72 protein-coding genes, 3 tRNA genes and 1 pseudogene are annotated in these 100,679 nt (G+C 70.6%); 47 read left to right on the forward strand and 29 right to left on the reverse strand.

Features of this window, described 5'->3' with window-relative positions; all coding sequences use genetic code 11:
- Nucleotides 1-230 precede the first annotated feature (230 nt).
- The 7 genes from ACFYXM_RS14365 to ACFYXM_RS14395 form a co-directional block, all read right to left on the reverse strand.
- The gene (locus ACFYXM_RS14365; RefSeq protein WP_389289316.1) at nucleotides 231-1,208 is read right to left on the reverse strand and encodes an N-acetylglucosamine kinase; all 978 of its coding nucleotides are present in this window, start codon (nucleotides 1,206-1,208) and stop codon (nucleotides 231-233) included.
- Nucleotides 1,199-2,488: a 6-phospho-beta-glucosidase gene (locus ACFYXM_RS14370; RefSeq protein ID WP_389289317.1), complete on the reverse strand. Its 1,290-nt coding sequence runs from the start codon at nucleotides 2,486-2,488 to the stop codon at nucleotides 1,199-1,201. Before ACFYXM_RS14370 ends, ACFYXM_RS14365 begins: the two co-directional genes overlap by 10 nt.
- 2 nt (nucleotides 2,489-2,490) lie before the next feature.
- The gene (locus ACFYXM_RS14375) at nucleotides 2,491-3,402 is read right to left on the reverse strand and encodes a carbohydrate ABC transporter permease (RefSeq protein WP_389289318.1); all 912 of its coding nucleotides are present in this window, start codon (nucleotides 3,400-3,402) and stop codon (nucleotides 2,491-2,493) included.
- Nucleotide 3,403: 1 nt separating this feature from the next.
- Nucleotides 3,404-4,285, reverse strand: a complete 882-nt coding sequence (locus ACFYXM_RS14380; RefSeq protein WP_389289483.1) for a carbohydrate ABC transporter permease — start codon at nucleotides 4,283-4,285, stop codon at nucleotides 3,404-3,406.
- Nucleotides 4,286-4,391: 106 nt separating this feature from the next.
- Entirely contained in the window at nucleotides 4,392-5,729 is a 1,338-nt protein-coding gene (locus tag ACFYXM_RS14385; RefSeq protein WP_389289319.1) for an ABC transporter substrate-binding protein, read from the reverse strand.
- Between the two features lie 103 nt (nucleotides 5,730-5,832).
- Nucleotides 5,833-7,056 (reverse strand): ROK family protein, encoded by a 1,224-nt coding sequence (locus ACFYXM_RS14390; protein WP_389289320.1) that lies wholly within the window; start codon nucleotides 7,054-7,056, stop codon nucleotides 5,833-5,835.
- Between the two features lie 322 nt (nucleotides 7,057-7,378).
- Complete coding sequence (locus ACFYXM_RS14395; RefSeq protein WP_389289321.1) at nucleotides 7,379-8,446, reverse strand: mechanosensitive ion channel family protein; 1,068 nt, start codon at nucleotides 8,444-8,446, stop codon at nucleotides 7,379-7,381.
- A gap of 330 nt (nucleotides 8,447-8,776) precedes the next feature.
- On the opposite strand from ACFYXM_RS14395, the gene ACFYXM_RS14400 reads away from it, so the two are divergent.
- Entirely contained in the window at nucleotides 8,777-9,313 is a 537-nt protein-coding gene (locus tag ACFYXM_RS14400) for an HNH endonuclease (RefSeq protein WP_389289322.1), read from the forward strand.
- 134 nt (nucleotides 9,314-9,447) lie between these two features.
- On the opposite strand, the gene ACFYXM_RS14405 is transcribed toward ACFYXM_RS14400, so the two are convergent.
- A complete protein-coding gene (locus tag ACFYXM_RS14405; RefSeq protein ID WP_389289323.1) occupies nucleotides 9,448-12,549 on the reverse strand; it encodes a beta-N-acetylglucosaminidase domain-containing protein in 3,102 nt (1,033 codons plus the stop codon).
- Nucleotides 12,550-12,937: 388 nt separating this feature from the next.
- Here ACFYXM_RS14405 and ACFYXM_RS14410 point away from each other — a divergent pair, with 388 nt between their 5' ends.
- The 4 genes from ACFYXM_RS14410 to alc all read left to right on the forward strand — a co-directional run bounded on the left by ACFYXM_RS14410 (nucleotide 12,938) and on the right by alc (nucleotide 17,422).
- Complete coding sequence (locus ACFYXM_RS14410; RefSeq protein ID WP_389289324.1) at nucleotides 12,938-13,219, forward strand: hypothetical protein; 282 nt, start codon at nucleotides 12,938-12,940, stop codon at nucleotides 13,217-13,219.
- Nucleotides 13,220-15,460, forward strand: coding sequence for a 4-alpha-glucanotransferase (gene malQ / locus ACFYXM_RS14415; protein ID WP_389289325.1), 2,241 nt, complete (start codon nucleotides 13,220-13,222; stop codon nucleotides 15,458-15,460). It abuts the gene before it with no gap.
- 161 nt (nucleotides 15,461-15,621) lie between these two features.
- A complete protein-coding gene (locus ACFYXM_RS14420) occupies nucleotides 15,622-15,852 on the forward strand; it encodes a hypothetical protein (protein WP_389289326.1) in 231 nt (76 codons plus the stop codon).
- 394 nt (nucleotides 15,853-16,246) lie between these two features.
- Complete coding sequence (gene alc / locus ACFYXM_RS14425; RefSeq protein ID WP_389289327.1) at nucleotides 16,247-17,422, forward strand: allantoicase; 1,176 nt, start codon at nucleotides 16,247-16,249, stop codon at nucleotides 17,420-17,422.
- A gap of 102 nt (nucleotides 17,423-17,524) precedes the next feature.
- Here the strand turns inward: alc and pepN (ACFYXM_RS14430) are convergent, their stop codons facing one another.
- The 5 genes from pepN (ACFYXM_RS14430) to pepN (ACFYXM_RS14450) all read right to left on the reverse strand — a co-directional run bounded on the left by pepN (ACFYXM_RS14430) (nucleotide 17,525) and on the right by pepN (ACFYXM_RS14450) (nucleotide 28,550).
- A complete protein-coding gene (pepN, locus tag ACFYXM_RS14430) occupies nucleotides 17,525-20,101 on the reverse strand; it encodes an aminopeptidase N (protein ID WP_389289328.1) in 2,577 nt (858 codons plus the stop codon).
- A 153-nt stretch (nucleotides 20,102-20,254) separates the two neighbouring features.
- On the reverse strand, nucleotides 20,255-21,286 hold the full coding sequence (locus ACFYXM_RS14435) for an aspartate-semialdehyde dehydrogenase (RefSeq protein ID WP_389289329.1): 1,032 nt from the start codon (nucleotides 21,284-21,286) through the stop codon (nucleotides 20,255-20,257).
- Between the two features lie 223 nt (nucleotides 21,287-21,509).
- Nucleotides 21,510-24,818: a S8 family serine peptidase gene (locus tag ACFYXM_RS14440; RefSeq protein WP_389289330.1), complete on the reverse strand. Its 3,309-nt coding sequence runs from the start codon at nucleotides 24,816-24,818 to the stop codon at nucleotides 21,510-21,512.
- Between the two features lie 271 nt (nucleotides 24,819-25,089).
- Entirely contained in the window at nucleotides 25,090-25,683 is a 594-nt protein-coding gene (locus ACFYXM_RS14445; RefSeq protein WP_389289331.1) for a hypothetical protein, read from the reverse strand.
- Between the two features lie 233 nt (nucleotides 25,684-25,916).
- A complete protein-coding gene (gene pepN, locus ACFYXM_RS14450; RefSeq protein WP_389289332.1) occupies nucleotides 25,917-28,550 on the reverse strand; it encodes an aminopeptidase N in 2,634 nt (877 codons plus the stop codon).
- 219 nt (nucleotides 28,551-28,769) lie between these two features.
- On the opposite strand from pepN (ACFYXM_RS14450), the gene ACFYXM_RS14455 reads away from it, so the two are divergent.
- A complete protein-coding gene (locus ACFYXM_RS14455; protein ID WP_389289333.1) occupies nucleotides 28,770-29,420 on the forward strand; it encodes a DsbA family protein in 651 nt (216 codons plus the stop codon).
- A gap of 185 nt (nucleotides 29,421-29,605) precedes the next feature.
- Complete coding sequence (locus ACFYXM_RS14460) at nucleotides 29,606-30,064, forward strand: GNAT family N-acetyltransferase (protein WP_389289334.1); 459 nt, start codon at nucleotides 29,606-29,608, stop codon at nucleotides 30,062-30,064.
- On the opposite strand, the gene ACFYXM_RS14465 is transcribed toward ACFYXM_RS14460, so the two are convergent.
- Nucleotides 30,051-31,379 carry an MFS transporter gene (locus ACFYXM_RS14465; RefSeq protein ID WP_389289335.1) on the reverse strand — a complete coding sequence of 443 codons (1,329 nt, stop codon included), beginning with the start codon at nucleotides 31,377-31,379 and terminating at the stop codon, nucleotides 30,051-30,053. The genes ACFYXM_RS14460 and ACFYXM_RS14465 overlap by 14 nt on opposite strands.
- A gap of 61 nt (nucleotides 31,380-31,440) precedes the next feature.
- Between ACFYXM_RS14465 and ACFYXM_RS14470 the strand changes: the two genes are divergently transcribed.
- From ACFYXM_RS14470 to ACFYXM_RS14480, 3 genes are all read left to right on the forward strand, one after another.
- Nucleotides 31,441-32,457 carry an ArsR/SmtB family transcription factor gene (locus ACFYXM_RS14470; RefSeq protein WP_389289336.1) on the forward strand — a complete coding sequence of 339 codons (1,017 nt, stop codon included), beginning with the start codon at nucleotides 31,441-31,443 and terminating at the stop codon, nucleotides 32,455-32,457.
- Between the two features lie 109 nt (nucleotides 32,458-32,566).
- Complete coding sequence (locus ACFYXM_RS14475; protein ID WP_389289337.1) at nucleotides 32,567-33,526, forward strand: hypothetical protein; 960 nt, start codon at nucleotides 32,567-32,569, stop codon at nucleotides 33,524-33,526.
- Nucleotides 33,527-34,135: 609 nt separating this feature from the next.
- Nucleotides 34,136-34,870 carry a hypothetical protein gene (locus tag ACFYXM_RS14480; protein WP_389289338.1) on the forward strand — a complete coding sequence of 245 codons (735 nt, stop codon included), beginning with the start codon at nucleotides 34,136-34,138 and terminating at the stop codon, nucleotides 34,868-34,870.
- An 88-nt stretch (nucleotides 34,871-34,958) separates the two neighbouring features.
- Here ACFYXM_RS14480 and ACFYXM_RS14485 read toward each other — a convergent pair whose 3' ends face one another.
- Both ACFYXM_RS14485 and ACFYXM_RS14490 read right to left on the reverse strand, forming a co-directional pair.
- The gene (locus ACFYXM_RS14485; protein WP_389289339.1) at nucleotides 34,959-35,798 is read right to left on the reverse strand and encodes an MOSC domain-containing protein; all 840 of its coding nucleotides are present in this window, start codon (nucleotides 35,796-35,798) and stop codon (nucleotides 34,959-34,961) included.
- Nucleotides 35,795-36,472, reverse strand: coding sequence for a CatB-related O-acetyltransferase (locus tag ACFYXM_RS14490; RefSeq protein WP_384418399.1), 678 nt, complete (start codon nucleotides 36,470-36,472; stop codon nucleotides 35,795-35,797). Before ACFYXM_RS14490 ends, ACFYXM_RS14485 begins: the two co-directional genes overlap by 4 nt.
- A 73-nt stretch (nucleotides 36,473-36,545) precedes the next feature.
- On the opposite strand from ACFYXM_RS14490, the gene ACFYXM_RS14495 reads away from it, so the two are divergent.
- A complete protein-coding gene (locus ACFYXM_RS14495) occupies nucleotides 36,546-37,253 on the forward strand; it encodes an O-methyltransferase (RefSeq protein WP_389289340.1) in 708 nt (235 codons plus the stop codon).
- Nucleotides 37,254-37,294: 41 nt separating this feature from the next.
- The gene (locus ACFYXM_RS14500) at nucleotides 37,295-38,167 is read left to right on the forward strand and encodes an alpha/beta fold hydrolase (protein WP_389289485.1); all 873 of its coding nucleotides are present in this window, start codon (nucleotides 37,295-37,297) and stop codon (nucleotides 38,165-38,167) included.
- Nucleotides 38,168-38,295: 128 nt separating this feature from the next.
- On the opposite strand, the gene ACFYXM_RS14505 is transcribed toward ACFYXM_RS14500, so the two are convergent.
- Nucleotides 38,296-38,937, reverse strand: a complete 642-nt coding sequence (locus ACFYXM_RS14505) for a superoxide dismutase (RefSeq protein ID WP_389289341.1) — start codon at nucleotides 38,935-38,937, stop codon at nucleotides 38,296-38,298.
- A gap of 393 nt (nucleotides 38,938-39,330) precedes the next feature.
- Here ACFYXM_RS14505 and ACFYXM_RS14510 point away from each other — a divergent pair, with 393 nt between their 5' ends.
- The 5 genes from ACFYXM_RS14510 to ACFYXM_RS14530 all read left to right on the forward strand — a co-directional run bounded on the left by ACFYXM_RS14510 (nucleotide 39,331) and on the right by ACFYXM_RS14530 (nucleotide 51,696).
- Nucleotides 39,331-42,927, forward strand: a complete 3,597-nt coding sequence (locus ACFYXM_RS14510; RefSeq protein WP_389289487.1) for a LamG domain-containing protein — start codon at nucleotides 39,331-39,333, stop codon at nucleotides 42,925-42,927.
- Between the two features lie 126 nt (nucleotides 42,928-43,053).
- Complete coding sequence (locus ACFYXM_RS14515; RefSeq protein ID WP_389289342.1) at nucleotides 43,054-49,572, forward strand: RHS repeat-associated core domain-containing protein; 6,519 nt, start codon at nucleotides 43,054-43,056, stop codon at nucleotides 49,570-49,572.
- Between the two features lie 14 nt (nucleotides 49,573-49,586).
- Nucleotides 49,587-50,048: a hypothetical protein gene (locus tag ACFYXM_RS14520; RefSeq protein ID WP_389289343.1), complete on the forward strand. Its 462-nt coding sequence runs from the start codon at nucleotides 49,587-49,589 to the stop codon at nucleotides 50,046-50,048.
- A 465-nt stretch (nucleotides 50,049-50,513) separates the two neighbouring features.
- Nucleotides 50,514-50,960 (forward strand): hypothetical protein, encoded by a 447-nt coding sequence (locus tag ACFYXM_RS14525; RefSeq protein ID WP_389289344.1) that lies wholly within the window; start codon nucleotides 50,514-50,516, stop codon nucleotides 50,958-50,960.
- Between the two features lie 67 nt (nucleotides 50,961-51,027).
- On the forward strand, nucleotides 51,028-51,696 hold the full coding sequence (locus tag ACFYXM_RS14530) for a histidine phosphatase family protein (RefSeq protein WP_389289345.1): 669 nt from the start codon (nucleotides 51,028-51,030) through the stop codon (nucleotides 51,694-51,696).
- On the opposite strand, the gene ACFYXM_RS14535 is transcribed toward ACFYXM_RS14530, so the two are convergent.
- Nucleotides 51,686-53,152: an amino acid permease gene (locus ACFYXM_RS14535; protein ID WP_389289346.1), complete on the reverse strand. Its 1,467-nt coding sequence runs from the start codon at nucleotides 53,150-53,152 to the stop codon at nucleotides 51,686-51,688. The two genes, ACFYXM_RS14530 and ACFYXM_RS14535, sit on opposite strands and share 11 nt — an antisense overlap.
- Nucleotides 53,153-53,583: 431 nt before the next feature.
- Here ACFYXM_RS14535 and ACFYXM_RS14540 point away from each other — a divergent pair, with 431 nt between their 5' ends.
- Nucleotides 53,584-54,180, forward strand: coding sequence for a biotin transporter BioY (locus ACFYXM_RS14540; protein WP_389289347.1), 597 nt, complete (start codon nucleotides 53,584-53,586; stop codon nucleotides 54,178-54,180).
- A gap of 134 nt (nucleotides 54,181-54,314) precedes the next feature.
- On the opposite strand, the gene ACFYXM_RS14545 is transcribed toward ACFYXM_RS14540, so the two are convergent.
- Nucleotides 54,315-55,832, reverse strand: coding sequence for an amino acid permease (locus tag ACFYXM_RS14545; protein WP_389289348.1), 1,518 nt, complete (start codon nucleotides 55,830-55,832; stop codon nucleotides 54,315-54,317).
- Between the two features lie 522 nt (nucleotides 55,833-56,354).
- Between ACFYXM_RS14545 and ACFYXM_RS14550 the strand changes: the two genes are divergently transcribed.
- Nucleotides 56,355-56,843 carry a ribose-5-phosphate isomerase gene (locus ACFYXM_RS14550; RefSeq protein ID WP_389289349.1) on the forward strand — a complete coding sequence of 163 codons (489 nt, stop codon included), beginning with the start codon at nucleotides 56,355-56,357 and terminating at the stop codon, nucleotides 56,841-56,843.
- A gap of 174 nt (nucleotides 56,844-57,017) precedes the next feature.
- On the forward strand, nucleotides 57,018-57,827 hold the full coding sequence (locus ACFYXM_RS14555) for an Fpg/Nei family DNA glycosylase (RefSeq protein WP_389289350.1): 810 nt from the start codon (nucleotides 57,018-57,020) through the stop codon (nucleotides 57,825-57,827).
- A gap of 136 nt (nucleotides 57,828-57,963) precedes the next feature.
- Here ACFYXM_RS14555 and ACFYXM_RS14560 read toward each other — a convergent pair whose 3' ends face one another.
- Nucleotides 57,964-59,196 (reverse strand): GNAT family N-acetyltransferase, encoded by a 1,233-nt coding sequence (locus ACFYXM_RS14560; RefSeq protein WP_389289351.1) that lies wholly within the window; start codon nucleotides 59,194-59,196, stop codon nucleotides 57,964-57,966.
- 104 nt (nucleotides 59,197-59,300) lie between these two features.
- On the opposite strand from ACFYXM_RS14560, the gene ACFYXM_RS14565 reads away from it, so the two are divergent.
- Nucleotides 59,301-60,446: a PP2C family protein-serine/threonine phosphatase gene (locus ACFYXM_RS14565; protein WP_389289352.1), complete on the forward strand. Its 1,146-nt coding sequence runs from the start codon at nucleotides 59,301-59,303 to the stop codon at nucleotides 60,444-60,446.
- A gap of 153 nt (nucleotides 60,447-60,599) precedes the next feature.
- On the opposite strand, the gene ACFYXM_RS14570 is transcribed toward ACFYXM_RS14565, so the two are convergent.
- A complete protein-coding gene (locus ACFYXM_RS14570) occupies nucleotides 60,600-61,811 on the reverse strand; it encodes a cation:proton antiporter (RefSeq protein WP_389289353.1) in 1,212 nt (403 codons plus the stop codon).
- Between the two features lie 249 nt (nucleotides 61,812-62,060).
- Here ACFYXM_RS14570 and ACFYXM_RS14575 point away from each other — a divergent pair, with 249 nt between their 5' ends.
- The 3 genes from ACFYXM_RS14575 to ACFYXM_RS14585 all read left to right on the forward strand — a co-directional run bounded on the left by ACFYXM_RS14575 (nucleotide 62,061) and on the right by ACFYXM_RS14585 (nucleotide 66,276).
- Nucleotides 62,061-63,065 (forward strand): ABC transporter ATP-binding protein, encoded by a 1,005-nt coding sequence (locus ACFYXM_RS14575; RefSeq protein WP_389289354.1) that lies wholly within the window; start codon nucleotides 62,061-62,063, stop codon nucleotides 63,063-63,065.
- The gene (locus ACFYXM_RS14580) at nucleotides 63,065-65,560 is read left to right on the forward strand and encodes an FtsX-like permease family protein (protein WP_389289355.1); all 2,496 of its coding nucleotides are present in this window, start codon (nucleotides 63,065-63,067) and stop codon (nucleotides 65,558-65,560) included. Before ACFYXM_RS14575 ends, ACFYXM_RS14580 begins: the two co-directional genes overlap by 1 nt.
- A 236-nt stretch (nucleotides 65,561-65,796) precedes the next feature.
- Nucleotides 65,797-66,276 carry an HD domain-containing protein gene (locus ACFYXM_RS14585; protein ID WP_389289356.1) on the forward strand — a complete coding sequence of 160 codons (480 nt, stop codon included), beginning with the start codon at nucleotides 65,797-65,799 and terminating at the stop codon, nucleotides 66,274-66,276.
- A 171-nt stretch (nucleotides 66,277-66,447) separates the two neighbouring features.
- Here the strand turns inward: ACFYXM_RS14585 and ACFYXM_RS14590 are convergent, their stop codons facing one another.
- A complete protein-coding gene (locus ACFYXM_RS14590; protein WP_389289357.1) occupies nucleotides 66,448-67,620 on the reverse strand; it encodes an acyltransferase family protein in 1,173 nt (390 codons plus the stop codon).
- A 546-nt stretch (nucleotides 67,621-68,166) separates the two neighbouring features.
- On the opposite strand from ACFYXM_RS14590, the gene ACFYXM_RS14595 reads away from it, so the two are divergent.
- Nucleotides 68,167-68,361: a hypothetical protein gene (locus tag ACFYXM_RS14595; protein WP_351522554.1), complete on the forward strand. Its 195-nt coding sequence runs from the start codon at nucleotides 68,167-68,169 to the stop codon at nucleotides 68,359-68,361.
- A gap of 103 nt (nucleotides 68,362-68,464) precedes the next feature.
- Here the strand turns inward: ACFYXM_RS14595 and ACFYXM_RS14600 are convergent.
- A tRNA-Gly gene (locus ACFYXM_RS14600) sits at nucleotides 68,465-68,538 on the reverse strand.
- A gap of 197 nt (nucleotides 68,539-68,735) precedes the next feature.
- Here ACFYXM_RS14600 and ACFYXM_RS14605 point away from each other — a divergent pair.
- The 5 genes from ACFYXM_RS14605 (at nucleotide 68,736) to clpX (ending at nucleotide 73,609) form a co-directional block, all read left to right on the forward strand.
- Nucleotides 68,736-68,812 (forward strand) — tRNA-Pro (locus ACFYXM_RS14605).
- Nucleotides 68,813-69,035: 223 nt separating this feature from the next.
- A complete protein-coding gene (tig, locus tag ACFYXM_RS14610) occupies nucleotides 69,036-70,472 on the forward strand; it encodes a trigger factor (protein WP_389289358.1) in 1,437 nt (478 codons plus the stop codon).
- A 294-nt stretch (nucleotides 70,473-70,766) separates the two neighbouring features.
- Nucleotides 70,767-71,372, forward strand: a complete 606-nt coding sequence (locus tag ACFYXM_RS14615) for an ATP-dependent Clp protease proteolytic subunit (RefSeq protein ID WP_362023629.1) — start codon at nucleotides 70,767-70,769, stop codon at nucleotides 71,370-71,372.
- A gap of 78 nt (nucleotides 71,373-71,450) precedes the next feature.
- The gene (locus tag ACFYXM_RS14620) at nucleotides 71,451-72,134 is read left to right on the forward strand and encodes an ATP-dependent Clp protease proteolytic subunit (RefSeq protein ID WP_351522557.1); all 684 of its coding nucleotides are present in this window, start codon (nucleotides 71,451-71,453) and stop codon (nucleotides 72,132-72,134) included.
- A 176-nt stretch (nucleotides 72,135-72,310) separates the two neighbouring features.
- Nucleotides 72,311-73,609, forward strand: a complete 1,299-nt coding sequence (gene clpX / locus ACFYXM_RS14625) for an ATP-dependent Clp protease ATP-binding subunit ClpX (RefSeq protein ID WP_362023220.1) — start codon at nucleotides 72,311-72,313, stop codon at nucleotides 73,607-73,609.
- A 69-nt stretch (nucleotides 73,610-73,678) separates the two neighbouring features.
- Here clpX and ACFYXM_RS14630 read toward each other — a convergent pair whose 3' ends face one another.
- On the reverse strand, nucleotides 73,679-74,683 hold the full coding sequence (locus ACFYXM_RS14630) for a hypothetical protein (RefSeq protein WP_389289489.1): 1,005 nt from the start codon (nucleotides 74,681-74,683) through the stop codon (nucleotides 73,679-73,681).
- A 166-nt stretch (nucleotides 74,684-74,849) separates the two neighbouring features.
- Between ACFYXM_RS14630 and ACFYXM_RS14635 the strand changes: the two genes are divergently transcribed.
- The 15 genes from ACFYXM_RS14635 (at nucleotide 74,850) to ACFYXM_RS14705 (ending at nucleotide 94,176) form a co-directional block, all read left to right on the forward strand.
- Nucleotides 74,850-77,471, forward strand: coding sequence for a valine--tRNA ligase (locus tag ACFYXM_RS14635; protein WP_389289359.1), 2,622 nt, complete (start codon nucleotides 74,850-74,852; stop codon nucleotides 77,469-77,471).
- A 256-nt stretch (nucleotides 77,472-77,727) separates the two neighbouring features.
- On the forward strand, nucleotides 77,728-79,251 hold the full coding sequence (locus tag ACFYXM_RS14640; RefSeq protein WP_389289360.1) for a bifunctional folylpolyglutamate synthase/dihydrofolate synthase: 1,524 nt from the start codon (nucleotides 77,728-77,730) through the stop codon (nucleotides 79,249-79,251).
- A gap of 3 nt (nucleotides 79,252-79,254) precedes the next feature.
- Complete coding sequence (locus ACFYXM_RS14645) at nucleotides 79,255-79,614, forward strand: DUF4233 domain-containing protein (protein WP_389289361.1); 360 nt, start codon at nucleotides 79,255-79,257, stop codon at nucleotides 79,612-79,614.
- A 96-nt stretch (nucleotides 79,615-79,710) separates the two neighbouring features.
- The gene (gene ndk, locus ACFYXM_RS14650) at nucleotides 79,711-80,124 is read left to right on the forward strand and encodes a nucleoside-diphosphate kinase (RefSeq protein ID WP_389289362.1); all 414 of its coding nucleotides are present in this window, start codon (nucleotides 79,711-79,713) and stop codon (nucleotides 80,122-80,124) included.
- 290 nt (nucleotides 80,125-80,414) lie between these two features.
- Nucleotides 80,415-81,434: a rod shape-determining protein gene (locus ACFYXM_RS14655; protein WP_360117287.1), complete on the forward strand. Its 1,020-nt coding sequence runs from the start codon at nucleotides 80,415-80,417 to the stop codon at nucleotides 81,432-81,434.
- A 143-nt stretch (nucleotides 81,435-81,577) separates the two neighbouring features.
- The gene (gene mreC / locus ACFYXM_RS14660; RefSeq protein WP_389289363.1) at nucleotides 81,578-82,621 is read left to right on the forward strand and encodes a rod shape-determining protein MreC; all 1,044 of its coding nucleotides are present in this window, start codon (nucleotides 81,578-81,580) and stop codon (nucleotides 82,619-82,621) included.
- Between the two features lie 11 nt (nucleotides 82,622-82,632).
- Nucleotides 82,633-83,280, forward strand: a complete 648-nt coding sequence (gene mreD, locus ACFYXM_RS14665) for a rod shape-determining protein MreD (protein WP_389289364.1) — start codon at nucleotides 82,633-82,635, stop codon at nucleotides 83,278-83,280.
- A gap of 202 nt (nucleotides 83,281-83,482) precedes the next feature.
- Nucleotides 83,483-85,648 (forward strand): penicillin-binding protein 2, encoded by a 2,166-nt coding sequence (gene mrdA / locus ACFYXM_RS14670; RefSeq protein WP_389289365.1) that lies wholly within the window; start codon nucleotides 83,483-83,485, stop codon nucleotides 85,646-85,648.
- Nucleotides 85,648-86,838 carry a rod shape-determining protein RodA gene (gene rodA / locus ACFYXM_RS14675; RefSeq protein WP_389289366.1) on the forward strand — a complete coding sequence of 397 codons (1,191 nt, stop codon included), beginning with the start codon at nucleotides 85,648-85,650 and terminating at the stop codon, nucleotides 86,836-86,838. The genes mrdA and rodA overlap by 1 nt, the downstream gene beginning before the upstream one ends.
- A gap of 60 nt (nucleotides 86,839-86,898) precedes the next feature.
- On the forward strand, nucleotides 86,899-88,602 hold the full coding sequence (locus ACFYXM_RS14680; RefSeq protein WP_389289367.1) for a CHAD domain-containing protein: 1,704 nt from the start codon (nucleotides 86,899-86,901) through the stop codon (nucleotides 88,600-88,602).
- A 130-nt stretch (nucleotides 88,603-88,732) separates the two neighbouring features.
- Nucleotides 88,733-90,658, forward strand: coding sequence for a TIGR03960 family B12-binding radical SAM protein (locus tag ACFYXM_RS14685; protein WP_389289368.1), 1,926 nt, complete (start codon nucleotides 88,733-88,735; stop codon nucleotides 90,656-90,658).
- A 567-nt stretch (nucleotides 90,659-91,225) separates the two neighbouring features.
- Nucleotides 91,226-91,750, forward strand: coding sequence for a DUF6879 family protein (locus tag ACFYXM_RS14690; protein ID WP_389289369.1), 525 nt, complete (start codon nucleotides 91,226-91,228; stop codon nucleotides 91,748-91,750).
- A gap of 18 nt (nucleotides 91,751-91,768) precedes the next feature.
- Nucleotides 91,769-92,617: a helix-turn-helix domain-containing protein gene (locus ACFYXM_RS14695; RefSeq protein ID WP_389289370.1), complete on the forward strand. Its 849-nt coding sequence runs from the start codon at nucleotides 91,769-91,771 to the stop codon at nucleotides 92,615-92,617.
- Nucleotides 92,618-93,406: 789 nt separating this feature from the next.
- Complete coding sequence (locus ACFYXM_RS14700) at nucleotides 93,407-93,631, forward strand: DUF397 domain-containing protein (RefSeq protein ID WP_136230793.1); 225 nt, start codon at nucleotides 93,407-93,409, stop codon at nucleotides 93,629-93,631.
- Nucleotides 93,632-93,711: 80 nt separating this feature from the next.
- Nucleotides 93,712-94,176: a hypothetical protein gene (locus ACFYXM_RS14705; RefSeq protein ID WP_389289371.1), complete on the forward strand. Its 465-nt coding sequence runs from the start codon at nucleotides 93,712-93,714 to the stop codon at nucleotides 94,174-94,176.
- Between the two features lie 64 nt (nucleotides 94,177-94,240).
- Here the strand turns inward: ACFYXM_RS14705 and ACFYXM_RS14710 are convergent, their stop codons facing one another.
- The 5 genes from ACFYXM_RS14710 to ACFYXM_RS14730 all read right to left on the reverse strand — a co-directional run bounded on the left by ACFYXM_RS14710 (nucleotide 94,241) and on the right by ACFYXM_RS14730 (nucleotide 98,582).
- On the reverse strand, nucleotides 94,241-95,074 hold the full coding sequence (locus ACFYXM_RS14710; RefSeq protein WP_389289372.1) for a recombinase family protein: 834 nt from the start codon (nucleotides 95,072-95,074) through the stop codon (nucleotides 94,241-94,243).
- Between the two features lie 923 nt (nucleotides 95,075-95,997).
- Nucleotides 95,998-96,357: a hypothetical protein gene (locus ACFYXM_RS14715; protein ID WP_389289373.1), complete on the reverse strand. Its 360-nt coding sequence runs from the start codon at nucleotides 96,355-96,357 to the stop codon at nucleotides 95,998-96,000.
- Nucleotides 96,358-96,457: 100 nt separating this feature from the next.
- Nucleotides 96,458-96,628 (reverse strand): hypothetical protein, encoded by a 171-nt coding sequence (locus tag ACFYXM_RS14720; protein WP_389289374.1) that lies wholly within the window; start codon nucleotides 96,626-96,628, stop codon nucleotides 96,458-96,460.
- 137 nt (nucleotides 96,629-96,765) lie between these two features.
- Nucleotides 96,766-98,340 carry a recombinase family protein gene (locus ACFYXM_RS14725; protein ID WP_389289375.1) on the reverse strand — a complete coding sequence of 525 codons (1,575 nt, stop codon included), beginning with the start codon at nucleotides 98,338-98,340 and terminating at the stop codon, nucleotides 96,766-96,768.
- A 167-nt stretch (nucleotides 98,341-98,507) separates the two neighbouring features.
- Nucleotides 98,508-98,582 (reverse strand) — tRNA-Trp (locus tag ACFYXM_RS14730).
- 509 nt (nucleotides 98,583-99,091) lie between these two features.
- On the opposite strand from ACFYXM_RS14730, the gene ACFYXM_RS14735 reads away from it, so the two are divergent.
- Together ACFYXM_RS14735 and ACFYXM_RS14740 are read left to right on the forward strand one after the other, a co-directional pair.
- Nucleotides 99,092-99,874 carry a TIGR03936 family radical SAM-associated protein gene (locus tag ACFYXM_RS14735; RefSeq protein WP_389289376.1) on the forward strand — a complete coding sequence of 261 codons (783 nt, stop codon included), beginning with the start codon at nucleotides 99,092-99,094 and terminating at the stop codon, nucleotides 99,872-99,874.
- A gap of 232 nt (nucleotides 99,875-100,106) precedes the next feature.
- Nucleotides 100,107-100,679 (forward strand): annotated as a pseudogene (locus ACFYXM_RS14740) (ribonuclease E/G); the annotation flags it as partial.

Raw genomic sequence — 100,679 nt, forward strand, 5'->3', positions numbered from 1 at the left:
CGCCTTGCCGGGCTTGCCCCTCGCCCCGCTCCTTCCTCCGCCCCACCTATGCGCGCGACCTCTTACGCGAGAGGCGTCCCGCGGCACGGAACACCGCGGGACGCCTCAGCCAAGGAACAAGGGCGGGACACGCTCTGCCGGAAGCCCGGAAGCCCGGAAGCCCGGAAGCCCGGAAGCCCGGAAGCCCGGAAGCCCGGGCGCTCCCCGGGGAGAGGGGCCCGGCCGGTCGGTCAGCGGCGGTACAGCGCGCGCAGCCTCTCGTGCACCTCGGCCGGTGCCCCCGTCCGGTCCAGGCCCAGCAGCGCGGCCCCCAGCACCGGGGGCTCCGTCACCACCCGGACGACCGCCTTCGGGGCCCGTACCGCGAGGAGGTCCGCGATCCGTTCGTCCAGCCGGGGGTGACGGGCCGCCAGCACTCCGCCGCCCAGCACCACCGGCGCCTCCTCGGCCAGCAGACCCAGTCGGCCCAGCGCCACCGACGCCATCGAGACGACCTCCTCCGCCAGCCGGTCCACCAGCGCACCCGCCACCGCGTCCCCGGCCGCGGCCGTCGCGAAGAGCACCGGGGTCAGCTCGTAGCGCCGCTCGGACTCGATCCGGCCCAGATGCAGCGACTCGATCAGCGCGTACATCGAGTCGAGCCCGAAGTACGCGGGCAGCGCGCGGGCCAGTTCGGTCGGCTCGCCGCGACCGTCCTCGGCCCGCGCGGCGAACCACATCGCCTCCTCGGCCAGCCCCGAGCCGCCGCCCCAGTCACCGGAGATGCGGCCTATCGCGGGGAAGCGTGCGGTCCGCCCGTCCGGCAGCATGCCGACGCAGTTGATGCCCGCACCGCAGACGACCGCCACGCCCCGGGGCTCGTCCACGCCCGCGCGCAGGATCGCGAAGGTGTCGTTGCGCACCTCGACCGACTCGCCCCAGCCCCGGGCGCGCAGCGCCGTCGCCAACTGCTCCTCCTCCACCGGGAGGTCGGCGTTGGCGAGACAGGCCGACACGTGCGTGACGCCGCCGGACGGGACGCCGGACAGCTCCAGGGCCCGGCCGACGATCGCGCCGAGCGCGTCGACGGCCGCCTCCACGCCCACCACCGGTGGCTGGAAACCGCCGCCACGAGCGGCCGACAGAATCGTCCCTTCGGCACTGATCACAGCCACGTCGGTCTTGCTGTTCCCGGCGTCGATCGCGAGGACCGAAGCGTTCACGCCCACGCCAGGTGCTCCCGGTTGTGCGCGATCAGCTTGTCGGTGAGCGCCTCGGCGTACTCGAACTGGCCGATCAGAGGATGCGCGAGCAGCGCCTTGAACACCGCGTCTCTCCCGCCCGCCCGCCCGGTGGCTCGCCCACCACGCAGCGCCGCTTCCAGGGCCAGGTCCTCGTACGCGGTCACGTTGGCGATCAGGCCCGCGTAGAGCGGGTCCAGCTCCGGCACGGCGAGCGGGGTCGCCCCCGTGCCGTCGACCCGGGCCTGCACCTCGATCACCGCGTCGTCCGGCAGGAACGGCAGCGTCCCGCGGTTGTACGTGTTCACCACCTGCACCGGGGATCCGCCCGAGCCGAGCAGCGAGGACGCCAGGTCCACGGCCGCCTCGGAGTAGAAGGCGCCGCCGCGCTTGGCGAGCAGCGCGGGCTTCTCGTCCAGCGCCGGGTCGCCGTACATGGCGAGGAGTTCCTTCTCCATCGCGGCCACCTCGGCCGCCCGGGACGGCTTGGTGCCCAGCTCCCGCACGACCTCGTCGTGCGCGTAGAAGTACCGCAGGTAGTACGAGGGGACGACGCCGAGGCGGTCGACGATCGCCCGGGGCATGCGCAGGTCGCCCGCGATCGTGCCGCCGTGCTCGGCGAGCAGCCTCGGCAGGACGTTCTCACCGTCCGGGCCGCCGAGGCGGACACCCATCTCCCAGGTCAGGTGGTTGAGCCCGACGTGGTCGAGGTGCACCTGGTCAGGGGTGACGTCGAGCAGCCGGGCGAACTTCCGCTGGAAGCCGATCGCCACGTTGCACAGGCCGACGGCCTTGTGCCCGGCCTGGAGCAGCGCCCGGGTGACGATGCCGACCGGGTTGGTGAAGTCGATGATCCAGGCGTTCGGGTTGGTACGGCGGACCCGCTCCGCGATGTCCAGGACGACCGGGACGGTGCGCAGCGCCTTGGCGAGGCCGCCCGCGCCGGTGGTCTCCTGGCCGATGCAACCGCACTCCAGCGGCCAGCTCTCGTCCTGGTTGCGGGCGGCCTGGCCGCCGACGCGCAGCTGGAGCAGGACCGCGTCGGCGTCGGCGACGCCCGCGTCCAGGTCGGCGGTGGTGACGATCCGTCCCGGGTGGCCCTGCTTGGCGAAGATCCGCCGGGCGAGGCCGCCCACGAGTTCCAGACGGTCGGCCGCCGGGTCGACGAGCACCAGCTCCTCGATGGGCAGCGTGTCCCGCAGCCGGGCGAATCCGTCGATCAGTTCAGGGGTGTAGGTGGACCCGCCACCCACTACAGCGAGCTTCATGGTCAGCCCTTTACTCCGGTCAGTGTGACGCCCTCGACAAACGCCTTCTGGGCGAAGAAGAAGACGAGGATCACGGGGGCCATGACCAGTACGGTCGCGGCCATGGTCAGGTTCCAGTCGGTGTGGTGCGCCCCCTTGAACGACTCCAGTCCGTAACTGAGGGTCCAGGCGGCCGGGTTCTCGGAGGCGTAGATCTGCGGGCCGAAGTAGTCGTTCCAGGCGTAGAAGAACTGGAAGAGTGCGACGGCCGCGATGCCCGGCTTGGCCATCGGCAGCACCACCCGCAGCAGGGTGCGCAGTTCGCCGCAGCCGTCGACCTTCGCCGCGTCCAGGTACTCGTCCGGGATGGTCAGCAGGAACTGCCGCAGCAGGAAGATGGAGAACGCGTCGCCGAACGCCATCGGGACGATCAGCGGCCAGAGCGTGCCGGACAGGTCCAGCTGCTTCGCCCAGAACAGGTACATCGGGATGACGACGACCTGCGGCGGCAGCATCATCATCGAGATGACGAGCATCAGCGACAGATGCCGGCCGCGGAAGCGGAACTTGGCGAGCGCGTACGCCACGGGCACCGACGAGACGACCGTCAAGGCCGTGCCGAGCCCCGCGTACAGCAGGGTGTTCTTCCACCAGGTCAGGAAGCCCGGGGTGTCGAACACCTTCTTGTAGTTGCCCCACTCGAAGGGGTGCGGCCACAGATCGCGGGTCAGCGCCTGCTGGTCGCTCATCAGCGAGGTGAGCACCAGGAAGACGAACGGCAGCACGAAGAACAGCGCCGCGGCGACGCCGAGCGCGTGCACGGCGATCCAGTTCAGCAGCGCCTTGCGGCGCGCCGCGCGACCGGCCGGGGTGACCGGGTCGGGCGCCGGTGCCGTGCCGGCCGCCGTCGCTCGGGTGTCCAGTGCCTGGGCCACGTCACTCACCTGCCTGGATCAGCCCGCCGCGGCGCCGCATCAGCAGTGCGGTGAACGCCATGGCGAGAACGAACAGAACGAGCGCGGTCACACAGGCGGAGCCGTAGTCGAAGCGCTGGAAGCCGAGGTTGTAGACGAGCTGCGGAAGCGTCAGTGTCGACTTGTCGGGATAGCCGGGTTCGAACGGCTGGCCGGAGTCACCGATCACGCCCGAGGCGACCTTCCCGGCCACGAGTGGCTGGGTGTAGTACTGCATCGCCTGGATGATCCCGGTGACCACGGCGAACATCACGATCGGCGCGATGTTCGGCAGGGTGATGAAGCGGAACCGCTGGAACGGGCCCGCCCCGTCCAGCTCCGCCGCCTCGTACTGCTCCTTCGGCACGTCGAGCAGCGCGGCCATGAAGATCACCATCAGGTCGCCCACCCCCCACACCGCGAGCGCGGTCAGCGCGGGCTTGGACCAGGTGGCGTCGGTGAACCACCCGGGCGTGGGCAGTCCCAGCTCCCCGAGGATCGAATTGGCCGGCCCCGTACCGGGGTTGAGCAGGAAGACGAAGGCGAGCGTCGCCGCGACCGGCGGCGCCAGGTACGGCAGGTAGAACAGGGTGCGAAAGACCCCGGCCCCCGTCTTGATCTTGGTGATCAGCAGTCCGACGCCGAGGCCGAACACCACCCTGCAGGCCACCATCACCACGACCAGCCAGAGCGTGTTGCGCAGTGCCGGCCAGAACAGCGGGTAGTCGCCGAAGACGTACTGCCAGTTCTTCAGCCCGCTGAACTCGGGGGCGGTGAAACCGTCGTAGGAGGTGAAGGAGAAGTAGAGCGTGGAGATCAGCGGGTAGGCGAAGAAGAAGCAGAACCCGATCAGCCACGGCGACATGAAGGCCGCGGTCCACAGTGCCGCTCTTCCGCGTTTCGCGCCGAGGGCCGGCCCCCGGCGCTTCACCGGCGGTGCGAGTGCGTCCGTACGCTTGCTCATCGCGGCGCTACTTCGCCTGAGCGATCGCCGCGTCGATCTCGGCGGCGGTCTTCTTCAGGCCCGCCCCGATGTCCTTCTGCACGCCCTTCTCGATGTCGAATCCGAGGTTCTGCAGGGACACCAGGTACGCGCCGCCGTTCACCGAGGGCGGGGTGGTGGTGCTGTTCGGGTCGGCGGCGATGTCCAGGAACGTCTTGAAGCGCGGATCGTACTTCAGCTTCGGCGACTTCAGTGCGGCCAGCGTGGACGGCACGTTGTGGATGGCGTTGGAGAAGTTCACCACCGCGTCCGTGTCGGTCGTCATGAACTTGACCAGTTCCCAGGCCGCGTTCTGCTTCTCCGAGGTGGCGGCGATCCCCGCGACGGTGCCCGTGATGTAGCCCTTGCCGTAGGTGTCGGCCTGGTCGTCGGCGACGGGCATCGGGGCCACACCGATCTCGAACCCGGGCTTGCTCTGCTCGGCCATCCCGAGCCGCCACGGGCCGTCCAGCTGCATGGCCACCTGGCCGGTGTGGAACGGGTGCTTGGCCCCCCACTCGTTACCGAACGACGTGCGGAACTTCTCCAGCTTCTCGAACCCGCCGAGGCCGTCGACCAGCTTCTTCTGGGTGGTGAGCATCGCGGCGAACGCCGGGTCCTCGGCGATGTTCGACCTGCCGTCCGCGTCGAAGTACTTCGGGTCCCAGCCGCCGAGGTAGTGCTCGGTCGTCGACTCGTAGCCGTGGTAGTTCGGCATGAACCCGAGCCGCTCGTACGAGTCGCCCTTGGTCTTGGTCAACTTCTTGGCGGTTGTGGCCAGTTCGGACCAGGTCTTCGGCGGTTCGGCGATCCCGGCGGCCTTGAACGCGTCCTTGTTGTAGTAGAGGCCGTACGCGTCGCCGAGCAGCGGAACCGTGCAGCGCACGCCGTCGAACTGTGTGTACTCGTTCATCGCTTTCGGGAACGTCTTGTCCGGGTCGATGCCGTCCCGCTTCAGGAACGGGTTCAGATCGACGAACGTCTTCGAGGAGCAGAACTTCCCGACGTTGTTCGTGGTGAAGGACGAGACGACGTCCGGAGCCTTCGAACCGCCCGCCCGCAGCGCCTGGTTGATCTTGTCGTCGGTCATGTTGCCGACGACGTCCACCTTGATGTTGGGGTGCTTCTTCCGGAAGGCGTCGACCGTGTCCTGGATCGCCTTGACCTCGCCCGGGTCGACCCAGCCGTGCCAGAAGGTGATGGTGGTCTCCTTGGACGCGTCGTCCGTGGCACCGGAGTTGCTCTGGCCGGTACAGGCGGAGGCGAACAGCGTGAGCGCGGCGGTCGCGGCGAGCGCTGCGGCCGGCTTCCGGCGGACTGCGGACATGACGGTGTCTCCCGAGTACGAGGTGCGGAGGGGTGACGTACGGAGTTGGGGCGGTGAGGAGCGGATTCGGAGGGGCGGGCGGACGTCGGAGCGGGGTGCGCGGTCAGCGCGAGGTGTCGAAGACCTCGTCGCGGGTGGTGACGAGGGCGCTCTCCAGCGCGCCGCGCAGGACGGGGCGATGCGTCACGGCACCGGCGATCAACCGGGGCCGGGAGGCGGACAGTTCGGTGAGTTCGGACTCCACCCGGCCGCGCAGGGGTTCCCCGCCGGCCGCGATCACGTCGCCGGACAGCACGACGAGTTCCGGGTCCAGCACGGCGACCATGGACGCCAGCCCGGTGGCGAGCGCGGTGGCGAACCGGTCGAGGAGCCGCGTGTACGGGCCTTCCTCGCCCGCCTCCGCGACCTCGGCGGCCCTGGCGATCAGCCGGGACGCCACCTCGTGATGGGTGCCGGGGGCGCGTACCGTGTCGTCGTCGATGCCGAGCTCCCGGGCCAGTCGGGCCAGCACCTGGGCGCCCGCCAGCTCCTGGAACCCGCCCGAGTTCGCCTTGGTGACCTGCCGGACCAGCGGTGCGCCCGGCACCGGCAGGAAGCCGACCTCGCCGGCGCCGCCGGTGAAGCCGCGGTGCAGCCGCCCGTTGATCACGAGGGCGGCGCCGAGCCCCTCCTCGTTCCACAACAGGACGAAGTCGTCGTGCCCCCGCGCCGCGCCGAGCCGTTGTTCGGCCACCGCGACCAGGTTCACGTCGTTCTCGTACTCGATCGGCATCGGCAGGGCCGCGGCCAGCTCGTCCAGCAGCGCGGGGGAGTGCCAGCCCGGCAGGTGCGAGGCGTACCGCAGCCGTCCGGTGCCGGGGTCGAAGGCGCCCGGGGTGCCGATGACGACCCGGTGGATCTCGGAGCGGGTGAGCCCGGCGTCCTTGACCGCCCCGTCCAGCGCGTCCGCCACCTGCCGTACCACGCAGTCGGTGCGCCGGCCCGAGGTGCGCAGCTCGAACTCCCCGACCGTCTCGCCGGTCACGTCGGCGACCGCGGCGAGGATCCGCCGGCCGTTCACGTCCAGCCCCGCGACGTGCGCGGCCCGCGCGTTCACCGCGTACAGCTGGGCGTTGGGCCCGGGCCGCCCCGCCACCGTCCCGGTGGCGACGACCAGCCCGGCCGCCTCCAGCCGCGCCAGCAGCTGCGAGGCGGTGGGCTTGGAGAGCCCGGTCAGCTTGCCGATCCTCGTGCGGGAGAGCGGTCCGTGCTCCAGCAGCAGATCGAGGGCGGCCCGGTCGTTCATGGCTCGCAGGACGCGGGGGGTACCCGGTGTGGTTCCGGCCATGAGCTCCACCTGCCCTGTGTTCGGAAAGGTTGCTGGGAAAGTTGTTAGGAAACTTTCCTATTCGGTGAGAGGACGGTATGGCGCCGCGGCCGGGTCGTCAATGGTCAGCATCGCCGAGGCAATCAAAGCGTTACGTGGAGGCGGCCGTTCGGTTGCCTCCGGTCCCCCTGGGAGCCGTGGAGCCGCGGAGCCGGGGTCAGGGGGAGCGGGACGGCGGCCGGCATTCCGGACAGCCGCAGCGCGGGCCGCGGGACGGCCGAAGGGGCACGCACGGATCAACGGATCCACGCGTGCCCCTTCGGGCGTGTTCGGGAAGCCCCGGCTACTTCGACAGGTTCGACGACGGGGTGATCGGGTTCGCGGCCAGGGACTGCGGCGAGGTCGCCGACGCGAACGCCGACGGGGCGGCCACGGCGGCCGACGGGTCGGGGGCGGGCTCCTCCTCCACCTGGGCCGGGACGCCGCCGACGATCCGGATGCCCGCCTCGTCGAAGGCCCGCTTGATCCGCCAGCGCAGCTCGCGCTCCACGCCCACCGCCTTGCCGGGCATCGTCTTCGCCGCGACCCGGACCGACATCGAGTCCAGCAGCACGTCGCTCAGGCCCAGGATCTCCACCGGGCCCCACAGCCGCTCGTTCCACGGGTCCTCCTTGGCCATCGCGGCGGTGGCCTCGTCGATCACCGTGCGGACCCGGTCGAGGTCCTCCGAGGGGTGCAGCATCACGTCGACGCCGGCCGTCGACCAGCCCTGGCTGAGGTTGCCGATCCGCTTCACCTCGCCGTTGCGCACGTACCAGATCTCGCCGTTGTCGCCGCGCAGCTTGGTGACCCGTAGGCCGACCTCGATGACCTCGCCACTGGCCACGCCCGCGTCGATGGTGTCGCCGACGCCGTACTGGTCCTCCAGGATCATGAAGACGCCCGACAGGAAGTCGGTGACCAGGTTGCGCGCGCCGAAACCGATCGCCACACCGGCCACACCCGCGGAGGCCAGCAGCGGGGCGAGGTCGATCTGGAACGCGCCCAGGATCATCAGGCAGGCCGTGCCGAGGATCAGGAACGACGCCACCGAACGCAGCACGGAACCGATCGCCTCGGAGCGCTGACGGCGGCGTTCGGCGTTGACCAGCAGCCCGCCCAGGGCGGTGCCCTCCACCGCCTGGGCGCTGCGGTTCATCCGTTCTATGAGCTTGGTGAGAGCGCGCCGGACGGCGGTCCGCAGCACGATCGCGATCGTCATGATGAGCACGATGCGCAGACCGATGCTCAGCCAGGTGGACCAGTTCTCCTCCACCCAGCTCGCGGCGTTCCCGGCCTGCTCGGCGGCCTCGTCGAGCGAGCTGCCGGCCCCGGGTGACGGGGCTGCGGTCAACAGGGCGGACAGGGACACGACGGGACCTCCGGGTGGGGTGCGACAGGCCCACCACACTAACGGGGCAGCGAACGAGCACCACCGTCGCGACCGAGCGGACGGAGGCATTACGGGGGCGCCGGGGCGCACATGTGGCCGATCGCACACCGGACGGCCGTCTCCGCCGCGGTGGGCCCCGAGGAGCCCGTTCCGACGGGCGTCGACGGGGCCGGGCGGCCGGCGACGACGAAAAATCCTTCCGGCCCGTTACCCGCACGTGGTGGCGCTTCGACCAGGCGTGAGGAGAAAATCGGATCGGATCGTCCCGGCGCGAGCCACGCGCCGCCGGCGTACAAGGAGGCGTCCACCGTGCCGCATGTCCTGGTTCTCAACGCGTCGTACGAGCCGCTCGGCGTCGTACCGCTCCGCCGCGCTCTCGTCCTCGTGCTCGAAAACAAGGCCATCTGTCTCGAGGAGTCCGGCGCCTTCATGCACAGTGCCACCCGGGTCGTCCCGGCGCCCAGTGTCGTCCGGCTGAAACGGTTCGTACGGGTTCCCTACCGGGGGCCCGTACCGCTGACCCGCCGGGCGCTGTTCGCCCGCGACGGAGGCCGCTGCATGTACTGCGGCGCCGCCGCGACCAGCGTCGACCACGTCATCCCGCGCAGCCGCGGCGGTCAGCACTCCTGGGACAACGTGGTCGCGGCCTGCCGCCGCTGCAACCATGTCAAGGCCGACCGGCACCTGCCCGAGCTCGGCTGGCGGCTGCATCAGCAGCCCGCCCCGCCCACGGGCCTCGCCTGGCGCATCATCGGTACGGGCCATCGCGACCCGCGCTGGTTGCCGTACTTGCAACCCTTCGGCGCGGACGACGCGATGGCCCGGATCGACGGCATATCAGCCTAGGATCCGGGCCTTCGTCGTCCCCGGGGCCGGGCTTGGGGACGACATCGGGTGCGCCCGCGGCAACGCGGCCGGGCCCGGCCCGCGCATGAGGTTTCCGCGTGCGGACCGGCGCTCCGCGTCGTTCCGTCCCCGCGCTACTCCGTCGCGGCGACGGCGTACGCCTCCACGGCCCAGAGCGAGTAGCCGAACCCGGTGCCCCGGGCATCGCCCTGGACGCGGATGAAGCGGGTGTCCTTCGCGTCCATCCGCACCGACTCGCGCCCGCCCCGGCCGTCCCGCACGGTCGCCGCCGTGCGCCAGGTCCGCCCGTCCGGGGAGACCTGGACGCGGTAGCGGGAGGCGTAGGCGTCCTGCCAGTGCAGCACCACCTGGCCGATCCGGGCCGGACTCGACAGTTCCGCCTGCCACCAGGCGCCGTCCTCGACCGGTGAGGACCAGCGGGTCTCCGGATCGCCGTCGGAGGCGGCCGAGGCCGGGAAGTCCGGGGTCTCGTCACCCGAGGAGGACGCGGTGGCGGCGCGCAGCAGGTCGGGGCCCCCGGTGCGGGGATACGCCCGGACGGTGAGCGTGCTGCGTTCCTCGCCGAAGCCGATCGGCACCTCGTACTCGCCCGCCGGGGTGCCCGCCGGGACGGTGATCTCGACGGGGACATCGGTACGGGAGCCGCGCGGCACCCTCGTCTGCTTCGGCACGCTCACCTCGATGCCCTCGGGAGCCTGCGCGGTGAGCCTGCCCCGCACCTCGGCGGGGCGCCGGGCGGCCAGCCGGGCCCGGACCCGCTGCGGTCCGCCGCCGATCTCGGCGTCCGTCTCGCCGCGCGCGAGGTCGAGCCGGGCGGCCGGTTCGTCGCCGAACCACGGCACGAGCGCCCGTACGCGCGGAGCCGTCGCGTCCCCGGAGGCACCGTTTCCGCTCCCGGACGCGGAGGGACCGCCGGCCGTCGGTCCGGTCCCGGACGCATCGCCTCCAAAGACCCCGGAGGTGTCGCTCCCGGTCGTGGCCCCCGGGACGATCGGCGGCAGCGCACCCGTGATGACCGGGGGAGCGGCCGGACCGCCGACGGGCCAGCTGATCCGGATCGCGTCCGCGCGCAGCCCCCGCACCGGCGTCTGGGTCCAGCCCGTCCCCGACACCGGGCCCAGCCGACGCCAGCCCTCGCCGGGCACGTGCGCCTCCAGCGTCGCTCCGGCCGCCGTGCCGCTCCCGGGCACCGTCATCGCCGTCACCGTCTCCACCGGACGGGCCCGGTCCAGCCGCACCGTGTAACTGCCCGGCGCCCGGGTCGCCGTGCCCGCCTTCCGGTCCGCGCCGGTCCAGGCGTCCGCCTCCCGGCGCACCCGGTCCAGGAACGGGCCCAGCACCCCCTCACCGACCGTCGCGCCGCTCCTCTTCGTCGCCCGGTGCAACGGCTCCAGCGCCAGGGACGCCCGCCACGCGGCGGCGCCGTCGCCGCGCGACTGGGCCCCCAGCAGGTCGACGGCCAGTTCGCCCGCCCGGCCGTACCGGGACAACTGCTCGGTCCACGGCCGCACTTCCTCGTCGAGCCGCCCGCCGGCCGGCCCCTTCAGCCGCTGCGGGGCCTCGCGCATCACCGTGAAGGCGTTGCGCAGCGCGCGCTCGGCGCCGTCCCGTGCCGCGGCGTCCTCCGCCGTGCGCGACCGCCAGAACGCGTCCAGCAGCGGCCGCAGGTACGCCGACTCGTCGCCGCCCAGGACGGACGTCGCGCTGTTCCCGGCCAGCGCGCGCAGCGCGTCCCCGGCACGGGCGTCGCCGCCCGCGAGGTCGTCGATCGCCGCCCGCCAGGACTCCTGCGGCCGGTACCCCTTCGGGTTCCACGCGAAGTCCGCGGCGGTGAACAGCGGGATGCGGGACGCCGACGGCTGCTCCATGGCGTTCGCGAGCAGCGCCGTGGAACCGGCCGCCACCGCCGGGTCCCGGCCGGTGTACGGGCCCAGGAAGATGCGGTCCTGCGCGTAGTCGTTCACCGGGTAGTTGTCCATCGTGACCAGCGGATGCCGGAACGCGGCCCGCGCACCGGCCAGTTCGCCGCCGGTGATGGTCCGGGGCACGACCCCGACACCGGTCCAGGCGACCTGCACCCGGTCGTCCAGCTCCTTCGCGAGCGCCGTGCGGTACGCGGTCGCCCCGTCTTGGTAGAACTCCGTCGGCATCACCGACAGCGGCTCCGAGCCCGGATGGCGTTCCGCGAGGTGCCGTGCCACCGCGCTCGCCACCCGCGCCTGCGCCCGGGCTGCCGCCTCGGGGCCCCTGCCGAACGTGTCGGCGTCGTCGCCGCAGTGCCACTCGCTGTAGCTGACGTCCTGGAACTGCAGCTGAAACGCCCGCACGCCCAGCGCCCACATCGCGTCGAGCTTCTTCGTCAGCGCCCGCACGTCGTCGTCCGACGCCATGCACATGCTCTGACCGGGGGCGACCGCCCAGCCCAGCGTCACGTGCTCGGCACGGGCCCGCTCGGCCAGCGCCCGGAAGTCGGCCCGCCGGTCGGCGGGGTAGGGGTCGCGCCAACGGGCCTGGCGGTACGGGTCGTCACCCGCCGCGTAGAGATACCGGTTCTGCTTCGTACGCCCCATGAAGCCGATCTGCGCCAGCCGTTCGGCCCGGGTCCACGGCTCCCCGTAGAAGCCCTCCGTCATCCCGCGCACGGCGGTGCCGGGCCAGTCCCGGACCGTGACCCCGGCGACACCGCCGTCCCGGAGCAGCTGACGCAGCGTCTGCACCCCGTGGAACAGGCCGTCCTCGCCGACGCCGTCCACGGCGACGGTGTCGCGGCCCGCGACCCGGCCGACCGCGAGCCGGTAGCCGCCGGAGGGCAGATCGCCGCGGTCCGGGACGCGCAGTGCGCGCAGCGCGTCCCCGGCGCTGTCGCCGCCGAGCCGGACGACGGGGCCGCGGCCCGGCAGCGTCTCGTGGACGGTGCGCACGCCCGCACCCCGCAGGACCTCCCGGAGCGCCTCCACGGCGTACGGATCGGCGTCCGCGCCGGCCACGAGCGTGACCTCCGCGGTGAGCGGGACGGACGGGCCGGACCTCTCGATCGACTGGGGGCGCGGCCACACGGCGGGGGGCGCGCCCTCGTCCGTGCGGTCCGGCGTGGTCACGGTGGGGGAGCCGGGCGCCGAGGGGGCCGCGACCGCGGCCGGCGTTCCCGTGGAGAGCAGCCCGCCGAGCACGGCGACCGCGACGGCCGTCGCCCGTTTCCCGTACCTGAGCCGCATCGCCCGTCTCCCTCGCTTCCCCGGCTCCCGCCGACGGCGCTTCCTTCGCCCCGGCCGGCGTTCGCCTCGTTCTCGCCGATGGTGCTTCCGTGGTCCCACCGGTGGCTTCCGAGCCCACCACCCACGCGCGAGGGTGTCAATGCACGGGGCGGTTGTGCCGCAAATGCCCGATGCGGTGGAGGTGGTGAGGGAGGATCGGCCATCGGCGTGGGCACCAAGGATGACGCCGAATGGCCGAAATCGACGGACGACTTGCGGAGAACCGGGCCCAGGGGAACGGAATGTGACTCGGGGCACGTTGAACTCGTTGCGACAACGCCTGCGTCTGCGGCCGGGGCCGCTGGGTAGGCGTGCTGTGCCCTGTTCCGCCACGGCCAGGAGGCCACCAATGCCCGCTGCCGCGCAGTTCCTGTTCTCCGCCCTCTCCCGACAGGCATCCGGTCCCGATCCGCTCCCCGGCCCGTCGTCGCCCGGCGCGTTCCCCGCGCCCGGACCCGGCCCGCTGACCAGCGAGCCGCCGCTCGCCGACGCGATACCCCTGACCAGCGAGCCCCCGCTCGCCGAGGCCACCCCGTTGACCAGCGAACCCCCGCTCGCCGTCAATGCCCCGCTGACCAGCGAGCCGGCCACCGCCGGCAGCACGTGGGGCATGGAGTCCCCAGGAGTCTGAATGGGCCTGTCCCGGCTCGCCGCACTGCACGGCGTCGCCACCTCCTACTCCCCGTCCGCCGGTGTCACGGTGTCCGTCCCCGACGACACCCTCGTCGCCGTGCTCGCCGCGCTCGGCGTGGACGCCGCCACCCCCGACTCGGTACGGGAGTCGCTCGTCGCCGCCGAGTCCGCCGCCCGCTCCGCGCTCCTCCCGCCGACGCTCGTGGTGTGGTCGGGGGAGCCGCCGCCCGCGGCGCTGACCGCCCTGCCGCCCGGCAGCACGCTCGACATCGCCCTTGAGGACGCCGGTGCGCCCCCGCCGCTCCCCGTGCGGATCAGGCCCGCCGGAGCGGGCGGCGGTACGGCCCCGGGCCGGGGCGCCCGTCCGGGCAGGACCACGAGCACGGGCGCGGGGGCGGCCGGTACGGGCACGGAGGCGGGCGGCGGCGCGGGCGGGCCGACGACCCCCGCCTGGTGGAGCGAACCGCCGCTCGGCGTGCACCGGTTGTCCGTGCGTACGCCGGGCGGCGGGAGCGCGGGCGCCACGCTCGTCGTCGCCCCGCCCCGGGCGCCGGGCCCGCCCGAGCGCTGCCACGGCTTCCTCGTACAGCTCTACTCGCTGCTCTCCACCCGCTCCTGGGGCATGGGCGACCTCGGCGACCTCGCCGATCTGGCCGCCTGGTCCGGGCGCGCCCTCGGCGCCGGGTTCATCCAGGTCAACCCGCTCCACGCAGCCGTGCCCGGCGATCCCACCGACCCGTCCCCGTACCGCCCCTCGTCCCGCCGCTTCCCCGACCCCGTCCATCTGCACGTCGAGTCGATCCCCGAGTACGGCCACGTACCCGACCGGGCCACCCTCGAAGACCTGCGGCAGGGCGCCGCCGCGCTCGGCGACACCGTCCTGGACAAGGGCGCCCTGATCGACCGGGACGCCGTCTGGGAGCTCAAGCGCCGGGCCCTCGAACTCGTCCGGGCCGTCCCCCTCACCCCGGGCCGCCGCGCCGCCTACTGCGACTTCCTGGCCGAACAGGGGCAGGCCCTGGAGGACCACGCCCTGTGGTGCGCCCTCGCCGAGGTGCACGGCCCCGACTGGCGCACCTGGCCGACCGCCCTGCGCGACCCCCGCTCCGAGGAGACCGCACGGGCCCGCCGCGCCCTGGCCGACCGGGTCGACTTCCACTGCCGGCTCGCCTGGCTGACCGACGAACAGCTCGCCGCCGCCCAGCGCGCGGCCCGGGACGCGGGGATGGCCGTCGGCATCGTCCACGACCTCGCCGTCGGCGTGCACCCCGGCGGCTCCGACGCCTGGGCCCTGCGGGACGCCTTCGCGCACGGCATGTCCGTCGGCGCGCCCCCGGACGCCTTCAACGCCCACGGCCAGGACTGGGGGCTGCCCCCGTGGCGCCCCGACGCCCTCGCCGCGTCCGGCTACGCCCCGTACCGCACACTGCTGCGCGGGCTCCTCGCCCACGCGGGGGCCCTGCGCATCGACCACGTGATGGGCCTGTTCCGGCTCTGGTGGGTGCCCGAGGGACGCCCGCCCACCGAGGGCACGTACGTCGGCCAGGACGCCGAGGCGATGCTCGCCGTCCTGGTGCTGGAGGCGCACCGCGCCGGGGCCGTCGTCGTGGGGGAGGACCTCGGCACGGTCGAGCCGTGGGTGCGCGAGACGCTGGCCCGCCGCGGCGTGCTCGGCACCTCCGTGCTCTGGTTCGAACGGGACTGGGACGGCACCGGCCGCCCGCTCGCCCCCGAGCAATGGCGCGAGAGCTGCCTGGCCACCGCCACCACGCACGACCTGCCGCCCACCGCCGCCCGGCTGACCGGCGACCACGTGGCGCTGCGCCACGGCCTCGGCCTGCTCACCCGCGGCCTCGCGGAGGAGCGGGCCGCGGAGGCCCACGACACCGCCGAGTGGCTCGGCCACCTCGCCCGGCTCCGGCTGCTCCCGGAGGGCGAGGGCGACGAGGAGGGCGCCGTCCGCGCCGTACACCGCTTCCTGCTGCGCACCCCCGCCCGCATGGTCGGCGTCTGGCTCCCCGACGCGCTCGGCGACCGCCGCCCGCAGAACGTTCCGGGCACCTGGGACCAGTACCCCAACTGGCGGCTGCCCCTCGCCGACGCGGAGGGTGACGCGGTCACCCTGGAGGGACTGGCCGCCGCGCCCCGGCTGCACCGGCTGATGGAGGTCTTCCGTCCGCGCGAGGAGCGCGGGACGGAGTGGCCGATGACGCGCACGGGGCCGGGGCCCCGGCCGTGACCCCGCCCTGATCCTGAGGCGTCCCGGCCTCGGGCGCGGGCGGCTCGTACGCGGCTCGCGCCTGGTTCGTACGAGGGCCGTACGCCGCCCGCCCGCGGTCACGAGGCCCGTACGGCACCCCCGGGCGCGCGCCCGCCGGGGGCGTTCGCTACGTTTGCACCGTGGACAAGAAGAACGCTATGCGCGCCGGCGCCGTCGCGACCGGAACGACGCTGATGATGCTGCTCATGTCGTCCCCCGCGCTCGCGCTCACCCGCGACGACGGTGACGACCCCGGTCCGGGCCTGAGCGTGATGGAGACGGTCGGCCTGTACGTCGTGGCCCCCATCGCCCTGTTCGTGGTCATCGCGGGCCTGGTCATGATCTTCGACAAGTCCAAGAAGCAGGCCTGACGAACCCCGGGGGGCAGGTCCGACGGGTCCGGGAGACGGACCCGTGCCCGGGCGATCGACCCATGTCGGGGAGACGCCCCGCCCCCGCCGAGTGCGCCGCCGGTACCCCGTGCCGAGCGGCGCGCACGCGTGTCCGGACGGCGAAGGCCCCGGGCCGTTCCCGGACCTCGCACTGTCCCTCGCCGCCCATGCCGGCGTGGTGATGCGCGTACCGGAGGCGGACCAGCCGCGGCGCCACGTGCCGACGGCGGTGCGGCAGGGTGCCGAGCGGGGGCCCGCGGTGTCCCGGTCCTCGCGGCGCTCGTCGGGACGGCCGCATCCTTCACTTCCACTGCACGGAGTGTGCAGTGACTTTCGATGGACCTGACAGGTCGGTGGTGGCGACAGTAGCCCCATGACCTTCGACCAGAACGAGAACCAGCAGGGGAAGTCCCGCGAGAACCACCACGAGAACGCCGCCGAGGACCCCCGCGCCAACGACGCGGCCCCGTACGGCGGCGGCGACCCGTACGCCGACTACCGCACCACCGACCTCCCGTTCACCCATCTCGTCGACCTCGCCGACCGCCGCCTCGGCGCGGGTGTGATCGCCGCCAACGACGAGTTCTTCGCCCAGCGCGAGAACCTCCTCGTCCCGCAGCGCGCGGTCTTCGACCCCGAGCGCTTCGGCCACAAGGGCAAGGTCATGGACGGCTGGGAGACCCGCCGTCGGCGCGGCGCGGACGCGCACCATCCGTTCCCGGCCCCGGACGAGCACGACTGGGCCCTGATCCGCCTCGGCGCCCCCGGCGTCATCCGCGGCATCGTCGTCGACACGGCCCACTTCCGCGGCAACTACCCGCAGCGCGTCTCGATCCAGGCGACGGCGGTCGACGGCGCCCCCGGCCCCGAGGAACTCCTCGCGGACGACGTGAAGTGGGAGGAGATCGTCCCGCCGACCCCGGTGCGCGGCCACGCCGCCAACGGCTTCGAGATCACCAGTGACCGCCGCCACACCCACCTGCGCCTCTGCCAGCACCCCGACGGCGGCATCGCCCGCCTCCGCGTCCACGGCGAGGTCCTGCCCGACCCTTCCTGGCTGGCCGCGCTCGGCACCTTCGACCTGGTGTCCGTGCTGAACGGCGGCAGTCACGAGGACGCCTCGGACCGCTTCTACTCCTCCCCGACCCAGATCATCCTGCCTGGCACCTCCCGCAGGATGGACGACGGCTGGGAGAACCGCCGTCGCCGGGTCCGCGACACGAACGACTGGGTCCGCTTCCGCCTCCCCGCCCAGGGCGCGGTCCGGGCGGTCGAGATCGACACCGCCTGCCTCAAGGGCAACGCGGCCGGCTGGATCGCCCTGCACGGCCGGAACGGCGAGACGGGCGAATGGTTCGAGATCATCCCCCGCACCCGCCTCCAGCCCGACACGCTCCACCGCTTCCCGCTCCGCGCCCGGGCGGTCGTCACCCACGTCCGCCTCGACGCCTTCCCCGACGGCGGCGTCGCCCGCATGCGCCTGCACGGCAGCCTCACGGAGACCGGCGCGGCCGATCTGGCCCGCCGCTACGAGCAGGCCCTGGCGTAACCCGTCCCCGGGGCCCGTGCCCCGGTACGTCCGGGAACGGAGAACGGAGACGCCCCGGACCGCGGCCGCGGTCCGGGGCGTCTCCGTTCTCCCGTACGGGTGTTACGCCGTGGCCGCCGCCGCGTCCGCCGCGCGGGCCCTCAGGGCGCGTTCCACGCCGGAGCGTGACTCGGAGATCAGGCGGCGCAGGGCCGCGCTCGGCTCCGCCGAGGACAGCCAGGCGTCCGTGGCGTCCAGGGTCTCCTGCGCGACCTGGACCGCCGGGTAGAGGCCGACGGCGATCTGCTGGGCCATCTCGTGGCTGCGGGACTCCCAGGCGCCCTTGACCGCCGCGAAGAACTTCTCCGTGTACGGGGCCAGCAGTTCGCGCTGGTCGGACTGGACGAAGCCGGCGATGACCGCCTCCTGGACGGCGTTCGGCAGCTTGTCGGACTCGACGACCGAGGCCCACGCCTCCGCCTTCGCCGCCTGGGTGGGGCGGGCCGCGCGGGCGGTCGCCGCGTGGCGCTCGCCCGCCGCCGTCCGGTCGCGCTCGTACTCGCCCGCGATCTCGTCCTCCTCGAAGACGCCGGTCGCGGCGAGCCGCTCGACGAACGCCCAGCGCAGCTCCGTGTCGACGGCCAGACCCTCGATGGTCTCCTTGCCGTCGAGCAGCGAGGACAGCAGGTCCAGCTGCTGCGGGGTGCGGGCGGTCGCCGCGAAGGCACGGGCCCAGGCCAGCTGGTGGTCGCTGCCCGGCTCCGCCGCGCGCAGGTGGGCGAGGGTCGCCTCGGTCCACCGGGCCAGACCGGCCTCGCGCCACTCCGGCGCCGCGTACAGGTCCAGGGCCAGCTTCACCTGGCGGTGCAGCGACTGGACGACGCCGATGTCCGACTCCTTGCCGATGCCGGAGAGCACCAGGGAGAGGTAGTCGCGGGTGGCCAGCTCGCCGTCGCGGGTCATGTCCCACGCGGAAGCCCAGCACAGGGCGCGGGGCAGGGACTCGGCGAAGTCGCCGAGGTGCTCGGTGACGACGCGCAGCGACTCCTCGTCGAGCCGGACCTTCGCGTACGAGAGGTCGTCGTCGTTGAGCAGGATCACGGCGGGACGGGCAGTGCCGGCCGGGAACGGCACGGTGGTGCGCTCGCCGTCGATGTCCAGCTCGATCCGGTTCGTACGGACCAGCTTGCCGGATTCGTCGAGATCGTAGGCGCCGATCGCGATCCGGTGCGGGCGCAGCGTCGGCTCGCCCTTCGCGCCCGCGGGCAGCGCCGGGGCCTCCTGGACGACCGTGAACGAGGTGACGTGGCCGTTCTCGTCGGTGGTGATCTCCGGGCGCAGGATGTTGATGCCCGCCGTCTCCAGCCACGCCTTGGACCAGGTCTTCAGGTCGCGGCCGGAGGTCTCCTCCAGCGCGCCCAGCAGGTCGGACAGACGGGTGTTGCCGTAGGCGTGCGCCTTGAAGTACGCCTGGACGCCCTTGAAGAACGCGTCCATGCCGACGTACGCCACCAGCTGCTTGAGGACCGAGGCGCCCTTGGCGTACGTGATCCCGTCGAAGTTGACCAGCACGTCGTCCAGGTCACGGATGTCCGCCATGATCGGGTGCGTGGAGGGCAGTTGGTCCTGGCGGTATGCCCACGTCTTCATGGAGTTGGCGAACGTCGTCCAGGAGTGCGGCCACTTCGAGCCCTCCGCGTACGCCTGGCAGGCGATCGACGTGTACGTGGCGAACGACTCGTTCAGCCACAGGTCGTTCCACCACTCCATGGTGACGAGGTCGCCGAACCACATGTGGGCCAGCTCGTGCAGGATGGTCTCGGCCCGCGTCTCGTACGCCGCGTCCGTCACCTTCGAGCGGAACACGTACTGGTCGCGGATGGTCACCGCGCCCGCGTTCTCCATCGCGCCCGCGTTGAACTCGGGCACGAACAGCTGGTCGTACTTGGCGAACGGGTAGTCGTAGTCGAACTTCTCCTGGAACCAGTCGAAGCCCTGCCGCGTCACGTCGAAGATCGCGTCCGCGTCGAGGTACTCGGCCAGCGACGGGCGGCAGTAGATGCCGAGCGGAACGGTCCGGCCGTCCTTCTCGTAGCTGCTGTGCACCGCGTGGTACGGGCCGGCGATCAGGGCCGTGATGTACGACGAGATGCGGGGCGTCGGCTCGAAGGACCAGACGTTGTCGCGCGGCTCGGGCGTCGGGGAGTTCGAGACGACCGTCCAGCCCTCCGGGGCCTTCACGGTGAACCGGAACGTTGCCTTCAGGTCGGGCTGCTCGAAGCTCGCGAAGACGCGCCGGGCGTCCGGAACCTCGAACTGGGTGTAGAGATATGCCTGCTGGTCGACCGGGTCGACGAAGCGGTGCAGGCCCTCCCCGCTGTTGGTGTACGCGCAGTCGGCGACGACCTTCAGCTCGTTGGAGCCCGCGACCAGGCCCGGGAGTGCGATGCGCGAGTCGTGGAACACGGCCGCGGCGTCCAGCGTCCTGCCGTTCAGCTCGACCTCGTGCACGGTCGGCGCGACCAGGTCGATGAAGGTCTCCGCACCGGCCTCGGCGGAGTCGAAGCGCACCGTGGTCACGGACCGGAAGGTGCCGCCCTCCTGCGCTCCGGAGAGGTCGAGATCGATCTCGTACGCGTCCACGGTCAGCAGGCGCGCCCGCTCCTGTGCCTCTTCGCGGGTCAGATTCGTGCCAGGCACGCGGTCATCTCCTTGGGTGTGACGTTTTCGGACATCCTTCCACGCCGCGGGTCCGGGCGGAGTGCGGAGGAACGCGAGTGGAGCGCGGATGGACGCGAGCGCGCGAAGGGGGCGGCCACCGCGTACGGTGGCCGCCCCCTCACGTGTGACGCGTCAGCCGTTCTTCAGCTCCGCCGCCACCAGCTCCGCGATCTGCACCGCGTTGAGTGCCGCGCCCTTGCGCAGGTTGTCGTTGGAGACGAAGAGCGCGAGGCCGTTGTCCACGGTCTCGTCGACCCGGATCCGGCCCACGTAGGAGGCGTCCTTGCCCGCCGCCTGGAGCGGGGTGGGGATCTCGGAGAGCTCGACGCCCGGGGCGTCCTTCAGCAGCTCGTAGGCGCGCTCGACGCCGATCGGGCGGGCGAAGCGCGCGTTGACCTGGAGCGAGTGGCCGGAGAAGACCGGGACCCGGACGCAGGTGCTGGACACCTTCAGCTCCGGGATCTCCAGGATCTTGCGGGACTCGTTGCGGAGCTTCTGCTCCTCGTCCGTCTCGAAGGAGCCGTCGTCGACGATCGAACCGGCCAGCGGCAGCACGTTGAACGCGATCGGGCGCTTGTAGACGGCGGGCTCGGGGAAGTCGACGGCCCCGCCGTCGTGGGTGAGCTTGTCGGCGTCGGCGACGACCTTGGACGCCTGGCCGTGCAGCTCCGCGACACCGGCCAGCCCGGAACCGGACACCGCCTGGTAGGTGGCGACGGTCAGCGCCTCCAGGCCGGCCTCCTCGTGCAGCGGGCGCAGCACCGGCATGGCGGCCATCGTGGTGCAGTTCGGGTTGGCGATGATGCCCTTGGGGCGGTCGGCGACCGCGTGCGGGTTGACCTCGGAGACCACCAGCGGGACCTCGGGGTCCTTGCGCCAGGCGGAGGAGTTGTCGATGACGACGGCGCCCTGCGAGGCGACCTTCTCGGCCAGTGCCTTCGAGGTCGCGCCACCGGCCGAGAACAGCACGATGTCCAGTCCGGTGTAGTCGGCCGTCGAGGCGTCCTCGACGGTGATCTCGCGGCCCTCCCACACGATGGTGGAGCCCGCGGAGCGCGCGGAGGCGAACAGCCGCAGCTCGTCGACCGGGAACTTCCGCTCGGCCAGGATCCCGCGCATGACTGTGCCGACCTGACCGGTCGCCCCGACGATTCCGACCTTCACGGGAACTCCTTCGAACGTACGAACTGGCACGGTTGCCGCTCCATGATGTGTATGGCGACGGCTTCCTTGTCCAATCCATTGTCCGGGGTGTGGACAGTGCACGCCCGCCCGGTCGTGCGCGGGGGTGCGGGAGCGGGGACGCGGCGCGTACGACAGTGGGGCGGGCGCTCCGCCGAGCGCCCGCCCCACTGTCGTACGGATCACATGCCGGACACGGTGTCCGTTACGGCGTGACCTTCTCGATCACGACGCTGCCGGTGCCCGCGATGGTGCCGCGGCTGTTCACCAGGTGCACCTCGCCGAAGAACTGCCGGCCCGCGGGGGCCGCGCCGGCGACCGTCACCTCGGCGGCGATCTCGGTGGAGGTGCCGCCCGCCAGGTTCACGGCCTTCGACTCGTCGACCTCGATCGTGCCGAGCGACGGCGCGTAGTACACGTCGCGGTAGTCGTAGGTGCTGGTTCCGGCGGGGACGCTGTAACCGTGCACGAGGACGGTGTACGTGCCGGCGGCGGGCTTCTCCATGCTGACCGCCTCCTCGGAGCCGGCCGTGGTGGACGCGGCGACCTGGGTGTCGCCCTTGAAGACGTACAGGTCCAGGTCCGCGTTGGCGTCCGAGGTGCCGCCGATGGCGACGTCCAGCTTCTCGACGCCCTCACCGATGGTGACCGTGTGCAGCTGCTCGTCACCCGTCTTGATCGTCGGCTTGGCGACCTTGGCCGAGCCCAGCGAACCGCCCTTGAGCGAGCCCACCAGGTCACCGGCGTTGTTGGTGGCCTTCCAGGTCACCGCGGCCGGGGTGCCGATCTTCGCCTCGGGAAGGGTCCGCACCGCCGGGTCGAAGGTGGCACCGAGCAGCGAGACGTCCAGCTTGTACGGGTTGTCCAGCAGCGGCGAGGTGCGGCGCGCCTCGACCTCGATCTCCCAGACGCCCGGCTGCGGGTCCTTGTAGGAGCGCACGTCGGGGCGGCAGGTGTTGGCCGGGTTCTCGTAGTTCGGGTAGCAGTTGATGGTGGAGCTGTTCTCCATCTGCACCCCGTACGGGTGGAGCGAGATGAAGCGGGTCTGGCTGCCGGAGCGCAGCCCGCTCAGCGCGACCTCAAGGGTCTTGGCGCCCTCCGGGACGGTCAGGAAGTACGACGTGCTGCTGTTGCGCTGCACCGATCCGGACGCCTTGAACGCGTAGGAGGGCTTTGCCAGCTCCGTGGAGACGACGACCGTGGTGAGGATCTGCTGGTCGACGCCGACGGTCTTCTTGTCGTCGACGCGCAGGATCGCGCTGTGCACGCCCTTGCTGCCCGGCTTCGCCTGGACCTTCACCGTGACCGGCCGGTCCAGCGGCAGGGAGACGACGGACGGGCCGACCAGCTTGAAGGTGCCGTCGTTGTTCTTCCACGACAGCTGGTGCCTGACGGCCTTGTCCGGACCCGTGGTGCGGGTGATCGTGACGTCGTACGTCTTCTTCTGGCCGGCCTTCAGGCCGCCCTCGCGGTCGTAGAGGCCGGTGCCGAAGCCCGGGGTCTTGAGCGCGAAGTCGATCGCGGTGTCGACCGGGGCCTTGACCTTGTACTCGTGCGCCGGGGTGCCCTGCTTCTCGATCAGCTTCCAGGCGCCGACGATGTCGATCAGACCGGAGCCCTGGGCGTGCGCGGGCACGTCCTTGATGTGGGTGGCGGAGCTGGTCAGCGCGGTGCGCAGATCGGCCGGCGGAAGCTCGATGTGCTTCTGCTTCGCGGCCGAGAGCAGCAGCGCGGTCGCGCCGGCGGCCTGCGGCGAGGCCATCGAGGTGCCCTGGAGCATGGAGTAGCCGGCCGGCAGGCCGTAGCCCGCCTCCTTGACCGGACCGCCGGGCAGCCAGGTCTGGGTGGTGTTGATCGCCGCGCCCGGGGCCGTCAAGGTCGGCGTGAAGCCGCCGTCCTCACGCGGACCGCGCGAGGAGAACGGCATCATGTCGTACTTCTTGGTGACGTTCGAGCCGTAGTTGGCGGCCCAGGTCTCCTTGGAGATGGACGCGCCGACGGAGATGACGTGGTCGGCGAGGCCGGGGTCGCCGATGGTGTTCACGCCCGGGCCGTTGTTGCCGGCCGAGATGACCAGCTGGACGCCGTAGATGTCGACGAGCCGCTTGTAGAGCTCCGCGCGGGCGTTGTTGCCGTCGTTCAGCGGCGGCAGGCCGCCGATCGACATGTTGACGACGTCGACACCGCGGTTCACGACGAGGTCGATCATGCCCTCGGTGAGCGCGATGTTGGTGCAGCCGCCGGACCAGGTGCAGGCGCGCGAGGAGACGATCTTCGCGCCGGGCGCGGCACCGTTCATCTTGCCGCCGAACAGGCCGTTCGCGGCGGTGATGCCCGCGACGTGGGTGCCGTGCTCGCTCTCGATGACGCCGATGTTGACGAAGTCGGCCGTGGCGCCCGCCGCGTTGTGGACGACGTTCTTGCGCGTCTCCACGGTGAACGGGATGCGCTCGGCGACATCGGTGCGCGGGTCGTCCTTGCCGAAGTAGGAGACCTGGTGCTTCTCCTTGTACGGCTTCAGGGCCGCGTCGTCGGTGAAGTCGGCGTTGTCGTTCAGGTCGACGCGCACGTCACCGGTGACCGGGTCGTACAGCACGGCCCACACGTCGGTGGTGTCGCCGTCGCGGTTCAGGTCGCCCGCCATGTCGCCGCCCTTGGTGGCGGCCTCGGCGAACAGGCTGATCCGGTAGTCGCCCTTGGGCGCCTTGTACGTGCGGCCCTGGTGCGTGAAGGCCGGGCCGGACACCGAGTCGGTCATCCGCAGCCAGGTGCCGTCGCCGTCGCTGACCGGGTCCGTGGCGGTCACCCAGTCGACGATCTTGCGCTCGCCCGTGGTGGTCTTCTGCAGCGCGGGGTGGCCGAGGTCGACACCGGAGTCGAGGACGCCGATGGTGATCCCGCGGCCGTCGGCCTTCGGGTGCCGCTCGACGAAGTCCACCGCGCCCGTCTCGAAGGACGGGTTGTACGGGTTCTTCGCCGGGGTCTTCCTGTCGGGCGCCGGGTAGCTGCCGGTCGCCTTCGTCCTCGTGGCCCCGGCGGCGCGGTCGCCCGCGGGCGTCGGGTCGTCCAGCTTGATCTCCTGCTTGAGATCGATGCCGTGGACGGAGGACAGCTTGGAGGCGGCCTTGATGGTCGCCTCGGCGCTCGCGGTCGGCACGGTGGCCCGTACGTAGCCGAGCTTGTCGTACGCGCGCCCCAGCACGGAGCCCTTGACGGCGTCCAGTTGCTTGGTGACCTGGGCGGTCGCACCGGGAGCGGTGGCGACCATCATCGTGATGTTCTTCTCGCCCTTGGCCTTGGCCTTGGCGAGAACCTCGGCGTCGTTCGCGCCGAGCTTGTCCTTCGAGGCGTCCTCGGCGGCGGACTTGACAGGACCGGGCGCGGGGTTGTCGACGGCGAAGACGGGGGCCGCGCCGGTGGCGGCGAGCGCGGCCACCAGGCCGGCGGCAGCCGCGACTCGGGCCGCGCGTCTCGCCCCGGGTATGAGGCTGGAGGACTCGGTGGTCATCTGCATCCCTGAAAGTGAAAGAAGAAGGTCCGGAATTCGGTACCGAATGACCGCTCACCCTTTCGTAAATGACAGGGGTTTGTGGAGAGTTGTAGGGGGTGAGATGTGGACATGGCGGTATCCCGCCACCGGGGCTGATATGCCATCAGGGATGAAACGGTGGATAGCGGCGCCTGTGGCGGGAGTTCGGCATGGTGCGGGCGGAGTCCGGCGCGCGTACGGAACGGGGTGTGCGCGGGTGCTGGCTGCGCGTGCGCGGCACGCGATGCGCGCATGGTCAGCGGGGCAGGATGATCACAGGGGCCGCCGGTGCGCGGTCCACCGCCGCGGACAGGGCCGTACGCACCACGACCGCCTGCTGTCCGGCCGCGGCGAGGAGCTTCTTCCGCTCCGGCGAGCCGGGCGGCGCCGCCGTGAACCCGTGCAGGGCGAGTGCGGCGAGTCCCGTGAGCATGGCCTCCCCGTACCCGGGGTCCGAGCCCGGCCGCGCCTGCCCGGCCATGCCCGGCGGCCCCTCCGCGCCCGCCCGCCCGGCCGCTCGTGTCCGTCCGCCCGTGCCCGACGGCCTGCCCGCGCCCGTTCGTCCGTGCGGCAGGTCGTGCGTGCCCCGGCGGCGGGAGGCCGGTGGACGGCCCGCGTACGGCAGGGCGGAGCGCAGCCGCTCCTCGTCGGACGGCGGCCCCGGGTGCAGGACGTACACACCGGGCAGCGGCTGCTGCCACGGGCCACCGGCGCCGCATCGCGCGGCGGCCTCGGCCGCGGACACGCCGTACGCCCTCAACTGTGCTGCGGACAGCACGCGTCGACGGACGTCGTCGGTGATGCGGAGGCGGCGGAGGGAGGGCGGGGCGCACGGGGAATTCGGTGTCATGTCTCCCGGTATGCCGCACCCGGCCCCGGCACCAACCCGCTGTTACACACCCGTCGGCGAACCGGGACGACGCAGTCCTGGAGCATGCGTGTCCCACGGCCGAAAAAGCACGCCTCGGGCGGCCGGACGGCAGAGGGCCGTTCCGGCGGAAGTCTCCGCCGGAACGGCCCTCTGGACGGCCCCCGACGACCTCCGGGCGCCCCGGACGGTCCGTCAGGCCGCCGCCGGTCCCGTCAGATTCCGGTCGGCGCGGTCGTGCTCGCGTCGCACGCCTGGGCCCGCAGCGCCCGCGCCAGATCGTCCCGCGCCTCCAGCACCAGCCGCCGCAGCGCCGGTGCCGCGTCCGCGTGGGCGGCCAGCCAGGCGTCCGTCGCCTCCAGCGTCGCGGGATTGTCCTGGAGCGCCGGGAACAGGCCCCGCACCACGTTCATCGCGGTCTGGATCGAGCGCTCGGCCCACACCCGCTCGATCGCCGCGAAGTACTTCTCCGCGTACGGCGCCAGCAGCTCGCGCTGCGAGGGCTGCCCGAAGCCCGTGATCACGGCCTCCGTCAGCGCGTTGGACAGCGCGTCCGACTCCACGACGTCCGCCCACGCGCGCGCCTTCACCTCGGCCGAGGGGCGCGAGGCCAGGCACCGCACCTGGTGCCGCTCCCCGGACGCCGTGTCGTCACGGGCCAGTTCGGTGTCGAGCACCGATGCGTCGACCACCCCGTGCGCGGCCAGCGGCGACAGGAACGCCCAGCGCAGCTCCTGGTCGACGTCCAGACCGTCGATGGCGGCCGAGCCGTCGAGCAGCCCCGACAACAGCCGGAAGTCCGCCTCCGAGTCGGCGACCGACGCGAAGAACCGCGCCCAGGCCAGCTGGTGCTCGCTGCCCGGACCGGCGACCCGCAGTTCGCGCAGCGCGCCCTCGGACAGTGCCCGGCCGCCCTCCTCGCGCCACTCGGGCGCCGCGTAGTGGGTCAGGGCCGTCCGGGTCCAGGCGTGCAGCATCTGCAGGACGCCGATGTCGGACTCCCGGCCGGCGAAGGCCAGCACGAGGGAGACGAAGTCGCGGGCCGGCATCAGGCCGTCGCGCGTCATGTTCCACAGCGCCGACCAGCACAGCGCCCGCGCGAGGGGGTTGGTCAGGTCACCGAGGTGCTCCCGCAGCGTCGCCAGCGACATCTCGTCGAAGCGGACCTTGCAGTACGTCAGGTCGTCGTCGTTGACCAGGATCAGCTCCGGGCGCTCCGCACCGGCCAGCTCCTCGACCACCGTGCGCGGCCCCGCCACGTCCACCTCGACGCGCGCGTAGCGCACCAGGTTTCCGTCGGCCGCCCGCCGGTACAGCCCGACCGCGACCCGGTGCGGGCGCAGCTCCGGGTGGGACTCGGCCGCCTCCTGGAGGACGGCCAGCTCCGTGAGCCGCCCCGCCGCGTCGTAGGTCGCCACCGGCGTCAGCGAGTTGACGCCCGCGGTCTGGAGCCAGGACCGGGACCAGGCGGTCATGTCGCGCCCGGAGGTCTCGGCCAGCACCGACAGCAGGTCGTCCAGCCGGGTGTTGCCGTAGGCGTGCTTCTTGAAGTAGCGCCGGGCGCCCTCCAGGAACGCGTCCCGGCCCACGTACGCCACCAGCTGCTTGAGCACCGAGGCGCCCTTGGCGTACGTGATGCCGTCGAAGTTCAGCTTGGCATCCTCCAGGTCACGGATGTCGGCCGTGATCGGGTGCGTGGACGGCAGCTGGTCGGCTCGGTACGCCCACGCCTTGCGGTTGTTGGCGAAGGTGATCCAGCCGTCCTCGAACCGGGTCGCCTCCACCATCGCGAAGACGCCCATGAAGTCCGCGAAGGACTCCTTCAGCCACAGGTCGTCCCACCACTGCATGGTGACCAGGTCGCCGAACCACATGTGCGCCATCTCGTGCAGGATGACGTTGGCCCGGCTCTCGTACGACGCCTGCGTCACCTTGCCGCGGAAGATGTACTCCTCGCGGAACGTCACGCAGCCCGGGTTCTCCATCGCGCCCAGGTTGTACTCGGGCACGAACGCCTGGTCGTACTTCCCGAAGGGGTACGGGTAGTCGAAGTGGTCGTGGAAGAAGTCCAGGCCCTGCTTGGTGATCAGGAAGACGTCGTCCGCGTCGAAGTGCTTGGCGAGCCCCTTGCGGCACATGGCGCCGAGCGGGATCTCCAGCGTGGTGCCGTCGTCGAACGCGCGGGTGTAGGAGTCGGTGACGTAGTGGTACGGACCGGCGACGACCGCCGTGATGTACGTCGAGATCGGCTTCGTCTCGGCGAACCGCCACACCCCGTCGTCCTGCGACTCGACGGGCCCGTTGCTCCAGACCGTCCAGCCCTCGGGCGCCGCCACCTCGAAGCGGAAGGGGGCCTTCAGGTCGGGCTGCTCGAAGTTCGCGAAGACCCGGCGCGCGTCGGCCGGCTCGTACTGCGTGTAGAGGTAGACCTCGCCGTCCTCCGGGTCGACGAACCGGTGCATGCCCTCGCCGGTCCGGCTGTACGCGCACTGCGCGTCGACCACCAGGAGGTTCTCGCCCTCCGGCAGGTCCTCCAGGGCCACCCGCGTGCCGTCGAAGACGGCGGCGGGGTCGAGCGGGCGCCCGTTCAGCGTCACCGCGTTCACGCTCGGCGCCACCAGATCCGCGAAGGCCGACGCCCCCGCCCGCGCGGTGCGGAACCGGATCGTCGTCACCGAGCGGAAGGTCAGCGGGCCGGGGGAGGCACCGTCGCCGGTCCCCTCGGACCCGCCCTCCCCGTCGGGCCCGCCGACGGCGGAACGCAGATCGAGAACGACCTCGTAACCGTCGACGCTCAGCAGCTCGGCCCGCTCGCGGGCCTCGTCGCGGGACAGGTTCTCACCGGGCACGGGCACACTCCTTTGTGTCACGTTCCTTTGTGTACGTTCGATTACTTTGATCCTCCCATGCCGTCGTCCGGTCGGGCGGCCACGTCGTCGACCGGCCGCGCGCGGGAATGAGCGGTGCGCACGACGGCGTTGTGCGGAGATGTGCGCACGCCCGCATGCGCGTATGCGGCACGGGCGCACGCCCGCATCACATGCGATGAGGTCCCGATGAGGAGAGAGATGTCCGAGAACAGCACGGCGACCGGCAGGACCCCTGTCGACTTCTGGTTCGACCCGCTCTGCCCCTGGGCGTGGATGACCTCCCGCTGGATGCTGGAGGTGGAGAAGGTCCGTGACGTCGAGGTCCGCTGGCATGTGATGAGCCTGGCCGTCCTCAACGAGGACAAGCTCGACGAGCTGCCCGAGGAGTACCGGGACATGCTGGAGAACCAGGCGTGGGGCCCGGTCCGCGTGGTCGTCGCCGCCCAGCAGAAGCACGGCGACGACATCGTCGGCCCGCTCTACACGGCGCTCGGCACCCGCTTCCACAACCGGGGCGAGGGCGCCACCCGCGAGGCGATCGTGGGCGCGCTGGAGGACGTCGGCCTGCCCGCCGAGCTGGCGGACCACGCGGACTCCGACACCTACGACACCGAGCTGCGCGCCTCCCACAAGGAGGGCATCGACAAGGTCGGCCAGGACGTCGGCACCCCGGTCATCGCCGTCCCGGGCGCGGACGGCGAGCAGATCGCCTTCTTCGGTCCGGTCGTCACTCCCGCCCCGAAGGGCGAGGAGGCGGCGAAGCTGTGGGACGGCACGCTGCTCGTGGCGTCGATCCCCGGCTTCTACGAGATCAAGCGGACGCGTACGCAGGGCCCGGTCTTCGACTGAGCCCGGCGGCAGTCCGGCGCCGGCCCGGTGACCGCCCGGCGACGGCGGCGCCGACCACGGCGCGACGACGAGGTGACGACGGGGGTGTGCGGGACCGGGCCATGAGCCGGCTCCGCACACCCCGGTGCCCCCGGGCAAGGGGGCCGATGGACCGGACGGCACGGGGACGACGGAGGGGTGGACGCATGGACCTGCGACCGGCACGGGCGCACGAGGCCGGGTTGCTGACCGAACTGGCACGGGAGTCGAAGGGGTACTGGGACTACGACGAGGCGTTCCTCGCCGCCTGCCGCGACGAGCTCACCCTGATTCCCGCCGACATCGAGCGCCGCCGCACGACGGTCGCCGAGGAGGACGGGCGTGTCCTCGGCTTCACCACTCTGGACGGCATCCCGCCCGAGGGCGCCCTCGGCATGATGTTCATCGCCCCCGACGCGATCGGCCGGGGCATCGGGCGGCGCCTGTTCGAGCACACTGCGGCAAAGGCCCGACGCCTCGGATTCGCCCGCCTCACCATCGACGCCGACCCGAACGCGGAGCCGTTCTACCGGGCGATGGGCGCGGTCCGGATCGGGGAGACCCCGTCGGGCTCGATCCCCGGGCGCGTGCTGCCGCTGATGGAGTACGTGCTCACTCCGCGCTGACACCCCGCCGCGTACCGGGCTCCGCGCCAGCCGTACCGGGGTCCACGGGACCGGGATCGGCGGGACCGGGGTTCCCACGCCCCGCGTCCGCCGGACCGGGATCGGCCGGACCGGGAGCCGCGGGCCCGGTGCCCGTCGGCCCGATGTCCGCCGCTTCCCTGTCCCGTCGCCCGGCCGCCGCCAGGGCCAGGGTGACCACGAGAGAAGCCCCCGCCATCACGGCCATCGCCGTTCCCGGCGAGGTCAGTTGGGCGACGGAGCCCGCGAGCGCCGCCGCGACCCCCTGCATGGTGAGCATGCCGGAGGCGTGCAGCCCGAGCGCCTGGCCGGTGATCCCGTCCGGGGTCAGGGCCATCAGCCGTTCCTGGAACAGCAGGCTCGCCGCGAACCCGACCGAGGCGAGCGCGGCCAGGGCGAGCGCGAACGGCAGCCCCGGACGCGCGGCGAACACCAGGTAGGGCGCGGCCAGGAGCAGCAGCAGCGGTGTGGCCGCCCGCCTCCGCAGCCCCGGAGCGGCGAACCGCCCCACCACCGTGTCCCCGACGAGCATCCCCAGCGCGGCGAAGGAGAAGAGGAGCCCCGCGTGCCCGGGGGCGTACGGGACGAACAGCGCCTCGCAGCCGACGACCAGCCCGTTCGGCACCCAGAGCGCGAGATACGTCCGGCGGCGCGGGCCCGAGGACCACAGCAGGGCGTTGACCCGCCAGGTCGCCGCGATCGACGGCCGTCCCGCGGCCCGGGGCGGGCGGCGTGCCAGTCCGAACCGGGCGACGGCCGCCCCGACCGGGTACAGCGCGGCGGCCACCAGCAGCGCACCGCGCGCCGACAGCGCCGCCACCAGGAGCCCGCCGACCGCGTACCCGCCGACCTGCGCCAGACCGGTGCACATGTTCAGCACCGAACGCCCCAGCAGATAGCCGTCCTTGGGCAGAATCTCGTTGAGCAGCCCGTACCGCACCCCGCCGCCCACCGCGGCGACCACCCCCACCACCAGGATGATCGAGAAGACGGCCGGCAGCGGAAGCCCGGGAACGGCCAGGACAGCGGTCGCCGCCCCGAAGGCGAGCGCCATGCCGGTCATCGCGGCCCGAGGTGGCAGCCGGTCCGCCGCCGACATCAGCAGGGTCGCCCCGATCATCTGGGCCAGCGAGGATCCGAACATGGACAGGGCGGCCAGCAGCGGCGAGGCGGTGGCGGAGTAGACGAGGATGCCGAGGGCCGGCCCGCTCACCGTCGAGGCAGCGACGTGGATGGCGCTGAACGCGAAGAGCGGCCGGAACTGGGGCACCCGGAAGAGTTCCCGATAGGTGCGCATGCGGGGAGTCTCGGCAGGCGTCGGCGTGGGCCGATACTGTTTCGCGCGGAGGCGAAACGTCATGGGCCTGTGGGAGATCAACACGGACACGCTCGCCGGGAGCCGGTTCGTCGTCTCGCCGCTCACCGAGACCGTCGCCGCCCTTCAGTCCCTGGAACGCGGCCAGGCCCAGCACCCTGGCGAACGCGCCTGGCTCGACACCCATCTGCCCGCCTACCGCGCCCGTCGGGCCGCCGACCCGGTGGCCGCGCTGCTGGTCCCGGTGGCGCTCTGCGGCAGTTGGAACGCGGACTTCATCACGCCCACCCCGACGGGCGAGGACACTCCGTCCTTCGAGGAGGAGCTGGCCCCGGTCCGGGCCACCTCGCCCGAGCGCGCTCGGGCCGACCTGATGGTGTCCCTGGGCGGCCGTCCGCTTCCCGCGCTCCTGGACCGCGACGACCTGGCCGGGCGCGCCGCCGACGTCCTGCACTGGGTCTGGCACCGCACCGTCCTGCCGGACTGGCCGCGTCGTCGCCGGATCATGGAGGCGGACGTGGTCGCACGGACCGGGCAGCTGAGCCGGGACGGCTGGGCCGCCGCCCTCAGCGGTCTGCGCCCGGGGATGCGGTGGCTCGGCGGCAGCCGGCTCCGGATCAACGCGCACGACTACCCGCCGAAGCGACTGTCCGGGGCGCGGCTGCTCCTCGTACCGGTCACGCAGAAGGCGGGCTGGGTGTCCTGGGCCGACGACGCCCTGCGGTACGCGATCGTCTACCCGTGCTCGGGCACCCTGGCCGACGCGGACCGGGTACGGGTGCCGGACGCGCTGGGCCGGCTGCTCGGCCCCGCGCGGGCGGCGGTCCTGGTCCTCCTCGCGCAGCCCAAGAGCACCACCCAGCTCGTGGCGCTGACCGGACAGGGCCTGGGCTCGGTGGGCCGCCACCTCAAGGTGCTGCTGGACTCCGGTCTGGTGGACCGGCGCCGGGCCGGGCGGTCGGTGCTGTACTTCCGTACGGACGCGGGGGACGTGCTGGTGGACGCGGGGCGGGAAGGCTGCGGAGACGGCGGGCCCGCCGCCCGCGCGGGGCGGGCATAGGCTGCGGCCAGCACATCGGAGCCGGGAGGTGATGGGCGCCGAACGCCGGTCGCCGTAACCGCCGTTGAGCGAACGAAGACGACAAGGGGTCGAGCGAGGGGGAGAGAGCATGGCGGACCGGAGCGGCCGGCGCGGCAGCGGCGACGGGAGCGGCACGGGCGGAAAGGGGCGGCGGACGGCGGACCCGGCAGAGCTGGGCCGGGTGATCGCGCGCTACCGGGAACGCCCGACGATGGGCAAGGTCGCCATGACCGTCGTCCCGGCGGTCGCGTTCTTCCTGTTCCTGGGCGAATCCTTCGCCACGCACGGCATCGGTCACCTCGTGTTCGACGCCGTCTGCGTGCTGCTGTCCGGCTGGGGGGCGGTCGGACTGGTCCGTTCCTTCGCCTCCTGGCTGGACCTGTACGAGGACGGGATCGTCTGCCGGGGGCGGCACAAGGTGCGGTGGGCGTACAAGTGGGAGGAGTTCCACGACGTCACGCTGACCCGCGAGGCCACGTACGTCAACGGGTCGTCGCGACCGCTGTCGGACAAGGTCGTCGCCCGTATGGAGACGGCGCCCGGGCCGGGGATCGAGGAGTTGTCCGGAAACTACTTCCTCCCCGACCTCGGCGGCGGCCTCCTGCGCACGTATCTGCGGTCCGCGGACAACCTCACGCCGATGTTCGCCGGGATCATCGACCGCGTCGTCGAGGCGCGGGTGCGGCTCGTCCTGCGCGAACTGGCCGAGGGCGGCGACGTCAGGTACAGCCCCTTCGAGATCGGCGCCACGTACTTCTACCTCGACGGCGCCGCCGACGAGATCCCCTGGGACGAGGTCACCCGGATCGGCGTGGGGCACGACGAGATCGCCATCACCGTCCCCCACCTCCTGCGCCGCATGGAGGGTGTCAAGCTCAAGGCGGACGGCAGCCGGGAGCACTACCGGGTCGGCAGGGACAACACCCTGTACATCGGGTCCAAGGGCATGAGCCGGTGCCGCAAGGAGATCATCTGGTCCGTCATGACCCACATCGCGGACTCCCTCGACACGGGCCGGGACAACAGCGTGGACACAGGGGCCCGTTGAGCCGGTGACATGCCCCGCACCTGCGGGCAGGGCCCCGTCCGCACCCGTACGTACGTGCTGCGGGTGCGGACGGACGGTCCACGGCCGGGGAGCCCGGCCCTCAGGGCGATTCGCGCTGTCCGATGGGCAGTTGGGCCCACACGGTCTTGCCCGGATCACGCGGTCGTACGCCCCACTTCGCTGCGAGGGCGTCGACGATGACCAGGCCCCGGCCCGAAGGGTCGTCCAGCGACGGCGTGCGCAGTCACCTTCCTTCGTCGCCTTCTCCTATGCGCGCGAGACGGCACCGGAAGCGACTGACTCGGACTGAAAGGGGTGGGCGTGGTTGACACGAGAGGGTGCCGGGCTTGGCGCGCGGGCGGGGCCCATACCCCGGAACGACCCTCTATGCGTGCCCGGCGGGGAACTTGCCCCGGCCCCTGCCCGGGCAGCTGGCGTGCGGTCAAGAGTAACCATTCGGCCAGCATCCTCACGGAACCGGACATACCGTGTGAGGTGCGTCAACAGTGACTATTCCGCCTGGTAGTCATGGCCTGTCGTACTGACCCCGCCGGTGCGCATGGCCTCGTAGGAAGGGCGCGCATCGGCCTGCCGGAACGAGGTATGCCCGTGAGGTTGTTCCGCCGCGCCGTCGGCCGGTCCGCCGCCACTCTCGCCACAGCGCTCGCCGCCGCGCTCTCCCTGACCGCGTTCGGCGGCACCGCCGTCGCGGCCGGGGCCGCACCCGCATCCGTCGCGGCCCAGGCATCCACCACCGCCGTCGGGCCCGTCAAGCTCTACGTCAAGGGCTTCGGCAGCGGCCCGCTGAACGTCGCCGAGCAGTCCGCCCGGCAGAGCGGACTCGATGCGGCGGTCGCCCGCGGCTTCGCGCGCTCCGACTGCCGGGTGAGCGCCGGCCCCGCCGTCGTCAACTCGCTCCCGAACGGGTGGGTGCAGGTGCACATCGAGTACCTGTGCACCGGGGAGCCCAATGTGGGCTCCCCGACCTTCGTGCTCTACCGCTACCACAAGAAGTCCGACACCCTGAGCACCCCGTGGGACGCCCCCGTCGGCTACGACCTCCAGGGCCCGCTGGGCACCCTGTTCACCGCGCCCAACCCGGACACCATGCCCCTCTACCTCTGCCAGGTGCGCGGCGACCACTTCGCCACCACCGACGTCGGCTGCGAGGGCCAGACGTATGTGACGCGCCTCGGCTGGCTGTACGCCGCACCGCCCGCCGGGACGCCGAGCCTGCCGCTGCTGCGCTGCCTGCGCAAGGAGAATCGGCAGATCTTCGAGTCCCACCAGGCCGACTGCGAGGGGCAGATCATGGGCGGGACGCTCGGCTACCTCCTGCCCTGACCACTCCTTCGCTCGCCTCGCCTCGCCTCGCCTCGCCCCGACCCGGTCCGGTTCGTTCCGGCCCAGGTCGGGGCGACCGTATGGACTCTCAGCGACCGAGCCACTCCGCGACCTCGACGGTGTCCCCGACGCTCACCACGCCCTCGCACACCACCGCGTTCTTCGCGCCGAAGCTGACCTTGTTCTTGTACTCGGGCTCGCGGCGGTACGTCGACAGGGTCCGGATCGGCTCCGGGCCCGCGCGGCGGCCGGTGCGCTGGTCGACCATCGGGACGGCGCACCGCGTCGCCCGTACGGAATGGGCGAGTTCCACCGTGCCGAGGGTCATCCGGCGCACCCGGTCCTCGAAGTGCGGCTCGTCGTCGCCGGCCAGGACGATGTTGGCGCGGAAGCGGTCCATCGGGACGGGCGCCGCGTCGCCCCGGGCGGTGATACGGGAGTTGAGACCGTCCAGGGAGGCCGTCGAGGCGACCAGCACCGCGTGCGCGTCGGCGAAGTTGACCTTGCCGGGGGTGTCGCCCCAGCCGTCCCGGTCGAAGCCGGGCGCCACCCGGACCAGGCGGGACGTGGCGCCGAGCGCGTCCGAGAACCACTCCGCGGCCTCGTCCCCCTGGTCGGCGGCGACGCCGAGCGGGCGGTCGAACATGCTGACCTCGCGGCGCGGGCCGTCCGGGACGACGTCCACCCGCAGCGGCTCGACGCCCTCGGCGGAGAGCGCCAACGCCGCGCCGCCGTTCAGGACTTCGACCCCGATCGCGGCCATCGCGGGGTGCGTGCGCTGGCTGCGGAACGCGCCGTTTGTCGCGTCCACCACCATGAACGTGCGGTCGTGTTCGAGACCGGTTCCCAGCACCCGCGCGGAATCGACGGCGGTTCCGGCGCAGCCCTTGACCGGGTAGTAGGTGAGTTCGCGAACGGTGATGGTCACGGTGTCCCCTCCGGGGCGGCCGCTTCGAGCTCGTCGACGCTGCCGGACATGATGGTGCGGATGTGGCGGGTGAGATGGTCGACGGGCCAGTCCCACCAGGCCACGGCGAGCAGCCGGGCGATGGTCTCCTCGTCGTGGCGGGTGCGGATCAGCCGGGCGGGGTTCCCGCCGACGATGCCGTAGTCGGGCACGTCGGAGGTGACGACCGAACCGGCGCCGATGATCGCGCCGTGTCCGATCCGCACGCCGGGCATCACCGTGGCGCCGTATCCGAACCAGACGTCGTTGCCGACGACCGTGTCGCCCCGGTTCGGCAGTCCGGTCAGCAGGTCGAAGTGCTCGGCCCAGGAACCGCCCATGGACGGGAACGGGAACGTGGACGGGCCGTCCATCCGGTGGTTGGCGCCATTCATGATGAACCGCACTCCGGTGCCCAGCGCGCAGAACTTCCCGATGACGAGCCGCTCCGGGCCGTAGTGGTAGAGCACGTTGCGGGTCTCGAAAGCGGTCGGGTCGTCCGGGTCGTCGTAGTACGAGAAGTCCCCGACCTCGATCAGTCCGGACTTCACCAGGGGCTTCAGCAGCACGACCCTGGGCTGTCCCGGCATCGGATGGAGCACGGTGGGATCGGCAGGGGCCGCAGGGGCGGTGGGGTTGTCGGGGGCGGGACTCATGGCCCCCATCATCGCATCCGGCCGTCTGGGGTAAGTTCCTTTTGGGAACTCTAAGCTTCGGAGGGGAACGCACATGGAATCGGCACGGTGGACCGAGGTCGACGACTACTTCAACGGCCTGCTCCTGGGCCCGGACGAAGCCCTGGACGCGGCGGTCGCGGCGAGCGACGAGGCCGGGCTCCCGGCCATCCAGGTCGCCGCCAATCAGGGCAAGCTGCTGCATCTGCTGGCCCGGCTGCGCGGGGCTCGGACCGTGCTGGAGATCGGCACCCTGGGCGGGTACAGCACGATCTGGCTGGCCCGGGCGCTGCCTGAGGGCGGCAGGGTCGTCACGCTGGAGGCCGATCCGGCGTACGCCGAGGTCGCGCGGGCCAACATCGCGCGGGCGGGGCTCGCGCACGTCGTCGACGTACGGGTCGGCCCGGCGCTCGACACGCTTCCGGAGCTCGCGGCGGAGGGGCAGGGGCCGTTCGACGTCGTGTTCATCGACGCCGACAAGCCGAGCAACCCCGACTACCTGGCCTGGTCGCTGAGGCTGACCCGCCCCGGGAGCCTGATCATCGCCGACAACGTGGTGCGGGACGGCGAGGTGGTCGACGGCGGGAGCGACGACCCGAAGGTGCGGGGCGTGCGCCGGTTCACCGAACTCGTCGCCGCCGAACCGACCTTGAGTGCGACCGCGCTGCAGACCGTCGGCGCCAAGGGCTACGACGGACTGATGCTGGCCCTGGTCACCGGGCAGGTCCGGTGTGGTGACCGGGAGGTTCACCGGTCGGCGTAATCCGTTCGACAGGCCCGAAGGACCCGCTCAGGATGAGCCGCATGGATCTGCGCGTGATCGACCCGGTTCGTATCGGTACGGAACGGCTGCCGGGAGGGCGGCTGCTGGGGTGGGCGGAATGGGGGCCGGAGGACGGTGTGCCGGTGCTGCTGTCGCCCGGCGCGGCCACCAGCAGGCATCTCGGGTTCGGCGCCGACGCGGTGGACCGGCTCGGTGTGCGGCTGATCTCCGTCGACCGCCCCGGGCTCGGCGCCTCCTCGCCGCTGCCCGGCCGTACGTTCGGGGACTTCGCCGACGACGTCCGGGCGTTCGCGGCCCTGTGCGGTCTGGGCCGGCCGCCGATGGTCGGCAACTCGCAGGGGGCGCCCTTCGCCCTCGCCTGTGCCGCCGCCGGAACGGTCGGCGCGCTCGCCGTGGTCTCCGGGGCGGACGAGGTGGCCGAGCCGCGGTTCGCCGAGGCGCTTCCGGAGGACCTGCGGGGTCTCGTGGACCTGGCGGTGTCCGATGCGGCCGCCGCCGAGAAGATCTTCGCCGGGTTCACCCCGCGGGCGATGTGGGACATGGTCATGTCCGGCAGCCCGGACCGCGACCTCGCCGTCTACCGGCAGCCAGCGTTCGCCGCCGCCTACCGCCGCGCCCTCGACGAAGCCTTCGCGCAGGGTGCGGACGGATACGCCCGGGACACCGTCCTGGCCATGGGGCACTGGGGGATCGTGCTGTCGGACATCGCCGTGCCCGTCGACCTCTGGTACGGGGAACAGGACACCGGCCACTCGCCCGACCACGGCGAAGGGCTGGCCGGGCGCATCCCGGGCGCCGTCCGGCACCTCGTACCGGATGCGGGCGGATCCCTGCTCTGGACCCATGCCGAGCAGGTGCTGAGCACCCTGCTGAAGCACGTTCCCGCGCCCTGACGTCCCGCCCGGCGACACGACAGAGGGACCCCCGCCAGTCACGTCCTGGCGGGGGTCCTCCCTTCATCCGCCTGCCCGGTGAAGGCTGAGAAGACGATCACGAGGCAGGACGTTCACGCGCCGCCCGGTCAGGGGGCGAGCAGCAGCACGTCGGCGCGCTCCTTGGCCGCCGCGTAACGCTTCGCCACGTCCTGCCAGTTGACGACGGCCCACATGGCGTCGATGAAGTCGACCTTCTGGTTCTTGTACTGGAGGTAGAAGGCGTGCTCCCAGGCGTCGAAGACCAGGATCGGGACGGAGCCCTGGCCGACGTTGCCCTGGTGGTCGTAGACCTGCTCGACGATCAGCTTGCCGCTGACCGGCTCGTACGCCAGGACGCCCCAGCCGGAGCCCTGCGTGGTGGCCGCGGCCTTCGTCAGCTGGGCCTTGAAACCGGCGAACGAACCGAACGACTCCGTGATCGCGTCCGCGAGGTCGCCGACGCCGTCCGCCGCGAGGGGCTCGCCGCCGCCGTCGCCGGTCATGTTGTGCCAGTAGATCGAGTGCAGGATGTGGCCGGAGAGGTGGAAAGCCAGGTTCTTCTGAAGCCCGTTGATCGCACCCCATGCCCCCTTGTCGCGCGCCTCCTCCAGCTGCTCCAGGGTGTCGTTCGCCCCCTTCACGTAGGCGGCGTGGTGCTTGTCGTGGTGGAGCTCGATGATCTGCGGGTTGATGACCGGTTCGAGCGCCGCGTAGTCGTACGGGAGTTCCGGAAGCGTGTACGTGGCCATGGTTCGAACCCTCCAGCTGCTTTCCTATGGTTATTGCAATCTATATGCAAGAGCAGGCTAACAGCAGGAGGGCTGGAAGGTGGTCAGCCCTTCGGCCCAGTCAGGGTCTCGGCGGGAACGGTGACGTGCTGCTCCGGAGGTGCCGTTCCGCAGGCCCCGGTCGGCACGTTCTCCGAACTTGGTGGTCCTGGCTGAGGCCCTCTCCGCAAGGCGCAACTGAACGGTCGCCAAAGGTTCTTGACGGATGCATGGAGATGCCATTTAGATCTCGGTGACTTGTGAGCGACTTGTGAGCAACTTGCGACTCTGGGGTGGGGCATGGGGATGGCGTTCTGGCGTGCTCGAAGACAGCGCAGCCGATACGCGGTGGTGGCTGCTTCGGTTCTGTTGTCGATGGTGGTGTCGCCATTACCTGGTGCAGCCGCCGCCGAACCGGTCACAGACGCGGAGAAGCAGACGGAGGGGCAGCTGGCGCTGGCCCGTGCGGTGGAGTTGGGGACCCGGGTCGAAGTGCTGGGAGAGCGTTCGGAGCGGACTACGGTGTTCGCGAATCCGGACGGGTTCACGTTCACCCTTGAGCAGTCGGTGGTTCCGGTGCGGGTGGCGAAGCCGGGGGGCGGGTGGCAGGACCCGGACGCGACGTTGGAGCGTCGCGCGGATGGTTCGGTAGGGCCGAAGGCGGCCGCGGTGGAGATGTCGTTCTCCGGCGGGGCCGGTGATTCGCTGGCCGAGATCTCGGATCGGGGCCGTTCGCTGGAACTGGACTGGCCGGTGAAACTTCCGGTACCTCGGATCGATGGCCCGAGCGCGGTCTACGGCGACGTGTTGCCGGGTGTGGATCTGATGGTCACGGCGACCGTGGAGAGTTTCCAGCAGGTGCTGGTGGTCAGGACGCCCGAGGCGGCCGCGGCCCCGGAATTGAAGAAGCTGTCGTTCGGGCTGAAGGCGAAGGGACTGGAGGTCCGCACGGGCGCCGCCGGGAACCTTACCGCGGTGGACGGGAACGGACAGACGGTCTTCCGTGCGCCGCCGGCCCGGATGTGGGACTCGGCGGGTGCGGCGGCCACCGGCCCGTCCGCGTCGCTCAAGCACGGTGCCGTGCGGCCCGCGGCGGAGGGTCCGGCCGTGGCGGGCGACGCCGCGGAGGCGGCGCCGTCGGGTACGGGTGTGGAACCCGGGCAGGGGGACAACGTCTCCCGCATCGGAGTGGAGCTCGCGAAGGACGCCCTGGCCGTCGTACCGGATGCCGACATGCTGGCGAAGACCGACGAGAAGGCGTTTCCGCTGTTCATCGACCCGACGGTGACGTGGGGGGAGTCGGAGCGGACGCTGCTGCGTTCGGACGGGTACGAGTCCTACGGGTGGGGCAACGGGGACGACGGCCAGGGCAGGGGTGCCGGCAAGTGTGGTACGTGGAACGGGTACTACTGCGGGCCGGGGTATGTGCAGCGGCTGTACTTCGAGTTCTCCCCGGCGAGTCTGAAGGGCAAGCAGGTGCTGGACGCGACGTTCCGGGTGACGGAGCCGTGGGCGTTCCAGTGCGACCCGCGTTGGGTGGATCTGGTCCGTACGAACAACATTTCCTCGTCCACCACGTGGTCGTCGCGGCCGAAGGACCTGGACCTGATGGTGGACCGGAACGTGTCCGCCGGGCGAGGTTCGCTGTGTGACCCGGATTCGCCGGATGCACCCATCGAGTTCAAGGACAACCCGGATGAGACGAACGAGAACCTGACGCCGACGGTGCGTGATTTCGCCGCGGGGAAGTTCTCCCGGCTGACGTTGATGCTCAAGGCGCATGACGAGGGTGACACCGGCGCCTGGAAGCGGTTCAAGAACGACGCGGTGCTCGCGGTGGACTTCGTCGGACTGCCGGCCAAGCCGACCGGAATCGGGCTGGTGACCGGATCGGGAACGGTCTGCGAGACGAAGGAGTCCGATCCAGCGATCGTGTCCGACCCGACGCCGACGCTGACGTCCACGCCGCAGACGGCGTCCGGCGGTGAGAAGGACGCACAGCTGCGGGTCGCGATGGACGTGGACAAGAAGGCGGCCGACGGGACGTGGTCGAACGCGTTCGCCGAGATGGAGCGCCCGACCACCGGTTACGTCGGTGACAACGTGAAGCTCTCGGCGTCGGCGCCGGCCCTCGCGGAGGGCATCTTGTACCGGTACCGGTCGTGGACGCGTTCGTACTACAACGGGGGAAAGAGTCAGCTGCCGGGTCCGTCGAATGCCTCGACGACGGGTTGGTGCTACTTCAAGGTCGACCCGACCGCTCCGAAGGCCCCGAAGATCGCCTTCGGTACCACCTACACCGAGTGCACCACCAACGTGTGTGCGCCCGGCGGCGGCCCCGGAGTGAAGGACACGTTCACCTTCTCCGCCGCGACGGGTGACACCAACACGGCATACCAGTACCGGCTCTCGCAGAATGCCGCATGGTCGGCGGAGCGCGCCGGTGCGACGGTCAAGGAGACGATCACGCCGTCGAAGTCGGGAACGTTCAGGCTGTACGTCCGGGCGAAGGACACGGTCGGCCGCTGGGGTGCGCAGAATCTGGTGGACTTCCTCGTCGCGACCGGCGAGGGGCCGGTCGGCCGGTGGCACTTCGACGAGGCGGACGGTGCCGCCAAGGACGCTGCCACGGCTGACGGCATCGACGACGCCGTGCTGGCCGGAGGGGCGGTGCGGGACAATCGTGGGCGCCGCGGACTGCTCACCCACGACGCGTCGGGTGCTCCCCTGGAGACCCCGGTCACGGACAAGGGGCTGGCGCTGAACGGCACTACCGGGTACGCGGCGACCGGTGGTCCCGTGCTGGAGACCCGGTCCGCCTACACCGTTTCGGCCTGGGCCCGGATCGACCGCACGACCGGTGTCGGCATTGTGCTCTCTCAGGACGGAGCCCACGACTCGCCATTCGTCCTCAGCTATTCGAAGGACCTGGGCAGGTGGTTCTTCGGTGTGAAGGAGACCGAGGCCACGACGGCCGGCTACTACGGCGTCGGAGCGAAGAGTCCGGCGGTCATCGGGGCGTGGACGCACCTCGCGGGTACGTACGATCCCGTTACGCAACAAGCAACGTTGTACATCAACGGTGTTCCCCAGGGCACGAAGACGGCCAAGGGAGCCTGGCAAGCAGCCGGCGCCCTGCAGATCGGCCGCTACAAGTGGGCCGACGTCCACCAGTACAACTTCCCTGGCAGCATCGACGAGGTCGCCGTATGGCAGCGGGCGCTGACGGCCGAGGAGGTGGCGGACGAGGCGCGGCTGCTGATCTCGGACGGCTTCGCGGGCACCGAGCTGGTCGCGGAGTGGTCGCCGGAGAAGGGCAGCGCCGCCACCATCCCCGACAGCTCCGGATACGACAGGGCCCTGACGCTGAGCGGTGGTGCCTCGCTGGACAGCGGCACGATCGTCCTGGACGGGGTGGACGGCGCCGCCACCACCCCAGGGCCGCTCATGTCCGACCAGGGCGCCTTCACCGTCTCGACCCTGGTGGAACTCGACGGTTCCAAGCTCGTGTCCAAGAGTGTGGGATACACCGGACAGGTACTGGGCCAGCGGACCGCGGACGGTTCGGCCTGGGGCTTCTGGTACGAGTTGACCGGCAAGGACACGGTGCTGGACGAGGAGACGCTGGAGGAGCGCCTTGTGCCGTCCGGTAAGTGGCACTTCGGCCGCCTGAACGCCGACGGCACCTTCTCCTCGGTCGTTTCCGACCAGGTTGCCGAGTTCGACAGCCCCGTACGGCTGACCGGTGTTTACGATCCCCTGGACGGGACGATTAGCCTCTATCTCGGCCGTAATCAGATGGGTGACGCGATGGCGTACACCGCCGCGGTGGGAACCGGCGACTTCGCTGTGGGCAAGGGCTTCAGCGGCGGCGTGTGGAAGCACTACCTGCCTGCCAGGATCACCGACGTACGGCTGTGGGCAGGGGCGATGGCCGGCAACGAGCAGATCGACTACAACGTCGGCGACTGACGGCGACTGACGGCGAACAGGTGGGGTGCGGGCCGTGCCTCGGTGCCGCACCCCACCGTGACCGTGATCACGAGCGCGCTCTCAGGCTTTCGGCCTGCGGAACTTTCGGGTGGGGACGGAATAGTCATGGCTTTTGGCACAGGTACTTCGAGACCAACGAGCGGTGGCGGCAGACACCGCCGTGCGCGCTCGCTGATCACAGCACTGGCACTGGCTCTGCTGGCGACCGGAGTGGTCACACCGGTCGCACAGGCAGGGGACGGCAAGGGGCTCGGCCGCCCCGACCTGCCCGCTCAACGCACCAGCGAGGTCTACGCCGTCGACGGCTCCAGAGCCGGGCGCGCGAGCAAGGATGCTGCTGCCCGCCGCGCGGTGAACAAGGAGCAGGCGAAGAGAGCGACGGCCGAGCGGAAGGCGACCTGGCCGACCCCCGGCAAGGCGGTCATCGCCCTCCGAGCCAAGGGCCGCGGCGCAGCCGCGCCGTCCGGTGTGCCGGTAACGATCGAGCCGCAGTCGGGATCGCTCGCCGACACGGTGGCCGAAGCGGAGGTCTCGGTGCACGACCAGCGGACCGCGCGGAAGGCCGGTGTCCTCGGAGTCGTGCTGTCCGCGGTAGCGGACGCCCCGGGGCGTGCTCGTGTATCCGTCGACTACAGCGAGTTCGCCGGCGTCGTCGGCGGAGGCTGGGCTGGGCGGCTGCGCCTCGTCCGGCTCCCGGCCTGCGCGCTGACGACGCCCGAGAAGGCCGAGTGCCGTCGGCAGAGCCCCTTGAAGTCCGACAACGACCTCACCCGTCAGTCCGTTGCGGCGCAGGTCTCCTTCACCGTAACGGATCCCGCCCGGCCGTCGGCTGCTTCGTCGGCATCCACGGTCCTGGCGGTCACCGCACTCTCGGCAGGCTCCGGAGCCTCGCCGTCCGGTATGGGTGACTACTCGGCGACCGAACTCGCCGCCTCCTCGTCGTGGGAGGCCGGCGGCAGCACGGGTTCCTTCACGTGGTCGCACAAGTTCCCGTTGCCCCCCGCCGCCGCCGACCCGACGCCCACGCTGTCGCTCACCTACGACTCGGGCAGCGTGGACGGCCGCACCTCGGGTACCAACAACCAGGGAACACCGGTCGGTGAGGGGTTCGGCCTGACCGATTCGTACATCGAGCGTTCCTACGGCAGCTGCGACGACGACGGGCACAAGGATGTCTTCGACCGCTGCTGGACGTACGACAACGCACGCCTGGTCCTGAACGGAAAGTCGTCCCGGCTGGTGAAGGATGACGATTCCGGACAGTGGCGGCTCCAGGACGACGATGCGTCGAAGGTGACCCGGTCGACGGGCGCCATCAACGGCGACAACGACGGCGAGTACTGGACCGTGGTCACCGGAGAAGGCACCAAGTACGTCTTCGGCCTGGACAAGCTCGACGGAGCCTCCGACCAGCGCACCAACTCCACATGGACAGTTCCGGTCTACGGCGACGACTCCGGGGAGCCCGGCTACGACAAGGGGAGCGGCTTCGCCGACCGCGCACTGGTCCAGGCCTGGCGCTGGAACCTCGACTATGTCGAGAGCGCCCAGGGCAACGCCGCTACCTACTGGTATGCCAAGGAGACGAATCACTACAAGAAGAACAAGTCCGAAACCGCGAACGCCGCCTACACAAGAGGTGGCTACCTGAAGGAGATCAAGTACGGGCTACGGAAGGGCGCGCTGTTCACCGATGACGCCGACGCCAAGGTCACCTTCGACCATGCGGAGCGCTGCACCGCGTCGGACTGCTCGGAACTGAACAAGGACACCGCTCGCAACTGGCCGGACGTGCCTTTCGACGCGATCTGCTCGGACGGCGACAAGGAGTGCAACGCCGCAGGGCCGGCGTTCTTCACGCGCAAGCGGGTCACCGGAGTCCACACCTTCTCCTGGTCGGCGGCCGACAAGACCTACAAGCCCGTCGACTCCTGGGCATTCACCCAGGAGTACCTCGACGGCGGCGACATCGGCGACAGCAGTGACCACACGCTGACGCTGAAGTCGCTGAAGCGGACTGCCGAGGCCAAAAGCACGAGCATCACCTCGCACCCGATCTCCTTCACCTACCAGATGCGTCCGAACCGGGTGGACGGCACCGAGGACGTCCTGCCCCTCACCAGGCCGCGCATCTCCACCGTCACCTCGGAGACCGGCGCTCTCACCACGGTGACCCTCTCCTCGCCGGAGTGCCTCCGAAGCGACGTCAAGGACGCCGCGGAGGACACGAACACCCGGTCCTGCTACCCGCAGTACTGGAATATCAACGGGGCGGAGAACGCGTCCGTGGACTGGTTCCACAAGTACCGGGTGCTGGCCGTGGTCACCACCGATCCCGCAGGCCAGAACGATGCGGTCGAGCACGCCTACGAGTATGCGGGAGCGGCATGGCACTACAGCGATGATCCGTTTACCCCGAAGGCGGAGCGGACTTGGGCCGACTGGCGCGGCTACCGGCAGGTGACGGTGTACACGGGGGCGAAGGGCACCACCCGTTCCAAGACCGTCTCGCTCTACATGCAGGGAATGGACAAGGACAAGAAGGCGGACGGCACCACCCGGCAGGTGACCATCACTCCGGTGCCCGTCAGCGGTCTGAGCATCGCGACGTTCGACGACAGCGACCAGTACGTGGGCCAGTTGCGCCAGCAGATCGTCTATGCGGGCACCGAAGCGGTCTCGGTCATGGTGACCGACCCCTGGTCGAGGGAGACGGCCCGGCAGACGGTGCCGGACGCTGCGGACCACATTGCCCGGTACGTACGGGCTGGCAGGACAACCACCTACACGTACCTCACCGGGTCGAAGACCTGGCGGACCCGTGCGGTCACCACCACCTACGACGACTACGGCATGCCCGTCACCGTCGACGACTCCGGGGACGCAGGCAGGAGCGGGGATGAGACCTGTGCCCGTACGTGGTACGCCCGGAACGACGAGGCGGGGATCACCAGCCTGAAGTCCCGGGTGCGCCGGGTGGGCAGGCCGTGCTCCGTCACCGATGCAGGGCTCGCCCTGCCGACCGGTTCCGGGTCCCGTGGTGATGTGCTGTCCGACACCGCGACCGTGTTCGATAACCCGCAAGCCACCGGGTGGACGGCGGGCCAGGTCCCGACCAGGGGGAACGCCACCTGGTCGGGACGGGCCACCGGGTATTCGGCGAAGGCGGAGGCCGACGGGCAGCGCTTGCCCAGCGGCTGGCAGACCATCGGCACGACGGCGTTCGACGGGCTGGGCCGCCCGACCAGCGTGACCGACGCGAACAAGAAGTCGACCGTCACGGAATACACACCCGCCGACGCGGGGCCGCTGACCAAGACGGTCGTCACCAACCCCAAGAACTACCGGACCACCAACTTCATCGACCCGCGGCGCGGCCTGGCGGAACGTACCTACGACGCGAACCTGAAGAAGACGGAGCTTGAGTACGACGCGCTCGGCCGCCTGGTGTCGGTCTGGCTGCCCAACCGCAGCAAGGCCGCCGGGGACGCGCCGAGCAACACCTTTGCCTACCAGCTGAACACCACCAAAGCGTCCTGGGTGTCGACCTCAACGCTGAAGGCCGACGGCAAGACGTACAACACCACGTACAACCTCTATGACGCGCAGCTGCGTCCGCTGCAGACCCAGTCGCCCACTCCGCTGGGCGGCCGGATCCTCACCGACACCCGCTACGACTCGCGTGGCCTGGTCTACGAGACCTACGCGGACATCTTCGACAGCGGCAGCACGCCCACCGGCACCTACACCCGAGCGGAGTACGGCGAGTCCGCCACCCAGACGGCCATAGGCCACGACGGCGCGGGTCGGGAGACGGAACGCACCGTGTCCTTCTACGGACAGAAGCGGTGGACCAGCACGACGACCTATACGGGCGACTCGACCGCCACCACCGCGCTCGAACACGGCTCGGCGAAGCGCACCATCGTCGACGCGCGCGGACGAACTGTCGAGACCCGGGAGTACGCGGGGCCGAGCCCCGAGGACAAGGAGTTCGGCGGGGGACTGGGAGCCGCCTACACCTCGGTGCGGACCACCTTCACACTGGACGACAAGGAATCAACCATCGTCGGCCCCGACAACGCGAAGTGGACCTACGAGTACGACCTGTTCGGCCGCCGCACCCGCACACTCGACCCGGACAAGGGCGAAGCGACCACGGAGTACAACACGCTCGACCAGGCGATCAAGACCACGGACGGGCGGCGCACCGAGCCGATCGTGACCGAGTACGACGAGCTCGGTCGCATCACCGGGACCTGGGTCGGATCGAAGACGGACGCCAACCGCCTTACCGAGCAGACCTACGACACCGTGCTCAAGGGAAAGCCGGCCGCCTCGATCCGGTATGTGAACGGCGCGGGCGGTGACACCTACACCCGGCGAGTCACCGAGTACGACAGTCTCGACCGCCCCGTGAGCACCCAGCTCGAACTCCCGGCAGGCGACCCGCTCGTCAAGGCGGGCGCGCCGTCCACTCTGGAGTTCAGCAGCTACTACAACATCGATGGCACGCTCCAGTCCGCGCGGGAACCCGCACTGGGGGGGCTCTCCGCCGAGACGGTCTCCCGCGGCTACACCGGCCTCGGCCAGGTCAAGGCCATCACCGGAAGTACCGGATACCTGTTGGACACCGACTACTCGGCCCTCGGCCAACCGCAGCAGCTCATCCTCGGCACGGCGAACACGGAAGCCCAGAAGAAGGCGTACGTGACCTACACGTACGAGGAGGGGACCGGGCGGCTGACCGGCAGCAAGGTCACCGACCAGACGCACCCGTACGCGCTGCAGGACCTCAACTACAGCTACGACCAAGCCGGAAACGTCACTTCCATCAGCGATCCGGCCACGCTCGGCGGGGCGGGCAAGGCGGAGACCCAGTGCTTCGCCTACGACGGCCACCGCCGCCTCACCGAGGCATGGACCCCCGCCTCACAGCAGTGCGGTGACACCCGGAGCGCCGACGCGCTCGGCGGCCCGGCTCCGTACTGGACCGGCTACACCTACAACGACGCCGGGCAGCGGACCAGCGAGACCGAGCATCAGAGCACTGGCAACACCAGGACGACATACTGCTACGCATCGTCCCAGAAGCACACGCTGATCGCGACGACCGCGGCGGCCACCTGCGACAGCGTCGAGGAGAAGTACGTCCACGATGACGCGGGCAACATGACCACCCGGCCCGGCGCGAAGGGGCCCCAGAGCCTGGCATGGTCCCCCGAGGGCAAGCTCGCAAAGCTCACCGAAGGCGCCGACTCGACCAACTACCTTTACGACGGGGACGGCAACCTGCTGATCCGAGACGCGGACAACGGCGAACGAATCCTGTACGCCGGCGCCACCGAACTCCACCTCAAGAAGGACGGCACCACCTGGGCACAGCGCTACTACGGCACCGAGAACCTGACCGTCGCCGTCCGTACCAACCAGACCGGCGCCAACAAGCTCTACTACCTCGCCGGGGACGAGCACGGCACCTCCAGCGTGGCTATCGTGTCCGACACCCAGGCCGTCACCAAGCGCTACATGACCGTCTTCGGTGCCGAGCGGAAGGCCGGAGCGGTGGGCTCCTGGATCGACGACCGGGCGTTCCTGGGCAAGACCCATGACCTCGGCACCGGACTCACCCACCTCGATGCCCGCGAGTACGACCCTGCGCTGGGGCTCTTCCTGAGCGCCGACCCGCTGCTGGAGCCGGCCAAGCACCAGTCCCTCAACGGCTACGGATACGCCGAGAACAACCCTGCGACCTTCTCGGACCCCACGGGCCGTGCGTCGGAGTGCACCGTGGGAGTGGACTGCAGCGTTGGCGCGATGATGTCGGACATGTTCGCCGCTCCCCCGTTCCCCGGAAGCGGGAACTACGGCAGCGCACCGACATCCAGCCAGGGGCTCACCGGCTTCCTGCCGACGGCACCGTCGCTGCTCCAGCCGCCGCCGTTGCTGATGGGCCCGGACCCGCTCCCCGTTCAGTTCAGTCAGAGTCCGGAGATGAAGAAGGTCCAGAAGATGCTGATGGAGGCTCAGGCCATGTGCCGACCGCAGTCCGGGGGGCTGATCGACTCCTTCGGTGGTGATGGAAAGGTCAAGAGCGGCGGTCCATGGAGCCTGGCCTTCCGCTGGATCTGGGGAGACGTCAACGGCACGAACCGTTCAGCGAACCAGAGCTATGACGAGGACGACGAACTGACCCAGTTGCTGATCAAGTCCTCGAGCATGAAAGACGCACGGGTAGAGGTCGCCGAGCACTTCGCCGCCACGGGATTGGATAAGGAGCAGAAGACCAAGTACAGCACCACAAAGAACAGGGACGGCAAAAGTTTGAATCTGCTTCAGATGGCAGGCATGTACGTCTCGGACTTTGGTGGGCTCCTGGTTGGAAAGGAGGACCGAGCGGCCCAGGGGGCTCTCGGTTCCTACGACCTCAAGTACACGGTGACGAAGTCTAAGGGAAATACGCTTACGGTCAGTTATCATGCCTCGACCGAGATCAACAATGAGTCCTTCTTGCCGGGTCCTTGGGGGTGGCAAGAGGATGCGAATGGGTTTCCGCGCTACTTCGGTGGGTATTTCGCGGGATTCCGGGTCGACATCCGCTGGCAGGAAAAGATCTACAGGTAGTGAGTGGGCTAGGTATGAGACGTTTCCGTGGGTGTGCGATATTTATCGCTATTCCTTCGCTTCTGTTCATCATCCTGTTTGTGATGCAGGGGTGCGAGGGGGGGAGCCCGGAACTTCGTTCCGAGGAGGTTGTCGGTGTCTGGAAAGGCTCTGGCGGTGGGCGGATCGAGTTCCGGGCTGACGGTACGTTCGATATGTCGGGTATCCCGCGGAGCGCCATAGAGCTCAGCTCCTCCACTACCCAGCCTGGGAAGGGCAGCCTTTCCGGAAGGGGGGAGTGGGAGATGGAGTGGGACCGGGACCCGAGCAGTGGCGTCGAGATCAGCTTCGCTGACGGAACCGAGAGTGCCCTGCTCGAGATCACCCGGATCGGAGACGAGCCGGAGATGTATTTCGAGTTGAACGTCGACACGGATCGCGGCTACCGGGTTCGCCGCGAGGCATCCGACCGGCGCGGCTCCGGACAGAAGGGCTAGTTGTATTGCCCTGTGAGCAAGCGCTCCAAGCGGCCGAGGTACGCGCTTGAGGTTCGGTGCAGCTAGAGGCTGCATCCGTCAGTGGCCGTGACCAGCGAGGTGAAAGATCCGCTTGCACGGCCGACGGCGCGGTTGCGCAGACCTATCTTGCATCTTCGATGGTCGCGCCCGTAGCTCGCTGTTCCCCGCTGTCGTTAAAAACGAGAATGTCATCGGGGCGGTTCACTCTGCTGTACGAACCGCAGCTGTATGCAAGATTCAACGGACCTATGCAGACCCAGATGCAAGGTCAAGCTGACCTATGCAAGGTCAGCTTGACCCGGGGTGGCAGGAGGCCGCGAACGAGGCGCCGCGCCATATGGGCGGGTACTTCGCGGGATTCCGGGTTGATATCCGCTGGCAGGAAAAGATCTACAAGTAGCGAGTGGGCTGGGTATGAGACGTTTTCGTGGGTGTGCGATATGTGTGGCTGTTCCTCTGCTGCTGTTCGTGGCCCTGTTCGTGATGCAGGGGTGCGGGGGGAAGAGCCCGGAACTTCGCTCCGAGGAGGTCGTCGGTGTCTGGAAAGGCTCCGGCGGCGGGCGGATCGAGTTCCGGGCGGACGGCACGTTCGACATGTCAGGCATCCCGCGGAGCGCGATCGAGTTCAGCTTCTCCACACCCCCTCCCGGGGAGGGCAGCCTTTCCGGGAGGGGGAGGTGGGACCTGGAGGGGCAGCGGGACCCGAGCAGCGGCGTCGAGCTCCGCTTCGTCGAGGGCGGCTCGTTCGCCGATGACGCCGGATTCGCCCTGCTCCGGGCCGCTCGGGGCGGGGACGAGCCGGAGGTGTACTTCGAGGGGGACCCCGACACGGAGCGTGGCTATCGGGTCCGCCGCGAGGTGACCGACCGGAGCGGTCCCGGGGAGAAGTGAGGGGGCGGGGACCAGGTGCGGGCCCGGGTCCGGTTCGACGACCCTTGTCGGGGCCGTCCACGCGGCGGTGTCCAGTTCAGCGCCGAAGCGGGGCGCCGCCGCCAGGACCGCGCCCCGGGCACCCACCTCGCCCTCGACGATCCGCAGCGAGCGGCCCAGCACGTCCGCGAACAGCCGGGTCCAGGCGGGGGAGCGGGTGCCGCCGCCGCACGGTGCCAGGGTGCCGGTGAGGCCCGCCGCGTGCCGGGCGCTCGGCCTTACGCCCCGGCTCGACCACGAGCTGCGCGAGTGCGACTTCGGCGAGGTGGAGGGGCGCACGCTGGCGGAGTTCGAGGCCGAGCACCCCCGGCGGGGCGGGGAGTACCGCGCCGACCCGGTGGCCCATCCGTTCCCCGGGGCCGAGGACCCCCGGGCGGCGGCGGCCCGGGGCGCGACGGCACTGCGCCGGATCGCGGACGAGCACCCGGGACAGCGGGTTCTCGTCGTCGCCCACAACACCCTGCTGAGGCTCGTGCTCTGCGAACTGCTGTCGATCCCGCTGGGCGCCTACCGCCGGGCCTTCCCGAAGCTGCGGAACACGGCGATCAGCGAGGTACGGATCGGGGAGCGGGGCGGGGCGCTGCTCTCCCTCAACGTGCCGTGCGCGCCGCACGCCCCCGCCGCGCCGCACGCCCCCGCCGCGCCGCACGCGCCCGCCGTGCCGGATGCGCCCCTGGTACCCGACGTCAGCCCGTGACGGCCGCGGCCCGCCGCTGGCGTACGACACCGGCGACGATCAGCACGGCGGTGAGGGCGCCGCTCGCGACCAGTTGGTCGCGCGTGTCCGGCTGGCCCAGCATCAGGACGAAGATCCCGCCCATCGCCAGCAGCGCCACCAGCGTCAGCACCGGGAAGCACCACATCCGCACGGCGAGCTTCTCCGGGGCCTCGCGCTGGGTCCGGCCGCGCAGGATCAGCTGGGAGACGGCGATGAAGACCCAGACGACCAGGATCACCGCGCCGATCATGTTGAGCAGCCAGGGGAAGACGTCGTCGGGACGCCAGTAGCTGAGCAGCACGCACAGGAAGCCGAACACCGACGAGACCAGGACGGCCGCGCGCGGCACGCCGGACGAGATCCGGCCGAGCCGCCGCGGGCCCTGGCCCCGCGCCACCAGCGAGCAGACCATGCGCGAGGAGCCGTAGATGTTGGCGTTCATCGCGGAGAGCAGGGCGACCAGGACGACCACGTTCATGATCTGCGCCGCGCTGCCGATTCCGACATGCTTCAGGGCCGCGTAGAACGGGCCGACCTCCACGATCTGCGGGTCGCTCCACGGCACCAGGGTCACGACGACGGCCATCGAGCCGACGTAGAACAGCGCGATCCGCCACATCGCGGTCCGCACGGCCTTGGCGACGCCCTGCACCGGGTCCTCGGACTCGGCCGCGGCGATGGTGACGGTCTCCAGACCGCCGTACGCGAAGACGGAGGCGAGCAGACCGATCACCAGTCCCTCGGCGCCGTTCGGCAGGAAGCCGCCCGCGCCGGTGAGGTTGCTGGTTCCGGGCGCGTCCGTACCGGGCAGCAGGCCGAGGACCGCCAGCACGCCCAGGCCGAGGAAGAGCGTGATCGCCACGACCTTCAGGGTGGCGAACCAGAACTCGAACTCGCCGAACTTCTTCACCGAGGCCAGGTTCGTACCGAGGAAGACCACCATGAACAGCGCGACCCAGGCCCATTCCGGGGTGCCGGGCAGCCAGCCCGTGACGATCTTCGCGGCGCCGATGCCCTCCAGACCGACGGCGACGCAGAGCAGCACCCAGAACGCCCAGCCCACGGTGAACCCCGCCCACGGCCCTATGGCCCGTTCCGCGTGGACGGAGAAGGAACCGGAGGCCGGGTTCGCGGCCGACATCTCGCCGAGCATCCGCATCACGAGCATGACCAGCAGCCCGGAGACGGCGTACGCGATGACGATCGACGGGCCCGCGGCGGCGATGCCGGCGCCCGAGCCGACGAACAGCCCGGCGCCGATGACACCGCCGAGCGCGATCATCGACAGGTGCCGCTGCTTGAGGCCGTGGGTGAGCCCGCCGTCGGCGGGGGCGGCGGTGACGGTCGCCGGGGACTCGACGGGGGAGCCGGAGCCGGCTGCGGCCCGGGGTTCCGTGGGTTCTTCGGTGGGGGGAGAAGCGGGATTCCGAGACATGGACGTGCTCTGTTCGGTAGGTGACACATGGAGGACGCGAGGTGTGGCGTGGGGGACGTCGCGCACAGTCTGAGCGTGCGCACCGGCGGCCGGGAACCACTGTCCGCCATACGGGCACGATGCTCACACATCGTGCACATACGGGCACGCGGCGCCCTCGGCGGGGCGTGCCGGAAGAAAAGCGTCGGCAACCGGCTTTTGGGGGGAACCTACAGTTCTTCCGGAGCGGCTCGCGCGAGCGAACGGCGACGCCATCCGCTCTCGCCTCAGTGACGAGTATCACGTCACCGCATGATTGCCCGGGCGTCTTTGTGTGAACTCCATCAATGCCTCGATCACCGCTTGTCAGCCGCTGACGGTGATCGGTCGTCAACCCGTGGGCTAACGTCGGTCCAGTCTGTCCCCACCTGTCCTCACCCCGCGGAGTCCCGATGAGCACTGCTGCCGCCGCCCCTGCCCGTACCGGAGCGGTCCTCGCCGACCTGCTGCCCGCCGCCAGGCACCGTTACGCCGTCGACACGGCCCTGGTCCTCGGGGGCGCCGCGCTCACCGGGATCGCCGCCCAGATCGCCGTCCCGATCCCCGGCTCCCCGGTCCCGGTCACGGGCCAGACCTTCGCCGCGCTCCTCGTCGGCACCGCGCTCGGCGCCCGGCGCGGCTTCCTCTCCCTCGCCGTGTACACGCTCGTCGGCATGGCGGGGATGCCATGGTTCGCCGAGGCCAGGTCCGGGATGGGCTTCCCGTCGTTCGGGTACGTCCTCGGCATGCTGCTCGCCGCCGCCGCGGTCGGCGCCCTCGCCCGTCGGGGCGGGGACCGGTCCGTGCTGCGCACCGCGGGCACGATGGTGCTGGGCTCCGCGATCATCTACGCGGTGGGCGTCCCGTACCTGGCGCTGTCCACCGGCATGTCGGCGAGCGCCGCGATCGCGGCCGGCCTGGTGCCGTTCCTGCTCGGTGACGCGCTGAAGGCCGCTCTCGCGATGGGCGCGCTGCCCGCGGCCTGGAAGCTGGCCGGCCGCCGGGGCTGACGCCCGGGGCTCACCATCCGCGTCCGCCGTAGACGCGAACCGGAGAGGCTCCCCGGCCGTGACACGTCACGGCCGGGGAGCCTCTCCGGTTCGCATGTACTTCGCGCCCTCACGTCCGGAGCGGCGCGGGGCCCTCAGGTCCGGGCCTCCTGCGCGGCCCCGCCGGTCGCGGGCTCCGCCGCGTTCACGGCCCCCGCTGCGTTCACGGCGTTCACGACCTGCGGGGCCCCCGCGGCCTTCCGCTGCCGGACGTCGCGCACCAGCGCGATCGCCACCACCAGCGCCGCGACGAGCAGCGAGAGCAGCACCTGCTCACGCCCGCTGTCGTCGGTCAGCATGTAGACCAGGACGAACGAGATCATCGCGATGGTCGCCCAGGTCAGATACGGGAAGAGCCACATCCGCACGACCAGCTTCTCCGGCGACTCGCGCAGGATGATGCCCCGCATCCGCAGCTGCGTGAAGCAGATGACCAGCCAGACGAACAGCGCGACCGCGCCGGACGAGTTCAGCAGGAACTGGAAGACGGTGTCGGGCCACTGGTAGTTGAAGAACACCGCGACGAAGCCGAAGACGACGGACGACAGGATGGCCGCCTGGGGCACGCCCCGCTTGTTCACCCGGGCGAACGCCTTCGGCGCGTCCCCGCGCTCGCCGAGCGAGAACGCCATCCGGGAGGCGGTGTAGAGGCCGGAGTTCAGACAGGACAGCACGGCCGTCAGCACGATGACGTTCATGACCTGGCCCGCGTGCGGGATGCCGATGACGTTGAGGGCGGCCACGTAGCTGCCGTCCTTCACGAGCGACGGGTCGTTCCACGGCACCAGGCACAGCACGACGAGGATCGAGCCCAGGTAGAAGACGGCGATCCGCCAGATCACGCTGTTGGTGGCCTGCCGCACGGCGCGCTGCGGGTCCTCGGACTCACCCGCGGCGAGGGTGACGATCTCGCTGCCCATGAAGGAGAAGACGACCATCAGCACACCGGTGAGGATGGCGCCCACCCCCACGGGGAAGAACCCGCCGGAGTCGGTGAGATGGGCGAACCCCGGGGCCGGGGCGTCCGAGCCGGGCAGCAGCCCGAAGACGGCCAGCAGGCCGACGACCACGAACGCGGCGATCGCCACGACCTTGATGCCGGCGAACCAGAACTCGAACTCGCCGTACGACCCGACCGACACCAGGTTCGTCGCGGTCAGGACGACCATCACGATCAGCGCCCACGCCCACTGTGGGATGCCCGGTACCCAGCCCTCCAGGATCTTGGCGCCGGCCGTCGCCTCGACGGCGAGCACCACGACCCAGAAGAACCAGTACAGCCAGCCGATCGAGAAACCGGCCCAGCGGCCCAGCGCCTGGTCGGCGTAGGTGGAGAAGGAACCGGAAGTGGGGCGCGCCGCCGCCATCTCGCCGAGCATCCGCATCACGAAGACGACCATCAGGCCGACCAGCGCGTACGAGATCAGGATGGACGGTCCGGCCGCGGCGATGCCGGTACCGGAACCGACGAAGAGGCCGGCGCCGATGACACCGCCGATGGCGATCATGGAGAGGTGGCGGTTCTTGAGGCCCGCCTGGAGGCCACCGGAGGAGTTCGCCGGGGCCGGCCCGTCGGACCGGTCATGCCTGGTCGGAGTCGTCTGCGACGTCATGGGATGGAGTCCTTACGTGTGCCGATCACTCGTGCACGCCCCGGCCGCCGTGCGAAATGCCGCGGTGGGGCGCGGTCGCTCGGCCACGAATACCGCGGTGGGGCGCGGTCGCCCCGGCCGCGGAAGCCGCGAGCAGGGCGTGGTGCATTGAAGCCTCTCGGACACCAAGAACGGAAGACTTCATTCCGGTTTCTTGGCAGAAAAGTTGCCTGTGAGGCATTTCCCACACGGGACTCGCGCACGCATCACGCCAGGGGTGTCCGCCTCGCGCGGGGCGGTCCCCGTATGCGTCCCGCCCGCGTCGCACCGTGTCACCGCGCGCGTGGTACCGCACGCCGATCCGCGCCGTGCCACGTGCGGGCCGGTGCCGTGCCGCACACACCCTCCTGCCGTGCCGCACGAGGGCGTGCCGTACGTCACGCGGGGCCGTCGGCGGTGGCCTTCCGGGTCGGCGGGCCCGGTGGCGTCTGTGACATGACCCCGATGACGGCCGCCTGGCGTCTCTCGTGCCACACTCGGAACATGCGCGTGTACCTCGGCTCGGACCATGCCGGCTATGAACTCAAGAACCACCTCGTCGAGTGGCTGACGGCCCAGGGCCACGAGGCCGTCGACTGCGGTCCCCACATCTACGACGCCCAGGACGACTACCCGCCGTTCTGCCTGCGTGCCGCCGAGCGGACGGCCGCGGACCCGGACAGCCTCGGCATCGTGATCGGCGGCTCCGGCAACGGTGAGCAGATCGCCGCCAACAAGGTCAAGGGCGTGCGTGCCGCGCTCGCCTGGAGCGAGCAGACCGCCGCCCTGGGCCGCGAGCACAACAACGCCAACGTGGTCGCCATCGGCGGCCGGATGCACTCGCTGGACGAGGCCACCAAGTTCGTCGAGATCTTCCTGGCCACCCCGTACTCCGGTGAGGAGCGCCACACCCGTCGCATCGAGATGCTGACGGCGTACGAGACGACCGGCGAGCTCCCGCCGATCCCCGCCCACCACCCGCAGCAGGGCTGACCGAAAACCACCACTGTGCCGCCGGGACCCCCGGCGGCACAGCCGCATCCGGCCGGTGCGGTTCCCACCGCCAGCCCCGTCCGGCGGCGAGACCGTCCACGACGCCGCCCGCCACGGTCGCCGCCACCGTCATCGCCGGCGTCACCGCCACTGCCACCGAGGAGAGCCGCCGCAGTGCCCGAGGGACACACGATCCACCGCCTCGCGGCGGACCACCGGGACAGGTTCGCCGGGCGGCCGGTACGGGTGAGCAGCCCGCAGGGCAAGTTCTCCGACAGCGCCGCGCTGCTCGACGGCCGGACCCTCACCAGCGTCGACGCCCACGGCAAGCACCTCTTCCTCGGCTTCGGGGACATCGGCTGGGTCCACATCCACCTGGGCCTCTTCGGCAAGCTCGGCTTCGGGACCGCCCCGGCCCCGCCGCCCACCGGCACGGTCCGGCTGCGTCTGGTGAACGACGACCACCACGCGGATCTGCGCGGCCCCACCACCTGCGCCCTGATCACCGGACCCGAGAAGCGCGCGATACACGACCGCCTCGGCCCGGACCCGCTGCGGACCGACGAGGACGGCGAGCGGGCCTGGGGGCGGATCTCCCGCAGCCGGATCACGGTCGCCGCCCTGCTGATGGACCAGAAGGTCGTCGCGGGCGTCGGCAACGTGTACCGCGCGGAGGTGCTGTTCCGTCACGGCATCGACCCGTACCGCCAGGGCAAGGACCTGCGGCGCGCCGAGTGGGACGCGATCTGGGCCGACCTGGTGGCGCTGATGCGCGAGGGCGTGCGGAACAACCGGATCGACACGGTCCGTCCCGAGCACACCCCGGAGGCCATGGGCCGCCCGCCGCGCGTCGACGACCACGGCGGCGAGGTGTACGTGTACCGCAGGGCCCGGCAGTCCTGCCACATCTGTGGCGGCGAGATCCGCACCGCCGATCTCGCCGCCCGCAACCTCTTCTGGTGCCCGGGCTGCCAACGGGCCTGAGAGCCTGTCGGAGGTCACCCGACAGGCTCTGAGCCCGCCGCCGGACCTCCCGCGAGCCGGAGCCCCCGGAAGGGACCGTCCCGGAACCGCCGGGTCGGCACCCCGGGGCGAAACCCCCCGGGTACGGCACCCCGGTTCAGAACCCGCGGGGCAGCCACGGCGCCACGTCCGACGAGAACGCCGTCGACGCCTCCGCCAGCGCGCCCGGCCGCAGCTCCCGTACCCGTCCGGCGCGCGCCAGCGCCGTCAGGGACTCGCCACCCAGATATACCGAGCCCAACTCCCGTACCGACAGCGCGAGGTCGGCCGGGTCCTCGGTCCGCCGACAGGTCGCCGCGCCCTTCGCGTCGCCCGTCAGCCGCCAACGCCCCGCGTTCCAGGGGCAGAACGTGTCCTTGACCTCGAACACCACGTCCACCGGCGCCCGGTACGTCCGGGCCTCCAGCGCCGCCCCCAGCTCCACCAGCCGCACGTGGAGCGAGTCCCGGAGCCGGACGTCGCATCGCCGCACGTCCGACACCAGATGCAGCACCGCGTCGTCCTCCGGACGGTTCCGCGCCTCCACCGTCGACGTAAGGTCGATCTCGAAGACGAACCGCCACAGCGCCGCGTACGACGCCGGGTCCAGCGCGTCGAGATCGTTCACGATCACCGTGCCCCGGGGGCCCGCCATCTCCCATTCGGGCTTGATGCGATACGTCACATAGCCGACGACCTCGCCGTCCAGCTCGGCCAGCACACACTGCTGCGCGGAGGTCCCCTGGCGTTCGCTCGGCGGATCGACCATCGGCTTGCGCTCCCAGCCGGGGCCGTGGGCGGGGGTGCCGGGACGACCGGGCACCAACTGCGCGTAGACGCTCTCGCACGCGGCCACCGCCTCGTCCGGCCGCGCGTGACGCAGCCGCACCGCGTCGGTGCCCTCCGGCACCGTCAGCCGCACCCGGTCCGTGTCGATCGTCAGGGACATCTGCCGGCTGGCCGCCCCGTAGCCGAACCGGCCGTAGATCACGGGCTCCGACGCCGTCAGAACGGCGAACGGCTCACCCAGCGCCCGGACGTCGTCGAGCTGTCGGCGCATCATGGAGGTCAGCAGCCCGCGCCTGCGGTGCGTGGACGCGACGCTCACCATCGTGACCCCGGCGGCGGGCACCAGCGCCCCGCCCGGCACGGCGACCCGGAAGCTGAACGCCCCCGCCGTGGCGACCACGTCGGAACCGTCCCAGATACCGAGCGACCGCTCGGGCTCGGTCAGTTGCTCATCCAGCTCACGCTGTTCCGGTGGTTCCGCGACTCCGCCGAACGCGAGTTCCAGGGACTCGAACCATTGGTTCCACTCGGACGGGCGCAGTACGCGAAGCTCGGTCGTCATGGGTCATACCTATCAGGGGCCCAGCAGCCGGTCGACCCGATTTCGAACGCATTGTCACGGGGTCCCCCTGCACCGGAAGCCGTCGGGTGGATAGGGTCCCCGCAATGGCCCGTCGCGCAGGAGCAGAGACGTACCCGGCCCGATTGCGGAAATCGGTGCACCGGGCGCGCGTCGCGCTGCGCAAATCCGGGGTCGACTACTTCCGGGGCGACGGGGCCGAATGGATCGCGCTGGCCGGTCTGCTGCTCACCGTTCCGGCCATCACCTGCGCCACCCTGGTGAACCCCGTGTGGTTCTCACCGGCGGCGCTCGGCCTGCCGATCGTGGCGGGCGGTCTGTTGCTGCGCCCCGCGAGCCTGCTCGGCGTGTACGCGACCGCCGCCCTGGCCCTGATCGTGGAGTCGCTCGGACTCGGCCCGTACGAGGACGGCCCGGCCCGGGTGACGCCCGGCATCGTCCTGGTGGTCGCGGCCTGCGGCTTCTTCGGGCTGGTCCTCGCCCAGTTCCGGGCCAGGGTCGGGGTGCCGTGGCGACGCGGCAGCACCATGCTCTTCGACCTGCGCGAACGCATCCGGGTGCAGAGCGCCCTGCCCCGGCTGCCGCAGGGCTGGCACCGCGAGATGGCGCTGCGTCCGGCGGGCGGGCAGTCCTTCTCCGGCGACTTCGTCGTCGCGGCCCGTACGAACGGCGGCCGGTCCCTGGAGGCCGTCCTCACCGACGTGTCCGGCAAGGGCATGGACGCGGGCTCGCGCGCCCTGCTGCTGTCCGGCGCCTTCGGCGGTCTCCTCGGCTCGCTGCCCCCGCACGGCTTCCTGCCCGCGGCCAACGGCTATCTGCTGCGCCAGGACTGGGAGGAGGGCTTCGCCACATCGATCCATCTGGTCCTGGACCTCGAATCGGGCGACTACGAACTCTTCTCCGCAGGGCACCCGCCGGCCCTGCAACTCCACTCGGGCAGCGGCCAGTGGGAGGAGAAGGCCGCCGAGGGGCCGCTCCTCGGGGTGTACGACGGGGCGCAGTTCGACGCCGTGAAGGGCTCGCTGGCCCCCGGAGACGTGCTGATGCTGTTCACCGACGGCCTGGTGGAGGCGTCCGACCGTGACATCGCGGAAGGCATCGACCGGCTGACCGGCGAGGCCGACCGCTATGTCACGACCGGATTCGAGGGCGCGGCCTGGCATCTGATCGAGGCGTGCGCCAAGGACGTCAACGACGACCGGGCGCTGCTGCTGTTGTCGCGGACCGCCTGACCCCGCCGTCGGCGCCCGGTACCGGACGGACCGTCCGAGCCGGAGACACCCCGAGCCGTACGCGTACGGCACCCGAGCGGTCCGCGCGACGGGCCCGGCGGTTCCGGCACCGGCCCGGTACCCGCCGACGTACCGGCCGCCCGCCCTTACGTCTCAGGCCGGGACCGGGACTCCTTCGGTGCTGTCGTCGCCATGATCACCGCCGCTGCCCCGGCCCGGACCTCCGTCCCGGCCGCCCGGCAGGACGCGGGCCAGCCAGTGCGAGCGTCCGGCGGCCAGCGGCGACAGGACCGCGAGGACGAGCACGTAACCGGCGATGAACGGCGGGAGCCGTTCGTCCAGTCCCGCGCCCGCGGCCATCGTGGCGAGGATCAGGGCGAACTCGCCGCGGGCCGTCAGCGTGGTCGAGATGTTCGCCGCGGCCTGCGCGCCGAAGCCGTAGACGCGTGCCGAGACCATCCCGGAGAGCACGTTCATCACCACGGTCAGCGCCACGGCGGCCAGCACCGGCCACAGCACGCCCGGCAGGTCGCCGGGGTCGATGGACAGTCCGAAGGCGAAGAAGAAGATCGCCCCGAAGGCGTCGCGCAGCGGATGGACCAGTTTGAGGATGCGCCCGCCCGACGTCGTGCTGCCGAGCATCAGACCCATCATGAACGCGCCGATCGCGTCCGCGACCCCGAACCATTCGGACACCCCGGCGACGAGCACGGCGGCACCGAGGAAGGAGATGACGAGCAGTTCGTCGTCCGAGGTGTGGATGAGCTTGCTGACGAGCTTCGTGCCGAACCGCGCGGTGAGCGCCAGGAGCAGCAGGAAGCCGAACGCCTTGCCCCCGTCGAGAATCGCGGCTCCGAGGCTGTCCGAGCGCGACAGGATCGGCTGGAGCGCGGCGAGGTAGAGGGCGAGGAAGATGTCGTCGACCACGATGATGCCGAGGATCGTCTTGCTCTCCGGGCTCCCCAGACGCTTCGTGTCGACGAGGATCTTGGTCACGATGGCCGACGAGGAGATGCCGATGACCCCGGCCATGACCAGGGCCTCCGAGGTGCCCCAGCCCAGCGCGAAGCCGAATCCGAGCCCGGCCCCCACGTTCAGGAGCAGGTAGACGGAGCCCGCGACGACCATCTTGCGGCCGCCTGCCTCAAGGTCGTCGAGGTGGAATTCGAGGCCGAGGTAGAAGAGCAGCAGCACCAGGCCGAGTGCCGAGAGCATCTCCAGGTCGTGCGGATCGGCGACCAGCACGATGCCCGGGGTGTGCGGGCCGAGCAGGATCCCGGCCAGGATGAACAGGGGAATGGTCGGCAGTCCGATGCGACTGCCGACACGGGCGAGAACGGCGGCGGCGAGGAAGGCGCCGCCCATGGCGATGAGCGTGTCTGCGTGTCCGATGAGCCTGATCCTTCGTCGGGTCAAGAGAGCGTCAAGGAATCGTCAGTAATTAGTTTACCGAACAATTTACGTTGTAACTATGGCCCGGGCTTCCGATCGCCGACCTCGGGTTTGCCCCACCCCCGATCCGCCGGTAGCCGTCATGGCCCGCGCCTGCTCCTGATCCGTACGTTCGAGTCGCCGGCCGGAGAAGCGGCCGGTGAGCAACGGAGGGCGGACATCATGGCGCTGCGACGCACCAGGCAGGGCGCGCAGAAGCGGGACGAGCGGAACGCGTGGGACGAGCGGGGCGTGCGGACACGGAGCGGAGGCACGGACTTCACCGACGGCACGGAGCTGGCGTACCGCACGGACCTCACAGACCTCATGGGCCCCTCGGAGCCCGTGGACGTCACCGACCGCTCGGACCGCACGAACCGCGTGGACCGCGCGGAGTTCGCGGTCGAACTGCGCGGCGTCCGGCGGCAGTACGGCCGGGGCAAGGCGGCCGTGCACGCCCTGCGGGGCATCGACCTGGCCCTCCCGCACTCCGGTTTCACCGCCGTCATGGGACCATCCGGCTCCGGGAAGTCGACCTTCCTGCAGTGCGCGGCCGGGCTCGACCGCCCCACCGCCGGCTCCGTCCGCCTCGGCGGCACCGAGATCACCGGGATGAAGGAGAGCCGCCTCACCGAACTGCGACGCACCCGACTCGGCTTCGTCTTCCAGGCGTTCAACCTGCTCCCGTCCCTGACGGTCGAGCAGAACGTCCTGCTGCCCCTGCGCCTGGCCGGACAGCGCACCGGCGGCGCCCGCAGCCGCCGTGCCGCGGCCGAGATGCTCGCCGCGGTGGGCCTCGGCGACAAGGGGGCCCGCCGCCCCGGCGAACTCTCGGGCGGCCAGCAGCAGCGCGTCGCCGTCGCCCGCGCCCTGATCACCCGCCCCGACGTGATCTTCGCGGACGAGCCGACCGGCGCACTCGACACCACCACCGCCGCCGAGATCCTCGGCCTGCTCCGGCACGCGGTGGACGTGCTCGGCGCCACCGTGGTCATGGTCACCCACGACCCGGCCGCCGCCGCCTGGGCCGACCAGGTCCTCTTCCTGGCCGACGGGTCGATCGTGGACAGCCTGCCGCGCGCCGAAGCCGCACGGATCGCCGCCCGGCTGACCGCGCTGACCACGGCGACCGCGCCGGCCACCCAGGGCGACGCCACCGCCCGCGCCCGTACGGGAGCGGCGGCCTGATGTTCGTCCCACGCGTTCCCAACGGCCTCGCCCGCGCGGCCGTCCGCTTCAGACCCGCGGCGTTCGTCGGCACGTTCGTCGCCCTCCTGCTGGCCGCCGCGATCGTCTCCGCCTGCGGCATCCTGCTGGAGACCGGCCTGCGCGCCTCCGTCCCCGCCGACCGCTACGCGAAGGCGCCCGTCGTGGTCGCCGCCGACCAGCGGGTCCACATGACGGTCGGACGCGGCGAGAGCGAGGTCGACGTGGGCGCGCTCGTACCGGACACCGCACGACTCCCCGAGTCTCTGGTGGACAGGGTGGCCGCGGTCCCCGGCGCGGCCACCGCGATCGGCGACGTCGGCTACCCCGTACGCCGGGACGGCGCACCCCTCACCGCCCACGGCTGGGGCTCCGCCCCCCTCACCGGCACCCGGCTGCTCACCGGCGAGGCACCCCGCGCCGGCGAGGTCGTCGTCCCCGCCGGTGCGGGGGCGCGGGTCGGCGACACCCTCGCCCTCGACACCCCCGCGGGAGCCGGGAGGTTCCGTGTCTCGGGCACCGCCGACGCCCCGGCCACCACCGAGAACGGCACCGTCTGGTTCGGAGACCGCGAGGCCGTGAGGCTGTCCGGCCACCCCGGCCGGGTCGACGCCATCGCCGTGCTCGCCGCCCCCGGCACCGACACCGCCACCCTCGCCGACCGGGTACGCGCGAGCGTCGGCCGCACCGCCGGGGCCCGGGTCCACACCGGCGACGACCGCGGAGGTGCCGAGGACCCGGACCTCGCGGACGCCGAGGAACTCCTCATCGCGCTCGGCGGCTCCTTCGGCGGCGTCGCGACCATGGTCGCCGTCTTCACCGCCGCCGGCACGGTCGCCCTCTCCGTCGGCCAGCGCAGGCGCGAGTTCGCCATGCTGCGCGCCATCGGGGCCACCCCCGGCCAGCTGCGCCGCGCCATCGCCTGCGAGTCGCTGCTCATCGCGCCGCTCGCCGGAGCGCTCGGCTGCCTGCCCGGAACCGTCCTGGCCCACTGGTGGTTCGGGCAGCTCCGGGACAAGGGCGCCGTCCCCGAGGCGGTCGTCCTGCACGTGTCCTGGCTGCCGCTGTCCATCGCCACGGCCACCACCATGCTCACCGCGCTCGCCGCCGGTTACTTCGCCGCCCGCCGTCCGTCCCGGACCGAACCCGGGCTCGCCCTCGCGCAGTCCGCGGTCGAACAGCCGCCGTACGGCTGGATCCGGACCCCGCTCGGCATCGCCGCGCTCGTCGGCGGCATCGTCCTCGCCGGTGTCGCGGGGGCCGGCAGCGGCGAGGACGCCGCGAACGCCGCGCTCGGCGTCGTCATGCTCTTCATGCTCGCCGTCGGCCTGCTCGGCCCGCTGATCGCCCGGCTCTGCGCCGCCGTCATCGGCCTCCCGCTGCGAGGCGCCGGCGCCTCCGGCTCGCTGGCCGCCGCCAACTCCCGTACGAACTCACGGCGACTGGCCTCCGCGATCACCCCGATCGTGCTCGCCATGGCCTTCTCCTCCACGCTCGTGTTCATGCACACCAGCGAGGAGCGGGTGATCGCGCACCAGCAGCGCGACGCCGTCATCGCCGACCACGTCGTCACCGCCCCCGGGGGACTCGCCTCCGACGCCACCGGACGCGCCGCCGCCACCCCCGGGGTCTCCACCGCCGTCGGCCTGCTCCGCACCTCCGTCCTGGTGACCGTCGGCTCGGGCGACGAGCGCATGATGCAGGGCACCCCCGCACAGGGCGTCATCGGCACCGGCGACGCCCTGACCGAGGTCCAGGACCTCGACGTCCGGACCGGCTCGCTCGACGGCCTGCGCCCCGGCACCGTGGCCATCGACACCACCCTCGCCGACTCCGCCGGCCGGACGACGGGCGACCGCCTCGAACTGCGCCTCCCGGACGGCACCCGGGCGTCCCCGAAGATCGTCGCCGTCTACGGCCGCGGCCTGGGCACCGGCCTCGTCACGCTGCCCGCCGCCGACCTCGAAACCCGCGTCACCGCGCCGTACGCCTCCGAACTGCTGGTGAGGGCCACCCCCGCCGCAGCGCGGAAGCTCGCCGCGCTCGGCACCGTCACCGACGCCTCCGGCTACGCCGCCGCGCGGGACCGCGACCGCGAGTTCAACGCCTGGGCCAACACCGTCATGGCCGCGGTCCTCGGCGGATTCGCCGCCGTCGCCGCCGTCAACACCCTGGTGATGACCGTGCTCGACCGCCGCCGCGAACTGACCCTGCTCCGTCTCGTCGGCTCCACCCGCCGCCAGATCATGGGCATGATCCGCTGGGAGGCGCTGCTCGTCACCGTGGCCGGGGCCGGGCTCGGCACCGCCATCGCGCTGGCCACGCTGAATCCGATGATGAAGGGGCTGACCGGTGAACCCCCGTACATCCCACCGGTGTTGTACGGGACCTTCGTCGCCGTGACCCTCGGGCTCGGGCTCGCCGCCGCGACGATCGCGGCCCGGGCGGCCCTGCGCAAGGCGGCCGCTCGTCCCTGAGGGCTGTCCTCGGGACGGCCCTTACGACCTGGGGAACAAGAGGGAGTGGATCGGCGAGCGGCGTCGTGCGGCTTCGGCTCCAGGGCGGAGGAGGGAGGCGGATGGGGTCTGTCCTGCTCGAAAGCAGCTGAGAGCTCGGGGAAGGGGCATCGTTGACCGACGACGACGCGGGAGGCGGAGTCGCAGGGCGTCGGGAGCCCGCTCCCTCTTGCTCCCCAGGTCGTTAGAGTCGGGTCGTGACGACGCCACGCAGAAACCTGGACCTGGCCGAAGTCGAGGCGATCGCCCGCGCCGCCCACCGCACGCGGACGGACAAGGCCGGACGCCCGTACGCGGAACACCTCCACGCCGTCGCCGAGGGGGTCCGGGCCAGGGGCGGGACCGACGAACAGATCGCGGCCGCCTGGCTGCACGACGCCGTCGAGGACGGGGTCCTGTCGGAGGAATGGCTGGCCGGGGCCGCACTTCCGCAGCAGGTCAAGGACATGGTCCTCGCCGTCACCAAGCGCGACGGCGAGGACCTCGGCGCGTACACCCGGCGCATTCTCGGCACCCCGGGCGCCCTGCTGATCAAGGAGTCCGACCTGGCGCACAACGCGGATCCGGCCCGCCTCGCCGCATTGGAACCGTCGACCCGTACCCGGCTGACCGAGAAGTACGCACATGTCCGGCGACTGCTCGGCCTCACCTCGGGCGAATCGCCCACCACACATTGAATTCAAGCCAACATGGCGAGGACTGATCCCGGAGAAGGGGCCGATCCGGCGAGCGGCCGACCCCGGAACGGAACCGATCGGTGACGAGGAGCCGACCCGGAACGGTGAACCGGTCCGGGACGGTGAACCGGTCCGGGGCGAGGTGTCCGCCCCGGACCGGCCCGTACCGCATCAGCGTCCGGCGCCGCCCCGCCGGAACGCCCATTCCATCTCCGGCTCGGTCACCGGGCGCAGCAGCCTCCGCACCGGAGGCGTGCACATCAGCGTCACCGCACCGGCCGCCGCGACGGACACGAGCACCAGCCCGGCGGGCGACGACAGCCAGTCGTAGGCGTCGAACAGCCCGGCGTATCCGGCGCCCTTGACCAGGAAACCGTGCAGCAGATAGCCGCAGATGGTTCCGGCGCCCAGCACCGTGAACCATGTGCGGCGGCGCGGCACCAGGGACAGGAAGGCGACGGTGAGCAGCAGCGCGCAGCCGAACATGAGCAGGGTCATCACGGCGCCCGACCACCACGGAGCGCCCATCTCCTGCGCGCTGTTGCTGCGGTAGAACCAGCCCAGCTGCATCCGCGGCGCCGCCCAGTACGCGAACGCCGCGGCCGCGGCGAACACTGCCGGGGCGAGCATCCGCACCTCGCGCCGGCGCACCAGGTCGAAGTGCTCGGGCCTCAGCCGGAGACCGAGCACGAAGAACGGCAGGAACTGCAGCACGCGTTGGAGGTCGAGATCGTCGCCGATGGTCGGTGAGAAGGAGGCGAGCATGGCGACGACGAGCGCCACCGGAAGCGGATGGCGCAGCGCCTGCCACAGCGGTGTGGTGAGGCGCCAGACGAACAGGGCGACCAGGAACCAGGTGAGATACCAGGGGTCGACCAGGCTGATCGGATGGTCGGGGGTGTCGTCCGCGTATCGCTTGAACAGGGAATACGCCGTCTCGAACACCACATACGGCACGGCGACTCCGGTGACCAGGCGCTTCACCTTGGCGGCCGACATGTCGAACGAGCGGGAGAAATATCCGGAGACGACGATGAACGCCGGCATGTGAAAGGTGTACGCGACCATGTACAGCGCGCGGACGGTCCGGCTTCCCTCCATCACCGGTTCCCACGCGTGTGCCATCGCCACGAGCACGATGGCGAGATATTTGACGTTGTCGAAGTAGGGATCCCGCTTCTTCGCCGGGGCCGCCGCCGGATTCCCGTGCGGGGCCGTCGCGGGATCGGCCGTCGCGGTACCGGCCGCTGCCGCAGAGGGCATCGGCCCTTGCTGTCTGGGCTCCGACTCCCGGGTCGCCGATGGGAGCGGGGCCCTCTGAAATACGTTCGGAGCTTGGAACATTCAAAGCACCATAGACGTCCCGATCGCAATTCGTAAAACCGCCTGCTGGAATTACATGTCCGCGTCCACTCGCTGGCGAAACCGCGGAGTACTGTCTGATATGCGCACATTTACCCCCCTTGAGTGGGGCATATCGAAGATCCTTTGGCGGGGAGAATTTCGCGGTGCGCGAATCTGAGAATTGCATGTGAATGAAGTGTGCGGATGCGGAAACCATTATGGTCATGCGCTGTTGTGATTTTCCGACTCGCGGGTGATTCGGTGCACAGGCGATTCGGCGTGCAGGCGCGCAGGCGATTCGACGCACAGGTGATTCACAGGGGCGCGGGCCCGTGGCCGGATCACCGCCGTGCGGGGCCCGTGCGGCTGTGCGCCTGGGGGCGCACGCGAGGCGCGGGGGGCGCAAGGATGGCGTGATCCTGTCAGTGTGATCCGTCACTCGGCGGCGGCCGGAGGGGAGTTGATGGCACGATGGACGGATCGGAGGGGTGCTCGGCCGCACGCCTCCGGGCCGGCAAGGCGGACCGACCGAGGGTGTGATCAGTTGTGGCCATTTCGCTGTCTGTGGTGCTGATGTTGGCGATCATCCTGGTGGTCATGATCCGAGGTGGATCCATCAAGGCCGGCCCCGCGGTCGTCGCCGCCCTCTTCGGCTTCTTCCTCGCCTCGACCGGCTTGGCGCCGACGATCCAGCGCTTCATGGACTCGATAGCGCACACCATCAACCAGATCAGCTTCTGACACCGCCCCGGCTCGAATCCCGGCCCCGCGGGCAGCGGCGGGCGTGGACGGTCCGACGCGAAAGGCCCGGCCCGACGAGATCTCGTCGGGCCGGGCCCGGGCGTGGAGCGGGCGACGGGAATCGAACCCGCGTAGCTAGTTTGGAAGACTAGGGCTCTACCATTGAGCTACGCCCGCATACGTCGCACCGCTGGTCCGGCGACCGGCGGCACGAGAAGCATCGTAGCGGGTCGTGGGTGCTGCCCGCACACCTGATAGCCGCTCCACCGGTCGTCGCGTCCGGAACGCGACCCGCGCGAGCCGCCCTCTGCGAGCCGCTCGCGCAAAGCGGCCGATGCACCGCCTGTCTGCATGTACCCTACGTGTCGCACCGACGGGGTGTGGCGCAGCTTGGTAGCGCGTCCGCTTTGGGAGCGGAAGGTCGTCGGTTCGAATCCGGCCACCCCGACCACCGGCACGTACACGGACCACCCGGCAAGATCACGGACCACCGGCCGGGATCGCCCCGGCGGGATCGCGGAGCACCGGCGAGAGCGCATTGTGGGAGTCCGTCTCCTTGCCGTTACTATGCAAAATGCGTGCCCGTGTGTCTGATGTACCGGGCTCGGTCCGCGAAGCCGCCCCCCGTGCGGCGGAGCAGAACCCCAAGAAGTCAGCCACAAGGAGACCGAACCGTGAAGAGCGCCGTGGAGACCCTGAACCCGACCCGGGTTCGGCTCACTGTCGAGGTGCCCTTCGAGGAGCTCAAGGACAGCCTCGACGCGGCGTACAAGAAGATCAACCAGCAGGTCACGGTGAAGGGCTTCCGCAAGGGCAAGATCCCGGCGCGGGTCATCGACCAGCGGTTCGGCCGCGGCGCGGTGCTGGAGGAGGCCGTCAACGACGCGCTCCCGAAGTTCTACACCGAGGCCGTCAACGAGGGTGAGCTCAACGTCCTCGGCCAGCCCGAGGTCGACATCACCGAGCTGAAGGACGGCGAGCTGCTGGCCTTCACCGCCGAGGTTGACGTACGCCCCGAGATCGAGATCCCGGACTACTCCGGCATCGAGGTCACCGTCGACGCCGTCGAGGTCGGCGACGAGGACGTCGAGAAGGCCGTGGAGCAGCTCCGCGAGCGCTTCGCCTCCACCAGCCCGGTCGAGCGCGCCGCCGCCGAGGGCGACGTCGTGACGGTCGACCTGCAGGCGAAGGTCGACGGCGAGGTCCTGGAGGACGGCATCGCCGAGGGTGTCTCGTACACCATCGGTTCCGGTGAGCTCCTCGACGGCATCGACGCCGCCGTCACCGGCCTGGAGGCGGGTGGCGAGGCCACCTTCACCTCCGAGCTGAAGGGCGGCTCGGCCGCGGGCAAGGAGGCCGAGGTCACCGTCAAGGTCACCGCCGTCGCCGCCCGTGAGCTCCCCGAGCTGGACGACGAGTTCGCCCAGACGGCGAGCGAGTTCGACACCCTCGACGAGCTGAAGGCGGACAGCCGCAAGCGCCTCGAGGAGAGCCGCCAGTACGAGCAGGCCACCCAGGCCCAGGAGCGCGTCCTGGACGCCCTGCTGGAGCTGGCCGAGGTCCCGATCCCGGAGAAGCTCCTCGCGGACGAGGTCCAGACCCGTCGGCACAACCTGGAGCACCACCAGCTCGGTCAGATGGGCCTGACCCTCGACAAGTACCTGGAGATCCAGGGCAAGACCGTCGAGGAGTTCGAGACCGAGACCTCCGAGCAGGCGGTCAAGGGCATCAAGACCCAGTTCCTCCTGGACGAGATCGTCAACAAGGAGAAGCTGAACGTCAACCAGGAGGAGCTCACCGAGCACCTCATGCGCCGTGCCGCCTCCTCCGGCATGAGCCCCGACCAGTTCGCCCAGGCGGTCGTCGAGGGCGGCCAGGTGCCGATGCTCGTCGGCGAGGTCGCCCGCGGCAAGGCGCTGGCCGTGGTCGTCGAGGCCGCCAAGGTCGTCGACACCAACGGTGAGCCCGTCGACCTGGAGGACGAGGAGGAGGCCATCGAGACGGTCGAGGCCGCCGACGGCTCCGCCGAGGCCGTCGCCGAGGAAGCCACCGACGCCGCCGAGAAGGCGGAGGAGAAGACCGAGGCCGCCGCGGAGAAGAACGAGGCCTGAGCCTCGCACGATCCGTACGACGGGCTCCGGACGCTGTGCGTCCGGAGCCCGTCGACTTGGACCGGCGGACCACCGGTCGAGGCCGTCGGCGGCAGGCGCGATGGCCCACAACCCTTGTGCGGACTGCGGAGCTTGCGCTCCCAGCGAACAGTTGGGGAAGCGGGATGGCGTTGTCCCACCTGCGCGTTAGGGTCCATGAATAGGAAGGGCAGGGGAGCCCCCGCCCACCCGGTACGAAGACGCTGAGACGGCCGGAGCCGTCAGAGACGAGCAGGTGGACACGTGACGAATCTGATGCCTTACGCCGCCGGAGAGCCGTCCATCGGTGGAGGACTCGGCGACCAGGTCTACAGCCGGCTGCTCGGCGAGCGCATCATCTTCCTCGGCCAGCAGGTCGACGACGAGATCGCCAACAAGATCACCGCGCAGCTGCTTCTTCTCGCCGCCGAGCCGGACAAGGACATCTACCTCTACATCAACAGCCCCGGCGGCTCGGTGACGGCCGGCATGGCGGTCTACGACACCATGCAGTACATCCCGAACGACGTGGTCACCATCGGCATGGGCATGGCGGCCTCGATGGGCCAGTTCCTGCTGACCGGCGGTACCGCGGGCAAGCGCTTCGCGCTCCCGAACACCGACATCCTCATGCACCAGGGTTCGGCCGGCATCGGCGGTACGGCCTCCGACATCAAGATCCAGGCCCAGTACCTGCTGCGCACCAAGCAGCGGATGGCGGAGATCACCGCCCGACACTCCGGCCAGACGGTCGAGACGATCATCCGCGACGGCGACCGCGACCGCTGGTACACCGCGGAGGAGGCCAAGGAGTACGGCCTCATCGACGAGATCATCTCGTTCGCATCGGGCGTTCCGGGCGGCGGCGGCACCGGCGCCTGATCCGGCACCCACCGGATCGGCTCCGCGCCACGCGCACCTCTCGTACGCCGAGACACCCAGCCACAGAACGCCACCAGGATGGTGAACACCCACATGAACAACTTCCCCGGCGCCTCCGCGAGCGGCCTCTACACCGGCCCGCAGGTGGACAACCGCTACATCGTCCCGCGCTTCGTGGAGCGCACCTCGCAGGGCGTGCGCGAGTACGACCCGTACGCGAAGCTCTTCGAGGAGCGCGTGATCTTCCTCGGCGTGCAGATCGACGACGCCTCGGCCAACGACGTCATGGCCCAGCTGCTGTGCCTGGAGTCGATGGACCCGGACCGTGACATCTCCGTCTACATCAACAGCCCCGGCGGCTCGTTCACCGCGCTCACCGCGATCTACGACACCATGCAGTTCGTGAAGCCGGACATTCAGACCGTCTGCATGGGCCAGGCCGCCTCGGCCGCGGCCGTCCTGCTCGCCGCGGGCACGCCCGGCAAGCGGATGGCCCTGCCCAACGCGCGGGTGCTGATCCACCAGCCGTCCTCGCAGACCGGGCGTGAGCAGCTCTCCGACCTGGAGATCGCGGCCAACGAGATCCTGCGGATGCGCACCCAGCTGGAGGAGCTGCTGGCCAAGCACTCCACCACGCCGCTGGAGAAGATCCGCGACGACATCGAGCGCGACAAGATCCTGACCGCCGAGGACGCCCTCGCCTACGGTCTGATCGACCAGATCGTCTCGACCCGCAAGAGCACGGCCGGAGCGGCCGCCTGACATCGGCCTTCAGCCCTTGGCGCGGCGGATTCGGGCGGTTTGAGAACGCTTGGACCGCGCGAACCGCGTGAACCGCGCCAAGGGGGGCCCGAACGGGGGGCAAGGCAAGGTACCGTCGGATAGAGGCACCAGGAGCCGCTGAACCAAGCTGCTCCCAGGCGAAGGGGAAGCACCTCGTGGCACGCATCGGTGATGGCGGCGATCTGCTCAAGTGCTCGTTCTGCGGAAAGAGCCAGAAGCAGGTGAAGAAGCTCATCGCGGGACCCGGTGTGTACATCTGCGACGAGTGCATCGATCTCTGCAACGAGATCATCGAGGAGGAGCTCGCGGAGACCTCCGAGGTGCGGTGGGAGGAACTCCCCAAGCCGCGCGAGATCTACGAGTTCCTCGAGGGGTACGTCGTCGGGCAGGAGCCCGCGAAGAAGGCCCTCTCGGTCGCTGTGTACAACCACTACAAGCGGGTCCAGGCGGGCGAGAACGGCGGCGCGCAGGGTCGTGACGACGCCATCGAGCTGGCCAAGTCCAACATCCTTCTGCTGGGCCCCACGGGCTCCGGGAAGACGCTGCTCGCGCAGACCCTGGCCCGCATGCTCAACGTCCCGTTCGCCATCGCCGACGCGACGGCGCTGACGGAGGCCGGCTACGTCGGCGAGGACGTCGAGAACATCCTGCTCAAGCTGATCCAGGCGGCGGACTACGACGTCAAGAAGGCCGAGACCGGGATCATCTACATCGACGAGATCGACAAGGTCGCCCGCAAGAGCGAGAACCCGTCGATCACCCGTGACGTCTCCGGCGAGGGCGTCCAGCAGGCCCTGCTGAAGATCCTGGAGGGCACCACCGCCTCCGTCCCGCCGCAGGGCGGCCGGAAGCACCCGCACCAGGAGTTCATCCAGATCGACACGACGAACGTGCTGTTCATCGTGGGCGGTGCCTTCTCCGGGCTGGAGAGGATCATCGAGTCGCGCGCCGGCGCCAAGGGCATCGGCTTCGGTGCGACGATCCGCTCCAAGCGCGAGATCGAGGCGAGCGACCAGTTCCAGGAGGTCATGCCGGAGGACCTGGTGAAGTTCGGGATGATCCCGGAGTTCATCGGCCGTCTCCCCGTCCTCACCTCGGTCCACAACCTGGACCGCGAGGCGCTGCTCAAGATCCTGGTCGAGCCGCGTAACGCCCTGGTGAAGCAGTACCAACGTCTCTTCGAACTCGACGGTGTGGAGCTGGACTTCGACCGCCCGGCCCTGGAGGCCATCGCCGACCAGGCGATCCTGCGCGGCACGGGCGCGCGTGGCCTGCGGGCCATCATGGAGGAGGTCCTCCAGTCGGTGATGTACGAGGTCCCGTCCCGCAAGGACGTCGCCCGCGTCGTCATCACCGCGGACGTCGTCCGCGACAACGTGAACCCGACACTGGTCCCGCGCGAGCCGCGCACGATCGGCAAGAACGACGGCGGTCGCCACGAGAAGTCCGCGTAGCGGCCCGCATACCCGAGGGGCGCCCGGCAGATCCGTCTGCCGGGCGCCCCTCGTGGTGTCGTGGTGCGGTCAGAGCTTGGTGCGGGACGTGTTGTAGAGCTTGGCGGTCAGGGCTGCCAGCGAGTCCTGGGGCATGCCCTTGCCGGCCATGGCGAGCTTCAGGTCGATGCCGACGACGGTGCCGACCGTGCTGTAGTCGGCCCAGACACAGACGGGGACCGTGAACTCCTTGGGGCCGTTCTGGGGAGTGCCGTCGCCCTTCTTGTTGGTCACCTTCATGTCCTGGCACTTCATCAGCGCGCCCTCGAAGCCCGCCGGGGTGACCGCCCTGGGGCTTCCGTCGAGCTCGGCCTCCATGTCCTTGTCGCCCTTCTTGTACAGCGACTCGGCGTCGGTGAAGGCGCTGTTGATGACCTTCGCGGGGTCGGTGACCTCACCCCAGATGCCCGAGAAGGCCAGGGACTTCATGTTCGTGAGGTCGCTCTCGGAACCGGACTGGTACGAAGCGAGGACCTGCTGGGGGTTCTTGATGCCCAGACCCTCGGCCCTGGTCTTGGCCTCGCCGGTCAGGGGGCCCTCGGTCTGTGCCGAGCCGGACGGGGCCTTCTTGTAGTCGTCCACCGACTCCGTCGGCGTGATCTTGTAGCCCTTGGTGGACTCCGCGACATCGCTGTTGCTCGCGCCGCCACCGCCCGACAGCACGAAGTACACCCCGCCGCCGATGACCGCGAGCGCCAGCACGATGCCGCCGACGATCAGGCCCGTCTTCTTCTTCGGCTGGGCCGGCGGTACCGGCATCTGGCCGCCGTACGGGGCCTGGCCGTACGGGGGAGCGGGCGGCTGCTGGCCGTAGGGGCCGGGCTGCTGGGGCTGCGGGGGGCCGTAGCCCGGCTGGGGCTGCTGCGGGGGGACGCCCTGCGGGCCCGGGGCCTGCTGCGGGTGGCCGTAACCGGGCTGGCCCTGCGGGGGCTGCCCGTACGGACCCGGCTGGCCCTGCGGCGGCTGGGCCCCGTAGGGGTTGGGCTGACCCTGCGGAGGCTGCTGGCCGTACGGTCCGGGCTGGTTGTGGCTCATGTGCGGTGTCCCCTGTTCGGACGAAGTGCTCACCGGAGGTGTCGTGACTGCTTATGTGTTCCGAACATCCTGACGGAAAGGGCGCCCGTACGGGCGACCGGGTGGCACACCGTTACCGAACAAACCGGTTTCGGCGCACGACTGTGACAGCCGTAAACTGTCCCCCGTGACCGAGAACACTCAGCAGACGCCAGCCAGCAACCCCGAACTGCCGACCCAGTACGCACCGGCCGAGGTAGAGGGGAAGCTGTACGAGCGCTGGGTAGAACGGGGTTACTTCGAAGCGGACGCGAAGAGCGACAAGCCGCCGTACGCGGTCGTCATCCCGCCGCCGAACGTCACGGGCAGCCTCCACCTGGGCCACGCCTTCGAGCACACGCTCATCGACGCCCTCACGCGCCGCAAGCGCATGCAGGGCCACGAGACCCTGTGGCAGCCGGGCATGGACCACGCCGGCATCGCCACCCAGAACGTCGTCGAGCGCGAGCTGGGCAAGGAGGGCAAGTCCCGCCACGACCTCGGCCGCGAGGCCTTCGTCGAGCGCGTCTGGAAGTGGAAGAACGAGTCCGGCGGACAGATCTCCGGCCAGATGCGCCGTCTGGGTGACGGCGTCGCCTGGTCCCGAGAGCGCTTCACCATGGACGAGGGTCTGTCCCAGGCCGTCCAGACCATCTTCAAGCGGCTCTACGACGACGAGCTGATCTACCGCGCCGAGCGCATCATCAACTGGTGCCCCCGCTGTCTGACGGCGATCTCGGACATCGAGGTCGAATACCAGGACGACGACGGCGAGCTCGTCTCCATGAAGTACGGCGACGGGGACGACGCCATCGTCGTCGCCACCACCCGCGCCGAGACCATGCTCGGTGACACGGCCGTCGCCGTCCACCCCGAGGACGAGCGCTACCGGCACCTGATCGGCAAGCTCATCAACCTGCCGCTGACCGACCGTTCCATCCCGGTCGTCGCGGACGAGCACGTCGACCCCGAGTTCGGCACCGGCGCCGTCAAGGTCACCCCGGCGCACGACCCGAACGACTTCGAGATCGGCCAGCGCCACGACCTGCCGTCCATCACCGTGATGGACGAGCACGCCGTCATCACCACCCCCGGCCCCTTCCAGGGCCTGGACCGTCTGGAGGCCCGCTCGGCGATCGTCGGCGCCCTGCGCGCCGAGGGCCGGATCGTCGCCGAGAAGCGGCCGTACGTCCACTCCGTCGGCCACTGCTCGCGCTGCAAGACCACCATCGAGCCCCGCCTGTCCATGCAGTGGTGGGTCAAGGTCGGCCCGCTCGCCAAGGCCGCCGGCGACGCGGTCCGCGACGGCAAGGTCGCGATCCATCCGCAGGAGATGGAGAAGCGGTACTTCGACTGGGTCGACAACCTCCACGACTGGTGCATCTCACGGCAGTTGTGGTGGGGCCACCGCATCCCCGTCTGGTACGGCCCGAACGGCGAGGTCGTCTGCGTCGGACCCGACGACGAGGTCCCCACCGGCGAGGGCTGGACGCAGGACAGCGATGTCCTGGACACCTGGTTCTCCTCCGGCCTGTGGCCGTTCTCCACGCTCGGCTGGCCGGAGAAGACCGACAGCCTCGCGAAGTTCTACCCGAACTCCGTCCTGGTCACCGGCTACGACATCCTCTTCTTCTGGGTCGCCCGGATGATGATGTTCGGCCTGTACGTCAACGACGGCGTCCCGCCCTTCCGCACCGTCGTCCTGCACGGCATGGTCCGCGACGAGTTCGGCAAGAAGATGTCGAAGTCCTTCGGCAACGCGGTCAACCCGCTGGACTGGATGGACAAGTACGGCTCCGACGCGCTGCGCTTCACCCTGGCGCGCGGCGCCAATCCCGGGGTCGACGTCCCGATCGGCGAGGACTGGGTCCAGGGCTCCCGCAACTTCGCCAACAAGATCTGGAACGCCACGCGCTTCGCGCTGATGAACGGCGCCACGGTCGAGGGCGACCTCCCGCCCGTCGAGCAGCTGTCGGTGACCGACCGCTGGATCCTGTCGCGCCTCGACAAGACCGTCGCCGAGGTCGACGCGTACTACGACGACTTCCAGTTCGCCAAGCTCAGCGAGGCGCTCTACCACTTCGCGTGGGACGAGGTCTTCGACTGGTACGTCGAGCTGTCCAAGACCACGTTCTTCGCGGGCGGCGAGCAGGCGAAGGTCTCCGGCCGGGTCCTCGGCGAGGTCCTCGACGTGATGCTGCGCCTGCTGCACCCGGTCGTCCCGTTCGTCACCGAGACGCTGTGGACCACGCTCACCGGCAAGGAGTCCGTCGTCGTCGCCGACTGGCCGAAGGACCGCGGCTTCCGCGACGAAGCGGCCGAGCAGGAGATCGCGCTCGTCCAGCAGGTCGTCACCGAGGTCCGCCGGTTCCGCTCCGACCAGGGCCTCCAGCCCGGTCAGAAGGTCCCGGCCGAACTCACCCTGGACGGCACGGCGCTCGCCCCGCACGAGGCGGCCATCCGTCAGCTGCTGCGCCTCCAGCCCGCCGGCGACGGCTTCCACGCCACCGCGTCGCTGCCGGTCGCCGGCGCCACGGTCGCCCTCGACCTGTCCGGCACCATCGATGTCGAGGCCGAGCGCAAGCGCCTGACGAAGGACCTGGGCGCCGCCGAGAAGGAGAAGGCCCAGGCCAACGGCAAGCTGGCCAACGAGGCGTTCCTCGCCAAGGCCCCGGACAACGTGGTCGACAAGATCCGCGGCCGTCTCGCCAAGGCCGAGGCGGACATCGAGCGGATCACCGCCCAGCTGGCGAACCTGCCGCAGGGCTGAGCGGAGTCCTGACGAAGCCCCCGTACCCCCGCCGAGGCGCGGGCGGGCGGGGGCTTCGCCGTCCCTGTGTACGAGGGGAGCACGGGAGCCCGTCGGCGGCCGTCGGATGTCGTACGGCCGGGCTCCGGAGGCCGGGCCCGTGTCCGGGACAGCAGGGCCGGGGCTCCGGCGCGTCGACGGGCCCGCGACCGGAGCCGTCACCGTCCCGCGGTCGGGCGCCGCGCGTGTCGCCGTCGCCGATCCGTAGACTGGCCCTGTGAGTGAGCCCCGCCCTTCCGACCGGCACGACGCCTCCGATTCCGACGACGCCTTCGCGGACATCGTCGACGAAGCGACCCAGCGCGACCCCGACCTGGCAGTGATCGAGGCCGGGAGCCGTACGCTGCGCACCCGCTCGGGCCTGCCACAGGGCCCGGCCGTCCCCGCCCGCCCCGCCGACCCCGAGGTGGACAGGGCGCTGCGCGAGGTGGAGCAGGAGCTCGCCGGGCGCTGGGGCGAGACGAAGCTGGAGCCCTCCGTCACGCGCATCGCCGCGCTGATGGACGTGCTCGGCGAGCCGCAGCGTGCCTACCCCTCGATCCACATCACCGGGACCAACGGCAAGACGAGCACGGCCCGCATGATCGAGGCCCTGCTCGGCGCCTTCGATCTGCGCACCGGCCGCTACACCTCGCCGCACGTCCAGTCGATCACCGAGCGGATCAGCCTGGACGGCGCCCCGATGGACCCGGAGCGGTTCGTCGAGACGTACCGGGACATCCAGCCGTACGTGGAGCTGGTCGACAGCCGGCAGCCCTACCGGCTCTCCTTCTTCGAGGTGCTGACGGGCATGGCGTACGCGGCGTTCGCCGACGCGCCGGTCGACGTCGCCGTCGTCGAGGTCGGCATGGGCGGCAGCTGGGACGCGACGAACGTCATCGACGCCCCGGTCGCCGTGATCACCCCCATCTCGCTGGACCACACCGACCGGCTGGGCGCCACGCCCGCCGAGATCGCCGGTGAGAAGGCCGGGATCATCAAGCAGGACGCGACGGTCGTCCTCGCGCAGCAACCGGTCGACGCGGCGCAGGTCATGCTGAAGAAGGCCGTCGAGGTGGACGCCACGGTCGCCCGCGAGGGCATGGAGTTCGGCGTGGTCTCCCGCGAGGTCGCCGTCGGCGGCCAGTTGCTGACACTGCGCGGGCTCGGCGGCGAGTACGAGGAGGTCTTCCTCCCGCTGTACGGCGCCCACCAGGCGCACAACGCGGTGGTGGCGCTCTGCGCCGTGGAGGCGTTCTTCGGGGTCGGCGCCGAGCGGCCCGGCCCGCTCGACCCCGACACGGTCCGCTCGGCGTTCGCCTCGGTGGTCTCGCCCGGCCGTCTCGAAGTGGTCCGCTCCAGCCCGACCGTCGTCCTGGACGCCGCCCACAACCCGGCGGGCGCCCGCGCCACCGCCGACGGGATCACCGAGTCGTTCGGCTTCTCCCGGCTCATCGGGGTCGTCGGCGTCAGCGAGGACAAGGACGTCAAGGGCCTTCTCGAAGCCTTCGAACCGATCTTCGCCGAGATCGTCGTCACCCAGAACTCCACTCCCCGTGCGATGGATGCCGACGCCCTGGCCGCCGTCGCCGTCGAGGTCTTCGGCGACGAACGCGTCCAGGTCGAACCCCGTCTCGACGACGCGCTGGAGGCGGCGATCACTCTCGCCGAGGAGGAGGCCGAATACTCGGGCGCGGGCGTGCTCGTGACGGGTTCCGTGATCACGGTCGGCGAGGCCCGACTGCTTCTGGGAAGGCGCTGACCCGTGCGAATGCTCTGCGCGTCGACGCTGATCGGTGAATTCTTCGTGATCGGATTCGCCGGCCTCGTCGCGATGAAATCGGACGACCTCACGACCTCCACGGTCTGGACGGTCTGCGGCATCGGCATGGTGCTCTCCGTGCTGCTCTGCGGGATGATCGGCCGCCCCGGTGGCACACAGCTCGGCTGGGTCCTCCAGATCGCCCTGGTGGCCAGTGGTTTCTTCGTCCCGATGATGTTCGTTCTCGGCCTGGTCTTCGGCGGTCTGTGGTGGGCCTCCGTCCACTACGGCCGGAAGATCGACGAGGCCAAGGCCCGGTGGGCGGCCGCGGAGGAGTCGGCAGAGGCCCCCGCCGGTGGCTGATCCGTCATCCTTTGGCCAAACCCGGTCGCGGCCTTGCCCCCACCGCCCTGTAGCCTCGCCTCACCGCACTCGCATGCCCGCAAGGAGCCGCACACCATGACCCAGCGCACCCTCGTTCTGCTCAAGCCCGACGCCGTCCGGCGCGGACTGGTCGGCGAGATCGTCGGGCGGATCGAGCGCAAGGCCGGCTGGCGGATCACCGCGCTGGAGCTGCGCACCCTCGACCGCGCCACCCTGGAGCAGCACTACGCCGAGCACGTGGGCCGCCCGTTCTACGAGCCGCTCGTCGAGTTCATGCTGTCCGGTCCGGTCGTGGCACTGGTCGCCGAGGGCGAGCGGGTCATCGAGGGCATCCGTACACTGGCCGGGCCCACCGACCCGATCGCCGCCGCGCCCGGTTCCATCCGCGGCGACTTCGGCTCGATCGTCCGGGAGAACCTCATCCACGCGTCGGACTCGGAGGAGTCGGCGGAGCGGGAACTGAAGCTTTTCTTTCCCGGACTTTTCTGACCTCGAATCAGCCGAACAGCGCTCATGCCCCGGGGCGACCGAATTAATTCGGTCGCCCTTCGGCGTACGAGTCGGGGTCGCGGGAACGCATCACTCCGACGTAACGTCACCATGAGTGGAACGGCCACCCGTTCCGCCCACAATGGCGAAGGACCCTCGCACGGTGTCCGTGCACACGGCACTACGATGGAATCTTCCACGCCCACAGCGCTCACCTCGCCGACCAGAACAAGCCATCATCGCTTTCCTGGGAGGCCCGACGCATCCTCATGGGGAACAAGGGGAACTCAATGTCGTTCATCGGTCGTGACATGGCTATCGACCTCGGGACTGCCAACACGCTGGTGTACGTCAGGGGGCGCGGCATCGTACTGAACGAGCCGTCCGTCGTGGCCATCAACACCAACACCGGCGGCATCCTGGCGGTCGGCTCCGAGGCCAAGAAGATGATCGGGCGCACTCCGGGCAACATCGTCGCCGTGCGCCCGCTGAAGGACGGCGTGATCGCCGACTTCGAAATCACCGAGCGGATGCTCCGCTACTTCATCCTGAAGATCCACAAGCGCCGCTACCTGGCCCGTCCGCGGGTCGTGGTCTGCGTGCCCTCCGGCATCACCGGGGTCGAGCGCCGCGCCGTCATCGAGGCGTCGACGCAGGCCGGCGCCCGGCAGGTGCACATCATCGAGGAGCCCATGGCGGCGGCCATCGGCTCCGGGCTGCCGGTCCACGAGGCCACCGGCAACATGGTCGTCGACATCGGCGGCGGCACCACCGAGGTCGCGGTCATCTCGCTCGGCGGCATCGTCACCGCCCAGTCGATCCGGGTCGCCGGCGACGAGCTGGACAACGCGATCATCCAGCACATCAAGAAGGAGTACTCGCTCCTCCTCGGCGAGCGCTCGGCCGAGCAGATCAAGATCACCATCGGTTCGGCGGACGACCTGCAGAAGGACGAGCACACCGAGATCCGTGGCCGCGACCTGGTCTCCGGACTGCCCAAGACCGTGGTCATCTCGGCCGCCGAGGTCCGCAAGGCCATCGAGGAACCGGTCAACGCGATCGTCGACGCCGTGAAGACCACGCTCGACAAGTGCCCGCCGGAGCTCTCCGGCGACGTCATGGACCGCGGCATCGTCCTCACCGGCGGCGGCGCGCTGCTGCGCGGGCTGGACGAGCGGCTGCGCCGCGAGACGGGTATGCCGATCCACATCGCCGAGGACCCGTTGGACTCGGTGGCGCTCGGGTCCGGCAAGTGCGTCGAGGAATTCGAGGCGCTCCAGCAGGTGCTGGACGCCCAGCCCCGCCGGTAGACGGCAGGGCACGAGCCCGCGGGCGGACGGGCGCACGCGGGTGGACAACCCGGCAGTCCGTCGTACGGCCCCCTGAGTTCCGTACGGCGGATCGCTGATATACAGGCACGAACATTCCGACGAGGAAGGCACGGCCGCCGCACGTGAGGGACACACGAGAGAGCCGGCTGCTCCTGGTGCTGCTGATCGCCATCGCGTTCGCATTGATCACGGTGGACATCCGAGGCGGCGAGGGATCACCGGTGGACGGCGCCAGGCGGGCCGCCGCCGCCGTCTTCGGCCCGGTCGAGAACGGCGTCGCGGCCGCCGTCGATCCGGTGGGCAACGCCATAGGGGCGGTGCGCGACTCCGGCACCCGGCACAACCGGATCGCCGAGCTTGAGCGCCAGAACGCCGCGCTCAAGACCGCGCTCGGCAGCGACGACCGCAACCGCAACCGGGTCCGCGAGCTCGACAAGTTGCTCAAGAAGTCGGCCACCGGGCAGTACGGCATCAAGGCCGCCGAGGTCATCGCCATAGGAGCCGCCCAGGGCTTCTCCTGGACGATCACCATCGACGCGGGCTCCCGTGACGGCATCCGGCGCGACATGACCGTCATCAACGGCGACGGGCTCGTCGGCCGGGTCACCACCGTCGGCCCGGAGACCGCCACGGTGCTCCTCGCCAACGACCCCGACTTCACCGTCGGCACCCGCATGGAGAAGACCGACGAACTGGGCTTCGCCACCGGCCAGGGCTCCCGGCCGCTGTCGGTCCAGTTCCTCAACGGCAAGGCCAAGGTGAAGAAGGGCGACCGCCTGGTCACCTTCGGATCCAGCAAGGGCAAGCCGTTCGTGCCCGGCGTCCCGGTCGGCGAGGTCGTCCGCGTCGACCCGTCCGGCGGCGGCCTGACCCGTACCGTCTACGTCCGCCCGTACGTCGGGTTCACCAAGCTCGACATCGTCGGCGTCGTCGTCCAGGCCCCGCGCGAGGACCCCCGCGACATGGTCCTGCCGAAGGCCCCGGCCAAGCCCGCCAAGCCGAAGCCCACGCCGACCGTCACCGTGACGATCTCGCCCAACGGCGACATCGTCGACACCGACGGCAACGTCGTCGGCAACATCCACGAGAGCCCCGACCCGAGCGGCGGCCCCGACCCGAGCGGCAGCCCGGGCGCCCGCACCGCCGCGGACGACGAGCAGAGGTAGCGCCGATCCCCATGCGTCTGAACCGGATTCTGCTCTCCACCGTCCTGGTCGTGGTGGCGCTCGTCGTCCAGGTCTCGGTGCTCGCCCGCCTCCAGCTCCCCGGCGCCGTGCCCGATCTGCTGCTCCTCGTCGTCCTCGCCCTGGCCTTCGTGTACGGACACACCAGCGGGGCCCTGATCGGCTTCGGCGCGGGCCTCCTCGCCGACCTGGCACCGCCCGCCGACCACGCCGCCGGGCGCTACGCCCTGGTCCTCTGCGTCATCGGCTACCTCGCCGGACTGGTCAAGCCGGAGAACGGGCAGCTCAGGTCGGCCGCCGTGCCGATGGTCGCGGTCGTCGGCGCGGCGATCGGCTCGACCCTGCTGTACGCGCTGGTCGGCGCGCTCGTCGGGGACACGGCGGCCCGTCACGTGGGCCTCGGCAGCCTGCTGTTCACCGCCGCCCTCTACGACCTGCTGCTCGCCCCGTTCACCGTCCCGCTGATCATGGCCATCGCCAGACGGACCGTGAACGACCCGGTCGCCGAGGCGTCCGGCGGCGGCGACGTGTCCTCCGGATGGCTGGCCTCGGGCACCGGGCTGCGGGTCGGCGACCAGCGCGGCGGACTGCGCGTCAGGGCCACACGCACCGGACGGATCAAGGGAGTCAAGCGACTGTGAGGCCGCACCACCGGGCGGGCACCCCGGGCGCGAACCGTGTCCCGGGCGCGCCCCGTACCCCCGGCACATCCGGCACCCCCGGCCCGTCCCGTACCCCGTCCCGCGCCCCGGGCCCGTCCCACGCCCGGTCCCGTACCCCCGGCCCGTCCCGTCACAGCGGCCCGCACCGCATCTCCAGCCCGACCACCCTCGGGGGCGCCTCGTGAGCAACATCCCCGAGACCGGCCGGACCCCCAGGGTCCAGATCCGTCTCGTCGTCATCCAGGTCCTCGTGTTCTCGCTGCTGTTCACCCTCGGCGGGCGGCTCTGGTACCTCCAGATCCGCAACGGCCAGGAGTACAGCGACGAGGCGAAGAGCAACCACGTCCAGCAGGTCGTGCAGCCCGCCGTCCGCGGCTCCATCCTCGACGCGCGCGGCGTGCCCCTCGCCGACAACGAGACCCGGCTGGTCGTCTCCGCGAGCCGCACCGAGCTGATGAAGATGAAGGACGAGGGCGAGGACGTGCTGACCCGGCTCGCGGGCGTCCTCGACATGAAGCCCCGCGAGGTCATGGACAAGGTGCGGCTCTGCGACGCGAAGACGCCCCAGCCCTGCTGGAACGGGTCGCCCTACCAGCCGATCCCGATCACCGACGAGGCCACCACCCAGCAGGCCCTCACGATCCGCGAGCGCGCCGAGGACTTCCCCGGCATCACCGCCGAACCCACCGCCGTGCGCCGCTACCCCGCGCCCGGCAAGGCCAACACCGCCCAGGTCCTCGGCTACCTCTCGCCGGTCACCGACGAGGAGATCAACAAGGCCCAGGACACCGACTCCCCGTACCTGCGCTCCGACCAGGTGGGCCGCTCCGGCCTGGAACGCACCTACGACAAGGAACTGCGCGGAAAGGCCGGGGTCACCCGCTACGAGGTGGACAACCTCGGCCGGGTCATCGGCGAGGCCAAGAACGACGAGGCGCAGCCCGGCTCCTCCGTCGTCACCTCCATCGACGCCCGGGTCCAGGCCGTCGCCGAGTACGAGCTCAACGAGGCCATGAAGACGGCCCGCCAGTCGTTCGACAAGAACACCGGCGAGAACTACAAGGCCGACTCCGGCGCCGTCGTCGTCATGGAGGCGAAGACCGGGCGCGTCGTGGCAATGGCCTCGCTGCCCAACTACGACCCCAACTCCTGGGTCGGCGGCATCTCCGCCAAGGACTACGCCAAGCTCACCGGCCCCAAGTCCAACTTCCCGCTGCTGAACCGGGCCATCCAGGGGCAGGCCGCCCCCGGCTCGATCTTCAAGGTCGTCTCCTCGACCGCGGCGGTCAACGCCGGTTACCCCTTCGACGGCCACTACCCCTGCCCCAGCTCGTACAGCATCGGCGGGCAGGTCTTCAAGAACTTCGAGTCCCAGGGCTACGGCGACATCACCATCGGCCGCGCCCTGGAGGTCTCCTGCGACACCGTCTACTACGGCATCGCGCACAAGGAGTGGCAGAAGGACGGCGGCACCAAGCCGAAGAAGAACCCCAAGGACTGGTTCTACAAGACCGCCCACCAGTTCGGCCTCGGCAAGGAGACCGGCATCGACCTCCCCAACGAGGTCACCGGCCGCGTCCCCGACCGCCAGTGGAAGCAGAAGTTCTACGAGGCGAACAAGGACGCCTGGTGCAAGCAGGGCAAGAAGGACGGCTCGTACGTCGAGAAGATCGCGTACGAGAACTGCCTCGAAGGCGACAGGATGCGCGCCGGTGACTCCGTGAACTACTCGATCGGGCAGGGCGACACCCTCGTCACCCCGATCCAGATGGCCACCATCTACGCCGCGATCTCCAACGGCGGCACCCTCTACGACCCCACCGTCGGCAAGGCGATCGTCAGCGGCGACGGCAAGAGCGTCGAGGAGATCAAGCCCAAGTCGCACGGCAAGCTGCCGTTCACAGGCAAGACCCGCGACGAGATAGACGAAGCCCTCGCGGGAGTCGCGACCCGGGGCTCGGCCGCCTGGCGGTTCGGCGGCTGGCCGCAGGACAAGATCCCGATGCACGCCAAGACGGGCACGGCGGAGGTCTACGGCAAGCAGACGACCTCCTGGTTCGCCACGTACACCAAGGACTACTCGATCGTCATGACGATCTCCCAGGGCGGCACCGGCTCCGGCGCGTCCGGGCCCGCCGTGCGCAACATCTACGACGCCATCTACGGCCTCGACGACTCCGGCAAGCAGGACCTGAAGAAGGCGCTGCTGCCCACGCCGCAGAAGTCCCTGCCGAAGATCCAGTCGGACGGTTCCATCGAAGCCCCGGAGATCAAGCCCTACAACCCCGCCTCGCAGAAGCCCGCGCAGGAACAGACCCTCGCGGCCGTCCTGGGGAGGCGCGACTGATGGCCGGCTTCTCCGTCTCGCGCTACACCCCCGAACGCTCCGCCTGGGGCAAGCTCCTCGCCCGTGACTCCGTCGTCCGCCGGCTCGACTGGCCGCTGCTCGGGTCCGCGCTCGCGCTCTCGTTCATCGGCTCGCTGCTCGTCTGGTCGGCGACCCGGGGACGGGACTCGCTCACCCACGGCGACCCGTACTACTTCCTGCTCCGGCACGCCCTCAACACGGGCATCGGCTTCGCCCTCATGGTCGGCACGATCTGGCTCGGCCACCGCACCCTGCGCGGCGCCGTGCCGATCCTCTACGGCGTCTCGGTGCTCTTCGTGCTGGCGGTCCTCACCCCGCTCGGTGCCACCGTCAACGGCGCGCACGCCTGGATCATCATCGGCGGCGGCTTCTCCATCCAGCCGTCCGAGTTCACCAAGATCACCATCATCCTGATCATGGCGATGCTGCTCGCCGAGCGCGTCGACGCGGGCGACCATCTCCACCCGGACCACCGGACCGTCGCCAAGGCGCTGGGCCTGGCGGCCGTGCCGATGGCGATCGTGATGGGGATGCCAGACCTGGGCTCCGTGATGGTCATGGCCGTCATCGTGCTCGGGGTGCTGCTCGCCTCCGGCGCCTCCAACCGCTGGGTGTTCGGCCTGCTCGGCACGGGTGTGGCCGGTGCGGTCGCGGTCTGGCAGCTCGGTCTGCTCGACGAGTACCAGATCGCTCGTTTCGCGGCCTTCGCCAACCCGGCGCTCGACCCCGCGGGCGTCGGCTACAACACCAACCAGGCCCGCATCGCGATCGGCTCCGGCGGTCTCACCGGAACGGGCCTGTTCCAGGGCACCCAGACCACCGGCCAGTTCGTCCCCGAGCAGCAGACCGACTTCGTCTTCACCGTCGCGGGCGAGGAACTCGGCTTCCTCGGCGCCGGGCTGATCCTCGTGCTGCTCGGCGTCGTCCTGTGGCGCGCCTGCCGGATCGCCCGCGAGACCAGCGAGCTGTACGGCACGATCGTCGCCGCCGGGATCATCTCCTGGTTCGCCTTCCAGTCGTTCGAGAACATCGGGATGACGCTCGGCATCATGCCGGTCGCCGGGCTCCCGCTGCCGTTCGTGTCGTACGGGGGGTCCTCGATGTTCGCCGTCTGGGTCGCCGTCGGGCTGCTCCAGTCGATCAGGGTGCAGCGGCCGATAAGCGCCTGAGAGCCACCCGGCAGGCTCCGAGCCGGTGAACCTTCCCGGCCGGAGCGCTAGATTCGGTCTATGGCGGACTCGAAGCGTGAGATCGAGCGCAAGTACGAAGCCACCGCGGAGACCCGGCTCCCCGATCTGAGCCGGGTGGCCGGGGTCTCGTCCGTCGTCCACCAGGGCGTCGGCGAACTGGACGCCGTCTACTACGACACCGAGGACCTCCGGCTCGCGGCCGCTTCCATCACCCTGCGCCGCCGCACCGGAGGCGACGACGCCGGGTGGCACCTCAAGTTCCCGGTCGCCTCCGGCATCCGCGACGAGCTGCGCGAACCGCTCTCCGACACCCTGCCGCGCTCCCTGGCCGGACTGGTCCGCTCCCGGGTGCGCGACGGCGCGCTCGTCCCCGTCGTCCGGCTGCGCACCGCCCGCGACGTCCACCGCCTGACCGGCGCCGACGGGTCGTCGCTCGCCGAGGTCTCCGTCGACACCGTGCATGCCGAACGGCTGATCGGCGGCGAGGCCGGACAGCAGCCCGGAGGGCGGCCCGGCCGTGGCGGCACGGCCGTCTGGACCGAGATCGAGGTCGAACTGGCCGACGGCACCGACCCCGCCCTCCTCGACGCCGTCGAGAAGCGGCTGCGCAAGGCGGGCGTCCGCCCGTCCGCGGCCCCGTCCAAGGCGGCGCGCGCGCTCGCCGAGACGGACCCGGGAAACGGGCGGGGGACAGGAGACGAGCGGGGGACCGAGGACGGGCGGGCCGCGCTCCGGGGGGCCCGGACGGACTCCCAGGAGGACACCGCACGCCGGGAAGCCGTCGAGACCGTTCCGGGCGTCCGGAAGGACAAGGCACGCGAAGGGACCGCTCCGGGCACCCGGGAGGGCGCCGGACCCGTCACCGCGGGCGATCACGTCCTCGCGTACCTCCGCGCCCAGGCCGAGGCCATCGCCGCCCTCGACCCGGCCGTGCGCCGCGACCTCCCCGACTCCGTGCACCAGATGCGGGTCGCCACCCGCAGGTTCCGCAGCGCGCTGCGGACGTACCGCAGGATCCTCGACCGCGGCGTCACCGACCCCATCGGCGACGAGCTGAAATGGCTGGCCGCCGAGCTCGGGATCGACCGCGACCAGGAGGTCCTCGACGCCCGGCTGCGCGCGGCCCTGGACACCCTGCCCCGCACCCTGGTCCTCGGGCCCGTCCGCGCCCGGCTGCGGATCTGGTCGGGGGCCCGCCGGGGCGGTTCCCGGCGGGCCACCGTCGAGGTGCTCGACGGCGATCGGTACCTGGCCCTGCTGAACCGCCTCGACGCCCTGCTCGCCGACCCGCCGCTGCGGTCCGCCGCGTCCCACGCCCCCGGGCGCGCGCTGTCCCGCGCCGTGCTCAAGGAGTACGGGCGCCTCGCGGCCCGCGTCGGCCACGCCCTGGAGCTTCCGCCCGGCCACGACCGGAACCTCGCCCTGCACGACGCCCGCAAGGCAGCCAAGCGCGCCCGCTACGCGGCGGAGGCGGCCCGCCCCGCGCTGGGCAAGCCGGCCCGGCGGTTCGCCTCGCGGATGAAGGCCGTGCAGACCCTTCTCGGGGACCACCAGGACAGCGTGGTGGCCCGTGACGCCCTGCGGAACCTGGCCGTCCAGGCGCATGCGGCGGGTGAGCAGGGGTTCACCTGGGGGCTGCTCCACGGGCGGGAGGAGGCGACGGCCGCCGAGGAGGAGCGGCAGCTTCCGGCGGTGTGGGAGCGGGCCGCGAGACCGAAGGTGCGCAGGGCCCTGGGAGGCTGAGCGGGGCGAGCCGGAGCGGACGGGGGAGAGGCGGGCGGAGCGGGCCGCGGGGCGCTCGGCGGAGGGCACTGGGAGACCGGACGCCGGGGTACGCTGGATGGTCACCCTTGCCGGCTCTCGAAAGTTCGCGATGTCTGTCGATTCGGTCTTCCCACAGCTCGAAGCTCTGCTCCCGCATGTGCAGAAGCCCATCCAGTACGTCGGCGGTGAGCTGAACTCCACCGTCAAGCCGTGGGACGAATGCGACGTCCGCTGGGCGCTGATGTACCCGGACGCGTACGAGGTCGGGCTCCCCAATCAGGGCGTCATGATCCTGTACGAGGTGCTCAACGAGCGCGAGGGCGTCCTCGCCGAGCGCACGTACAGCGTGTGGCCGGACCTCGAAGAGCTGATGCGCGAGCACCGGGTCCCGCAGTTCACGGTGGACAGCCACCGGCCGGTCAAGGCGTTCGACGTCTTCGGGCTGAGCTTCTCCACCGAGCTCGGCTACACCAACATGCTCGCCGCGCTGGACCTCGCGGGCATCCCGCTGGAGGCCCGGGACCGCACCGTCGACGACCCGATCGTGCTGGCCGGCGGCCACGCCGCGTTCAACCCGGAGCCGATCGCGGAGTTCATCGACTGCGCGGTGATCGGTGACGGCGAGCAGGCCGTGCTGGAGATCACCGACATCGTCCGCGCCTGGAAGGCCGAGGGCCGCCCCGGCGGGCGCGAGGAGATCCTCTTCCGTCTCGCGAAGACCGGCGGCGTGTACGTCCCGGGCTTCTACGACGTCGAGTACCTCCCGGACGGGCGCATCGGCCGTGTCGTGCCCAACAGGTCGGGCGTGCCGTGGCGGGTGTCGAAGCACACGGTGATGGACCTCGACGAGTGGCCGTACCCGAAGCAGCCCCTCGTTCCCCTCGCCGAGACCGTCCACGAGCGGATGTCCGTCGAGATCTTCCGCGGCTGCACCCGTGGCTGCCGTTTCTGCCAGGCCGGCATGATCACGCGCCCCGTGCGGGAGCGAAGCATCACCGGCATCGGCGAGATGGTCGAGAAGGGGCTCAGGGCGACCGGCTTCGAGGAGGTCGGGCTGCTCTCGCTGTCCTCCGCCGACCACACCGAGATCGGCGACATCGCCAAGGGCCTCGCCGACCGGTACGAGGACGACAAGGTCGGCCTCTCGCTGCCCTCCACCCGCGTCGACGCGTTCAACGTGGACCTGGCCAACGAGCTGACCCGCAACGGCCGCCGCTCCGGACTCACCTTCGCCCCCGAGGGCGGCTCCGAGCGGATGCGCAAGGTCATCAACAAGATGGTCTCGGAGGAGGACCTGATCCGCACGGTCGCCACCGCCTACGGCAACGGCTGGCGCCAGGTGAAGCTGTACTTCATGTGCGGGCTGCCCACCGAGACCGACGAGGACGTCCTCCAGATCGGTGACATGGCGGTCAACGTGATCGCCAAGGGCCGCGAGGTCTCCGGCCAGAACGACATCCGCTGCACGGTCTCCATCGGCGGTTTCGTGCCCAAGCCGCACACCCCGTTCCAGTGGGCCCCGCAGCTGAGCGCCGAGGAGACCGACGCCCGGCTGGCCAAGCTCCGCGACAAGATCCGCGGCGACAAGAAGTACGGCCGTTCCATCGGTTTCCGCTACCACGACGGCAAGCCCGGCATTGTCGAGGGCCTGCTCTCGCGGGGCGACCGCCGCGTCGGTTCCGTCATCCGCGCGGTCTACGAGTCCGGCGGCCGCTTCGACGGCTGGCGCGAGTACTTCAGCTTCGACCGCTGGATGATCGCCGCCGGGAAGACGCTGCCCGAGTACGGCGTGGACGTCGACTGGTACACCACCCGTGAGCGCAGCTACGAGGAGGTCCTGCCCTGGGACCACCTGGACTCGGGCCTGGACAAGGACTGGCTCTGGGAGGACTGGCAGGACGCGCTCGACGAGACCGAGGTCGAGGACTGCCGTTGGACGCCGTGCTTCGACTGCGGCGTCTGTCCTCAGTTCGACACATGGCCACAAGTAGGACCGACGGGTAAGAAGCTGCTCCCGCTTGAGGTCAAGAAGTAGCCGTGACCAGCGGCGATGCTGTCCAGAGGATGGCTGAGACGCTCGCTGGCATGAGCGAGGCGGAGCGTACCGAGATCCTTCGAGGGCTCGGGACGAAGGAGCGTGAGCAGGCTTCCCGCCCTGTGCGGCGAACGCCGCTCCCTGCTCCTCGGCAAGATCCGGACATCGTCTCGGCGGTCGAGTGGGTGTAGCTGACGAGAGGCGTCCGGGCCGTAAGGGTCCGGGCGCCTTCTGCGTGGCGCCGATGGACAGCATCGGGTCGCATCGGGGTGAACACGCCCTCTTGACCCGCAGGTTCCGACAGAGTGAAGGTCGTGCAACCAGGCGCAACGCGCTCGACAGGGAGGGACACCATGGCCTTACGGTTCGTCGGTAAAGATCCCGAGTCCGGAGATCACGGATCACCCGCTGTGTGGGTGGACCAGGAGTCGAAGGATCTTGTGATCCAGGGGTGGACAGCAGACGAGCGGACCACGGGCGAGAGCTCGCGAGATGTGCCGATCCCCGGGCACGAGTCGGTGATCAGGGTTCCGAAGCGGATGATCCCGCTTCTCAGGGAGGCGCTCCGTGTCGCAGAGTCTGACTGACTTCTCTGACCTCATCAGGTCAGTGCAGGAGTCAGCCGTGCATCTTGAGATGCGCGACACGTACGGCGTCGAGAACGAGATCGAAGGCTTCGCCGCGTGGAAGCAAGGGCGCCGGCTCGACCCTGAGGACCGGGGTTCGTGGTGGCGTCCCTGGCTCGACCTCGTTCAGGAGGTCACGGCCAAGGGCGTGGTCATCCGACGTGCCCGCATCGTCTCGGAGCCGGTCAGCGATTACATCGCCTTCGAGCACTCGGGCACCTTTACGAACGTGGCGGCCGGAGAGCAGATCCGTTGGCTGCCCCGTCGCAACGCCTCGGACCTTGCCCTGCCGGGCAACGACTTCTGGCTGTTCGACGGCCGCCTTGTCCAGTTCAACGTCTTCGACGGCGTCGGCCGGTGGGTCCACACTGACCAGACGGAAGACCCTGCCGCAGTTGATCTGTGCGCGTCGGCGTTCGAAGCGGTGTGGGAGCGAGCCATCCCGCACGAGAAGTACGCCGTCTGATTCCTGACCGGTCAGCTCATGCCTTCCTCTCCACTCTCCAGCGCCCAAGCGGCACGAGCCGCTGTGGCTGCCCGCTTGCAGGGCCTCATGCAAGACGCTGGCCTGACAGGGCATGAGCTGGCCGCTCTGTGCGGCTGGCACAAGTCGAAGTCATCCCGGATCGCGCGGGGCAAGACGCCACCCTCGGACGCAGACATCCGTGCCTGGTGCGCTGCCTGCGGGGCCGACGATCACGCGGCCGATCTGATCGCTGCGTCCCGAAACGCAGAGTCGATGTACGTCGAGTGGCGGCAGATCCACCGTGACGGGATGCGGCGCATCCATGAGCAGACCGTCCCGCTGTACCAGCGGACCCGCTCCTTTCGCGTGTACGCCTCGAACGTCATGCCGGGGATGCTCCAGACCCCCGGCTACGCGACAGGGCTCCTACGGTCCATCACGGCCTTTCAGGGGACACCGGACGACGTGGCGGACGCCGTGCAGGCTCGGGCCCAACGGTCCCGCGTGATCCGGGAAGGGGACCATCGGTTCGCCCTGGTGCTCGAAGAGACGGTTCTCTACTACCGGGTGAGCGACGATGCCGCGATGGCGGCCCAGCTTGAACACGTGCTCTCGGTCATGGGGCAGCAGAACGTATCCCTCGGCATCATCCCCGCACGGGCCCGCCGTACCGTCTGGCCGCTCGAAGCCTTCTACGCCTTCGACGATCAACAGGTGGCGGTGGAGACTCTCACCGCAGAGATCAACCTGACCACGCCCGGCGAGATCCGTACGTACCTCCGGGCCTTCTCCGAGCTGTCCCGATCCGCCGTGCGCGGAGCCGAAGCCCGCGCCCTGATCACGAAGGCTCTCGCCGCCCTCGGGTGAATCCGTGCAACCGCGTGCAACAGCGTGGACCCCTCACGACCCCGCTCCCTACGGTCTGTTCATCGACCTCGGAAGCGACAGGGAGGGCGCGACGGTGACGAGGACAGAACCCACGCGATGGCAGGAAGTGCCGGTGGAGCTGCCGCTCCGGGAGGAGCGCCCTGCGCCCCGTCCAGTACCCGGGTGCCCCGAGTGCGCGCGGCTCGGCCAGCTCCGGAAGGCGGCCGGGATGGAGCACGACAGCACCACGGTCGCTGACTGCAACATCCTGCTTCGGATGCACGGGACCGGCCACTGATGGACATGCAGACGTGGAGGGACGCCAGAGCTCAGGCGACGGACGCGACGGAGTCCATACGTGCGGCACTCGCTGCGCTCGGGGTTCCCGAGTCCGCGTGGAGCAGCGTCCGGCCCGTGGTGACACACACCGGGCAGGCGTACGTCCATCTCGGGATGATCCGCGCTGACGCGGTCGAGCAGATCGCAGAGGCGCTGCGGGTGCCCTCGGCTCGATGAGCCGTTCACAGAACCCTGTCCCCGCCGCCCTCCCTGCGGGAGACAGGTAGACCCCCGACCGGACAAGGCTTGAACAGGGACAGGATGTGTCCCCTCTGAGTTGACGTGCTCAGGTTCTCCCCCCGGTCCGCTCCTTCACTGGAGTGCCGCCCTGGGCGGTGAGGGCATCGCTCCGGACTCAGGGAAGCCGGGGCATCCACTCCAAGACTTCCGTCCGCTACGGGCGGGGGACGGCCCTGTCCGGGCCGTCAGCAGATCAGGAAGGGCACAACGATGACCGACCTGTACGGGCTCCCCATCGAGGGAGCCGAGTTCTCGAAGGCGTGCGGCGGCAGTACCCACCCGGACGGGGAGGCGTGCGTGACGCTCGCGAAGATCGGGCCGGACGCATGGGCCATGGGTGACAGCAAGCGCCCGAACGCCGAGCCGCTGCGCTTCACCACGGCCGAGCTGGACGCTGCGGGCATCGACCCCGCCCGCTTCGACCTCTCCGCCTGATCGACGGCACCACCTGAACTGACGGCCCCGCCCTCACGCCGACGGGCGGGGCCGTCGTCATCTCTCGGAACGGAGCAGAGGTGCACCACCACGGTTACGCATGGGTGGGGGAGAAGAAGACGTTCGACAAGGAGAGCGTCCGCAGACCGCCCGGCCAGGCTCCGGCGGCCACCAGTGAGCAAGAGGTGCACGACCGGTACCGGGAAGCCGTGGCAGTCTTCCCGACTACCGACCTCCCTCCGATCCAGACGGCGCACTGGCTGATGAAACCGCCCTCGATGATCCGGGGGACGTGGGAGGAGCCCAAGGAGGCCGGCGAGTGGCTGGGCCTTCAGCTCGCAGAGTTCGCACCCCGGTTCGCCTCTGAGCAGGATCGGGAAGTGACCAGGCTGGTTCTCCTGGTGAAGGGCGCGGTCGAGCGGTTGACGTGGGGAGGAGATGTATCCCTCGGCCACTACCTGAAGGGCACTGTCTTCCACTCCGTTGCTCTGGTGACGTGCTCGCCAAACCGCTCCGCTCCGGACCTGCCCTGTCCCGCCCAGTAGGCCAGTGCATGACAGCGGCCCCCGGCGTATGCCGAGGGCCTGTCTGCGTCCGTGTGCGCCTGTCTCAGGCGCTCTCTCCCAGGTGGCGGTACAGCGTGGCGCGACCGATTCCCAGGGCCTTTGCGATGGCTGTGACGCTGTCTCCCTTGGCGTGCCGGGCACGGGCTACGGCCAAGGTGTCATCGTCCACGACGGACGGACGCCCCCCGACGTTGCCCTTACGGGCCGCAGCTTCCAGCCCTTCCAACGTCTTCTCCCGGATGCCTTCCCGCTCCACCTCGGCACTCACGGCAAGGACGGCGAACACGATGGCACCTGCCCCGTTCGGGTCGTACACACCCTGAAGCGGACCGGACAGGAGTTCCAGTTGGATGCCGTCCGCCTGAAGGGTGGAAGACAGAGTCATCAGCTCTGACGCACTGCGGGCGAGACGCTTCATCTCGACCACGGTCAGGATGACCGGCTGATTCGGTGCGGCTGCCTTGATCTCCCGTGCCAGCGTGAGCGCCTTCTCAAGCTCCGGCCGCTCCTTCACACGGGTACTGATCTTCTCCGAGAACACGCGGGTGCAGTCGGCACGGGCGAGCATGTCCAACTGAGACTGGAGTTCCTGCCCGACCGTGGAGCAACGGGCGTAGCCCAACCGGATCGCTGCGCCCGGTATCGCGTCGGGTGCCTGCGGAACGGGAGCGCCCTCCGTCCACGCCTTACCGGGGTTGCGGTCGGTCGGAGTCTTCACGGTCAGTTCCGCCTTGAGCGCGGGCACCAGGGCGAAGCGGCCCGTGTGGTAGTTCGCTGCCACCCTGCCCGTGGTCGTACGGCAGGGGCTACCGGCGGGGGCTTCGCACTTCGGGCAGTCGTGGCGTTCGACCTGTGCGGCCGGGGTGTTCGTGGTCATGACGAGACCGTCTCATAAACGTGTCCCGAAAGCCAGCGGTGAGGGTGATCTTTCGGGACGGGTTTCGGGACGGTTGGGTCGGGGTGAAACGGACACGCTCCGAGCGTGGCCCGCTCGTCCCGAAAACGAAGGTTTGTGAGACGGCCTCTCGCGGGGTCGTCGTGGCCCTGGTGCTCCTGCTCGGTGGGGCGCTGGTGCGCCCCGTCTCCGGCCTGCCTCTGCCCTGACTGACTGCCTGTCCTGTCGAGCGGCTGTGCGCCTGTCTGCCAGCCTGCCGCTTCGCTCTCGTCCCCCGCGAGGCTTGCGGCCTGTCGGCCTCACAAGGAAGCGCACGGCCGTTCGCCTGCCGTCTGGCATGGGCAAGCCGCCAACGGCGGAGGCAAGGGCAAGGGTCACGCTGACCAGGGCAACGGCGAAGGGGGTGGGGGTATGACCCCCCGAGGGGTCCTTGCCGGACCGCCATGTCATACCGGCCAAGATCGTGCCACGGTTTCAGGGTCTCTCTGGCTGGCCTGTACTCCAGTCGGCGGCGGCGTAGCGCCTGGTCACAGGCTTGCGCTGCCTCCTTGGCGACGGCGGAGGAGTGCACAGAATGGAGCCTTACGTCCTGTGGGGCGCGGCAGCGCCCCCTTGGGCTTGCGCCTGTCGGCCCCCTTCGGGGCCGCTCTGCCGTAGAGGCTTCGGACTGTAGCGGCCGTCCGGCCGCCCATGCTGCTTACTGCTTCGCCGGTGCCTGCCACTTGGGGCGCTGCCGCGCCCCCCACTTCGCTTGTCGTAGGTCGAAGATGCCTTCCTCTGTCGGCCCCTTCGGGGCCGCAACTGTGAGGACAAAAAGAAGAGAGAGGAGACGAACGTTTCCGCAGGTGAGGTGCCGACCAGCTACACGGGAGGCGTGTGCTGGCTACACGCGACGGATGCAGTAGTCACCGGTCGAGGTGAAGGCGGCACGGTACCGGTGCGCCCTTCCTCTTCTGGAAGAGGTGGTAGGGGAGGAGCAGGCAAGCGGCCCCCGACCGGGGAGAGACAAGGGCGAGTTGCCTGGCGCGGGCCAGAGCGTTGTTCGTGCTCTGATCGGACAGGGGCATGCCCTCCTTGCCCAGCAGTGCTGCGAGCTTGCCGGGACCAAAGCTTGCGTGTCCCTGGCGGTCGGCCCACCCGAGGGCTGCGAAGTGGATGCGGTAGGCGAGCGGGTGCCGGGGGTCTCGGGCCATCCGCTGGTACTCCTGTTGGGAGACGCCGCCCCAGGTGCGGCCCTGTCCGAAGTCGATGCTGCTCGTACTCATCGGCCGGTCGCCTCGGCGCCGGCGCAGTCGTGGTGCGGCTCCCCGTCGGCGAGCGGTGATGCGCAGACCTCACAGGTCCAGACGATTTCGATGGTGATGTTCAAGGGGTGGCGACCTCCTGGCGGCGGCCGAGGGCAGCGCGTAGCTGTGCCTCGGCGGGTGAGTGGAAGTCGCGCAGTACCGTCCTGCGCTTCGGGGTGCCCTTGGCTTCCCCTGCCAGCCCCTTGGGATGGCGGCCCCTTCGCGGAGTGGCCAGCTCTACCGCCGTCACACGGCGGGAGCTACGGTGTCCGCTCCTCGAAGGAGCGGGAGGATCTTCTTACACGGCAGGTTGTTCGGTCGTCAACCTGATCGGAGGAACCCCCGCCCTTCTCGCGGCAGGCGAGACAGGGCAGGGGCGCGGGTCCGTCAGAGCTTGGCGGCGAACTCGTCGCCCTTGATGACGAGACGCTCGCGCACATCGCGAGGGATCTTCAGCCGTAGGTGCACGGACGGAGCGCGCACGCCCTTGACCCTGGTCCGAGTCACCTCGCAGGTGACGCCGACGCGGCGCAGATCCTCGGCCATGGCTTCCATGCCTCCCGACTCCCACACCTCGCGGAACGTCTTCCCGTTGTGGACGAGCGTCCAGCGGTCCTGCGTGGTGTCGGGGTCGATCACGCTCAGTTCGTCGGTGAGCTTGTCGAGCGTCTTCTCCGCCTGCTCCTGAGTGAACCGCGTCTTCCTGTAGCGGCCTCCCGGCTCCAGGCCCGTCATGTAGTAGGCGATGGCCTCTTCGAGTCGCTTCACCTCGGCCCGAGCCTCCGCCCCCTGCGCGTACTCCCGAACCTGTACGGGAAAGTCGCCGAGGACTCTCAGCACGTCATTCACGAGCACGTCGTACACACCCTGTGGATCGGGTGCGCCGAGCCCGCCGCTCTTGCACTTCTGGCACCGGAGGTACTGGTACTGGCCGAACTTGTTGGTCGTGACGTGCACGGTCATGTTCGACGTGCAGTCGACACAGGTAAGGACTCCCAGGAACTGCGTCGCGCCGTGCGTCTGGCGCTGGGGTTGGTTCTTGCCGCGCCGGTCGATGGCCTCCTGGAGTTCGTCGTACTCCTCTTTGGTGAAGATGGGATCGGCCACCCTGATCGGCTTGCCGTCGTGTCCGAGTATCAGCTTCGAGCGGCGTACGCCGCCGTTCTTGTTCTCCTCCACCCGGTAGCCCATGAGCGCCGGGTTACGGAGGCGCCGGAGGAGAGTCGAGGTAGTGAGCCCTGGGGACATGAGCCCGGAGCGGACGAGGCACCGAGCCATGCGCCGGGCAGACACTCCCCGAAGCGCCATGCGGCGAGCCCAGTGCAGTGCCTTGTGTGCGTTCGGCTCGATGGCAAGGGAGGGCTTTCCGTTCGCCTTCGTGGTGACGAAACCGTACGCAGGCTTGCCGACGAACCACGCGTCCTGAGTCCGCGTGTAGTCCCACAGCGACGCGACCCGTGTCGACGTGTTCGCCGCCTCGATCTCGGCGATGCCCCCGATGAGCGTGACCACCATCCGGCCGACAGCCGTTTCGAGGTCGATGCTGTCGTTCTTTGACACGAGGTTCTTCCCGTACCGCTCGCACCACTCGATCATGGTCGAGAGATCCGACATGCGGCGGATGAACCTGTCGAGCTTCCAGAAGAGCAGGACATCGAACTCCGGGGCACGGTTGTTGAGCCACTCGCCCAGCTCCTTCCGCTTCCACGGCGGAACCTTCGTCGCCGACACGTTGAGATCAGAGGCGATGCCGACGACGCGGCACCCCTTCTCTCTGGCCAGGAGGCGGAGGTCCAGCTCCTGCCGTACCGGCGACGTCGTGTCTTCCGTAAGAACGGACAGACGGATGGACAGCAGGGCGCGCGGAGCGTCCGCAGGGAGTAGAGCCTCCGCCTTCTTCAGGTCCTCCAAGAGGGCCAGGTCTGAGGCAGTCCACTCGGTCTCGACGGCATACGTCTTCATGGGCCGGAGCGTATGTATGGATGTAGCCCTGTGTCCATCTGCCCTCAGATGGACACCAGCATCCAGACCGGCAAGAAGCTGCTGCCACTGATGGTGAAGAAGTAGCGGAAGCAGCGCGACGCCGTCCGACGAAGGCTGTCGGACGGGCGACCGGAGGACGGCGCGGACGGGACCGGCCGGATTCGAACCGGCGTCCTCGCGGTTTTGGAGACCGCGCGCGACGACCTCTGCGCTACGGCCCCGCCCGGGCCGACAGCGTAGCCCGTACATGACACGAATCCGGGGGCGTGGCCGTGACCGGGGACCGCGCTCGGTCCTCGGGTCCAGGCCCGGATCCGCGCCCGCCGTCGGGCCCGGCATCGGGCCCTGGCCCGGTGCCGGGCGGGTCGGGGTTCCGGCCGCGCGGGTGCCCGGCGGAGGGCCGGGAGCGGTGGGGCGCGCGGTGCGGGGAGAGGGGTTCCGGAGCTCCGTGACGCCTGCCGACGGCAGTCGGCGGAGCGGGGGCGCCCGAGCCCTGGGAACCCGGGAGCGGCCTTGCGCGTACTCTGGGTATTGCAACGACTGTGCCCAGCGCGGCGCCCGCACCAGAGATCTCCCCGCTCGGAGGACAGACCACCGAGCGGGCGTGAGCCGGACGGACACCCCGGGCCACCCCGCATTTCGTGGGCGGCATGCCACCGCGTCCGCCCCGCACCGAGGAGAAGAACCACTGGGCAAGCGACAGCCCGAAGGCCCGCCGCCCGCACCGGCGGTGCAGCGCATCCGACTGCGCTACACCAAGCGCGGCCGCCTCCGGTTCACCAGTCACCGCGACTTCCAGCGCGCCTTCGAGCGGGCACTGCGCCGTTCCGAGGTGCCCATGGCCTACTCGGCAGGGTTCACCCCGCACCCGAAGGTGTCGTACGCCAATGCTGCCCCCACCGGCACGGGCAGCGAGGCCGAGTTCCTGGAGATCGCCCTCACCGAGGCGCGGGACCCGGCCGTTCTGCGTGAACTGCTCGACGCTTCGCTGCCGGACGGCCTCGATGTCGTCGACGCCGTGGAGGTCCGTACGTCGGGTCTGGCCGAGCGGCTGGCCGCCTCCGTGTGGGAGCTGCGTCTCGACGGGGTTCCCGTCGAGGAGGCGACCGCGGCCGTGGACGCCTTCAACGGGGCGGAGATCGTCGAGGTGCAGCGCCGGGCGAAGAACGGCGTGCGGACCTTCGACGCCCGCGCCGCCGTGGTCGACCTGCGGGTCCTCGATTCCCTGCCTGATGGGTCCGAGGGCAGGCCCTGTGCGATACTGCGGCTGGTTGTTCGGCACGTGACACCTGCCGTCCGACCTGACGACGTCCTGTCCGGTCTCCGCGTTGTGGCCGACCTGGCGCCGCCGGTCCCGGTAGCGGTGACCAGGCTGGCGCAGGGGCTCTTCGACGAGGAGTCCGGCACGGTGACCGACCCGCTCGCGCCCGACCGCGAGGCAGCCCCGGCCGCCCCACCCACGGCCGTCGGGACCGCTGTCGCGACGGCGCCGGAAGGTGCAGGTTCCGCGTAAGGCGGTCGTTGCAGCGCAGCCCTGAGACTCGGGAGCCACCTGGGTCGGACCGCGCGATGACCAATAAGACTTTCGCCAGGCCGTGCGCACCTCGCGTACGGAACCGGCGAGCCAGACACCGAGCTCCCGTGCGGCGCCCGCGCCCCGGACGGCGGTATCGCGCACATCACGCGAACCGCGACGGACCGGAACCAGACGCGGCGCCCGGGAGCCTGACGGGAGAAACGCCCGCATGCCCCAGGCCAACGAACCCGGCACGACCGGGAACATCGAGAACATCGAAGAGAACAACGCACCCGGCGACAAGCTGCCGCCGCGCCGCAGGCGCCGCGCCGCGTCCTGCCCGGCCGGTCCGCCGGTGACGGAGACGCAGGACGTCGACGCCCCGGCCATAACGGCCGTCGACGTCATGGTGACCGACATCGCCACCGCCGAGACCGACAGCACCCCGGAGCCGGAGGCCGCGCCGCCCGCGCGTCCTCGTCGTCGTGCTGTCCGTAAGGCGACGTCTCCGGCGGGTTCGCCGAAGGCGGTCGAGCCCGTCGAGATCGTCGAGGGGCAGGCCGAGGAGGTGGCCGAGGCCGCGCCGGAGGTCGTGGAGGCGGCTCCGGTCCGTCCTCGTCGTCGTGCTGTGCGTAAGGCGACGTCTCCGGCGGGTTCGCCGAAGGCGGTCGGGCCTGTCGAGATCGTCGAGGGGCAGGCCGAGGGGGTGGCCGAGGCCGCGCCGGAGGTCGTGGAGGCGGCTCCGGTCCGTCCTCGTCGTCGTGCTGTGCGTAAGGCGACGTCTCCGGCGGGTTCGCCGAAG

Source organism: Streptomyces sp. NPDC002476, assembly GCF_042889785.1.
In the GTDB taxonomy this organism is placed as follows: Bacteria; Actinomycetota; Actinomycetes; order Streptomycetales; family Streptomycetaceae; genus Streptomyces.

Coding starts and splice junctions, on each gene's coding strand:
- ACFYXM_RS14545 (WP_389289348.1), bottom strand. CDS start 55,832: ATGACGTCGCAGACGACTCCGACCAGGCATGACCGGTCCGACGGGCCG.
- rodA (WP_389289366.1), top strand. CDS start 85,648: ATGGCCGGCTTCTCCGTCTCGCGCTACACCCCCGAACGCTCCGCCTGG.
- ACFYXM_RS14390 (WP_389289320.1), bottom strand. CDS start 7,056: ATGGCCGGAACCACACCGGGTACCCCCCGCGTCCTGCGAGCCATGAAC.
- ACFYXM_RS14540 (WP_389289347.1), top strand. CDS start 53,584: ATGAGCACTGCTGCCGCCGCCCCTGCCCGTACCGGAGCGGTCCTCGCC.
- ACFYXM_RS14470 (WP_389289336.1), top strand. CDS start 31,441: ATGGGCCTGTGGGAGATCAACACGGACACGCTCGCCGGGAGCCGGTTC.
- ACFYXM_RS14685 (WP_389289368.1), top strand. CDS start 88,733: ATGTCTGTCGATTCGGTCTTCCCACAGCTCGAAGCTCTGCTCCCGCAT.
- ACFYXM_RS14580 (WP_389289355.1), top strand. CDS start 63,065: ATGTTCGTCCCACGCGTTCCCAACGGCCTCGCCCGCGCGGCCGTCCGC.
- ACFYXM_RS14620 (WP_351522557.1), top strand. CDS start 71,451: ATGGTGAACACCCACATGAACAACTTCCCCGGCGCCTCCGCGAGCGGC.
- ACFYXM_RS14495 (WP_389289340.1), top strand. CDS start 36,546: ATGGAATCGGCACGGTGGACCGAGGTCGACGACTACTTCAACGGCCTG.
- mreD (WP_389289364.1), top strand. CDS start 82,633: ATGCGTCTGAACCGGATTCTGCTCTCCACCGTCCTGGTCGTGGTGGCG.
- ACFYXM_RS14475 (WP_389289337.1), top strand. CDS start 32,567: ATGGCGGACCGGAGCGGCCGGCGCGGCAGCGGCGACGGGAGCGGCACG.
- ACFYXM_RS14460 (WP_389289334.1), top strand. CDS start 29,606: ATGGACCTGCGACCGGCACGGGCGCACGAGGCCGGGTTGCTGACCGAA.
- ACFYXM_RS14570 (WP_389289353.1), bottom strand. CDS start 61,811: ATGGGCGGCGCCTTCCTCGCCGCCGCCGTTCTCGCCCGTGTCGGCAGT.
- ACFYXM_RS14370 (WP_389289317.1), bottom strand. CDS start 2,488: ATGAAGCTCGCTGTAGTGGGTGGCGGGTCCACCTACACCCCTGAACTG.
- ACFYXM_RS14510 (WP_389289487.1), top strand. CDS start 39,331: ATGGTGGTGTCGCCATTACCTGGTGCAGCCGCCGCCGAACCGGTCACA.
- ACFYXM_RS14615 (WP_362023629.1), top strand. CDS start 70,767: ATGCCTTACGCCGCCGGAGAGCCGTCCATCGGTGGAGGACTCGGCGAC.
- ACFYXM_RS14385 (WP_389289319.1), bottom strand. CDS start 5,729: ATGTCCGCAGTCCGCCGGAAGCCGGCCGCAGCGCTCGCCGCGACCGCC.
- ACFYXM_RS14700 (WP_136230793.1), top strand. CDS start 93,407: ATGACCGACCTGTACGGGCTCCCCATCGAGGGAGCCGAGTTCTCGAAG.
- alc (WP_389289327.1), top strand. CDS start 16,247: ATGACCTTCGACCAGAACGAGAACCAGCAGGGGAAGTCCCGCGAGAAC.
- ACFYXM_RS14500 (WP_389289485.1), top strand. CDS start 37,295: ATGGATCTGCGCGTGATCGACCCGGTTCGTATCGGTACGGAACGGCTG.
- ACFYXM_RS14380 (WP_389289483.1), bottom strand. CDS start 4,285: ATGTCGCCGTGGCTGATCGGGTTCTGCTTCTTCTTCGCCTACCCGCTG.
- ACFYXM_RS14630 (WP_389289489.1), bottom strand. CDS start 74,683: ATGAGCCACAACCAGCCCGGACCGTACGGCCAGCAGCCTCCGCAGGGT.
- ACFYXM_RS14680 (WP_389289367.1), top strand. CDS start 86,899: ATGGCGGACTCGAAGCGTGAGATCGAGCGCAAGTACGAAGCCACCGCG.
- ACFYXM_RS14440 (WP_389289330.1), bottom strand. CDS start 24,818: ATGCAGATGACCACCGAGTCCTCCAGCCTCATACCCGGGGCGAGACGC.
- ACFYXM_RS14465 (WP_389289335.1), bottom strand. CDS start 31,379: ATGCGCACCTATCGGGAACTCTTCCGGGTGCCCCAGTTCCGGCCGCTC.
- ACFYXM_RS14405 (WP_389289323.1), bottom strand. CDS start 12,549: ATGCGGCTCAGGTACGGGAAACGGGCGACGGCCGTCGCGGTCGCCGTG.
- malQ (WP_389289325.1), top strand. CDS start 13,220: ATGGGCCTGTCCCGGCTCGCCGCACTGCACGGCGTCGCCACCTCCTAC.
- ACFYXM_RS14715 (WP_389289373.1), bottom strand. CDS start 96,357: ATGAGTACGAGCAGCATCGACTTCGGACAGGGCCGCACCTGGGGCGGC.
- ACFYXM_RS14710 (WP_389289372.1), bottom strand. CDS start 95,074: ATGACCACGAACACCCCGGCCGCACAGGTCGAACGCCACGACTGCCCG.
- ACFYXM_RS14725 (WP_389289375.1), bottom strand. CDS start 98,340: ATGAAGACGTATGCCGTCGAGACCGAGTGGACTGCCTCAGACCTGGCC.
- ACFYXM_RS14565 (WP_389289352.1), top strand. CDS start 59,301: ATGGCCCGTCGCGCAGGAGCAGAGACGTACCCGGCCCGATTGCGGAAA.
- ACFYXM_RS14410 (WP_389289324.1), top strand. CDS start 12,938: ATGCCCGCTGCCGCGCAGTTCCTGTTCTCCGCCCTCTCCCGACAGGCA.
- ACFYXM_RS14550 (WP_389289349.1), top strand. CDS start 56,355: ATGCGCGTGTACCTCGGCTCGGACCATGCCGGCTATGAACTCAAGAAC.
- ACFYXM_RS14560 (WP_389289351.1), bottom strand. CDS start 59,196: ATGACGACCGAGCTTCGCGTACTGCGCCCGTCCGAGTGGAACCAATGG.
- ACFYXM_RS14695 (WP_389289370.1), top strand. CDS start 91,769: ATGCCTTCCTCTCCACTCTCCAGCGCCCAAGCGGCACGAGCCGCTGTG.
- ACFYXM_RS14515 (WP_389289342.1), top strand. CDS start 43,054: ATGGCTTTTGGCACAGGTACTTCGAGACCAACGAGCGGTGGCGGCAGA.
- ndk (WP_389289362.1), top strand. CDS start 79,711: ATGACCCAGCGCACCCTCGTTCTGCTCAAGCCCGACGCCGTCCGGCGC.
- ACFYXM_RS14590 (WP_389289357.1), bottom strand. CDS start 67,620: ATGTTCCAAGCTCCGAACGTATTTCAGAGGGCCCCGCTCCCATCGGCG.
- ACFYXM_RS14490 (WP_384418399.1), bottom strand. CDS start 36,472: ATGAGTCCCGCCCCCGACAACCCCACCGCCCCTGCGGCCCCTGCCGAT.
- ACFYXM_RS14505 (WP_389289341.1), bottom strand. CDS start 38,937: ATGGCCACGTACACGCTTCCGGAACTCCCGTACGACTACGCGGCGCTC.
- ACFYXM_RS14655 (WP_360117287.1), top strand. CDS start 80,415: ATGTCGTTCATCGGTCGTGACATGGCTATCGACCTCGGGACTGCCAAC.
- ACFYXM_RS14445 (WP_389289331.1), bottom strand. CDS start 25,683: ATGACACCGAATTCCCCGTGCGCCCCGCCCTCCCTCCGCCGCCTCCGC.
- ACFYXM_RS14575 (WP_389289354.1), top strand. CDS start 62,061: ATGGCGCTGCGACGCACCAGGCAGGGCGCGCAGAAGCGGGACGAGCGG.
- ACFYXM_RS14535 (WP_389289346.1), bottom strand. CDS start 53,152: ATGTCTCGGAATCCCGCTTCTCCCCCCACCGAAGAACCCACGGAACCC.
- ACFYXM_RS14455 (WP_389289333.1), top strand. CDS start 28,770: ATGTCCGAGAACAGCACGGCGACCGGCAGGACCCCTGTCGACTTCTGG.
- ACFYXM_RS14520 (WP_389289343.1), top strand. CDS start 49,587: ATGAGACGTTTCCGTGGGTGTGCGATATTTATCGCTATTCCTTCGCTT.